Origin of the sequence: Janibacter indicus (assembly GCF_900176385.1) — a bacterium.
Taxonomy (GTDB): Bacteria; Actinomycetota; Actinomycetes; order Actinomycetales; family Dermatophilaceae; genus Janibacter; species Janibacter indicus.
In genome coordinates this window covers 56,160-171,502 of sequence record NZ_FWXN01000009.1, presented here as the reverse complement: position 1 = coordinate 171,502, position 115,343 = coordinate 56,160, and the positions used below count along the sequence as shown (strand labels likewise).

At 71.9% G+C, this 115,343-nt stretch carries 99 protein-coding genes and 1 tRNA gene (2 of these 100 cut by a window edge); 75 read left to right on the top strand and 25 right to left on the bottom strand.

Features of this window, described 5'->3' with window-relative positions; genetic code table 11:
* The 9 genes from B9B60_RS12325 to aroB form a co-directional block, all read left to right on the top strand.
* A protein-coding gene (locus B9B60_RS12325) for an HNH endonuclease signature motif containing protein (protein WP_143445563.1) crosses the window boundary here: on the top strand, positions 1–1,022 show its 3' portion. The gene continues 469 nt to the left of window position 1, outside the view; only the last 1,022 of its 1,491 coding nucleotides appear in the window; the start codon falls outside the window, past its left edge; its stop codon occupies positions 1,020–1,022.
* A gap of 96 nt (positions 1,023–1,118) precedes the next feature.
* A complete protein-coding gene (locus tag B9B60_RS12320; RefSeq protein ID WP_084451793.1) occupies positions 1,119–2,018 on the top strand; it encodes a hypothetical protein in 900 nt (299 codons plus the stop codon).
* Positions 2,019–2,192: 174 nt separating this feature from the next.
* The gene (alaS, locus tag B9B60_RS12315) at positions 2,193–4,874 is read left to right on the top strand and encodes an alanine--tRNA ligase (RefSeq protein ID WP_084451792.1); all 2,682 of its coding nucleotides are present in this window, start codon (positions 2,193–2,195) and stop codon (positions 4,872–4,874) included.
* Positions 4,875–4,953: 79 nt separating this feature from the next.
* Complete coding sequence (ruvX, locus tag B9B60_RS12310; RefSeq protein WP_234993858.1) at positions 4,954–5,409, top strand: Holliday junction resolvase RuvX; 456 nt, start codon at positions 4,954–4,956, stop codon at positions 5,407–5,409.
* Complete coding sequence (gene mltG, locus B9B60_RS12305; protein ID WP_084451790.1) at positions 5,406–6,557, top strand: endolytic transglycosylase MltG; 1,152 nt, start codon at positions 5,406–5,408, stop codon at positions 6,555–6,557. Before ruvX ends, mltG begins: the two co-directional genes overlap by 4 nt.
* Positions 6,551–7,396, top strand: a complete 846-nt coding sequence (locus B9B60_RS12300; protein ID WP_234993857.1) for a shikimate dehydrogenase — start codon at positions 6,551–6,553, stop codon at positions 7,394–7,396. Before mltG ends, B9B60_RS12300 begins: the two co-directional genes overlap by 7 nt.
* Before the next feature lie 35 nt (positions 7,397–7,431).
* Positions 7,432–8,661: a chorismate synthase gene (aroC, locus tag B9B60_RS12295; protein WP_072626228.1), complete on the top strand. Its 1,230-nt coding sequence runs from the start codon at positions 7,432–7,434 to the stop codon at positions 8,659–8,661.
* Positions 8,658–9,173, top strand: coding sequence for a shikimate kinase (locus B9B60_RS12290; RefSeq protein ID WP_084451789.1), 516 nt, complete (start codon positions 8,658–8,660; stop codon positions 9,171–9,173). The genes aroC and B9B60_RS12290 overlap by 4 nt, the downstream gene beginning before the upstream one ends.
* Positions 9,170–10,240, top strand: coding sequence for a 3-dehydroquinate synthase (aroB, locus tag B9B60_RS12285; protein WP_084451788.1), 1,071 nt, complete (start codon positions 9,170–9,172; stop codon positions 10,238–10,240). The genes B9B60_RS12290 and aroB overlap by 4 nt, the downstream gene beginning before the upstream one ends.
* A 15-nt stretch (positions 10,241–10,255) precedes the next feature.
* Here aroB and B9B60_RS12280 read toward each other — a convergent pair whose 3' ends face one another.
* Positions 10,256–10,963 (bottom strand): response regulator, encoded by a 708-nt coding sequence (locus B9B60_RS12280; protein WP_084451787.1) that lies wholly within the window; start codon positions 10,961–10,963, stop codon positions 10,256–10,258.
* The gene (locus B9B60_RS12275) at positions 10,942–12,144 is read right to left on the bottom strand and encodes a sensor histidine kinase (RefSeq protein WP_143445562.1); all 1,203 of its coding nucleotides are present in this window, start codon (positions 12,142–12,144) and stop codon (positions 10,942–10,944) included. The genes B9B60_RS12280 and B9B60_RS12275 overlap by 22 nt, the downstream gene beginning before the upstream one ends.
* 144 nt (positions 12,145–12,288) lie before the next feature.
* On the opposite strand from B9B60_RS12275, the gene B9B60_RS12270 reads away from it, so the two are divergent.
* Positions 12,289–13,185, top strand: coding sequence for an ABC transporter ATP-binding protein (locus tag B9B60_RS12270; RefSeq protein WP_084451842.1), 897 nt, complete (start codon positions 12,289–12,291; stop codon positions 13,183–13,185).
* Positions 13,182–13,973, top strand: coding sequence for an ABC transporter permease (locus tag B9B60_RS12265; protein WP_084451785.1), 792 nt, complete (start codon positions 13,182–13,184; stop codon positions 13,971–13,973). Before B9B60_RS12270 ends, B9B60_RS12265 begins: the two co-directional genes overlap by 4 nt.
* Here the strand turns inward: B9B60_RS12265 and B9B60_RS12260 are convergent.
* A complete protein-coding gene (locus B9B60_RS12260) occupies positions 13,966–15,528 on the bottom strand; it encodes an FMN-binding glutamate synthase family protein (RefSeq protein ID WP_084451784.1) in 1,563 nt (520 codons plus the stop codon). The genes B9B60_RS12265 and B9B60_RS12260 overlap by 8 nt on opposite strands.
* Before the next feature lie 47 nt (positions 15,529–15,575).
* Between B9B60_RS12260 and B9B60_RS12255 the strand changes: the two genes are divergently transcribed.
* The 5 genes from B9B60_RS12255 (at position 15,576) to B9B60_RS12235 (ending at position 19,727) form a co-directional block, all read left to right on the top strand.
* On the top strand, positions 15,576–16,826 hold the full coding sequence (locus B9B60_RS12255; RefSeq protein ID WP_159451203.1) for a lipase family protein: 1,251 nt from the start codon (positions 15,576–15,578) through the stop codon (positions 16,824–16,826).
* Positions 16,827–16,902: 76 nt separating this feature from the next.
* A complete protein-coding gene (efp, locus tag B9B60_RS12250) occupies positions 16,903–17,463 on the top strand; it encodes an elongation factor P (RefSeq protein WP_072624767.1) in 561 nt (186 codons plus the stop codon).
* Positions 17,464–17,877 (top strand): transcription antitermination factor NusB, encoded by a 414-nt coding sequence (gene nusB / locus B9B60_RS12245; protein WP_072624766.1) that lies wholly within the window; start codon positions 17,464–17,466, stop codon positions 17,875–17,877.
* A 9-nt stretch (positions 17,878–17,886) separates the two neighbouring features.
* Complete coding sequence (locus tag B9B60_RS12240) at positions 17,887–19,074, top strand: AI-2E family transporter (protein WP_200811220.1); 1,188 nt, start codon at positions 17,887–17,889, stop codon at positions 19,072–19,074.
* Positions 19,071–19,727, top strand: a complete 657-nt coding sequence (locus B9B60_RS12235) for an NUDIX hydrolase (RefSeq protein WP_084451779.1) — start codon at positions 19,071–19,073, stop codon at positions 19,725–19,727. Before B9B60_RS12240 ends, B9B60_RS12235 begins: the two co-directional genes overlap by 4 nt.
* Before the next feature lie 6 nt (positions 19,728–19,733).
* On the opposite strand, the gene B9B60_RS12230 is transcribed toward B9B60_RS12235, so the two are convergent.
* Both B9B60_RS12230 and metI read right to left on the bottom strand, forming a co-directional pair.
* Entirely contained in the window at positions 19,734–20,582 is an 849-nt protein-coding gene (locus B9B60_RS12230; RefSeq protein WP_084451777.1) for a MetQ/NlpA family ABC transporter substrate-binding protein, read from the bottom strand.
* Between the two features lie 77 nt (positions 20,583–20,659).
* Positions 20,660–22,360 (bottom strand): methionine ABC transporter permease MetI, encoded by a 1,701-nt coding sequence (gene metI, locus B9B60_RS17795; protein WP_327078589.1) that lies wholly within the window; start codon positions 22,358–22,360, stop codon positions 20,660–20,662.
* A 225-nt stretch (positions 22,361–22,585) separates the two neighbouring features.
* Here metI and pyrR point away from each other — a divergent pair, with 225 nt between their 5' ends.
* From pyrR to B9B60_RS12110, 22 genes are all read left to right on the top strand, one after another.
* Positions 22,586–23,167, top strand: a complete 582-nt coding sequence (gene pyrR, locus B9B60_RS12215; protein WP_084451773.1) for a bifunctional pyr operon transcriptional regulator/uracil phosphoribosyltransferase PyrR — start codon at positions 22,586–22,588, stop codon at positions 23,165–23,167.
* Entirely contained in the window at positions 23,164–24,150 is a 987-nt protein-coding gene (locus B9B60_RS12210) for an aspartate carbamoyltransferase catalytic subunit (protein ID WP_084451771.1), read from the top strand. Before pyrR ends, B9B60_RS12210 begins: the two co-directional genes overlap by 4 nt.
* Entirely contained in the window at positions 24,147–25,469 is a 1,323-nt protein-coding gene (locus tag B9B60_RS12205) for a dihydroorotase (protein WP_084451768.1), read from the top strand. The genes B9B60_RS12210 and B9B60_RS12205 overlap by 4 nt, the downstream gene beginning before the upstream one ends.
* Positions 25,466–26,635: a glutamine-hydrolyzing carbamoyl-phosphate synthase small subunit gene (carA, locus tag B9B60_RS12200; RefSeq protein WP_084451766.1), complete on the top strand. Its 1,170-nt coding sequence runs from the start codon at positions 25,466–25,468 to the stop codon at positions 26,633–26,635. The genes B9B60_RS12205 and carA overlap by 4 nt, the downstream gene beginning before the upstream one ends.
* Complete coding sequence (gene carB, locus B9B60_RS12195) at positions 26,635–29,937, top strand: carbamoyl-phosphate synthase large subunit (protein ID WP_084451764.1); 3,303 nt, start codon at positions 26,635–26,637, stop codon at positions 29,935–29,937. Before carA ends, carB begins: the two co-directional genes overlap by 1 nt.
* The gene (locus B9B60_RS12190) at positions 29,934–30,833 is read left to right on the top strand and encodes a dihydroorotate dehydrogenase electron transfer subunit (RefSeq protein WP_200811219.1); all 900 of its coding nucleotides are present in this window, start codon (positions 29,934–29,936) and stop codon (positions 30,831–30,833) included. The genes carB and B9B60_RS12190 overlap by 4 nt, the downstream gene beginning before the upstream one ends.
* Positions 30,830–31,813: a dihydroorotate dehydrogenase gene (locus B9B60_RS12185; protein ID WP_084451762.1), complete on the top strand. Its 984-nt coding sequence runs from the start codon at positions 30,830–30,832 to the stop codon at positions 31,811–31,813. Before B9B60_RS12190 ends, B9B60_RS12185 begins: the two co-directional genes overlap by 4 nt.
* Positions 31,810–32,700 carry an orotidine-5'-phosphate decarboxylase gene (pyrF, locus tag B9B60_RS12180; protein ID WP_185220295.1) on the top strand — a complete coding sequence of 297 codons (891 nt, stop codon included), beginning with the start codon at positions 31,810–31,812 and terminating at the stop codon, positions 32,698–32,700. Before B9B60_RS12185 ends, pyrF begins: the two co-directional genes overlap by 4 nt.
* 40 nt (positions 32,701–32,740) lie before the next feature.
* Positions 32,741–33,052 (top strand): integration host factor, actinobacterial type, encoded by a 312-nt coding sequence (gene mihF / locus B9B60_RS12175; RefSeq protein ID WP_084451758.1) that lies wholly within the window; start codon positions 32,741–32,743, stop codon positions 33,050–33,052.
* Entirely contained in the window at positions 33,049–33,606 is a 558-nt protein-coding gene (gene gmk / locus B9B60_RS12170; protein ID WP_084451756.1) for a guanylate kinase, read from the top strand. Before mihF ends, gmk begins: the two co-directional genes overlap by 4 nt.
* A 25-nt stretch (positions 33,607–33,631) precedes the next feature.
* Positions 33,632–33,946 (top strand): DNA-directed RNA polymerase subunit omega, encoded by a 315-nt coding sequence (gene rpoZ / locus B9B60_RS12165; protein WP_084451754.1) that lies wholly within the window; start codon positions 33,632–33,634, stop codon positions 33,944–33,946.
* Between the two features lie 13 nt (positions 33,947–33,959).
* Positions 33,960–35,216 carry a bifunctional phosphopantothenoylcysteine decarboxylase/phosphopantothenate--cysteine ligase CoaBC gene (coaBC, locus tag B9B60_RS12160; RefSeq protein WP_084451752.1) on the top strand — a complete coding sequence of 419 codons (1,257 nt, stop codon included), beginning with the start codon at positions 33,960–33,962 and terminating at the stop codon, positions 35,214–35,216.
* Between the two features lie 76 nt (positions 35,217–35,292).
* Positions 35,293–36,513 carry a methionine adenosyltransferase gene (gene metK / locus B9B60_RS12155; protein ID WP_084451750.1) on the top strand — a complete coding sequence of 407 codons (1,221 nt, stop codon included), beginning with the start codon at positions 35,293–35,295 and terminating at the stop codon, positions 36,511–36,513.
* 59 nt (positions 36,514–36,572) lie between these two features.
* Positions 36,573–38,585, top strand: a complete 2,013-nt coding sequence (locus B9B60_RS12150) for a primosomal protein N' family DNA-binding protein (protein ID WP_084451748.1) — start codon at positions 36,573–36,575, stop codon at positions 38,583–38,585.
* A 45-nt stretch (positions 38,586–38,630) separates the two neighbouring features.
* Positions 38,631–39,563 carry a methionyl-tRNA formyltransferase gene (fmt, locus tag B9B60_RS12145; RefSeq protein WP_084451746.1) on the top strand — a complete coding sequence of 311 codons (933 nt, stop codon included), beginning with the start codon at positions 38,631–38,633 and terminating at the stop codon, positions 39,561–39,563.
* Entirely contained in the window at positions 39,560–41,080 is a 1,521-nt protein-coding gene (locus tag B9B60_RS12140; protein ID WP_084451744.1) for an RsmB/NOP family class I SAM-dependent RNA methyltransferase, read from the top strand. Before fmt ends, B9B60_RS12140 begins: the two co-directional genes overlap by 4 nt.
* Before the next feature lie 4 nt (positions 41,081–41,084).
* Positions 41,085–41,468, top strand: a complete 384-nt coding sequence (locus tag B9B60_RS12135; protein ID WP_072624746.1) for a VOC family protein — start codon at positions 41,085–41,087, stop codon at positions 41,466–41,468.
* Positions 41,469–41,509: 41 nt separating this feature from the next.
* Complete coding sequence (gene rpe, locus B9B60_RS12130; protein ID WP_084451743.1) at positions 41,510–42,166, top strand: ribulose-phosphate 3-epimerase; 657 nt, start codon at positions 41,510–41,512, stop codon at positions 42,164–42,166.
* A 217-nt stretch (positions 42,167–42,383) separates the two neighbouring features.
* Positions 42,384–43,097 (top strand): nicotinamide mononucleotide transporter family protein, encoded by a 714-nt coding sequence (locus B9B60_RS12125; RefSeq protein ID WP_084451741.1) that lies wholly within the window; start codon positions 42,384–42,386, stop codon positions 43,095–43,097.
* Between the two features lie 11 nt (positions 43,098–43,108).
* Positions 43,109–43,372 carry a phosphoribosyl-ATP diphosphatase gene (locus B9B60_RS12120; RefSeq protein ID WP_072624743.1) on the top strand — a complete coding sequence of 88 codons (264 nt, stop codon included), beginning with the start codon at positions 43,109–43,111 and terminating at the stop codon, positions 43,370–43,372.
* Positions 43,373–43,382: 10 nt separating this feature from the next.
* Positions 43,383–44,222 (top strand): ATP phosphoribosyltransferase, encoded by an 840-nt coding sequence (gene hisG, locus B9B60_RS12115; RefSeq protein WP_072624742.1) that lies wholly within the window; start codon positions 43,383–43,385, stop codon positions 44,220–44,222.
* A complete protein-coding gene (locus tag B9B60_RS12110; RefSeq protein ID WP_143445561.1) occupies positions 44,210–44,644 on the top strand; it encodes a PH domain-containing protein in 435 nt (144 codons plus the stop codon). Before hisG ends, B9B60_RS12110 begins: the two co-directional genes overlap by 13 nt.
* Positions 44,645–44,667: 23 nt before the next feature.
* Here B9B60_RS12110 and B9B60_RS12105 read toward each other — a convergent pair whose 3' ends face one another.
* A complete protein-coding gene (locus B9B60_RS12105) occupies positions 44,668–45,216 on the bottom strand; it encodes a nucleoside/nucleotide kinase family protein (protein ID WP_084451737.1) in 549 nt (182 codons plus the stop codon).
* A gap of 81 nt (positions 45,217–45,297) precedes the next feature.
* Between B9B60_RS12105 and hisF the strand changes: the two genes are divergently transcribed.
* Positions 45,298–46,086: an imidazole glycerol phosphate synthase subunit HisF gene (hisF, locus tag B9B60_RS12100; RefSeq protein ID WP_084451736.1), complete on the top strand. Its 789-nt coding sequence runs from the start codon at positions 45,298–45,300 to the stop codon at positions 46,084–46,086.
* A gap of 19 nt (positions 46,087–46,105) precedes the next feature.
* On the opposite strand, the gene B9B60_RS12095 is transcribed toward hisF, so the two are convergent.
* Positions 46,106–46,744: a TIGR03085 family metal-binding protein gene (locus tag B9B60_RS12095; RefSeq protein ID WP_072624738.1), complete on the bottom strand. Its 639-nt coding sequence runs from the start codon at positions 46,742–46,744 to the stop codon at positions 46,106–46,108.
* 96 nt (positions 46,745–46,840) lie between these two features.
* On the opposite strand from B9B60_RS12095, the gene hisI reads away from it, so the two are divergent.
* From hisI to B9B60_RS12025, 14 genes are all read left to right on the top strand, one after another.
* Complete coding sequence (gene hisI / locus B9B60_RS12090; protein WP_072624737.1) at positions 46,841–47,215, top strand: phosphoribosyl-AMP cyclohydrolase; 375 nt, start codon at positions 46,841–46,843, stop codon at positions 47,213–47,215.
* A complete protein-coding gene (locus B9B60_RS12085; RefSeq protein ID WP_084451735.1) occupies positions 47,212–48,783 on the top strand; it encodes an anthranilate synthase component I in 1,572 nt (523 codons plus the stop codon). Before hisI ends, B9B60_RS12085 begins: the two co-directional genes overlap by 4 nt.
* Entirely contained in the window at positions 48,780–49,370 is a 591-nt protein-coding gene (locus B9B60_RS12080; protein ID WP_084451734.1) for a Trp biosynthesis-associated membrane protein, read from the top strand. Before B9B60_RS12085 ends, B9B60_RS12080 begins: the two co-directional genes overlap by 4 nt.
* Before the next feature lie 9 nt (positions 49,371–49,379).
* Positions 49,380–50,168, top strand: coding sequence for an indole-3-glycerol phosphate synthase TrpC (trpC, locus tag B9B60_RS12075; protein WP_084451733.1), 789 nt, complete (start codon positions 49,380–49,382; stop codon positions 50,166–50,168).
* A 14-nt stretch (positions 50,169–50,182) separates the two neighbouring features.
* Positions 50,183–51,403: a tryptophan synthase subunit beta gene (trpB, locus tag B9B60_RS12070; RefSeq protein ID WP_084451732.1), complete on the top strand. Its 1,221-nt coding sequence runs from the start codon at positions 50,183–50,185 to the stop codon at positions 51,401–51,403.
* Positions 51,400–52,197, top strand: coding sequence for a tryptophan synthase subunit alpha (gene trpA, locus B9B60_RS12065; protein ID WP_084451731.1), 798 nt, complete (start codon positions 51,400–51,402; stop codon positions 52,195–52,197). The genes trpB and trpA overlap by 4 nt, the downstream gene beginning before the upstream one ends.
* Positions 52,194–52,673, top strand: coding sequence for a MauE/DoxX family redox-associated membrane protein (locus tag B9B60_RS12060; protein WP_084451730.1), 480 nt, complete (start codon positions 52,194–52,196; stop codon positions 52,671–52,673). Before trpA ends, B9B60_RS12060 begins: the two co-directional genes overlap by 4 nt.
* Positions 52,670–53,464, top strand: a complete 795-nt coding sequence (locus B9B60_RS12055) for a DsbA family protein (RefSeq protein WP_084451728.1) — start codon at positions 52,670–52,672, stop codon at positions 53,462–53,464. The genes B9B60_RS12060 and B9B60_RS12055 overlap by 4 nt, the downstream gene beginning before the upstream one ends.
* Positions 53,461–54,336: a prolipoprotein diacylglyceryl transferase gene (lgt, locus tag B9B60_RS12050; protein ID WP_084451726.1), complete on the top strand. Its 876-nt coding sequence runs from the start codon at positions 53,461–53,463 to the stop codon at positions 54,334–54,336. Before B9B60_RS12055 ends, lgt begins: the two co-directional genes overlap by 4 nt.
* A 128-nt stretch (positions 54,337–54,464) precedes the next feature.
* Complete coding sequence (gltB, locus tag B9B60_RS12045) at positions 54,465–59,030, top strand: glutamate synthase large subunit (RefSeq protein ID WP_143445560.1); 4,566 nt, start codon at positions 54,465–54,467, stop codon at positions 59,028–59,030.
* Positions 59,023–60,480: a glutamate synthase subunit beta gene (locus B9B60_RS12040; protein WP_084451725.1), complete on the top strand. Its 1,458-nt coding sequence runs from the start codon at positions 59,023–59,025 to the stop codon at positions 60,478–60,480. Before gltB ends, B9B60_RS12040 begins: the two co-directional genes overlap by 8 nt.
* Positions 60,481–60,566: 86 nt before the next feature.
* Positions 60,567–62,051 (top strand): pyruvate kinase, encoded by a 1,485-nt coding sequence (pyk, locus tag B9B60_RS12035; RefSeq protein ID WP_084451724.1) that lies wholly within the window; start codon positions 60,567–60,569, stop codon positions 62,049–62,051.
* A 43-nt stretch (positions 62,052–62,094) separates the two neighbouring features.
* A tRNA-Leu gene (locus B9B60_RS12030) sits at positions 62,095–62,180 on the top strand.
* 28 nt (positions 62,181–62,208) lie between these two features.
* The gene (locus tag B9B60_RS12025) at positions 62,209–62,808 is read left to right on the top strand and encodes an ANTAR domain-containing response regulator (protein ID WP_072624725.1); all 600 of its coding nucleotides are present in this window, start codon (positions 62,209–62,211) and stop codon (positions 62,806–62,808) included.
* Between the two features lie 15 nt (positions 62,809–62,823).
* Here B9B60_RS12025 and B9B60_RS12020 read toward each other — a convergent pair whose 3' ends face one another.
* The 3 genes from B9B60_RS12020 to B9B60_RS12010 form a co-directional block, all read right to left on the bottom strand.
* Entirely contained in the window at positions 62,824–63,576 is a 753-nt protein-coding gene (locus B9B60_RS12020) for a DUF554 domain-containing protein (RefSeq protein WP_084451723.1), read from the bottom strand.
* Positions 63,577–63,591: 15 nt separating this feature from the next.
* Positions 63,592–65,178: a hypothetical protein gene (locus B9B60_RS12015; protein WP_084451722.1), complete on the bottom strand. Its 1,587-nt coding sequence runs from the start codon at positions 65,176–65,178 to the stop codon at positions 63,592–63,594.
* A gap of 114 nt (positions 65,179–65,292) precedes the next feature.
* Positions 65,293–65,736, bottom strand: coding sequence for a PaaI family thioesterase (locus tag B9B60_RS12010; protein ID WP_084451721.1), 444 nt, complete (start codon positions 65,734–65,736; stop codon positions 65,293–65,295).
* A gap of 85 nt (positions 65,737–65,821) precedes the next feature.
* Between B9B60_RS12010 and polA the strand changes: the two genes are divergently transcribed.
* Entirely contained in the window at positions 65,822–68,488 is a 2,667-nt protein-coding gene (gene polA, locus B9B60_RS12005; protein WP_084451720.1) for a DNA polymerase I, read from the top strand.
* Positions 68,489–68,494: 6 nt separating this feature from the next.
* Here polA and B9B60_RS12000 read toward each other — a convergent pair whose 3' ends face one another.
* Both B9B60_RS12000 and B9B60_RS11995 read right to left on the bottom strand, forming a co-directional pair.
* Positions 68,495–69,487 carry a nucleotidyltransferase family protein gene (locus tag B9B60_RS12000; protein ID WP_268766759.1) on the bottom strand — a complete coding sequence of 331 codons (993 nt, stop codon included), beginning with the start codon at positions 69,485–69,487 and terminating at the stop codon, positions 68,495–68,497.
* The gene (locus tag B9B60_RS11995) at positions 69,484–71,427 is read right to left on the bottom strand and encodes an acyltransferase family protein (RefSeq protein ID WP_159451202.1); all 1,944 of its coding nucleotides are present in this window, start codon (positions 71,425–71,427) and stop codon (positions 69,484–69,486) included. The genes B9B60_RS12000 and B9B60_RS11995 overlap by 4 nt, the downstream gene beginning before the upstream one ends.
* 58 nt (positions 71,428–71,485) lie before the next feature.
* Here B9B60_RS11995 and B9B60_RS11990 point away from each other — a divergent pair, with 58 nt between their 5' ends.
* Both B9B60_RS11990 and B9B60_RS11985 read left to right on the top strand, forming a co-directional pair.
* The gene (locus tag B9B60_RS11990) at positions 71,486–72,076 is read left to right on the top strand and encodes a hypothetical protein (protein WP_084451715.1); all 591 of its coding nucleotides are present in this window, start codon (positions 71,486–71,488) and stop codon (positions 72,074–72,076) included.
* Complete coding sequence (locus tag B9B60_RS11985; protein ID WP_084451713.1) at positions 72,076–72,912, top strand: class I SAM-dependent methyltransferase; 837 nt, start codon at positions 72,076–72,078, stop codon at positions 72,910–72,912. The genes B9B60_RS11990 and B9B60_RS11985 overlap by 1 nt, the downstream gene beginning before the upstream one ends.
* 28 nt (positions 72,913–72,940) lie before the next feature.
* Here B9B60_RS11985 and B9B60_RS11980 read toward each other — a convergent pair whose 3' ends face one another.
* A complete protein-coding gene (locus B9B60_RS11980) occupies positions 72,941–74,209 on the bottom strand; it encodes a lipopolysaccharide biosynthesis protein (protein WP_084451711.1) in 1,269 nt (422 codons plus the stop codon).
* Positions 74,210–74,462: 253 nt separating this feature from the next.
* On the opposite strand from B9B60_RS11980, the gene B9B60_RS11975 reads away from it, so the two are divergent.
* From B9B60_RS11975 to B9B60_RS16945, 5 genes are read left to right on the top strand one after another with little or no spacing between them, the layout of a single operon-like run.
* Positions 74,463–78,776 carry an alpha-(1->3)-arabinofuranosyltransferase domain-containing protein gene (locus B9B60_RS11975; protein WP_159451201.1) on the top strand — a complete coding sequence of 1,438 codons (4,314 nt, stop codon included), beginning with the start codon at positions 74,463–74,465 and terminating at the stop codon, positions 78,774–78,776.
* Positions 78,773–79,615 (top strand): glycosyltransferase family 2 protein, encoded by an 843-nt coding sequence (locus tag B9B60_RS11970; protein ID WP_084451707.1) that lies wholly within the window; start codon positions 78,773–78,775, stop codon positions 79,613–79,615. The genes B9B60_RS11975 and B9B60_RS11970 overlap by 4 nt, the downstream gene beginning before the upstream one ends.
* Positions 79,612–80,721, top strand: coding sequence for a glycosyltransferase (locus B9B60_RS11965; protein ID WP_084451705.1), 1,110 nt, complete (start codon positions 79,612–79,614; stop codon positions 80,719–80,721). The genes B9B60_RS11970 and B9B60_RS11965 overlap by 4 nt, the downstream gene beginning before the upstream one ends.
* On the top strand, positions 80,718–82,436 hold the full coding sequence (locus tag B9B60_RS11960; RefSeq protein ID WP_084451703.1) for an MmpA family trehalose lipid delivery protein: 1,719 nt from the start codon (positions 80,718–80,720) through the stop codon (positions 82,434–82,436). Before B9B60_RS11965 ends, B9B60_RS11960 begins: the two co-directional genes overlap by 4 nt.
* A gap of 52 nt (positions 82,437–82,488) precedes the next feature.
* Entirely contained in the window at positions 82,489–82,638 is a 150-nt protein-coding gene (locus B9B60_RS16945) for a DUF2613 family protein (RefSeq protein ID WP_125932816.1), read from the top strand.
* A gap of 77 nt (positions 82,639–82,715) precedes the next feature.
* On the opposite strand, the gene B9B60_RS11955 is transcribed toward B9B60_RS16945, so the two are convergent.
* Complete coding sequence (locus tag B9B60_RS11955; RefSeq protein ID WP_084451836.1) at positions 82,716–83,951, bottom strand: glycosyltransferase family 4 protein; 1,236 nt, start codon at positions 83,949–83,951, stop codon at positions 82,716–82,718.
* 100 nt (positions 83,952–84,051) lie between these two features.
* Here B9B60_RS11955 and B9B60_RS11950 point away from each other — a divergent pair, with 100 nt between their 5' ends.
* The 3 genes from B9B60_RS11950 to B9B60_RS11940 are packed head-to-tail and all read left to right on the top strand — an operon-like array spanning position 84,052 to position 89,634.
* The gene (locus tag B9B60_RS11950; protein WP_084451701.1) at positions 84,052–84,879 is read left to right on the top strand and encodes a class I SAM-dependent methyltransferase; all 828 of its coding nucleotides are present in this window, start codon (positions 84,052–84,054) and stop codon (positions 84,877–84,879) included.
* A gap of 13 nt (positions 84,880–84,892) precedes the next feature.
* A complete protein-coding gene (locus B9B60_RS11945; protein WP_072626221.1) occupies positions 84,893–85,615 on the top strand; it encodes a class I SAM-dependent methyltransferase in 723 nt (240 codons plus the stop codon).
* Positions 85,582–89,634: an alpha-(1->3)-arabinofuranosyltransferase domain-containing protein gene (locus B9B60_RS11940; RefSeq protein ID WP_143445559.1), complete on the top strand. Its 4,053-nt coding sequence runs from the start codon at positions 85,582–85,584 to the stop codon at positions 89,632–89,634. Before B9B60_RS11945 ends, B9B60_RS11940 begins: the two co-directional genes overlap by 34 nt.
* On the opposite strand, the gene B9B60_RS11935 is transcribed toward B9B60_RS11940, so the two are convergent.
* Positions 89,525–90,712 (bottom strand): acyltransferase family protein, encoded by a 1,188-nt coding sequence (locus B9B60_RS11935; RefSeq protein ID WP_159451200.1) that lies wholly within the window; start codon positions 90,710–90,712, stop codon positions 89,525–89,527. The two genes, B9B60_RS11940 and B9B60_RS11935, sit on opposite strands and share 110 nt — an antisense overlap.
* Before the next feature lie 80 nt (positions 90,713–90,792).
* Between B9B60_RS11935 and B9B60_RS11930 the strand changes: the two genes are divergently transcribed.
* The 4 genes from B9B60_RS11930 to B9B60_RS11915 all read left to right on the top strand — a co-directional run bounded on the left by B9B60_RS11930 (position 90,793) and on the right by B9B60_RS11915 (position 94,148).
* Positions 90,793–91,836: a GHMP family kinase ATP-binding protein gene (locus tag B9B60_RS11930; protein ID WP_072624710.1), complete on the top strand. Its 1,044-nt coding sequence runs from the start codon at positions 90,793–90,795 to the stop codon at positions 91,834–91,836.
* Positions 91,833–92,441 (top strand): D-sedoheptulose-7-phosphate isomerase, encoded by a 609-nt coding sequence (locus B9B60_RS11925; protein WP_084451695.1) that lies wholly within the window; start codon positions 91,833–91,835, stop codon positions 92,439–92,441. Before B9B60_RS11930 ends, B9B60_RS11925 begins: the two co-directional genes overlap by 4 nt.
* Positions 92,402–93,028, top strand: coding sequence for a D-glycero-alpha-D-manno-heptose-1,7-bisphosphate 7-phosphatase (locus tag B9B60_RS11920; protein WP_159451199.1), 627 nt, complete (start codon positions 92,402–92,404; stop codon positions 93,026–93,028). The genes B9B60_RS11925 and B9B60_RS11920 overlap by 40 nt, the downstream gene beginning before the upstream one ends.
* Before the next feature lie 76 nt (positions 93,029–93,104).
* Positions 93,105–94,148, top strand: coding sequence for a cell envelope lipid trafficking protein PgfA (locus B9B60_RS11915; protein ID WP_072624707.1), 1,044 nt, complete (start codon positions 93,105–93,107; stop codon positions 94,146–94,148).
* 70 nt (positions 94,149–94,218) lie between these two features.
* On the opposite strand, the gene B9B60_RS11910 is transcribed toward B9B60_RS11915, so the two are convergent.
* Positions 94,219–95,058: a class I SAM-dependent methyltransferase gene (locus B9B60_RS11910; RefSeq protein ID WP_084451691.1), complete on the bottom strand. Its 840-nt coding sequence runs from the start codon at positions 95,056–95,058 to the stop codon at positions 94,219–94,221.
* A 147-nt stretch (positions 95,059–95,205) separates the two neighbouring features.
* On the opposite strand from B9B60_RS11910, the gene rpsA reads away from it, so the two are divergent.
* Positions 95,206–96,699, top strand: coding sequence for a 30S ribosomal protein S1 (gene rpsA, locus B9B60_RS11905; protein WP_072624705.1), 1,494 nt, complete (start codon positions 95,206–95,208; stop codon positions 96,697–96,699).
* Positions 96,700–96,768: 69 nt separating this feature from the next.
* Here rpsA and B9B60_RS11900 read toward each other — a convergent pair whose 3' ends face one another.
* Complete coding sequence (locus tag B9B60_RS11900) at positions 96,769–98,061, bottom strand: hemolysin family protein (protein ID WP_084451689.1); 1,293 nt, start codon at positions 98,059–98,061, stop codon at positions 96,769–96,771.
* Between the two features lie 61 nt (positions 98,062–98,122).
* Between B9B60_RS11900 and coaE the strand changes: the two genes are divergently transcribed.
* The 4 genes from coaE (at position 98,123) to B9B60_RS11880 (ending at position 103,046) form a co-directional block, all read left to right on the top strand.
* Positions 98,123–99,331 carry a dephospho-CoA kinase gene (gene coaE / locus B9B60_RS11895; RefSeq protein ID WP_084451687.1) on the top strand — a complete coding sequence of 403 codons (1,209 nt, stop codon included), beginning with the start codon at positions 98,123–98,125 and terminating at the stop codon, positions 99,329–99,331.
* Complete coding sequence (locus B9B60_RS11890) at positions 99,331–99,684, top strand: hypothetical protein (RefSeq protein ID WP_143445558.1); 354 nt, start codon at positions 99,331–99,333, stop codon at positions 99,682–99,684. The genes coaE and B9B60_RS11890 overlap by 1 nt, the downstream gene beginning before the upstream one ends.
* A gap of 33 nt (positions 99,685–99,717) precedes the next feature.
* On the top strand, positions 99,718–101,808 hold the full coding sequence (gene uvrB, locus B9B60_RS11885; protein ID WP_084451834.1) for an excinuclease ABC subunit UvrB: 2,091 nt from the start codon (positions 99,718–99,720) through the stop codon (positions 101,806–101,808).
* 248 nt (positions 101,809–102,056) lie between these two features.
* Positions 102,057–103,046: a TerC family protein gene (locus B9B60_RS11880; protein WP_084451832.1), complete on the top strand. Its 990-nt coding sequence runs from the start codon at positions 102,057–102,059 to the stop codon at positions 103,044–103,046.
* An 82-nt stretch (positions 103,047–103,128) separates the two neighbouring features.
* On the opposite strand, the gene B9B60_RS11875 is transcribed toward B9B60_RS11880, so the two are convergent.
* Positions 103,129–104,016, bottom strand: a complete 888-nt coding sequence (locus tag B9B60_RS11875; RefSeq protein ID WP_223277583.1) for an EamA family transporter — start codon at positions 104,014–104,016, stop codon at positions 103,129–103,131.
* Positions 104,017–104,039: 23 nt separating this feature from the next.
* Between B9B60_RS11875 and B9B60_RS11870 the strand changes: the two genes are divergently transcribed.
* Positions 104,040–104,666 carry a LysE family translocator gene (locus B9B60_RS11870; RefSeq protein ID WP_084451682.1) on the top strand — a complete coding sequence of 209 codons (627 nt, stop codon included), beginning with the start codon at positions 104,040–104,042 and terminating at the stop codon, positions 104,664–104,666.
* A gap of 3 nt (positions 104,667–104,669) precedes the next feature.
* On the opposite strand, the gene B9B60_RS11865 is transcribed toward B9B60_RS11870, so the two are convergent.
* On the bottom strand, positions 104,670–105,347 hold the full coding sequence (locus tag B9B60_RS11865; RefSeq protein WP_084451680.1) for an MBL fold metallo-hydrolase: 678 nt from the start codon (positions 105,345–105,347) through the stop codon (positions 104,670–104,672).
* On the bottom strand, positions 105,344–107,152 hold the full coding sequence (locus tag B9B60_RS11860) for a glycoside hydrolase family 15 protein (protein ID WP_084451678.1): 1,809 nt from the start codon (positions 107,150–107,152) through the stop codon (positions 105,344–105,346). The genes B9B60_RS11865 and B9B60_RS11860 overlap by 4 nt, the downstream gene beginning before the upstream one ends.
* Before the next feature lie 71 nt (positions 107,153–107,223).
* On the opposite strand from B9B60_RS11860, the gene uvrA reads away from it, so the two are divergent.
* Positions 107,224–110,319, top strand: a complete 3,096-nt coding sequence (uvrA, locus tag B9B60_RS11855; RefSeq protein WP_407656480.1) for an excinuclease ABC subunit UvrA — start codon at positions 107,224–107,226, stop codon at positions 110,317–110,319.
* A 114-nt stretch (positions 110,320–110,433) separates the two neighbouring features.
* On the opposite strand, the gene B9B60_RS11850 is transcribed toward uvrA, so the two are convergent.
* The 5 genes from B9B60_RS11850 to B9B60_RS11830 all read right to left on the bottom strand — a co-directional run.
* Positions 110,434–111,138 (bottom strand): ABC transporter ATP-binding protein, encoded by a 705-nt coding sequence (locus B9B60_RS11850; protein WP_255494300.1) that lies wholly within the window; start codon positions 111,136–111,138, stop codon positions 110,434–110,436.
* A 5-nt stretch (positions 111,139–111,143) separates the two neighbouring features.
* On the bottom strand, positions 111,144–112,028 hold the full coding sequence (locus B9B60_RS11845) for an ABC transporter ATP-binding protein (RefSeq protein WP_084451674.1): 885 nt from the start codon (positions 112,026–112,028) through the stop codon (positions 111,144–111,146).
* Positions 112,025–113,692 carry a branched-chain amino acid ABC transporter permease gene (locus B9B60_RS11840; protein ID WP_084451672.1) on the bottom strand — a complete coding sequence of 556 codons (1,668 nt, stop codon included), beginning with the start codon at positions 113,690–113,692 and terminating at the stop codon, positions 112,025–112,027. Before B9B60_RS11840 ends, B9B60_RS11845 begins: the two co-directional genes overlap by 4 nt.
* Positions 113,689–114,648: a branched-chain amino acid ABC transporter permease gene (locus tag B9B60_RS11835; RefSeq protein ID WP_084451670.1), complete on the bottom strand. Its 960-nt coding sequence runs from the start codon at positions 114,646–114,648 to the stop codon at positions 113,689–113,691. The genes B9B60_RS11840 and B9B60_RS11835 overlap by 4 nt, the downstream gene beginning before the upstream one ends.
* A gap of 153 nt (positions 114,649–114,801) precedes the next feature.
* Positions 114,802–115,343 carry the 3' end of a branched-chain amino acid ABC transporter substrate-binding protein gene (locus B9B60_RS11830; RefSeq protein ID WP_072624693.1) on the bottom strand. It continues 691 nt past the right edge of the window, so 542 of the gene's 1,233 nt are visible here — the last part of the coding sequence; its start codon lies beyond the right edge, outside the window; it ends in the stop codon at positions 114,802–114,804.

Sequence of the window (115,343 nt, the reverse complement as noted above, 5' to 3'; positions counted from 1 at the left end):
CACCACGGCAGATCGAGCGGGCAGCCCGGGCGATGGCCCTGGCGCTCGACTCCCGAGCCATGGCCCGTCGTCGCGCGCGGGCCACGGCGGACCGGCGTGTGTCGATCCGTCCGCAGCCCGACACGATGGCCACGGTCACCGGGCTGCTCCCTGTCGAGCAGGGAGTGGCCGCGTGGGCCGCACTACGCCGCGATGCCGAGGCCGCCAAGGCTGCCGGCGACGAGCGCGGCATCGGGCAGCTCATGGCCGACCTCTTCGTCGAGCGCCTCACCGGGCAGGGGAGGGCCGAGGCGGTCCCGGTGGAGGTGCAGCTCGTCATGTCGCCGGGCGCCCTGCTGGGCCTCGACGACGTGCCGGCCTCGCTGCCCGGGCACTGTCCGCTCCCGGCCGGACTGGCCCGCGATCTCGTCCTCGGCGTCGACGGCGCGGGTGACGACACCGCGGGTGACGACGCCCCCCGTGATGGCGAGGCCTCGGGTCGCACCTGGTTGCGGCGCATCTTCACCGACGAGGTGGGTCGCGTCGTCGCCACGGATCCGAGCCGGCGTTCCTTCCCTTCATCGCTGCGGCGGCTGCTGCGTGTGCGCGACGGGGTGTGCCGGTTCCCCTTCTGCGACGCGCCGATCCGGCACGACGACCACGTGGTGTCCGTGACCCTCGGCGGCGCGACGACCGCGCACAACGGCCAGGGGCTGTGCGCGCGCCACAACCTCACCAAGGCGCGACCCGGGTGGCGTTCCGCAACCGTCGAAGCGCGCGCAGGCGGTGAGAGCTCGGCCGCAAGCAACGCGCCCGAGGTCGTGACGCTGACCCCGACGGGGCACCGCTACGGCAGTCCCGTGCCGCCGGTCCTCGAGCGCCTGCCGGAGCCTTCCCTCCCGGACCCTTCCACCGCGGAAGCCCAGTTGCTGTCGATGCTCCCGTGCCGCGACAGGACGGCCCGGCGACGACGCCGAGTCGATGTGCTCAGACCCGACGTGCTCAGACCCGCCGCAACCATCGAGCTGCTCGACACCGGGTGAGCGTCAGACGGGGCGGGCGCCCTCTGGTGGGGTAGGGCCCACGTCGCCCGAGGAACTCCGTGGCACGGGGCGACCTCGGGCCGCCAGACTGCTGACATGTCCGAGCACCCGATCGCCGAGCACGCGAAGGCGCTGTATCACCACCTGACGTTGCACCCGCCGACGGAGGGCTTCCACCTCGTCGACGTGCGCGCCGAGATGGGCACCGAGTACACGGCGGAGGACGAGGTCGCCGTCGTCTTCAGGTGGCGGCGCAACCCGCACACCTTCGTCGTGCGGTTCGGCCGGGACCTCCAGGGGCCGTACAGCGACCACGAGGCCTGGCCCGAGGGGCAGAACCCTCTGGAGGCGTGGTGCGAAGACGTGCAGTTCTGGCTCATGGAGGAGCTCGACACCGGCCTGCTCGCCCGGGCCACCCGGCGTCGGGAGGGGGAGGAGATCGTGCTGTCCTCTCCGTCGACGACGATCGAGGACGAGGACGGGCTGTGGGTCAGTGATGTCCCGCAGTACGCGCCCGAGGTCAGCTGGTGCCCGGGGCTCACGGTCCGGTTGCCATGGCGCACGCGCCTCAGAGTGGCCCTTGGCATGCTGCTGGCGCTCCTGCGTGGACGGTCCTTCTCCTTCGGGTGGCTGGCCGACGTCGACACCGAGGCCGAGGCAGGTGACGGAGCGAGTGACGGGAGCTGGTTGGCAGATGCCGGCCTCGACCCCGGCCGGGTGCGCGCCATCCGCGCCGAGGGACGCCTCCTCGTCTGGCTGCAGCTGCTGAGCGAAGACCTCGCTGAGGGGCCCGCTGGGCACTGCGCCGTCGTGACCTGCCCGGAACAGGACGTGGCGTGCACCGAGGTGCTCGAGCTCTCCGAGGACGCACCGCACGATGCTCGTCAACGCATGGTCGACGCCGCCGTGCACGCTGCGGCCGACCTCGGCGTCCGAACGCTGCTCGTCCCCGATGGCCAGGACGGGGAGGACGCCGTCGACACCGCGCTGTGCTGAGGCCGGTCGCGGACCGGTGGGTAAGGTAGGAGGCATGACCGTGCCTCTCGGACGGCCGCGCTGGATCACCGCGCGGCGAGCTACCTCGGGGGCGACCCGCGCCTGACGCGCCGGTCGCCCCCTTCGCTCCTGCCCCGAGATCCCCACTGCACCACTGATTGGACGCGAACACCCATGGAAACTGCCGAGATCCGGCGCCGTTGGCTCAGCTTCTTCGAGGGCAAGGGACACGCGGTCGTCCCCTCCGCCCCGCTGATCCACGAGGACCCCAACCTGCTCTTCGTCAACGCCGGCATGGTCCCCTTCAAGCCCTACTTCCTCGGGCAGGAGACGCCGGCCTGGACCCGCGCCACGAGCGTGCAGAAGTGCGTGCGCACCGGTGACATCGACGAGGTCGGCAAGACCTCGCGCCACGGCACCTTCTTCCAGATGAACGGCAACTTCTCCTTCGGCGACTACTTCAAGCGCGACGCCATCGCCTTCGCCTGGGAGCTGCTCACCACCCCCCAGCCCGAAGGGGGCTACGGCCTCGACCCCGAGCGTCTGTGGGCGACGGTCTACACCGACGACGACGAGGCCGAGCGCCTGTGGCTCGAGCTGACCTCGATCCCCAAGGAGCGGATCGTCCGTCGCGCCGAGGCCGACAACTACTGGTCGATGGGCGTGCCCGGCCCCGGCGGCCCGTGCAGCGAGATCTTCTACGACCGCGGCGAGGAGTACGGCCGCGAGGGCGGGCCGGAGGTCGACGAGGACCGCTACATGGAGATCTGGAACCTCGTCTTCATGCAGTACGAGCTCTCGGCCGTCCGCTCCAAGGCGGACTTCGACGTCGCCGGCCCGCTGCCCGCGCAGAACGTCGACACCGGCATGGGCCTGGAGCGGATCGCGAGCATCCTCCAGGGCGTCGACAACATGTACGAGATCGACGAGGTCTACCCGGTGCTCGAGAAGGCCGCCGAGATGACCGGCCGCTCCTACGGCACCCAGTCGGGCCAGACCGCGGGCGACTCGCACCCCGACGACGTCCACCTGCGGGTCGTCGCCGACCATGTGCGCTCCTCGCTCATGCTCATCGGTGACGGCGTCACCCCGGGCAACGAGGGCCGCGGCTACGTGCTGCGCCGCATGCTGCGCCGCGCGGTGCGCGCGATGCGACTTCTCGGCTACGAGGACCCGGCCCTGCCGCACCTGCTGCCCGTCTCGATGGAGCGGATGAGCGCGTCCTACCCCGAGCTGCGCACCGGCTTCGACCGGATCGCGCAGATCGCCTACGCCGAGGAGCAGGCCTTCCGTCGCACCCTCGCGCAGGGCACGACGATCCTCGACACCGCAGTGAGCCGGACCAAGGAGAGCGGCGGCGACACCCTCGCCGGCGAGCAGGCCTTCGCCCTGCACGACACGTACGGCTTCCCCATCGACCTCACCCTCGAGATGGCGGCCGAGCAGGGGCTCAAGGTCGACCGTGACGGATTCGTCCGCCTCATGGACGAGCAGCGCCAGCGCGCCAAGGCCGACGCCAAGGCGAAGAAGGGCGGCCACGCCAACACCGAGGTCTGGAAGGACCTGCGGGCGCTCGGCGCGACCGACTGGCGCGCCTACGAGGAGCTGACGACCCAGGGGTCCGTGGTGGGTCTGGTCCGCGACGGTGCTCGCGTCGACGAGCTCGAGCCGGGCCAGACCGGTCAGGTGGTCCTCGACCGGACGAGCTTCTACGCCGAGTCCGGTGGCCAGATCGCCGACTCCGGCACCATCGTCGTCGACGGCGCGCGCCTGCTCGTGCGCGACGTGCAGCGCCCGGTCAAGGGCCTGGTCGTCCACACCGTCGAGGTCGCCGACGGCCCGGTGCGGGTTGGGCAGGAGTCCTCCGCCGAGGTCGACCCGCAGTGGCGCATCGACGCCTGCCAGGCGCACTCGGGCACCCACGTCGTGCACGCGGCCCTGCGCCAGGTGCTCGGCCCCTCGGCCCTGCAGTCCGGCTCCTACAACAAGCCCGGCTACCTGCGTCTGGACTTCGCGTGGAACCAGTCCCTGTCCGCCGACGCCCGCGCCGAGATCGAGCACGTCGCCAACCTCGCGGTCCGCGACGACCTGCCGGTCTCCGCCGACTGGATGACGCTGCCCGAGGCGCGCGAGCGGGGCGCGTTGGCCCTCTTCGGCGAGACCTACGACGAGCAGGTGCGCGTCATCGAGATCGGTGGTGAGTGGTCGCGCGAGCTCTGCGGTGGCACCCACGTGCGCCACTCCAGCCAGATCGGCGCGCTCACCCTCACCGGCGAGTCCTCCGTCGGCTCCGGCGTGCGCCGCCTCGAGGCCTTCGTCGGCATGAACGCCCTGCAGCACCTGGCGACCGAGCGCGCGCTCGTCGCCGAGCTGTCGAGCATCGTCAAGGCCCCCGCCGGTGACCTGCCGGAGCGCGTCTCCGAGCTCGTCACCCGGCTGCGTGAGGTCGAGAAGGAGCTGGAGAAGGTGCGCCGCGAGCAGGTGGCGGCCTCGGCCGGCTCGCTCACCGACGCGGCCAGCGACGTCGGAGGTGTCACCTACATCGGCCAGCACATCTCCGGCGGTGCACCCGACGACCTGCGGCAGATGGTGACCGACACCCGGGCCCAGCTCGGCGAGGAGCGGCCGACGGTCGTCGCCCTCACGGGTGACGGCCCCGGGAAGCCCGTCGTCGTCGTGGCCACCAACGAGGCAGCCCGGGCGAAGGGGGTCAAGGCGGGGGCCCTCGTGCGGGTCGCCGCCCAGGTCCTCGGCGGCGGGGGCGGCGGCAAGGACGACCTCGCCCAGGGCGGCGGTCAGGACGCCACCAAGGTCGAGGACGCCCTGGCCGCGATCGAGCGGGAGCTCGGTGCCTGAGAAGGGCACGGCCGAGCGGACCCCGCGGCGCGGGGTCCGCATCGGCGTCGACGTGGGCGAGGCCCGCGTGGGGGTCGCGATGAGCGACCCCCACGGGCTCCTCGCCACGCCGGTCGAGACGGTGGCGCGTGATCTCGAGCACGCCACCGACATCGACCGGGTGGTCCAGATCGTCTCGGAGGCGCAGGCCCTCGAGGTCGTCGTCGGCCTGCCGCGCTCCCTCGACGGGAGTGAGGGGCCGGCGGCCGACAAGGCCCGTTCCTGGGCCAGATCGCTGGGTCAGGCGCTGTCCGAGGCACCGATCGGGAACACGCCGATCCGCCTCGTGGACGAACGCCTCACGACAGTGGATGCTCATCGGGGCCTGCGGGAGAGCGGTGTTGCCGGTCGTCGCCATCGGGACGTGGTGGACCAAGCGGCAGCGGTGCTCATCCTGCAGACTGCGCTGGACACGGAGCGCGCAACCGGTAGACCCCCTGGGGAACGGGTAGGTCGGCCGCGCCGACGCACACCGCGGAAGGGCAAGAAGGCATGAACCAGCTCGACGACGACATCTTTGACGACGGGCCGCGCGAGCACGGCCGCACCCGCCGTCAGCGCCGGTCCAAGGAGGCGCGCTCCAGCCGCAGTGGCGGCGCCGGATGCCTGGCGATGGTCATCGCGGCCGCCGTGGTCGTCGGTGCCGTCTTCTTCGCCTTCGGGTCGCTGCGTTCGATGATCCCCGGCGGCTCCGAGGACAAGGACTTCGAGGGCCCGGGCCACGGCAAGGTCGAGGTCGAGGTCGCCTCCGGCCAGGCCGGCTCCGAGATCGGTGAGACGCTCGTCGAGGCGGGAGTCATCAAGTCGACGAGCAGCTTCACCGAGGTCGCCGCGACGCAGCCCGACAAGGCGGCGTCGATCCAGCCGGGCACCTACGCGATGCTCAAGGAGATGAAGGCCGCCGATGCCTTCGACCGACTGCTCGACCCCAAGAACCGCGTGGCCAAGGGCATCACGATCCCCGAGGGGCTGTGGCGCTCGGAGATCTACACAAAGCTCTCCGAGGGAACCGACGTGCCCGTCGCCGACTACGAGAAGGCCGAGAAGTCGGCGCAGCTGAAGCTGCCCGACGAGGCCGAGGGTGACCTCGAGGGGTGGCTCTTCCCGTCGACCTACGAGTTCGACAAGGACGCCACCGCCGTCGAGCAGCTCAACGAGATGATCTCGATGACGACCAAGGAGCTGGAGAAGGCCGGCGTCGAGCGGGCCGACTGGGAGCGCACCCTCACCATCGCCTCCATCGTCGAGGGCGAGGCAGGGGCCGCCGACCGCGGCAAGGTCGCGCGGGTCATCGAGAACCGGCTCGAGGACGTGGGCGGACCGACGGTCGGCATGCTCAACATGGACAGCACGGTCCACTACGTCTTCCAGGAGCGCGGCAAGGCCGGCACGACCGACGAGATGCGCAACTCGGACAGCCCGTACAACACCTACAAGCACACCGGTCTGCCTCCGGGGCCGATCAACAACCCCGGGGCCGAGGCGATCAAGGCTGCCGGCAACCCCGACGAGGGGGACTGGCTCTTCTTCGTCACCGTCGACCCCGACACCGGCGAGACGAAGTTCGCCGAGACGCAGCGCGAGCACGACAACAACGTCAAGGAGTTCGAGCAGTGGTGCGCGGAGAACCAGGACCGGTGCTGACGAGCGAGACGACCCGGCACGCGGGCGTCCTCGGCAGCCCGATCCGGCACTCCCTCTCGCCGACCCTCCACGTGGCCGGCTACGAGGCGGCCGGCCTCGCCGACTGGGACTACACGCCCCACGAGGTCGACGAAGGGGGACTGGCCCCCTTCGTCGCCGGCCTCGACGTCATGTGGCGCGGCCTGAGCCTGACGATGCCGCTCAAGGTCGCGGCCTTCGACGTGGCCGACGCGGTGAGTGAGCTGGCCCGCCGGGCCGGGGCGATCAACACCCTCGTGCGCACCGACGCCGGCTGGATCGCGGACAACACCGACGTCTACGGGCTCCGGGCCGCGCTGCGCGAGGCGGGGGTGACCGCGCCCGCGAGGACCCTCGTGCTCGGCTCCGGCGCGACGGCTCGCTCGGCGGCGCTCGCGCTGCACGAGCTCGACGCCGAGCAGGTCGGCATCGCCGCCCGCGACGAGGCCAAGGCCGCCGCCCTCGCTGACGCCGTGCCGGGCGTGATCACCGGTGGGACCGGCCCGCTTCGCTCGTGGACCTCGACCGGTCCGCAGGTCGTCGTGAGCACCGTGCCGGGCGGCGCGGCCAACGAGGCCGTGGCGGCCACGATCGACGGGGCCGACCTCGAAGGGGTCGTCCTGCTCGACGTCGTCTACGCCGACTGGCCGACACCCCTGGCTCGCGCCGCGAGGGAGCGTGGCGCCACCGTGGTCTCCGGGCTCGAGATGCTCGTCCACCAGGCAGCACGGCAGTTCCAGCTCTTCACCGGAGAGCCGGCGCCGGTGGCCGCGATGCAGGCTGCGGGCCGGGCCGCCCTCGGCCACACCCCGGACGCCTGACGGGGCTGCTCCCGCGGGATGGGAAGATGCCGGACATGTTGCGTTGGTTGACTGCTGGTGAGTCGCACGGCCAGGCCCTCGTGGCGACCCTCGAGGGGCTGCCGGCCGGGGTCGAGGTCACGACCTCGGACGTCGCGGGTGCCCTCGCCCGTCGCCGCCTCGGCTACGGCCGCGGTGCCCGGATGAAGTTCGAGCAGGACCAGGTGACCTTCCTCGGCGGCGTGCGCCACGGCAGCACCCTCGGCTCCCCGCTCGCCGTGATGATCGGCAACACCGAGTGGCCCAAGTGGGAGACGGTCATGAGCGCCGACCCCGTCGACGCCGCCGCCTTTGCCGCCTCCGACGACGTCAACGCCGACAAGGAGATCGCCCGCAACCGCCCGCTGACCCGCCCGCGGCCCGGGCACGCCGATCTCGTCGGCATGCAGAAGTACGGCTTCGACGAGGCCCGGCCCGTCCTCGAGCGCGCCTCGGCTCGCGAGACCGCCGCCCGCGTGGCCCTCGGCGAGATCGCCGAGCGCTTCCTCGAGCAGGCCTATGGCATCCGGCTCGTCGCGCACACCGTCGCGATCGGCGAAGGGGAGGCCCCCGCCGACGGTCCGCTGCCGACTCCCGACGACACCCCCACCCTCGACGCCAATCCTGTGCGGGCGATGACCCGCGAGGGCACCGACGCGATGGTCGCCGAGATCGAGGCGGCCAAGAAGGACGGCGACACCCTCGGCGGCGTCGTCGAGGTCCTCGCCTACGGGCTGCCGCCGGGCCTGGGCAGCCACGTCCACTGGGACCGTCGCCTCGACGCCCGGCTCGCCGGCGCGCTCATGGGCATCCAGGCGATCAAGGGGGTCGAGGTCGGCGATGGCTTCACCACCGCCCGCCGCCGCGGCTCGGCCGCCCACGACGAGATGGAGCGTGACGGCGACGGCACCATCCAGCGCCGCACCGGCCGCGCCGGGGGCACCGAAGGGGGCATGAGCACCGGTGACGTGCTGCGCGTGCGCGCCGCGATGAAGCCGATCAGCACCGTCCCGCGGGCGCTCGAGACGATCGACGTCGCCGGCACCGACCCGGCGACCGCGATCCACCAGCGCTCCGACGTGTGTGCCGTCCCCGCCGCGGGCGTCGTCGCCCAGGCGATGGTCGCGCTCGTGCTCGCCGAGGCCTGCGTCGAGAAGTTCGGCGGCGACTCGGTCGCCGAGACCGCCCGCAACCACCGGGCCTACCTCGACGCGATCCCTGAGCTCATGCGGACGTGGGAGGCGTGAGCGGGGCTCCCTTCGTCGTCGTCATCGGTCCGCCCGGGGTCGGCAAGTCGACCGTCGCCGCCGCCCTGGCGCAGCGATTGGGTCGTCGCCTCGTCGACACCGATGCCCTCGTCGAGGAGCGCGAAGGGCGCACGATCTCCGACCTCTTCGTCGACGAGGGCGAGGACTACTTCCGGGCCGCCGAGGAGCGCGCCGTGCTCGACTCCCTGACCGACGACGGCACGGTGCTCGCCCTCGGTGGGGGAGCGCCGATGATCCCCGCGGTCACCGAGGCCCTGGCCGCGCACCGCGTGCTCTTCCTCGACGTCGGTATCGCCGATGCCGCCAAGCGGATCGGCTTCGACAAGAGCCGGCCGCTGCTGTCGGTCAACCCGCGGCAGAGCTGGATCAAGACGATGGAGGCGCGCCGCCCGACCTACGAGTCGCTGGCCGACCACCGCGTCGACACCGCCGGACGCGACGTCGAGGCCGTCGTCGCCGAGGCCCTGGCCCTGCTCGAGGTGAGCGCATGAGCGACGTGACGACCATCCCCGTCGGTGACGACTACGAGGTCCTCGTCGGCCACGGGGTCTCGGCGCGGGTCGCCGAGGTGCTGCCCGAGGGCGTGGCCCGGGCCCTCGTCGTCCACGGTGCTCCGCTGACCCGACTCGCCGAGCCGGTGACCACCGCCCTGCGCGACGCCGGGCTCGAGGTCCACGTCGCCCCGGTGCCCGATGCCGAGGCGGCCAAGACCGTCGAGGTGGCCGCCGGGCTGTGGGGTGTCATGGGACAGGCCGGCTTCACCCGCACCGACGCGGTCGTCGCGGTCGGTGGCGGCAGCGTCACCGACCTGGCCGGCTGGGCGGCAGCCGCCTGGCTGCGGGGCGTGGCCGTCGTGCACGTCCCGACGACGGTGCTCGGCATGGTCGACGCGGCCGTCGGTGGCAAGACGGGGATCAACACCGCCGAGGGCAAGAACCTCGTCGGCGCCTTCCACACCCCGGCCGCCGTGCTGTGCGACCTCGACCTCCTCGCGACCCTGCCCCCGGCCGACCTGTCCGCGGGCCTGGCCGAGGTCGTCAAGGGCGGCTTCATCGCCGACCCGCGCATCCTCGAGGTCGTCGAGGCCGACGAGTCGAGCGTGCAGGACCCCGGCTCGACGGCACTGCGCGAGGTCATCGAGCGCAAGATCGCCATCAAGGCCCGGGTCGTCGCCGCCGACCTGCGCGAGTCGAACCTGCGCGAGATCCTCAACTACGGCCACACCCTCGGGCACGCCATCGAGCACCACGAGGGCTACCGGATGCGGCACGGCGAGGCCGTCGCGATCGGCATGGTCTACGCCGCGGAGCTGGCCCACCGCACCGGCCACATCGACGCCGCCCTCCTCGAGCGGCACCGCTACGTCCTGGGGTTGCTCGGGCTGCCGACGAGCTACTCCGGCGCGAGCTTCGACGAGCTGCTCACGGCCCTGCGGCGCGACAAGAAGACCCGAGGGGCCACGCTGCGCTTCGTCGTCCTCGACGCCCTGGCCGAGCCCACCCGCCTCGTGGGCCCCGACGAGAGCCTGCTGCGCGAGGCCTACGCCGCCCTCGCCTGATCCGGGCCAGCAGGGTCAGACGCGGTCGTCGAGCTCGGCCTCGTGGACCGTGATGGCGACCTGCACGCGGTTGTCGGCGTCGAGCTTGTCGAGGATCCGGCCCACGTGCGCCTTGACCGTCGCGACGCTCAGGTAGAGACGGGCCGAGATCTCGGCATTGGACAGGCCGGCACCGACCGCCTTGGCCACGTCGAGCTCACGCTCGGTGAGCGCGGTCAGGCGGGCGCGGGCGTCGTCGCGGGCGACGTGGGCGCGGCCGCCGGAAGCGGTGCGCACCGACTCGAGCACCTGGGCGGTGACGCTGGGGGAGAGGATCGACTGGCCCGCCGCGACGAGACGGACGGCCTCGACGATCCGGTCCGGCGGGGTGTCCTTGAGCAGGAAGCCGTCGGCGCCGTGCCGCAGCGCGCGCATGACGTCGTCGTCGGCGTCGAAGGTCGTGAGGACGATGACCTTGCTCGGGGAACCGCTGCGCACGAGCTCGTCGGTCGCCGCCAGCCCGTCGAGGCGCGGCATGCGGATGTCCATGAGCACCACGTCGGGGGAGTGCTCGGCCACGACCGACACCCCCTGGCGCCCGTCCTCCGCCTGCGCGACGACGGTGATCTCCGGGGCGCCACCGAGGATCATCGCCAGTGCCGTGCGGACCATGGGGTCGTCGTCGACGAGGACGACGGAGATCGGTGCCCTGCTCGAGTCGCTCACGTCGGCCACGGTAGCCATACCGCAAGGCGGTGCCGTCCCTCGGGGGTCCAGCCGTGCTCGATGCGGCCACCGGCGAGGTCGACGCGTTCGGAGAGCCCCAGCAGCCCGGTGCCCGTCCCGGGCACCTCGGCGTGGGCCGTCTGGACGGAGCGGGGGTTGGTCACGCTGATGTCGAGACCGGCCCCCGGCGCGCCGGTGAGGCGCACCTCGACCCCGGCTCCTGGCGCGTGCTTGCGGGCATTGGTCAGGCCCTCCTGGACGACCCGGTAGGCGGTGCGGCTCGTCGACTCGGGCAGGTCCGCGACGTCGAGGTCGGCGTCGACGATCACCCGCGTGCCGCCGGCTCGTGCCTCGTCGAGGAGCTCGGGCAGGTGGACGAGCGTGCTCTGCGGACGAAGGGAGGTCCCCTCCTCGTCGGCGCGCAGCACCCCGAGCACCTCGCGCAGGTCGGTGAGGGCAGCGCGCGCGTTGCCGTCGATCGCCGCGATCGCCGCCCGCCGCTCCTCCTCGGGCAGGTCGTGGCGATAGCTGAGGACACCCGAGTGCATGGTCACCAGCGAGATGCGGTGCGCGAGCACGTCGTGCATCTCCCGGGCGATGCGGGCGCGCTCGGCCGTCTGGGCCCGGGCGACCCGGGCCCGCTGCTCCGCCTCGGCCGTCTGCGCCCGTTCGACCCAGGAGCGCACGAGGGCCCGCCGCGAGCCGATCGAGTAGCCGATGGCGACGATGACGGCGATGACGAGCAGGTTGACCAGCAGCTCACCCCACAGGGGGAGGGCCTCGGGGTCGGGGTAGACCACGCGGGTGCTGAAGACCCCCGCGAGGGTCGTGAGCAGGACCATCGGCGCGATCTCGGGCCAGCGCTGGCGGGTCGCGAGCGAGACGAAGGCGACGGTCTGGGCACCGGCCGCCACCGTGGACACCGCGCTGAGGACGGTGGTGACGAGCGTGATCGGCACCGGCCAGCGCCGGCGCCACGGCACCAACGCCGCGGCCACCAGGCCGATGACCGGGTCGACGAGGACGAGCCACGCGGCACGCCAGGAGTCGGGGATGTCGGCGTCGCCCGGGTAGAGCAGGGCGATGGTGAAGAACCAGAAGGTCAGCCCGAGCAGCAGGGCGGCGCCGACCCGCCAGGTCGTGTCCCACCAGGTCAGGCGGTCGGGATGGCGCTCGTCGGGTGCCGCAGTGCTCGTCACGGGCCCACCGTAGGTGGTGACGACCCGGCCGGACATCCGCCGTCGGTCCATGACGAAGGGGGGACACCCCCTTCGGAAGTCGTAGTCGCGGTCGCGACCTGCGGGCGATGTGCCGACCCCCTGTCGGGGCGGATCGTGGTCGTCATGATCACCGCCACCCACCTGACCAAGCGTTACGGCGACTTCACCGCCGTCGACGACATCACCTTCACCGCGAGGCCGGGCAGCGTCACCGGCTTCCTCGGGCCCAACGGCGCGGGCAAGTCGACCGCCATGCGGATGATGACCGGCCTGACCCCGCCGACCTCCGGGGAGACGACCGTCCTCGGCCACCGCTACGCGGACCTGCGCAACCCCGGGCGTCACGTCGGCGTCATGCTCGATGCCTCGGCGCAGCACCCGGGGCGGACCGGGCGCGAGGTCCTCACGCTTGCTGCCCGGACCATGGGCGTCGGCTCCGACGCCGTGACCCGTGGGCTCGCCCGCGTCGGGCTCACCGACAAGGAGGCCGGGCGCCGGGTGCGCAACTACTCGCTCGGCATGCGCCAGCGACTCGGTCTGGCGACCGCCCTGCTCGGCGACCCGCAGGTGCTCGTCCTCGACGAGCCGGCCAACGGTCTCGACCCGCAGGGCATCCACTGGATGCGCGGCCTGCTGCGTGACTTCGCCGATGCCGGGGGCACCGTGCTTCTGTCCTCACACCTGCTGAGCGAGGTGCAGATCATCGCCGACGAGCTCGTCATCATCGGCAACGGGCGGATCGTCGCCGAGGGCACGACCACGCAGCTGCTCGAGCAGCAGGGCACGCGGGTGCGCTCGCTCGACGACAACGCCCTCGAGGTCGCCCTGCGCGCGGCCAACATCGACGTCGCCCTGACGCCCGCGGGTCTGGTCGCCCAGGCCCCGGCGGCAGCCGTCGGCCGCGTCGCCCTGGACGCCCGCATCGTCCTCACCGACCTCGCTGCCGGCTCCGCCGGTGGACTCGAGGAGCTCTTCCTCACCCTGACCGCCGCTGACTCCCGAGGAGCTGATGCAGCATGAGCACCACGACCGCACCGTCCACGACCACCGACCCGACCCCCGCCCCGGCACCGATCGACCTCGACGGCGACCTCATCCCCTTCGCCCGGCTCGTGGGGGTCGAGGTGCGCAAGATGGTCGACACCCGCGCCGGGATGTGGATGCTCATCACCATGGCGGCGATCAGCTTCGTCGTGTGCGGGGTGCTCATCGCCGTCGGGGAGGGCGATGACATCTCGATGGCGACCTTCCTCGGCTTCATCACCATGCCGATGCTCGTCCTGCTGCCGATCATGGGGATCATGTCGGCGACCCAGGAGTGGAGCCAGCGCACCGGTCTGGCGACCTTCACCCTCGTGCCCCGGCGCGGTCGGGTGCTCTCCGCCAAGGTCGTCGCCTCGCTCGTGCTCGCCCTCGGGCTGCTCGTCGTCGCGGCCCTGGCGGCGGCGCTGTCCACGCTCGTCTCCGGAGGGGACTTCGCGCTGGAGGGGCTCTCCGTGCCCGGGCTGGTCCTCACCGCGCTGATCTTCACCCTGCAGGGCGTGGCCTTCGGGGCGGCCCTGCTCAACACCCCGCTCGCGATCGTCACCAGCCTGGCGCTGCCGACCGTGTGGACGATGCTCACGTCGATGAGCGAGCGGATGAGCGACATCGCACAGTGGCTCGACCTCAACATCGTCACCGGGCCGCTCGTCGAGGGGACGATGACCGGCTCGGACTGGGGTCACCTGGCGACCGGTGGCCTGGTCTGGGTGGGAGTGCCCCTGGCGATCGGGACCTACCGGGTGCTCACCCGGGAGATCAAGTAGCCGGGACCTCCTCGTCCTCGCTGGAGGGCGCGGCCTGCGACATGATCTCGATGATCGCGGCCGCGTCCTCCTCGCCGAGGTGGCCCCAGCCGGGCTCGTAGTCGTAGACCTCGCCGAGCGGGGTCGCCTTGCGGTTGCCGAGGAGCAGCTCGACGTCGTCGACGGTGAGCAGGCCCGGGTGCCAGACCCCGCAGGCCTCCGAGACCTTGAGCAGGTCGCGGCGCAGGGTGCGCAGGTAGTTGTCGACCCGGTGCGCCTTGAGGGTCGGGTCGAGGCCCCGGGAGAGCCAGGGATTTTGCGTGGCGACACCGGTCGGGCAGTGGTCGGTGTGGCACTTCTGGGCCTGGATGCACCCGAGGGCGAGCATCGGCTCGCGGGCCACGTGGACCATGTCGACGCCCAGGGCGAAGGCGACGAGCGCATTTTCGGGGAGGCCGAGCTTGCCCGAACCGACCCAGACGACCCGGTCGGTCAGGCCGGCCCGGGCGAAGATGCCGTAGACACGGGTGAAGGCCAGACGGAAGGGCAGGGCGACGGCATCGCTGAAGACGAGCGGCGCCGCGCCGGTCCCGCCCTCGCCGCCGTCGATGGTGATGAAGTCGACGCCGCGGGTGCCGTCGGCCATCGCGGCGGCGAGCTCCTCCCAGAAGGTCGAGTCGCCGACCGCCGACTTGATGCCGACCGGCAGGCCGGTGACCTCCGCGACCCGCTCGACGAAGTCGAGCATCGAGTCCACGTCGTCGAACTCCGTGTGCCGCGACGGGCTGGCGCAGTCCTCGCCCTGCGGGATGCCTCGGGTCTCGGCGATCTCGGCCGAGATCTTGGCGGCGGGCAGCATGCCGCCCAAACCCGGCTTGGCGCCCTGGCTGAGCTTGATCTCGATCGCCCGCACCGGCGCCGACGCGACGACCGAGGCGAGCTTGTCGAGGTCGAAGCGGCCCTGCTCGTCGCGGCAGCCGAAGTAGGCGGTGCCGATCTGGAAGATCAGGTCGCCGCCCTGGCGGTGGTAGGGGGAGAGCGAGCCCTCGCCAGTGCAGTGCATGGCGCCGGCCAGACGGGCTCCCTCGTTGAGCGCGTGGACGGCATTGCCCGACAGCGAGCCGAAGCTCATCGAGGAGATGTTGACGACCGACTGGGGGCGGAAGGCGTGCCGCCGCACGCGCGCGGCGCCGAGGACCTTGGCGCAGGGCAGGGGGGTGTCCTCGCCGGCGTGCGCGCTCGTCGCGGGGGCCACGGACGAGAAGGTGCGGTGCTTGAGGACCGGGTAGCCCTCGACGCGCTCGACGTCGTTGTCGGTGCCGAAGCCGACGTAGTTGTTCTCCTTCTTCGACGAGGCGTAGACCCACGCCCGCTGGTCGCGGCTGAAGGGGCGCTCCTCGTCGTTGCTCGTCACGATGTACTGGCGCAGCTCCGGCCCGATCCGCTCGAGCAGGTAGCGCGCGTTGGCGACGATCGGGAAGTTGCGCTTGAGGGAGTGCTGGCGCTGGAGGAGGTCGCGGGCGGCGAGCCCGGCGGTTCCGGCTGCGACGGCGGCGAGCAGGGCGGTGGACTTCATGCGTGCCATCCTGCCTCGTCGGGCACCGGTCTGCGATGATGCGCGACATGGCGATCGGGGGACGGCGACGACGCGGGATCGTAGGACTTGCCGCGCTCCTCGTCGTGGCGGTCGTCGTCGCGGCGCTCCTGTGGCGGACGCGGGGCGACGGCGACGAGCTGGTGACCGGGCCGTCGGGAGAGGCCTTCTACGAGACCACCGCCGAGCAGCTGGCCGCCGGCCGGCACGGCACGATCATCTGGTCACGCCGCGTGGTCGACGGGCCGACGATCGGCGGGACGACCCACCTCGTCATGTACCGCTCCACCAGTGCGAAGGGAGAGCCCGTTGCCGTGTCCGGCGTGGTCTCCGTCCCCGAGGGCGAACCGCCGGCGGGCGGGTGGCCAGTCATCAGCTGGGGCCACGGGACGACCGGTACCGCAGACCGGTGCGCGCCGTCCCGGTCCCTCGTGGACGAGCAGACCGGCGTCTACGCGGCCTCGATGGACCGGGCGACGGCCGATCTGGTTGCCGACGGCTTCGCCGTCGTGCGCACCGACTACGAGGGGCTGGGCACGCCCGGGCCGCACCCCTACCTCATGGGCCAGTCCGCCGGGGCGGCGATGAGCGACATCGTGCTCGCCGCGCACGAGCTCACCCCCGACCTGTCCTCCCGATGGGTCGCGATGGGGCACTCGCAGGGGGCGCAGGCGGCGATCTTCACCGCGCGCTTCACCGATGCCTACACGCCCGGTCTCGACCTCGTCGGCATCGTCGCCATCGCCCCGCCGAGCCAGCTCGGCGTCGTCGTCGAGATGGCCGAAGGTGGGGCACCGGCAGGGACCTCGGCCGACGAGGCGGCGGCGGCCGAAGGGCAGGACGCGGGCTTCCTCGGCCCGCTCGTCGTCGCGGCGGCGCGCACCGCGGACGTCCCGGTCGAGCAGGTCGTGAGCCCCCAGGGGCGGCGGTTGCTGCCTCAGCTGGAGCAGCGGTGCATCGCCGAGCTCTTCCGTGACGACTCCTTCGGCGGGATGCAGCTCACCGACTTCGTCCGCGGGGACGCCGACCTCTCCCGGATCCGAAGGACGGTCGGGACCAACGACGCGGCCGAGGTGCTACCGCAGGTGCCGGTCCTGCTCGTCCACGGCGACCGGGACACGACCGTCCCGGTGCTCCTGAGCGACCGGCTTGCCGAGCAGTACGAGGAGCAGGGCGCGGACCTGGAGTACGAACGGGTCACCGGGGCCGACCACATCTCGGTCCTCACCGAGGGGGAGCCGCGGGTGCGCGCGTGGGTGGATCGGGTCTTCGCCGGTTAGGATGCTGGGCGGCCCGCGCGCCCTCGGCGCTGCAGTGGCAGGCACATCTGACGACGACGCGAAGGCGAGCACACCCGTGGCAACGACGAATGACCTCAAGAACGGCATGGTCCTCAACCTCGAGGGGCAGCTCTGGAGTGTCGTGGAGTTCCAGCACGTCAAGCCCGGCAAGGGCCCGGCCTTCGTGCGGACCAAGCTCAAGAACGTCACGAGCGGCAAGACCGTCGACAAGACCTTCAACGCCGGCACCAAGGTCGAGACGTCCAACGTCGACAAGCGCACGATGCAGTACCTCTACAACGACGGCACCGACTTCGTCTTCATGGACCCCGACACCTACGACCAGATCCCGGTCGCGCCGGAGGTCGTCGGTGACGCGGCGAAATACATGCTCGAGAACCAGGAAGCGGTCGTCGCCCGCCACGACGGCAACGTCCTCTTCGTCGAGCTGCCGGCGTCGGTCGTCCTCGAGATCACCTACACCGAGCCGGGCCTGCAGGGCGACCGCTCCACCGGTGGCACCAAGCCCGCGACCCTCGAGACGGGTGCCGAGATCTCCGTGCCGCTCTTCCTCGAGCAGGGCACCAAGGTCAAGGTCGACACCCGCGACGGGTCCTACCTCGGTCGCGTGAACTGAGTGGGAGCCCGGACCAAGGCGCGTCGCCGCGCGATCGACCTGCTCTTCGAGGCGGAGTCCCGAGGGCTCAACGCCGGTGAGCTCGCCCGCGAGCGTGCCGAGTCGCCCGTGACCCCCGCGCCGCTCAACGACTACACGATCAGCGCGGTCCAGGGAGTCGTCGCCCACTGGGGCGACATCGACGACGCACTGACGACGTACAGCCAAGGGTGGAGCCTGGACCGCATGCCCGACGTCGACCGCGCGATCCTACGTCTGGGCGCGTGGGAGATCCTCTTCAACGACGAGGTCCCCGACGGCGTCGCCGTGAGCGAGGCGGTCGCCCTGGCCACCGAGCTGAGCACGGACGAGTCGCCGAAGTTCGTCAACGGCCTCCTGGCGCGCATCGTCGAGGTCAAGCCCACCCTCGTCTGAGGAGAGACATTGAGCACAGCGCACGACCCGGCGCAGGTGCCGGCGACCACCGTCGATCGAGGCACCGTCATCGGTGAGGGCTTCACGTGGCTGGCGCGCTGGTCGTGGCGCCTGCTGCTCGTGTCCGCCGGCGCCGCCATCCTGTGGTGGATCCTCGGCAAGCTGTGGGTCGGGGTCTTCCCCGTCCTGCTCGCCCTGATCGTCGCGACCGTCCTGTGGCCGCCGACGCGGTGGCTGCGGTCCAAGGGGCTGCCCGACGCGCTCGCCGCGGTGCTCGTGATCCTCGGTGCCCTCGTCGTCTTCTTCGGCGTGCTGGGGGCGATCACCCCGTCGCTCATCAGCCAGTCGGGCGACCTGGCCGACTCCGCCGCCAAGGGTCTGTCGGAGCTGCAGCAGCGGGCGGCCAAGCCGCCCTTCAACCTCGACAACCAGACGATCAACGACGCCGTCAGCACCGCCCGCACCTGGCTGCAGGACCGGGGCGGTCAGATCGCCACCGGCGCTCTCGCGGGAGCCTCGGCGGTGGGTTCGGGTGTCGTCACGCTCGTGCTCGTGCTGGTGCTCGTCTTCTTCTTCCTCAAGGACGGGCCGGCGTTCCTCCCCTTCGTCCGTCGCGTCAGCGGACCGCGGGCCGCCGCCCACCTCACCGAGGTCGCCACCCGCTCGTGGGCCACCCTCGGTGGCTTCATCCGCACCCAGGCGGTCGTCTCGGCCGTCGACGCCGTGCTCATCGGCATCGGTCTCGTCGTGCTCGGGGTGCCGCTCGCCTTCGCCCTGGCCGTGCTGACCTTCTTCGGTGGCTTCATCCCGATCGTCGGTGCCTTCGCGGTCGGCTTCCTGTCGGTCCTCGTGGCCCTCGTCGCCGAGGGGCCGTTGACGGCCCTGCTGGTGCTGGCGCTGATCATCGCGGTGCAGCAGATCGAGGGCAATGTCCTCCAGCCCTTCCTCCAGGGCCGCTCGATGCAGCTGCACGCCGGGATCATCCTGCTCGCCGTCACCATCGGGGGCACCGTCTTCGGCATCGTCGGGGCCTTCCTCGCGGTCCCCGTGGCCGCCGTGGGCGCCGTCGTCCTGCGCTACCTCAGCGAGCAGGTGGCCCTGCGGGCCGGTGAGATCACCGCCGACGAGGCCGAGTCCGCGACCGAGGAGGGCTCCGACGTCGCCGAGGTCGAGCAGGACACCGCGGTCACCGAGTGAGCGTCCTCCCGCGTCCGGCCGTCAGCGTCATCCCGCTGCGGGACGGGGCGCGGGGCCCGGAGGTCTTCGTCCAGCACCGTCAGCAGACGATGGACTTCGCCGCCGGTGCCGTGGTCTTCCCCGGCGGACGGTGCGACCCCGACGACGAGGCGAAGGGGGCCGACCTCGCCCTGTCGTCCGCGACCGTGGCCGACCACGTCCACAGGTGGAGACTCGTGCCCGTCGACGGGGACCGCGCCGTCGACGCCCGCACCCTCGTCGCCACCGGGCTGCGCGAGCTGGTCGAGGAGACCGGCCTCGTCGCCGAGCCCGAGGCGCTGCTGCCGTGGGACCGCTGGGTGACGCCGGAGGGCCCGCCGAAGCGCTTCGACGTCTCCTTCTACGTCCTGCCGGTCCCGCACGCGTCCGCGCGCCAGCCGGCGCACCTCACGAGCGAGGCGGTCGACTCGCGCTGGGAGGCCGTCGCCGACCTGCTCGCCGCCGGCCGCGACGGGAGCGTGCGCCTGATGACCCCGACCCGCGTCATCCTCCAGGAGCTGCTCGACCTGGGCACCGTCGCGGCCGTGACACGACTGCGGCCGGTCATCACGTGTGTCCGTGACGACCGGCCGGGGTCGCGCCCGCGGGCCACCGACGTGGCGCCGCAGGGCTGAGCGGGCTCAGAAGGCGGGCAGGACCTCGCCGTCGGGCCAGGTCTGCTCGATGTACTTCTTCACCTCCGGGGAGTGGAGCAGCTCGTCGAGCTTCTGCAGGCCCTCGTTGTCCTCGTTGGCGGACTGGACGGCGAGGAAGTTGGCGTAGGGGTTGTCCTTGCCCTCCTCGACGACCAGGGCGTCGTCGACCGACAGGTCGGCCTCGATGGCGTAGTTGCCGTTGATGACGGCCGCGTCCAGGTCCTGCAGGGAGCGGGCCAGCTGCGCCGCGTCGGTCTCCTTGAACTCCAGGTCCTTGGGGTTGTCCTCGACATCGAGGATCGTCGCGTTGGTCGCGTCGACGCCGTCCTTGAGGGTGATGACGTCGTGGTCGGCGAGCAGCTGCAGCGCCCGGCCCTGGTTGGACGGGTCGTTGTTGATCCCGATCGTCCCGCCCTTGGGCAGGTCCTTGATGTCGTCGATCGAGTCGGCGTAGAGCGCGAAGGGCTCGATGTGGATGCCGTCGTAGTGGGCGAAGTCGTAGCCGCGGTCCTCGACCTGCTCCTCGTAGTAGGGCAGGTGCTGGAAGTAGTTGGCGTCGAGCGTGCCCTCGGAGAGCTGGACGTTGGGCTGCACGTAGTCGTCGAAGGTCTTGATCTCGAGGTCGAGGCCGGCGTCGGCGGCGAGCTCCTTGTCGACGTACTCGAGGATCTTGGCGTGCGGCGTGGGGGAGGCGCCGACGGTGATCTTCGTGACGCCGTCACCGTCGGCAGCGGGACCCTCGGCGTCGTCCTGCATCAGACCGCACCCCGTGAGGGCCAGGGCGGAGACGGACAGGACCGCGGCGGCGCGGGTGGCGGTGCGGGCGGGGGACATGGGGGTTCCTCTCTGTGGTGGCCGGTCGGCCGGGGTGGGACGAAGGGAGTGGGACGCGGGCGTGGTGCCGGGCTCGGTCAGCGGCGGTCGAGTCGACGGGCGACGAGGTCACCGATGACCTGCACGGCGGTGACGATGAGGACGAGCAGCGCGACGCACACGACCATGACGTCGGTCTCGAAGCGGTTGTAGCCGTAGCTCATGGCCACGGCCCCGAGGCCGCCTCCACCGACCGCGTCGGCCATCGCCGTGTAGCCGATGAGGGCGATGAGGGTCGTCGTCAGGCCGGCGACGAGGCCCGACCTGGCCTCGGGCAGCAGCACCTTGCGGGTGATTTCGCGCCGCGTGGCGCCCATCATCGTCACGGCCTCGACCTTGCCGCTCGGCACCTCGCGCAGGGAGGTCTCGACGAGTCGGGCGTAGAAGGGGATGGCGCCGACGGTGAGGGGCACGACCGCGGCCTGCCAACCGATCGAGGTGCCGACGATCAGCCGGGTGACCGGGATGATCACGATCATCAGGATGAGGAAGGGCAGGGAGCGGCCGAGGTTGACCAGCGCGCCGACGAGACGGTGGGTCACCGGGCTGGGGGAGGTGCCGTCGGGCGAGGTGGTGAAGAGCAGCACCCCGAGGGGGATGCCGAGCAGGGCCGTGATGAGCCCGGCGACGGCGGTCATGCCCAGGGTCTCGAGCACCGCGGTCGGGACGATCTCCCGGATGACCGGGTTGTCGAACCACTGGTCAGCGGGAATCGCGATCAGGGCGCTCATGCGGCCACCTCCGGCGACAGGTGGGCGGCCTCGAGGAGCCGGACGGCCTCGGCAGCGTGCCCCGGGTCGACCTCGAGCTGGATCCGACCGACGCGTCGGCCGGCGATCGTCTCGAGGGTGGCGGCGGCGACCTCGGCCGGCACCCCGCCCTCGCGCAGGAGGCTGAGCACGGCGTCGACGCTCGTCGTGCCGGAGCGGGGGTCGCCGAGCGAGACCTCGACGTAGCCGCCGGCGTGCTCGAGGGGGAGCGGGGCAGCGGGGCAGGGGGATGAGGTCGCGGTGCAGCTGGGTGGCGGCGGCGGTGACGACCTCGCCGATCGGGCCGGTCTCGACGACGCGCCCGTCGGCCAGGAGGGTCACGGTGTCGCAGACCTCGCGGACGACCGAGGGCTCGTGGGTGATGATGACGACGGTGATCCCGAGGCGCTCGCGCAGGTCGCGCAGCAGGCCGAGGATCTGGCGCGTGGTGCCGGCGTCGAGCGCCGAGGTCGGCTCGTCGCACAGCAGGATGTCGGGGCGCGTGGCCAGGGCACGGGCAATTCCGACGCGCTGCTGCTGACCGCCGGAGAGCTGCCCGGGGTGGTTGTCGGCGCGGTCGGTGAGGCCGACGACGTCGAGCAGCTCGGCGACCCGGGCACGGCGGTCCTGCGCCGACCACCCGGCGATCTCCAGGGGGAGGGCGATGTTGTCGGCGGCCGAGCGGGAGTCGAGCAGGTTGGCGTGCTGGAAGACCATGCCGAAGCGGCGCCGGACGGCCCGCAGGTCGGCGCCGCGGAGGGCAGGGATGTCGGTGCCGTCGAGGTCGACGGTGCCGGCCGTCGGCTCCTCGAGCCCGGTGAGGCAGCGGATGAAGGTCGACTTGCCGGCGCCGGAGCGGCCGACGATGCCGTGGATGGAGCCGCGGGGGATCGACAGGGTGATGTCGTCCAGGGCGACGACCGGGCCGCGGGCGGAGGCGTACTCCTTGCGCAGGCCGCGCACGTCGAGCAGAGCAGGGGTGTCGGTCACCGGAAGGTAATAGAAAGTTATGGAACGCATAAGCAAAACGCCTGCGTCACCCTGCAGTGCCCTCCGGCAATGCAGGTTGGGGTCACTCGACTCTGCATTGCCGTAGGGCACTGCAGAGTTGGTGAGACGGGTTCGGTCGCGGGGGCGGACGCGGGTAGAGTCGACGCCGATCGACATCCTTTAACCACTGTCCCGTGAGGCAGAGAAGGAGGTCTTGAGACACCCATGTGTCCGGAGACGCCCCCCGAGGTCACCCCTCAGCCACCCGCCCGTGAGGTCATGAGCACCTCCGACGTCGCGCGCGGCCTGCGCCGCATCGCGCACGAGATCGTCGAGCGCAACAAGGGGGCCCAGGACGTCGTCCTGCTCGGCATCCCCAGTCGCGGCGTCGAGCTCGCCCAGCGCCTCGGCGCGCTGATCACCGAGATCGAGGGCGCCACCGTGCCCGTCGGCTCCCTCGACGTGACGATGTACCGCGACGACCTGCGCGGTCGACCGACGCGCTCGCCGCAGCAGACCCAGTTCCCCGCGTCAGGGGTCGACGACCGCGTCGTCGTCCTCGTCGACGACGTGCTCTACTCCGGCCGGACCGTGCGCGCCGCCCTCGACGCCCTGGCCGACTACGGCCGGCCCCGCGCGGTGCGTCTGGCGGTGCTCGTCGACCGGGGTCACCGCGAGCTGCCGATCCGCGCCGACCACGTCGGCAAGAACCTCCCGACCTCGCAGGCCGAGCGGGTCACCGTGCGCCTCACCGGCCACGACGGCGTCGACGACGCCGTGTCGATCTCCGGGGGCGAGGCCCGATGACGCGCCACCTCCTCTCCGTCGCCGACCTCGACGACGCGGCCCTGCGGGCGGTCCTGGACACCGCGGCCGAGATGCACGAGGTCCAGCACCGCCAGGTCAAGAAGCTGCCCACCCTGCGTGGCCGCACCGTCATCAACCTCTTCTTCGAGGACTCCACCCGCACCCGCTCCTCCTTCGAGATCGCGGGCAAGTGGATGAGCGCCGACACGATCAACATCACCGGCAAGGGGTCGAGCACGTCGAAGGGGGAGTCCCTGCGCGACACGGTGCGCACCATCGCGGCCATGGGGGTCGACGCCATCGTCATGCGCCACCAGGCCTCCGGGGCAGCGCACCAGGTCGCCCGCTGGTTCGACGAGACGGGCACGCCGACGAGCGTGGTCAACGCCGGTGACGGCACCCACGAGCACCCGACGCAGGCGCTGCTCGACGCCTACACCATCGAGCGCCGGCTCGGCTCCCTCGAGAGCAAGCGGGTCGCGATCGTCGGAGACGTCACCCACAGCCGGGTCTTCCGCTCCAACGTCCTGGCGCTGCCGCGCCTGGGCGCCGAGGTGACCGTCGTGGCCCCGCCGACCCTCATGCCGAGCGGGGCCGCCGCGTGGGCACGGGCCGAGGGCTTCGCCCTGGCCGACGACCTCGACGAGGTCATCGCGTCCGGCGTCGACGCCCTGATGATGCTGCGGGTCCAGCGCGAGCGGATGTCGGGTGGGTTCTTCCCCACGGCCCGCGAGTACACGGTCGGCTACGGCCTGACCCGCGACCGGCTCGCCGCACTGACCGCAGCCCATCCCGAGGCGGTCATCTGCCACCCCGGCCCGATGAACCGCGGCCTCGAGATCGCTGCCGACGCGGCCGACGCCGCGAGCAGCCTGGTCCTCGACCAGGTGAGCGCCGGTGTCGCCGTGCGGATGAGCGTCCTCTACCACCTGCTGGCGTCGGGGCCCACCGACGCCCCGACCACGACGGGAGACGCGGCATGAGTCGCCCCGCCACCGAGCCGAGCGATCTGCTGATCACCGGCGCCTCGCTGCTCGGCCGCACGAGCGCCGACGTCCTCGTCCGCGAGGGCGTCATCGCGGCCGTCGGCCCGGACGCCGCCACCGATGCGGCCGCCGGGACCCCGCGCGTCGACGGCGACGGCCTCGTGCTGCTGCCCGGGTTCGTCGACCTGCACACCCACCTGCGCGAGCCGGGGCGCGAGGACGCCGAGACCGTGCGCACCGGGTCCGCGGCCGCCGCCGCGGGCGGCTTCACCGCCGTGCTCGCCATGGCCAACACCAGCCCCGTGACCGACACCGCGGAGGCCGCCGAGCGGGTGCTCGACCTCGGCGTCGCGGCCGGCCACTGCGACGTGCAGCCGATCGGCGCGGTGACCAAGGGGCTCGAGGGTGCCGAGCTCGCCGAGCTCGGGCTGATGCACCGCTCGCGCGCCCGGGTGCGTGTCTTCTCCGACGACGGTCGGTGCGTGCACGACGCACGCGTCATGCGTCGGGCGCTGGAGTACGTGCGCGCCTTCGACGGGGTGATCTCGCAGCACAGCCAGGACCCCACCCTCGCCGGGCCCTCGGCCTGCTGCCACGAGGGCGAGCTGAGCGGCCGACTGGGCCTCACCGGCTGGCCCGCGGTCGCCGAGTCGAGCATCATCGCCCGCGACGCCGAGCTCGCGCTGCACACCGGGTCGCGCGTGCACGTCGCGCACGTCTCGACCGCCGAGGGCGTCGAGGCGGTGCGCTGGGCCAAGCGCCGGGGGGCCCGGATCACCGCCGAGGTCACGCCCCACCACCTCGTCCTGACGACCGACCTGCTCACCGGTTACGACCCGGTCTACAAGGTCAACCCGCCGCTGCGCCCGGCCGAGGACGTCGAGGCCCTGCGCGAGGCGCTGGCCGACGGCACCATCGACGCCGTCGCGACCGACCACGCCCCGCACGCCCGCCACGACAAGGAGCACGCCTTCCCCGACGCGGCCTTCGGCATGCTCGGGCTGGAGACCGCCTTCGCCGTCGTCCACGACGTCATGGTGGACTCGGGGCGGATCGACCTGGCGACGCTCGCCGAGCGCATGTCGCACGCCCCGGCACGCATCGCCGGCCTCACCGACCACGGCCGCGCGATCGAGGCGGGCGCCCCCGCCCACCTCGTCCTCGTCGACCCGACCGACCGGATCACCGTCGACCCGGCCACGTCGCACTCCCTGTCCCGCAACACCCCCTTCGCCGGGCACACCCTCACCGGGCGTGTCCGCACGACGATCCTGCGCGGCCGCGTCACGGCCGCCGACGGAGAGGTCCGCAATTGAGCACGCACAGCAGCACCGGCGCCCCCGCACCGGCCGTCCTCGTCCTCGAGGACGGACGCACCTTCGCCGGCACCGCCTACGGTGCCGTCGGTGAGACGGTCGGCGAGGCCGTCTTCAACACCGGCATGACCGGCTACCAGGAGACCCTCACCGACCCGAGCTACCGCGGTCAGGTCGTCGTCATGACCGCGCCGCACGTCGGCAACACCGGCTGGAACGACGAGGACGACGAGTCCTCGCGGATCCACGTCGCCGGCTACGTCGTGCGCGACCCCGCGCTGCGGCCGAGCAACTGGCGCTCGCAGCGCACCCTCGAGGACGAGCTGCGCGCCCAGGGCGTCGTCGGCATCGCCGGTGTCGACACCCGGGCCCTCACCCGGCACCTGCGTGAGCGGGGCGCCATGCGCGTGGGCATCTTCTCCGGCGACGCCGTCACCGACGAGACCGCGATGCTCCAGCGGGTGCAGGCCGCCCCCGAGATGGCCGGCTCCGCGCTGGCCGCCCAGGTGAGCACGAGCGAGCCCTACGTCGTCGCGGCGAAGGGGGACAAGCGCTTCACCGTCGCGGCCCTCGACCTGGGCATCAAGACGATGACCCCGACCCGCCTCGCCGAGCGCGGGATCGAGGTTCACGTCCTGCCGGCGACCGCGACGATCGACGACGTGCGCGCCGTCTCGCCCGATGGTCTCTTCTTCAGCAACGGCCCGGGCGACCCGGCCACAGCGGGCGACCAGGTCGCGCTGCTCCAGGAGGCGCTGCGCGACGGGCTGCCCTACTTCGGCATCTGCTTCGGCAACCAGCTCTTCGGCCGGGCGCTGGGCTTCGGCACCTACAAGCTCAAGTACGGCCACCGCGGCATCAACCAGCCGGTCTTCGACCACACGACCGACAAGGTCGAGGTGACCGCGCACAACCACGGCTTCGCCGTCGACGCGCCGCTCGACAGGGCGACGCAGACCCCCTTCGGCACGGCCACCGTGAGCCACGTGTGCCTCAACGACGACGTCGTCGAGGGCCTGGAGCTGCACGCCGACGACGGCCGGCTGCTCGGCTTCTCCGTCCAGTACCACCCCGAGGCCGCGGCCGGCCCGCACGACGCCGCCTACCTCTTCGACCGATTCACCGACCTGCTGGCGAGCGCCGGCACCAAGGAGGCGCAGGCCTGATGCCCAAGCGCGACGACATCTCCAGCGTCCTCGTCATCGGCTCCGGGCCGATCGTCATCGGGCAGGCCTGCGAGTTCGACTACTCCGGCACCCAGGCGTGCCGCGTCCTGCGCGAGGAGGGCATCCGGGTCATCCTCGTCAACTCCAACCCGGCGACGATCATGACCGACCCGGAGTTCGCCGACGCGACCTACATCGAGCCGATCACCCCCGAGGTCGTCGAGAAGATCATCGAGCGCGAGCGCCCCGACGCCGTGCTCGCGACCCTGGGTGGTCAGACCGCCCTCAACACCGCGATCTCGCTCCACGAGGCCGGGGTGCTCGAGCGCTACGGCTGCCCGCTCATCGGTGCGAGCGTCGAGGCGATCGAGCTCGGCGAGGACCGCGAGCGCTTCAAGGGCGTCGTCGAGCGCTGCGGCGCCGAGTCGGCCCGGTCGGTCATCTGCCACACGATGGACGAGTGCCTCGCGGCCGCCGACGAGCTGAGCTACCCGGTCGTCGTGCGGCCCTCCTTCACCATGGGCGGCCTGGGCTCCGGCTTCGCCTACGACGAGGCCGACCTGCGCCGCATCGCCGGCGCCGGCCTGCAGTACAGCCCGACGACCGAGGTGCTCCTCGAGGAGTCGATCCTCGGTTGGAAGGAGTACGAGCTCGAGGTCATGCGCGACACGGCGGACAACGTCGTGGTCGTCTGCTCGATCGAGAACTTCGACCCGGTCGGCGTGCACACCGGTGACTCGATCACCGTCGCGCCCGCGCTGACGCTCACCGACCGCGAGTACCAGCGCATGCGCGACGTCGGCATCGCGGTCATCCGCGAGGTCGGGGTCGAGACCGGTGGCTGCAACATCCAGTTCGCGATCAACCCCGACGACGGCCGGATGATCGTCATCGAGATGAACCCCCGCGTCTCGCGCTCGTCCGCGCTGGCGTCCAAGGCCACCGGCTTCCCGATCGCCAAGATCGCCGCCAAGATGGCCATCGGCTACACCCTCGACGAGGTCCCCAACGACATCACCGAGGAGACCCCGGCGGCCTTCGAGCCGACCCTCGACTACGTCGTCGTCAAGGTGCCGCGCTTCGCCTTCGAGAAGTTCCCCGCCGCCGACCCGACCCTCACGACGACGATGAAGTCCGTCGGCGAGGCGATGGCCATCGGCCGCAACTTCACCGAGGCGCTGCAGAAGGCCCTGCGCTCTGCCGAGCGCAGTGGCGCGGCCTTCCACTGGGACGGCGACCAGCCGACCCTGGAGCAGGGACGCGAGCTCCTCGAGGCGGCGAAGACCCCGACCGACGGGCGGATCGTCCAGGTCCAGCAGGCGATGCGCGCCGGGCTGTCGGTCGAGGAGGTCTTCGAGGCCACGAAGATCGACCCCTGGTACCTCGACCAGATGGAGCTGATCAACGACGTGGCCCAGCAGGTCCACGACGCCGACGAGCTCAACCCGCAGGTGCTGCGCCTGGCCAAGCGGCACGGCTTCTCCGACGCACAGATCGCCCGGCTGCGCCGGATGGACGAGGCCGTCGTGCGCGGCGTGCGGCACGCCCTCGGGGTGCGCCCGGTCTTCAAGACCGTCGACACCTGCGCCGCGGAGTTCGCTGCCCGCACGCCCTACCACTACAGCTCCTACGACGAGGAGACCGAGGTCGAGCCGCGCGAGCGCCCGGCCGTCATCATCCTCGGCTCCGGTCCCAACCGGATCGGTCAGGGCGTCGAGTTCGACTACTCCTGCGTCCACGCGAGCTTCGCCCTGCGCGACGCCGGCTACGACACGGTCATGGTCAACTGCAACCCCGAGACGGTCTCGACCGACTATGACACGAGCAGCCGCCTGTACTTCGAGCCGCTGACCCTCGAGGACGCGCTCGAGGTCATCCACGCCGAGACCCAGGCCGGTCCGGTCGCGGGTGTCATCGTCCAGCTCGGTGGTCAGACGCCGCTCGGTCTGGCCGACCGGCTCAAGGCCGAGGGTGTGCCGATCGTCGGCACCTCGCCCGAGGCGATCGACCTTGCCGAGGACCGCGGCCACTTCGGGCGGGTGCTCCACGAGGCCGGTCTCAACGCGCCCAAGCACGGCACCGCCTTCAGCGCCGAGGAGGCCGTCGAGATCGCCCGCGAGATCGGCTACCCGGTCCTCGTGCGTCCCTCCTACGTCCTCGGTGGGCGCGGCATGGAGATCGTCTACGACGACCAGACCCTCTCCGAGTACGTCACCCGGGCGGCCATCGCCAGCCCCGAGCACCCGATCCTCGTCGACCGCTTCCTCGACGACGCGATCGAGATCGACGTCGACGCGCTCTACGACGGCACCGAGATGTACCTCGGCGGGATCATGGAGCACATCGAGGAGGCCGGCATCCACTCCGGTGACTCCAGCTGCACCCTCCCGCCGGCGACGCTCGGCACCTCCGAGCTGCAGCGGGTGCGCGAGGCCACGCTCGCCCTCGCCGAGGGCATCGGGGTGCGCGGCCTGATGAACGTCCAGTTCGCCCTGGCGCAGGACGTGCTCTACGTCCTCGAGGCCAACCCGCGGGCCTCGCGGACCGTCCCCTTCGTCGCCAAGGCCACCGGTGTCCCGCTGGCCAAGGCCGCGGCCCGCGTCATGCTCGGCGCCACCATCGCCGAGCTCAAGGACGAGGGCATGCTGCCGCGCGACGCGGACGGCGGCTCGATGCCGGCGCACGCGCCGATGTCGGTCAAGGAGGCCGTCCTGCCCTTCAAGCGCTTCCGCACCAAGGAGGGCGACGTCGTCGACTCCCTCCTCGGTCCCGAGATGCGCTCCACCGGTGAGGTCATGGGCATCGACGCCGACTTCGGCGCCGCCTTCGCCAAGAGCCAGCTCGGGTCGCTCGCCTCGGGTCTGCCGACGAGCGGCAATGTCTTCGTGTCCGTCGCCAACCGGGACAAGCGCGCGATGATCTTCCCGATCAAGCGCCTGGCCGACCTCGGCTTCACGATCCTCGCGACCGAGGGCACCGCCGACGTGCTGCGTCGCAATGCGGTCGAGTGCGAGGTCGTCGTCAAGCACTCCGAGCGCGGCGAAGGGGAGGCCAGCGTCGTCGACCGGATCCTCGCCGGCGAGGTCGACATCGTCTTCAACACCCCGTCGGGGCAGCACGCCCGGGCCGACGGCTATGCGATCCGCGCGGCGACGACGGCGATGGACAAGCCGATCGTCACGACGGTCCAGCAGCTCAATGCCGCGGTCCAGGCCATCGAGGCCCGCATGCACGGCGAGCTGCGGGTCAAGCCGCTGCAGGAGCACGCCCGCGACCTCGACCTCTACGGGGTCGGGCGGTGACCGCCCGCACCGTCGCGGCCCGCGAGGGTGCGGGCGTCGTCCAGGTCGACGCCGAGGTCCTGGGCAATGTCGCCGTCGGGGCCTACCGGCACCTGACGCTCGTCACGCCCGGCCTCGCCGAGTTGGCGCGACCGGGTCAGTTCGTCGCCCTGGCCGTCGGTGACGGCACGAGCTCGATGCTGCTGCGGCGCTCCTTCTCGATCCACCGGGTGAGCCCGGCCGGCACCTACGGGGGCACCACCGAGATCGTCGTCGCCGCCCACGGGCCGGGCACGCAGGTGCTCACCGCCCTCGAGCCGGGGGAGAGCGTGAGCGTCGTCGGCCCGCTGGGCCGGGGCTTCCCGCTGCCCTCCCAGCCGGTGCCGTGCATCCTCGTCGGCGGTGGCTACGGGTCGGCGCCGCTCTTCTGGCTCGCCGAGCAGCTGCGCGAGCGTGGCTGCCCGGTCGAGATCGTCCTCGGCGCCGCGTCCGCCGACCGGCTCTTCGGGGTCGTGGAGGCCCGGCGGGTCGCCGACGGCGTCACCGTGACGACCGACGACGGGTCGGCCGGCACCCAGGGCTGGGTCTCCGACGTGCTGCCCGACCTCATCGCGCGCACCGGCGCCGGGGTGCTCTACGGCTGCGGCCCCATGGGCATGCTCCGCTCGATGAGCGGGATCGCCGCCGAGCACGGCATCGTCGCCCAGGTGGCGGTCGAGGAGGCCATGGCCTGCGGTGTCGGCATCTGCATGACCTGCGTCATGCCGGTGAGCGATGCCCAGGGCACGACCAAGATGGTCCGCAGCTGCCTCGAGGGCCCGGTCTTCCGCGGTGACCGCGTGCGCTGGGATGCCTTCGAGGACGGCCTGTGCCGTGTCCCCGCCGACGCCGTCGGCGCCCCCAAGGAGGTCCGATGACCACCGGAGCGACACCCCCTTCGACCGTGGACATGTCCGTCGACCTCGCCGGGGTCCGCCTGCCCAACCCGATGATGACGGCCAGCGGGTGCGCGGCCAACGGCCGGGAGATGCACCGCTTCATCGACGTCGCCCAGCTGGGTGCCTTCGTCACCAAGTCGGTCAAGGCCCAGCCGGTCTCCGGGCGCGGCACGCCCCGCATGGCCGAGACGCCCTCCGGGATGCTCAACTCGATCGGTCTGCAGGGTCCGGGGGTGCAGGCCTTCGTCGACGAGGACCTCGCCTGGCTGCACTCGATCGGTGCCCGCGTCGTCGTCTCGATCGCCGGCAACACCGCCTCGGAGTTCGCGGGCCTCGCCCGCGCCGTCGTGCGCAGCCGCTACGCGAGCGCGGTGGCCGCCATCGAGGTCAACATCTCGTGCCCCAACGTCGCCAACCGCGGCCTCGTCTTCGCCTGCGACCCGGCGAGCTCCCACAAGGTCATGACCCTCGTGCGCGAGGAGGTCCCGCGTGGCCTGCCGATGCTCGCGAAGCTCAGCCCCGACGTCACCGACATCGTCGAGATCGCCGACACGGTCCTCAAGGCCGGCGCCCACGGCCTGACGATGATCAACACCACCCTCGGGGTGGCCATCGACGTCGACCGGTTGCGGCCGCACCTCATCGCCGCGACCGGAGGGCTCTCCGGCCCGGCGATCCGCCCGATGGCCGTGCGCGCGGTGTGGCAGGTCGCCGGTGCGATGCGCGCCGGGCGGATCAAGACCGCGCCCATCGTCGGCGTCGGGGGAGTGCGCAGCGGGCGCGACGCCCTCGAGCTCGTCGCCGCCGGCGCGAGCGCGATCCAGGTGGGCACCGCCGCCTTCAACGACCCCACGGCACCCGAGCGGGTCGGCCGTGAGCTCGAGCAGCTCGTCGCCGAGCGGGGATTCGACCGACTGGCCGATGTCGTCGGCATCGCCCACGAGAGGTTCATGCCGTGAGCAGCACCCGTCGAGGCTCCTCCGTCGCACCCCAGGGAACATTTGGGGAGCGCCTGCAGGCCGCGATGACCGAGCACGGGCCGCTCTGCGCCGGGATCGACCCGCACCGCGGGCTCGTCGAGTCGTGGGGCCTGACCTACGACCTCGCCGGGGTGGAGCGCTTCACGATGACCTGCGTCGAGGCCTTCGGCGGGTCGGTGGCCGCGGTCAAGCCGCAGTCGGCCTTCTTCGAGGTCTTCGGGGCGAAGGGGGTGGCGCTCCTCGAGCGGGCCCTGACCGAGCTGCGTGCCGCCGGCACCCTCACCGTCCTCGACGTCAAGCGCGGCGACATCGGCACGACCGTCGACGCCTACGGCGAGGCCTTCCTCGGCAAGGACGCGCCGGCGGCCGCCGACGCGATCACCCTGAGCCCCTATCTCGGCTACGGGTCGCTGCGCCCGGCCATCGACCTGGCACACGCGACCGGCCGCGGCGTCTTCGTCCTCGCGCTGACCTCCAACCCCGAGGGCGCGAGCGTCCAGCACGCCCGACTCGCCGACGGGCGCTCCGTCGCCGGTGCGGTCGCCGACGACGCAGCCGCGGACAACGCCGAGGCCCGCCGGCGCGGAGAGCTCGGCAGCGTCGGACTCGTGGTCGGCGCGACCGTCGGCTCGGCGGTGCGCGACCTCGGTGTCGACCTGCCGGGCATGGCCGGACCGATCCTCGCCCCGGGACTGGGCGCCCAGGGCGCGACCGCCGCCGACGTGCGCTCGGTCTTCTCCGGGGCACTGCCGCAGGTGCTCGCCAGCAGCAGCCGCGACGTGCTCCGTGCCGGGCCGGACGTGACCTCCCTTCGTGCTCGTGCCCGGGAGGTCGCGACCGAGGTGGCCGCCATCACCGCCTCGTGAGAAGGTGACCGGACCCGTCCCCGGTCGACCTGGAGGAGCCGTGCCCGTCCCGACCCTCAGCGCGCAGCAGCGCGCCCGGGCGCTGGAGCAGGCCGCGCAGGCCCGCCGGGAGCGTTCGCTCCTGCGGGACCGGCTCAAGCACGGCCGCACGACTCTTGCCGAGACGCTCCGCACCGCCGACACCGACCAGGTGATCGCCCGGATGCGGGTGGTCACCGTGCTCGAGTCCCTGCCCGGCATCGGGCCCGCCCGGGCCCGCCGGGTCATGGCCGAGCTCGACATCGCCGACTCCCGACGGCTGCGCGGGCTGGGCCCGCACCAGCGTGCCGCACTCATCGAGAGGTTCACATGAGCAGCCCCCGCCTGACCGTCCTCGCCGGACCGACAGCCGTCGGCAAGGGGACGGTGGCCGCCTGGGTCCGCGAGCACCACCCCGAGGTGTGGCTCTCGGTGTCGGCGACGACCCGTCCGCCGCGACCGGGGGAGGTCGACGGCGTCCACTACTGCTTCATGTCCGGCGACGAGTTCGCCGAGATGGTCACCCGCGGCGAGATGCTCGAGTGGGCCGTCGTGCACGGGCGCGCCTCCTACGGCACCCCGCGCGGGCCCGTCGACGACGCGCTCGCGGCCGGGAGGCTGCCGCTGCTCGAGATCGACCTGCAGGGCGCTCGCCAGGTCCGGGCCTCCATGCCGGACGCCCGCTTCGTCTTCCTCGCGCCCCCGTCGTGGGAGGAGCTCGTCGGCCGGCTCGAGGGCCGCGGCACCGAGACGGCGGACGAGCGTGCCGTCCGACTGGAGACCGCCAAGGTCGAGCTGGCCGCCCAGGGCGAGTTCGATCACGTGATCGTCAACGACGACATTCGTCGTGCGGCCGAGGAACTCGTATCATTGATGGGATCCCACTGACCCCGACGACAAGGACCACCTCGACGTGTCCGGCACCCAGGCCAACCCCATCGGCATCACCAACCCGCCGATCGACGACCTCCTGACCAAGGCTGACTCCAAGTACGCCCTCGTCATCTACGGCGCCAAGCGCGCCCGTCAGATCAACGCCTACTACTCCCAGCTCCAGGAGGGGCTGCTCGAGTACATCGGCCCCCTCGTCGACGCACAGGTCCACGACAAGCCCCTGTCGATCGCCCTGCGCGAGATCAACGAGGGCCTGCTCACCAAGGAGGCCACCCCCGAGGAGGGCACCGCGCCCGCCGCACCGGTCGCCGAGGCGCCGGTCGACGAGGCCTGAGCGGACCCCCTTCGTGCGTATCGTCCTCGGTGTCGGTGGCGGCATCGCCGCCTACAAGGCAGCCCTGCTGCTGCGCCTGTTCACCGAGGGCGGTCACGAGGTGACGGTCGTGCCGACCGACGCGGCGCTGCGCTTCGTCGGGGCACCGACCTGGGAGGCCCTGTCGGGTCGACCCGTCCAGACCGACGTCTGGAGCAACATCACCGACGTCCCGCACGTGCGCATCGGCCAGGAGGCCGACCTCGTCGTCGTCGCCCCGACGACGGCCGACCTCCTCGCCAAGGCGGCGCACGGGCTCGCCGGTGACCTGCTGACCAATGTGCTGCTCACCGCCCGCTGCCCCGTGGTGCTCGCCCCGGCCATGCACACCGAGATGTGGGAGCACGCCGCGACCCGCGCCAACGTCGCGACCCTGCGCGAGCGCGGGGTCACCGTCGTCGAGCCAGACTCCGGCCGGCTGACCGGAGCCGACACCGGCCCGGGCCGCCTGCCCGAGCCCGAGGCGATCCACGCGGCCGCGATGGCCGCGGTCGCCGGCGACGCCGAGGGAGCAGCCGGCACGCAGTCCGGCCACGTGCGTGACCTCGAGAGGCGTCGGGTGCTCATCAGCACCGGTGGCACCCGAGAGCCGCTCGACCCGGTGCGCTACCTGGGCAACCGGTCCTCCGGCAAGCAGGGTCTGGCCCTGGCCGAGGCCGCGGCCGCCCGAGGGGCGCAGGTGACGCTCGTCGCGGCCAACCTCGCCCTGCCGGTGCCCGAGGGCATCACCGTCGTGCCGGTCCAGACGGCCCTGGAGCTGCAGGCCGAGATCTCCGGCCGGGCGGGCGAGCACGACGTCGTCGTCATGGTGGCGGCGGTGGCCGACTTCCGGCCGGCGGAGTACACCGAGAGCAAGATCAAGAAGACGCACGACCCGGCCGACCCCGACGCGGCCCCGACGATCCGGCTCGTGCGCAACCCCGACATCCTCGCCGGGCTCGTCGCCGACCGCGGTGCGGCGAGCGCCCCGGTCATCGTCGGCTTCGCCGCCGAGACCGGCGACGCGACCGGCTCCGTGCTCGACCTCGGGCGGGCCAAGCTCGCGCGCAAGGGCTGCGACCTGCTCGTCGTCAACGAGGTCGGCACCGACAAGACCTTCGGCGCCGACGAGACGAGCGTGCACGTGCTGACCCGGGGCAGCGACGACGTCGTCGACATCGGACCGGCGAGCAAGTCGGTCGTCTCGCACGGCATCTGGGACGTCGTCGTGGGATCGGCGCTCGTCCGCTGACCCCGGGTGCTTAGACTGGCCCGGCCCGTACCGGGCGGTCACGACGACCGTCCACCCACGACCTTGGGAGTCTTGCGTGTCCGGACGTCTCTTCACCTCGGAGTCGGTGACCGAGGGTCACCCCGACAAGATCTGCGACCAGATCTCCGACTCGATCCTCGACGCGATGCTCGAGCAGGACCCCCGCAGTCGGGTGGCCGTCGAGACGATGGTCACGACCGGGCTGGTGCACATCGCCGGTGAGGTCTCGACCGAGTCCTACGTCGAGATCCCGCAGCTGGTGCGCAGGGTCATCGCCGAGGGCGTCGGCTACGACTCGTCGGACAAGGGCTTCGACGGCCGCTCGTGCGGCGTCTCGGTGTCGATCGGCGCGCAGAGCCCCGACATCGCGCAGGGGGTCGACACCGCCTACGAAAACCGGACCGGGGGCATCGACCCCAAGGACAAGCAGGGTGCCGGCGACCAGGGTCTGATGTTCGGCTACGCCTGCGAGGACACGCCCGAGCTCATGCCGCTGCCGATCTTCCTGGCGCACCGGCTCTCCCAGCGCCTCACCGAGGTGCGCAAGTCGGGCGAGCTGGAGTACCTGCGCCCGGACGGCAAGACCCAGGTGACCATCGACTACGACGGTGACCGGGCCGTGCGCCTCGACACCGTCGTGCTGTCGACGCAGCACTCCGCCGAGATCGACCACGAGCGCCAGCTCCCGGCCGACATCAGGGCGCACGTCTTCGAGCCGGTCATGGCGGCACTCAAGGACTCCGGTGTCGAGCTCGACACCTCCGACTACCGCACGCTGATCAACCCCACCGGCAAGTTCGTCATCGGCGGGCCCATGGGCGACGCCGGCCTGACCGGCCGCAAGATCATCGTCGACACCTACGGCGGCATGGCCCGTCACGGTGGCGGTGCCTTCTCCGGCAAGGACCCGTCGAAGGTCGACCGCTCGGCCGCCTACGCCATGCGCTGGGTCGCCAAGAACGTCGTCGCGGCCGGGCTCGCCGGTCGCTGCGAGGTCCAGGTCGCGTACGCGATCGGCGCGGCGCAGCCGGTCGGCCTCTACATCGAGACCTTCGGGACCGAGCAGGTCCCGGTCGACAAGATCCAGGCCGCGGTCAGCTCCGTCTTCGACCTGCGCCCGCTGGCGATCGTCGAGGAGCTCGACCTGCTCCGCCCGATCTACGCCCCGACGGCGGCCTACGGCCACTTCGGCCGCACCGAGGCCGCCGGCTACGACAACCCCTTCCCGTGGGAGCAGACGACCAAGGTCGAGGCCCTGCAGGCCGCGGTCCGCTGACCCACGCTCGCTGACCGGGTGGGGCGTCGCTGACACCCCACCCGGTTACGTTTGTCCCCGTGCGCGTCGCCCAGGTCCTCGTCGACTCGGGGCTGGTCCATCTCGACCGGCCCTTCGAGTACCTCGTGCCCGAGGAGCTCGACGAGGCCGCCCAGCCGGGCGTGCGGGTCAAGGCCCGCTTCGCGGGGCGTGACCTCGCCGGATACGTCGTCGAGCGCAGCGACGTCGCCGAGCACACCGGGCGACTGGCGCCGATCCGCACCGTCGTCTCGTCGGAGCAGGTGCTCACGCCGCAGGTCCTCGAGCTGGCGCGCCGGGTCTCCCGGCACCAGGCCGGCACCGTGATGGACGTGCTGCGGCTGGCGATCCCGCCGCGGCACGCCCGGGCGGAGAAGGCACTGCCCGTCGAGCCGCCGGCGCTGGCCGACGACGAGTCCGCGACCGACGGGCCGGCCGCGGACCAGCAGGTCGAAGGGGAGGACCCCCCTTCGCCTGTACCAGCGCCCGAGGTGTGGGCCGGCTACCGAGCCGGTGCCGCGTGGTGGTCCCGGGTCGCGGCAGGGGAGTCGCCCCGCGCAGCCTGGCTGGCCGGGCCCTCGCGCCCGGCCGCGAGCGACTGGCCGCGCGCCCTCGCCGAGGCGGCGCGGGCCGCGTTGCTCTCGGGCCGGGGCAGCGTCGTCGTCGTGCCCGACCAGCGCGACGTGGCGCGTGTCGACGCCGCCCTGACCGAGGTGCTCGGTCGGGACCAGCACGTGCGGCTGACGGCCGACCAGGGGCCGCAGGCCCGCTACACCGCGTGGCTCAAGGTGCTGCGCGGCCACGTCCGGGTCGTCGTCGGCACGCGCGCCGCGGCCTACGCGCCCGTGCGCGATCTCGGGCTCGTCGCCTGGTGGGACGACGGCGACGACCTCCACGAGGAGCCCCGCGCGCCCTACGCCCACGTGCGGGAGGTCCTGACGACGCGGGCCGACGTCGAGGACTGCGCCCTGCTCGTCGGCGGCCTGGCCATGTCGACAGACGTGGCCGCGCTCGTCGACGCCGGTCGGGTCCATCTCGTCGGCGGCTCGACCTCCCGACGCGAGGCGCCACGCGTCCTCGTGGCGGGTGAGGGGGTCGACGAGGAGCGCGACGGTCCCGGCGCCCGTGCCCACATCCCCTCCTCTGCCCACCGGGCCGCGTCGGCGGCGCTGCAGCAGGGGCCGGTCCTGCTGCAGGTGCCGCGGCGGGGCTACCTGCCCGCGATGTCCTGCGCCACCTGTCGGGCGCCGGCCCGGTGCCCCGAGTGCCGGGGGCCGCTCGCCCTGCCGGCGCCCGACCAGGCGCCCCGCTGCGGCTGGTGCGGCACGAGCCCGCGCGGCTTCGAGTGCCCGCACTGCGACGGCACCCGGCTGCGCGCCGGGATCATCGGTGCGCGGCGCACGGCCGAGGAGATCGGGCGCTCCTTCCCGGGCACGCGCGTCATCACCTCCGGGGCAGGCGAGGTCCACGAGGAGGTCGGGAGCGAGCCGGCCATCGTCGTCTCGACCCCGGGGGCCGAGCCGGTCGCCGCGGGAGGCTACGCCGCCGTGCTGCTGCTCGACGCGTGGGCGAGCCTGGACCGGCCGGACCTGCGGGCGGCCGAGGAGGCCGTGCGGCGCTGGGTCCTGGCGGCGGGACTGGCCAGGCCGTGGAGCAACGGGGGAGTGGTCGTCCTCTGCGGAGCGCCCTCGCACGTGACGATCCCCGCGGTCGAGGCGCTCGTGCGCTGGGACCCCCAGTGGTTTGCGGCGCGCGAGCTCGCCGAGCGGGCCGAGCTGTCGCTGCCGCCCACGACGTGGACCGCCGAGGTCGTCGCCGACCGCAGGCGCGTCGAGCCGATCGAGCACGCGGTGCGGGCAGCCGCGCCCGACGCCCAGCTGCTCGGACCGCTGCCCGTCACGGGCTCGCAGGACAAGCGCCGACTCGTCGTCACCGCCCCCTTCGCCGACGGGCCGCTCGTGGCCGCCGCGCTCAAGGACGTGCGGGCAGGGGAGAGCGCCCGCAAGGCCGCGGACCTCACCTCGGTCAAGGTCGGGCACCTCACCGTCGGGTGACCTGGGGGCACCGGCGGTGCCCGCGAGGCATCTAGACTGCGCCGGGTGCGACTGATCTTTGCCGGGACCCCCGAGGTCGCCGTCCCCTCCCTTCGTGCCCTGCTCGACTCCGACCACGAGGTCGTCGCCGTGGTCACCCGACCCGATGCCCGCGTCGGGCGCGGCCGTCGGCTCGAGCCCTCACCGGTCAAGGTCGCCGCGTTGGAAGCCGGCCTCGAGGTGCTCACGCCGACCCGGCCGACGGACGAGGACTTCGTCGCCCGGCTCACCGAGCTCGCGCCCGACTGCTGTCCGGTCGTCGCCTACGGCGCCCTGCTGCCCGCCGGGGTCCTCGACATCCCGACGCACGGCTGGGTCAACCTGCACTTCTCGCTGCTGCCCGCCTGGCGTGGCGCCGCTCCCGCCCAGCGGGCGCTCATCGCCGGCGACGAGATCACGGGCGCGAGCACCTTCCTCATCGAGACCGGGCTCGACACCGGGCCCGTCTTCGGGACGATGACCGAGCGGATTCGACCCGACGACACCTCCGGGACGCTGCTCGACCGGCTCGCCGAGGCCGGCGCACCGCTGCTCGTCGCGACGATGGACGGCATCGCCTCCGGCGACCTCGAGCCGCAGGCGCAGCCGGGCGAGGGCGTCAGCCACGCCGCGAAGCTCACGGTCGACGACGCCCGGATCGACTTCACCCACCCGGCCCTGGCCGTCGACCGGCTCGTGCGCGGGTGCACCCCGGCACCGGGTGCCTGGACGACCTTCCGCGGCGAGCGGCTCAAGATCGGGCCCGTGGCGATCACCGACGAGCAGCTGCCCGCCGGCGTCGTCGACGCCCGCAAGCGGGAGGTGCTCGTCGGCACGGCGGACCACGCCGTGCGCCTGGGCGAGGTCACCCCCCTCGGCAAGAAGCCCATGCCGGCCGCCGACTGGGCCCGGGGCGTGCGCATCGACGCCGACGAGCGGCTCGGGGAGGAGACGGCATGAGCGACCAGCGACGTCAGGGCGGCGGCGGTGCGGGCGGGTCCCGGGGCGGTCACCGTGGTCCACGCCAGAAGTCACGCACGGCACCCTCGGCCCGCTCCCGTCAGGGCGACCTGCCGCGCAGCACCGCGCTGCGGGTGCTGCGGGCGGTCTCGCACGAGGGCGCCTACGCCAACCTCGAGCTGCCCAAGGCGCTGCGCCGGGCGCGGCTCAGCGGCCGGGACGCCGGCTTCGCCACCGAGCTGACCTACGGGACCCTGCGGATGCAGGGCCTCTACGACGCGATCATCGCCGAGGCCGCCCAGCGCCCGGTCTCGAAGCTCGACGGGGGAGTCCTCGACGTGCTGCGCATGGGCGCCCACCAGGTGCTCGGCATGAGAGTGCCCGAGCACGCCGCCGCCGACCAGTCCGTCGCGCTCGCCCGCTCCGTCGCGGGTCAGGGCGCTGCCGGTCTCGTCAACGCCGTGATGCGCCGCATCGGAGAGCGCTCGCGCGAGGAGTGGGTCGAGGCCGTCGTGCCCACCGAGCCCGTCGTCGAGCGCCTCTCCGTCGCGCAGTCCCACCCCGTGTGGGTCGTCAAGGCGCTGCGGCAGGCCCTCATCGGTCACGGGGTGGCGACCCCGGAGACCGCGGACACCGTGCTCGAGGACCTGCTGGCCGCCCACAACGTGCCCGCCGACGTCACCCTCGTCGCCCGCCCCGGTCTGGCCACGGTCGACGAGCTGTTCGCCGCTGGTGCGCAGCCGGGGCGGTGGTCCCCCTTCGCCGCGGAGCTCGAGTCCGGTGCCCCTGGAGACCTCGAGGCCGTCCGCGACAGCCGCGCCGCCGTCCAGGACGAAGGGAGCCAGCTGCTTGCCCTCGCACTCGCCGCCGCGCCGGTCACCCCGCGCAGCGACGGTGCGCCCGAGCGGTGGCTCGACCTGTGCGCCGGCCCCGGGGGCAAGGCGGGCCTCCTCGCCGCCCTCGCGCTGCAGCAGGACGCCGACCTCGTGGCCAACGAGGTGAGCGAGCACCGCACCGATCTCGTCCGGCAGAGCCTGCGCCCCGCACTCACCGCGGCCGGTGAGGCCGGCCGCGAGATCGTCGTGCGCACCGGCGACGGTCGCGAGACGGGGCAGGAGGAGCCCGAGGCCTACGACCGGGTCCTCGTCGACGCACCGTGCACCGGGCTGGGGGCGCTGCGGCGCCGGCCCGAGGCCCGCTGGCGCCGTCAGCCGGGCGACCTCGTCGGCCTCGGTCCGCTGCAGCGCGAGCTGCTCGCCTCGGCCATCGACGCGACCCGCCCCGGTGGGGTCATCGCCTACGCCACGTGCAGCCCGCACCTGTCGGAGACGACCTTCGTCGTGCGCGACGTGCTCAAGAAGCGCGACGACGTCGAGGCGATCGACGCCCGGGAGCTGCTCGCGGGCGCTGCCGTCGCCGAGCTCACCGGGCTCGGTGAGGGGCCGCACGCCCAGCTGTGGCCGCACCTGCACGGCACCGACGGCATGTTCCTCGCACTCCTGCGCAAGAAGGGATGACCAGATGCGCGTCATCGTCACCGGGCTGCACGTCACGGACACCCACCGCGCCTACGACTTCTACACCGAGGTGCTCGGCTTCCGCGACGTGCTCGTCGTGCCGGACAAGGAGCTCTACATCCTCGGGCCGAGCACCGGCTGGGAGCAGGGCTGCCAGATCAACCTCGAGCCGATCCCCGACGAGCTCACCCGGCGCTACTGCGAGCACCAGCTGCGCGAGGGGCTGACCGCGCTCATGCTCGGGGTGCCCGATGCCGAGACGGAGTACCGCCGGCTCAAGGAGCTCGGCGGCCTCGTCTTCCGCGAGGAGCTGACCAAGGACGCCATCGGTCTGCACTTCCAGATCGAGGACACCGTCGGCAACATCCTGTCGATCCACACCGCCTGATCTCCCGTCGACCCGAACCCGCCTCTCCCGCAAGGACTCCCGTGCAGATCTCCCCGAGCATCCTCTCCGCCGACTTCGCCAACCTCGAGTCCGAGCTCGGCGCGATCGCCAACGCCGACTGGGCGCACGTCGACGTCATGGACGCGCACTTCGTGCCCAACCTCACGCTCGGCCTCCCGATCGTCGAGTCCCTGCTCAAGGTCAGCCCGATCCCGATCGACTGCCACCTGATGATCGAGGACCCCGACCGCTGGGCACCGCCTTACGCCGAGGCGGGCGCCCAGAGCGTCACCTTCCACATCGAGGCCGCCTCCGACCCGGTGACCCTCGCGCGCGACATCCGGGCCCAGGGAGCCCGGGCGTCGATGGGGATCAAGCCGGGGACCCCCTTCGGGCCCTACGAGGACCTGCTGCCCGAGCTCGACATGGTGCTCGTCATGACGGTCGAGCCCGGCTTCGGCGGACAGTCCTTCATGGCCGACCAGATGCCCAAGGTCCAGCAGGTGCGCGAGGCCGTGAAGAGGCACGGCGGCGACATCTGGGTCCAGGTCGACGGCGGCGTCTCGGCCAGGACCATCGAGCAGTGCGCCGAGGCGGGCGCCGACGTCTTCGTCGCCGGGTCGGCCGTATACGGGGCCGAGTCGGCCGCGGCGGCCGTGGACGAGCTGCGCGAGCTGGCCCGGGGTCACCGGCACTGAGTCGGGCTCGTGGCCCGGATCACGGGGCCACCGAATTGCCGAGCAGGACCTCCCTTCGGACAATGGGTGGGCACGTGCCACGTGACGCGGTGAAACTCCGCACCGGCGGTGAGAGCCCGCGACCCGACTGCGGCGGCAGGCGGTGAACTCCGGTCAAGAACCCCGGGGCCGACGGTGACAGTCCGGACGAGAGCGGCGCGCGCGGATCGGATCACGCATGTCCATCATCGAATGGATCTACTCGGCCGGGGTCGACATCGCCGACTACCGGCTCTCCCTGATGGAGGTCATCGGGATCGGCTTCGGGCTGGCCTCGGCGGTCGGTGGGATGCTCCGCAAGGTCTGGGCCTGGCCGATCGGCATCGTCGGCAACGTCATCCTCTTCTTCGTCTACATCGGCATCACGCTGGGCGTCGACGACAAGGCGCCGCTCTTCGGCCAGTCGGCCCGTCAGATCTTCTTCATCATCACCTCGCTCTACGGCTGGTGGCGCTGGCGCCAGGTCAAGCTCGCCGACCACAGCGGGGACGCCCACGCGATCACCCCGCGGTGGGCCACGTGGGGGGAGCGGGCCGGGCTGGCCCTCACCATGGTGCTCGGCATCGCCGTCGCCCAGCAGGTCTTCACGATGCTCGGCGCCGGCTGGCCCGCCCCGCGCTGGTACCACGTCGCGGACGCCTGGATCTTCATGGGCTCGCTCCTCGCGACCTATGCGATGGCGCGCGGGTGGAACGAGTTCTGGCTCATCTGGATCGGGGTCGACCTCGTCGGCGTGCCGCTGCTGTGGACGAGCGGTTACATCCCCACGGCCGTCCTCTACGCCTTCTACGCCGCGTTCGTCCTCTACGGCTTCGTCGTGTGGCTGCGCGCCTCGCGCGCCGAGCGCCCGGACGGTGAGCCCGTGGACGGGCGCGCACCGGTCGCCAACTAGTCTGGGGCCCCGTGAAGACCTTCGAGACCCTCTTCGACGAACTCTCCCGCAAGGCCGCCGAGCGGCCCGAGGGCTCGGGCACCGTGGCCCAGCTCGACGCGGGGACCCATGCCATCGGCAAGAAGGTCGTCGAGGAGGCCGCCGAGGTGTGGATGGCCGCCGAGTACCAGAGCAAGGAGGAGCTGGCCGAGGAGATCAGCCAGCTGCTCTACCACCTGCAGGTCCTCATGATCGACGGTGGGCTCACCGTCGAGGACGTCTACACCCACCTCTGAGAGGACTCCTGTGCGCATCGCCGTACCCAACAAGGGCTCGCTGTCCGAGCCGACCGTCGAGATGCTCCGCGAGGCGGGCTACCGGGTCCGCCGCGACAGCAAGGAGCTGATCGTCGCGGACCAGGACAACGACGTCGAGTTCTTCTACCTGCGTCCCCGTGACGTCGCCCTCTACGTCGGCAAGGGTCAGGTCGACGCCGGCATCACCGGCCGTGACCTGCTCCTGGACTCCGGCTCCACCGCGACCGAGGTCATGGGCCTGGGCTTCGGCGGCTCGACCTTCCGCTTCGCCGGCCGGCCCGGCGAGGCGAGCAGCGCGGCCGACCTCGACGGTCGTCGCGTGGCCACCTCCTACGCCGGCCTCGTGCGCTCCCACCTCGAGGCGAAGGGGGTGACCGCCGACGTCGTGCGTCTCGACGGCGCCGTCGAGACGGCCATCACCCTCGGCGTCGCCGACGCGATCGCCGACGTCGTCGAGACCGGCACGACCCTGCGCCAGCAGGGACTGGAGGTCTTCGGCGAGCCGATCCTGCGCAGCGAGGCCGTGCTCATCCGCCGGGCCGACGCGAGCGAAGGGGGCATCGACGTCCTCCACCGTCGTCTCACCGGCGTCGTCACCGCCCGCGAGTACGTCCTGCTCGACTACGACTGCCCGGCGGCCATCGTCGAGCAGGCGGTGCAGCTGACGCCGGGCCTGGAGTCGCCCACGGTGAGCACGCTGCACGACGAGACCTGGTGCGCGGTGCGCTCGATGGTGCCGCGCGGTCGGACCAACCGGATCATGGACGAGCTCTACGACCTCGGCGCCCGGGCCATCCTCGTCACCGAGATCACGGCGTGCCGACTGTGACCGCCCCGGACCGTGCCACCGCAGCCGTCTTCCGCCCGACGCGGGGACGCTGGGTCTCCACGGTCCTCGGCGTGGCGACGCTTGTCGGCTCGGTGCTGCTCGCCCTGGGCCTGCCCGAGCGCTTCGGGGTCATGGACCAGCTGACCTGCATCGGCATCGGGGCCGGCGTCGCCGTCCTCATGTCGCGCTACGCGACGATCCACGCCCGGCCCACGTCCGAGGGGCTCTACGTCCGCAACCTCGGGCCGGGGGAGCTCGTGCCGTGGGAGCAGATCACCGCGGTGCGCTTCTCCCAGGGGATGCCCTGGCCGCGGATCGACCTCGCCGACGGGCTCGACATGGCCGTCATGGCGATCCAGCGCTCCGACGGCCCGGTCTCGGTCGACGAGGCCCAGCGCCTGGCGGACCTCGTCGGTCGCTGACCCGCGGTCACCTCGGCCGGCGGTCAGGTCGGCCCGACCGACTCCAGGACCACGTGGGCCCGCGAACGGGTGCCGTCGGCCCCGAAGACCCTCTCCTCCTGCGCGGCCCACATCTCCCAGTGGGCCTCGAAGATCGCGCCGTCCCGGGCGATGGCGCGGGCCCGACGCAGGTCGGCCGGGCCGTCGAGCCACACGCGCGTGCCGGCGAAGTCCGCCGCCTCGCCGACCGTGCTGCCGCAGCCCTCGACGACGAGACGGTCGGTCACGGCGAGCGGGATGCGAGGACCGGGGCGGTCGGCGAGCCAGTCCCAGGTGGGCACGATCGGCTGCTCGCCCCGGGAGAGGGGCCGCAGGACGTGCTCGACGAGCAGGTCGGTGGCGGCGGCCAGGCCGGACCACCCGGGGTAGATCGAGTCCATCGACACGAGCGGCGCGCCCCAGGCGCTCGTCACCTCACGGGCGAGCGAGGTCTTGCCCGAGCCGCTGCGCCCGTCGATCGCGACGACGTGGACCCGGCCGCACGAGGGCGGTGCCGTGGCGGCGTGGTCGAGGACCTGGCGAAGGGCGGACACCGCACGGAGCGTAGCCGCCCACCGGGCCCACCACGTGACCGGCGGCGGTGCCCCCTTCGCGCTGCTGGGTAGGCTGCCCGCGTGTCCCTCGCCGTACGTGTCATCCCCTGTCTCGACGTCGACGCCGGCCGCGTCGTCAAGGGCGTCAACTTCGAGAACCTGCGCGATGCGGGTGACCCCGTCGAGCTGGCTCGGCGCTACGGCCGGGAGGGTGCCGACGAGCTGACCTTCCTCGACGTCACCGCGAGCAGCTCCGACCGGGCGACGACCTACGACGTCGTCACCCGCACGGCCGAGGAGGTCTTCATCCCGCTGACCGTCGGTGGTGGCGTCCGCACGGTCGACGACGTCGACCGGCTGCTGCGGTGCGGGGCCGACAAGGTGGGCGTCAACACCGCCGCGATCAACCGACCCGAGCTGATCAGCGAGGTCGCCGAGCGCTTCGGAGCCCAGGTGCTCGTGCTGTCGGCCGACGTACGCCGCCGCACGCGTGAGGACGGCTGCGCCGCAGGCGGGTTCGAGGTGACGACCCACGGTGGTCGCACCCGTACGGGTATCGACGCGATCGAGTGGTGCGCCCGGGCCGCGGAGCTCGGGGCGGGGGAGATCCTGCTCAACTCGATGGACGCCGACGGGACCAAGGTGGGCTTCGACCTCGAGCTGATCCGGGCCGTGCGTGCGGAGGTGGGCATCCCCGTCATCGCCAGTGGGGGAGCGGGGGCCGCCGAGCACATGCCGCCGGCCGTCGACGCCGGTGCCGACGCGGTGCTGGCGGCGAGCATCTTCCACTTCGGCGAGGTGAGCATCGGGCAGGCCAAGGACGCGCTGGCGGCAGCCGGTCACCCGGTGCGGCGCGGTCGCGCCGACTGAGCTGCGCCGACCGACCTGCTCAGACCTCGTAGCTCCCGGTGCGGACCGTCTCGACCGCGTCGGGCGGGCCGATGAGCTCGACCTCGGCGACCGCCTGCCGCCCGAAGCCGAAGAGCAGGATCTCGCCGGGTCGGCCGTGGATCTCGACGACCGGGCCGTTGCCCGAGCCGACCTTGGTACGCCGCTTGGCGGTGACCAGGGCGAGGTCGACCCCCTTCGCGCTGCGGAAGAGCATCCGGGCCATGATGTTGAGGCGGTCACCGAGGGCCGAGGTCATCTCGCTGCTGATCGTGCGTCGCGGCGCACCCAGCTGGGCCCGCAGGACGTCCTCGTGGTGGATGAACATCTCGACGAGGTTCATCTGCTCGTCGACGAGGGGCACGCGAGCCGGGTGCAGCTTCGGTGGCCCCTGCCGCAGCCGCTCCACCAGGTCGACGAAGTCGTGCTCCGCGAGGAGGCGCGTCATGGCGCTCTCGGTCCGGCCGGCCAAGGGCGCGGCGAAGATGCCCGCCGCCAGGTCGGGCCGGCCCTCACGGACGATGAGGTGGGCGAGCAGCTCGGCGCTGGTCCAGCTGCCGCACAGCGTGGGCACGTCGGGGCCGACCTCGAGGAGGGTGTCGCACAGGGCGCCGCGCTCGGCGTGGGCGTAGCGGGTCATGTGGGCCTCCTCGGCGGGCGGGTTCGTGCTGCTGACGTGGCAGGGTAACCCCGGGCAGACGCACGGCGCGATGCGAGCGGGTGCCAGAATACGGGGGTGCCCACCCCGACGACCTCACCCCTGCCCGCCGACCTCGCCGCACGCCTTCGCCGGGACCCGGCCGGTCTCGTCGCGGCCATCGTCCAGCAGCACGACACCCGCGAGGTGCTCATGCTCGGCTGGATGGACGACGAGGCGCTTCACCGCACCCTGACGAGCGGGCGGGTGACCTTCTGGTCGCGCAGCCGTGAGGAGTACTGGCGCAAGGGCGACACCTCGGGCCACGTCCAGCACGTGCGCTCGGTGGCCCTCGACTGCGACGGTGACGCCCTGCTCGTGCAGGTCGACCAGGTGGGTGCGGCGTGCCACACGGGCGAGCGCACCTGCTTCGACGCCGGTGACCTCGGCGCGACGGTGGGGGAGGTCGCGTGAGCGCACCCCGCACCCACGTGCCCGACCTCACGCCGGGCCGCACCTGGCCCGAGCTCGACACCTTCACCGTCCTGGCCCGTGACCGGCGGATCGTGCCGGTCGTGCGTCGGCTTGTCGCCGACGGCGAGACCCCGGTCGGCGTCTACCGCAAGCTGGCGGGGGACGCGCCCGGCACCTTCCTGCTCGAGTCGGCGGAGCACGGCGGGGTGTGGTCGCGCTGGTCGATCATCGGCGCCCAGAGCCGCGCGACCCTCACCGAGCGTGACGGGCAGGCCCACTGGATCGGCGAGCCGCCGGTCGGCGTCCCGACCGACGGGGACCCGACCGCCGCCCTGCGGGCGACCCTCGAGGCGCTGGCGACCGACCCGGTCGAGGGCCTGCCGCCCCTCACCGGCGGCATGGTCGGGGCGATCACCTACGACGCGGTGCGGCGGTGGGAGCGGGTGCCGAGCGAGCTGCCCGACGTCCTCGGCGTCCCCGAGCTCGGCATGGTCCTGGCCACCGACGTGGCGGTGCTCGACCACAGCGACGGATCGCTCCTCCTGGTGGCCAATGCCATCAACTACGACGACACCGACGAGCGGGTCGAGGAGGCGTGGCAGGACGCCGTCGACCGTCTCGACGCGATGACCGAGCGTCTCGCGGCCCCGGCACCCAGCACGGTCGCCACCGTCGACCCCGACGTGGCGGCGCAGGCGCGCACCGAGGTCGAGAGCGACGTCACCGTCGAGCGCTTCGAGGAGATCGTCGAGGAGGCCAAGGAGGACATCCGCGCCGGCGAGGTCTTCCAGGTCGTGCTCTCGCAGCGCTTCTCCACGCCCTGCCCGGTCGACGCGCTCGAGGTCTACCGCGCCCTGCGCCGGTCCAACCCCAGCCCCTACATGTACTTCGTGCGGCTGCCGCACCCCGACGGATCCGTCTACGAGGTCGTCGGCTCCTCGCCCGAGGCCCTCGTCAAGGTCTCGGGTCGGCGGGCCATCACCCACCCGATCGCCGGCACCCGCCCCCGTGGCAAGAACCCCGAGCACGACCTGCAGCTCGAGGAGGACCTCGTCGGCGACCCCAAGGAGCGGGCCGAGCACCTCATGCTCGTCGACCTCGGCCGCAACGACCTGCAGCGGGTGTGCGATGCGGGCACCGTCGACTGCGTCGAGTTCATGACGCTGCGGCGCTACAGCCACGTCATCCACCTCGAGTCGACCGTCGTCGGCGACATGGCGAAGGGGGTCAACGCCTTCGACGTGCTCGTCGCCACCTTCCCCGCCGGCACCCTCTCGGGCGCCCCCAAGCCGCGTGCCCTCCAGCTCATCGAGCACTACGAGCGCAGCCGTCGCGGGGTCTACGGCGGGGTGGTCGGCTACCTCGACTTCCACGGCGACATGGACATGGCGATCGCGATCCGCACGGCCCTGGTCAAGGACGGCACGGCGCACGTGCAGGCTGGTGCCGGCATCGTGGCCGACTCGGTGGCGCGCCTCGAGCAGGAGGAGACGGTCCACAAGGCGGGCGCCGCGCTCGCGGCGGTGGCCGCCGCCCGGGCCGGGCGACCCGTGGGAGGCGCCTCGTGAGCCTCCTCACGCGCAAGCCGGTCGTCGTCCTGCTGGCGGTCGCCGCGGGCATCGTCCTGCTCGCCGCCGGCCGGGCCGACTGGATCACCGGCACGGTCGACGGCGTCGCCGGTCCGGTCCGCAGCAGCGCGGTGGGCACCGAGGCCGCCCCCGGGCTCGCGGGGCTGGCCCTCGTCGCGATGGCAGCGTCGATCGCTGCGACGACCTCGGGACGCATCGCCCGCTGGATCTGCCTCGCCGTGCTGGGCCTGGTCTCCGCCGGCGTCATCGCCCTGTCGCTGCGGGCGGTGCTCGACGCACCCGCCGTGCTCGGCTCGGTGGCCGCCACGCACTCGGGCGGGACCGGGGCGCTCGAGGCCGAGGGGTCGGCCACGGCCTGGCCGTGGGTCGCGGTCGTGGCCGCGGTGCTCCTCGCCGTCTCGTGCGTCGGGGGCATCGTCGGCGGGCGGCGGTGGGGCGGTCTCGGGCGCAAGTACGAGCGGCCCGGCACCGATCCCGACAGCGGTCAGGTGAGCGGCGCCCGTGGTGAGCGGGTCGGGTCCGACTGGGACCGGGTCACCCTCGGGGACGACCCGAGCGTCGACTAGCCTGTCGGCATGCCCAGCGTCCTCGACCAGATCATCGACGGCGTCCGTGAGGACCTGGCGGGGCGAGAGGCCCAGACGCCTCTCGAGCGTCTCCAGCGCCAGTGCGACGGACTGCCCGCACCCCGCGACGCCGAGGCGATCCTGCGTCGGCCCGGGCTCGGCGTCATCGCCGAGGTCAAGCGGTCCAGCCCGAGCAAGGGTGCCCTGTCCGACATCCCCGACCCCTCGGCGCTCGCCAGCGCCTACGCCGAGGGCGGCGCGTCGGCGATCTCGGTCCTCACCGAGGAGCGCCGCTTCGACGGCAGCCTCGCCGACCTCGACGCCGTGCGCGCGGCGGTCGATCTGCCGGTGCTGCGCAAGGACTTCATGGTCAGCGAGTACCAGATCTGGGAGGCGCGGGCCCACGGGGCCGACATCATCCTGCTCATCGCCGCCGCCCTCGACGACCGTCGGCTCGCCGACCTGCTCGCCCTGACCGGGTCGCTCGGCATGACGGCGCTCGTCGAGGTCCACGACGAGGCCGAGGCCACCCGCGCGGTCGACCTCGGCGCCACGGTCATCGGCGTCAACAACCGCAACCTCAAGACACTCGACGTCGACACCGACACCTTTGCCCGACTCGCCCCGCTCATCCCCCCTTCGTGCGTCCGGATTGCCGAGTCCGGCGTCCGCGGGCCCGACGAGGCCGCCCTCTTCGCCCGGGCCGGAGCCGACGCGATCCTCGTCGGCGAGGCGCTCGTCGTCGGCGGAGACCCCGCGGGTGGGGTGCGTTCGATGATCGCGGCGGGCCTGCAGTGACGACCGGAGGACCAGTGACCGACCAGACCACCCCCGAGCCCGTGCCCGGCCGCTTCGGCCGCTTCGGCGGGCGCTACGTGCCCGAGGCGCTCGTCCCGGCGCTCGAGGAGCTCGACGAGGCCCGGCAGAAGGCACTCGTCGACCCCGACTTCGTTGACGAGCTGGCCCGGCTGCACCGCACCTACACGGGCCGGCCGAGCATCATCACCGAGGTGCCCCGCTTCGCCGAGCACGCCGGTGGCGCCCGCATCGTCCTCAAGCGCGAGGACCTCAACCACACGGGCAGCCACAAGATCAACAACGTCCTGGCCCAGGCGCTGCTCACCAAGCGCATGGGCAAGCGGCGGGTCATCGCCGAGACCGGCGCCGGCCAGCACGGCGTCGCCACCGCGACGGCAGCGGCCCTCATGGGCCTGGAGTGCACCGTCTACATGGGCAAGGTCGACACCGAGCGCCAGGCCCTCAACGTCGCGCGCATGCGCATCCTCGGTGCCGAGGTCGTCGCCGTCGAGCACGGCAGCGCCACGCTCAAGGACGCGATCAACGAGGCCATGCGCGACTGGGTGACCCATGTCGAGCACACGCACTACGTCCTCGGCACGGTCACCGGCCCGCACCCCTTCCCCGAGATGGTCCGCGACTTCCACAAGATCATCGGTGAGGAGGCCCGCGAGCAGGTCCTCGAGCTCACCGGCCGCCTGCCCGACGCGGTCATCGCCTGCGTCGGCGGCGGGTCCAATGCCATGGGCATCTTCCACCGCTTCGTCGGTGACGAGGGGGTCCGCCTCATCGGCGTCGAGGCCGGGGGAGAGGGCATCGAGTCCGGCCGCCACGCGGCGCGCTTCGCCACGGCCGAGCCCGGCGTCCTCCACGGGGCGATGAGCTACCTCATGCAGGACGACGAGGGGCAGACGCTCGAGACGCACTCGATCTCCGCCGGCCTCGACTACCCGAGCGTGGGGCCCGAGCACTCGCACCTGCGCGACTCCGGGCGGGCCGAGTACCGCTACGCGACCGACGAGCAGGTGATGCACGCCTTCCGGCTGCTCTGCCGCACCGAGGGCATCATCCCGGCCCTGGAGTCCTCGCACGCCCTGGCGACGGCACTCGAGGTCGGACAGGAGCTCGGCCCCGACGGCCTGCTCCTCGTCAACCTCTCCGGTCGCGGGGACAAGGACATGCACACCGCCGCCGAGTACTTCGGCTACGTCGACGGGTCGGAGGAGCAGGCGTGAGCGCCCTGGACGAGGTCTTCGCCCGCTGCCGGGCCGAGGGGCGCGCGGCGCTCATCGGCTACCTGCCCGTCGGCTTCCCCGACGTCGAGGGGTCGATCGCCGCGGTGCGGGCCCTCGCCGAGGCCGGTGCCGACATCGTCGAGGTCGGGATGCCCTACAGCGACCCGGTCATGGACGGTCCCGTCATCCAGCGAGCCGCGACCGAGGCGCTGGCCCAGGGGGTGCACGTCGACGACGTCTTCCGGGCCACCGCCGCGGTGCGTGACGCGGGCGCGGTGCCCGTCGTCATGTCCTACTGGAACCTCGTCCTGCGCCGCGGGGTCGACCGCTACGCGGCCGACCTCGCCGCCGCCGGTGGAGCCGGCATCATCACGCCCGACCTGATCCCCGAGGAGGCCGGGGAGTGGACCGAGGCGAGTGAGCGCCACGGCCTCGACCGGATCTTCCTCGTCGCCCCCAGCTCGACCCCCGAGCGCATCGCGACCGTCACAGCGGCCTGCAGCGGCTTCGTCTACACCGCGTCGACGATGGGTGTGACCGGCACCCGCGGCAGCGTGGGCAGCAGCGCCCCGCAGCTCGTCGCCCGGGTCCGTGAGGCGACCGACCTCCCGCTGTGCGTCGGGCTCGGCGTGAGCAACGGTGCCCAGGCGGCCGAGGTCGCCACCTTCGCCGACGGCGTCATCGTCGGCAGCGCGCTCGTGGCGACGCTGCTCGACCGGGGCCGCGAGGAGGGGCTGGCGGCCCTGCGCGACCTGACGGCCGAGCTCGCCGAGGGCGTGCGGGGCCGGGCGTGAGCGCTGCCGCGCTCCGAGACCACACCGGGCTCCTCGCCCGCCTCGTCCTCGGGGTCGTGCTCGTCGTCGCCGGTGCGCTCAAGATCGGCAACCCGCTCGGCGCGGCCCGGGCCGTGCAGGCCTACGACGTCCTCCCCTTCGAGGTGGCGCGCTGGGTCGGCTACGCCCTGCCGTGGCTCGAGATCGTCGTCGGGGTGCTGCTCGTCCTCGGGCTCTTCACCAGGGTGTCCGCAGCCATCGGGACCCTGCTCATGCTCGCCTTCGTCGTGGGCATCGCCCAGGCGTGGGCCCGCGGGCTGACCATCGACTGCGGCTGCTTCGGAGGCGGCGGTCAGGTGTCTCCCGAGGAGACGAAGTACGGTCGCGAGATCGTCCGCGACCTGGCGCTCGCCATGTGCGGCGCCTGGCTGGTCGCCCGGCCCGGTTCGACCTGGAGCCTCGATCGGCTCCTCTTCGGTGACAAGGAGAGCGTGTGAGCGCCAACGATCGCAAGACCAAGGCCCATGCGGCCGTCCGCCGGAGCGGGGGTGGTGCCAACGTCATCCTCGTGGCCGGCATCGTCATCGTCCTCGCGATGGCCCTGATCATCGGCGGCGTCATCTGGGCCAGCCGCGACGACGGGGGGAGCGCGGGTGGCTCCACCCAGCTCCCCGACGGAGTGACCAAGGGCGAGCCCATCGAGCCCTTCGCCGCGGCGAAGCCGGCCAAGGACGCCCCGGTCGTCGACGGCTACGAGGACTTCCGGTGCCCGATCTGCCAGGTCTTCGAGCAGAAGATGGGTGGGTCGATCAACGAGTTCGCCCAGGACGGCAGGATCAGGCTGCGCGACCTCAAGACGGTCATCGACACCAACACCGGTGGCAACTCGTCCGCCGTCGCCGGGTCGACCGCGGTGTGCGCCGCCGACCAGGGCCGGTGGGATGAGTACCACTCCGCGCTCTTCGCGCTGCAGCCGGCGCAGGAGACCCGAGACGGCTTCCCCTACGGGTCCTACACCGAGGCCGCGGAGGAGGCCGGGCTCTCCGGTGAATCCCTCGCCTCGTGGGAGGACTGCGTCAACAAGGACACCTACGTCGACTACGTCAAGAGCGTCGACGACCAGACGGTCAAGGACGGCATCACCGGCACGCCGGCGATCTCCGTCGGCGGGACCAAGCTCAACTGGGGAGCGCTCATCGACGAGAAGACCGGCCGGGCCGACACCGAGCGCCTCGAGCAGGTGCTCACCAGCGGCACGGTGCCCCGGGACCTGAGGGTCACCCGATGAGTCCGGCGGCCCTCCCTTCGCCCACCGTCGGGGTCCTCGAGCTCGGACCGCTGACGATCCACGCCTACGCCCTGTGCATCCTCGCCGGCATCGCTGCGGCCATCTGGATCGGCGACCGCCGCCTGCGTGACCGCGGTGGCGAGGCGGGCATCGTGCTCGACGTGGCCATGTGGGCGGTGCCCTTCGGCATCGTCGGCGGCCGGATCTACCACGTCATCACCACCCCCCAGCCCTACTTCGGCGAGGGCGGCCACCCGATCGACGCCCTGAAGATCTGGGAGGGCGGGCTCGGCATCTGGGGTGCCGTCGCGCTCGGCGCCGTCGGCGCCTGGATCGGCTGTCGCCAGCTCCGGGTGTCATTTCTCACCTTCGCCGACGCCGTCGTGCCCGGGATCCTCGTGGCGCAGGCCATCGGGCGGTGGGGCAACTGGTTCAACAACGAGATCTACGGTCCGGCCACGGACCTGCCCTGGGGGCTCGAGATCCACCGTTGGGACGGCGCCACGGGGCGGGCCGCGGTCGACGCGGCTGGTGACCCCGTCGTCCTCGGGACCTTCCACCCGACCTTCCTCTACGAGTCGCTCTTCCTGCTCGTCCTCGCGGTCGCGCTCCTCGTGCTCGACCGGCGGCTGCGGCTGGCGCCGGGGCAGGTCATGGCCCTCTACATCGCGGGCTACCCCGTGGGGCGCTTCTTCATCGAGCTGCTGCGCACCGACGCCGCGAACACGATCCTGGGACTGCGCGTCAACATCTGGACGAGCCTCGCCGTCTTTGTCCTCGGTGTGGTTCTGTACATCGTCCTCGGCCGACGCGCACGCTCGGGCGAGGAGATCAACATCTCAGACAGTGAGACAGTGCCTCTCAGTAGGTAAGACAGGCGCTGTTACACTTCCACTCGCCGTGGCCGTCGACGTCCGCGGATGCCCCCCCTGAAACAGGTACCCCGTCGACCCGGCTCCGGTGTCACGGGTACCTGTCCGAACCTTTGCACCCGAGGACGGTGACCGACGTGACCGATGTGTCCTTCTCCCCTTATGACCGCTGGTCCGCCCTGCCGCCCGACACCGGTCTCTACCGTCGTGACACCGAGAAGGACGCGTGCGGCGTCGCCATGGTCGCCACGATGCGTGGCCACGCCGGTCACGACATCATCGACCACGCCCTGCTCGCCCTGGCCAACCTCGACCACCGCGGCGCCACCGGTGCCGACCCGCTCGTCGGGGACGGCGCCGGCATCCTCAGCCAGGTCCCCGACCGGTTCCTCCGTGAGGTCGTCGACTTCGAGCTGCCCGAGGCCGGCCACTACGCCGTCGGCATCGCCTACGTCCCGACGGACGCGGGCGAGCGCGAGACGATGACCCAGCGCATCGACGAGATCGTCCACGAGGAAGGCCTGACGGTCCTCGGCTGGCGCCATGTGCCCGTCCAGCGCGACATCGTCGGCCAGATGGCCCGCGACTGCATGCCCGACTTCTGGCAGCTCTTCGTCGCCGCACCCGGCGGGGAGGTCTCCGGCTTGACCCTCGAGCGGCTGGCCTTCGTCGCCCGCAAGCGCGCCGAGCGCGAGACCGGCGTCTACTTCTCCTCGCTGTCGGCCCGCACCATCACCTACAAGGGGATGCTGACCACCGCGCAGCTCGAGCCCTTCTACCCCGACCTGTCCGACGAGCGCTTCGAGAGCGAGCTCGCACTCGTCCACCAGCGCTTCTCGACCAACACCTTCCCGAGCTGGCCGCTCAGCCACCCCTTCCGGTTCATCGCGCACAACGGCGAGATCAACACGGTCAAGGGCAACCGCAACTGGATGCGGGCGCGCGAGTCCCTGCTGAGCAGCGACATCATCCCCGGTGACCTGCAGCGGATCATGCCGATCTGCGCCCCGGAGGCGTCGGACTCGGCGTCCTTCGACGAGGTGCTCGAGCTGCTCCACCTCGGTGGCCGCTCGCTGCCGCACGCCGTGCTGATGATGATCCCCGAGGCGTGGGAGAACCACGCGACCATGCCGCAGGAGCTCAAGGACTTCTACGAGTTCCACTCCATGTTCATGGAGCCCTGGGACGGCCCGGCCTGCGTGACCTTCACCGACGGCAGCCTCGTCGGCGCGGTCCTCGACCGCAACGGCCTGCGTCCCGGTCGTTACTGGGTCACCGACGACGGCCTGGTCGTCCTCGCCTCCGAGTCGGGGGTGCTCGACCTCGAGCCCGAGCACGTCGTGCAGAAGGGGCGCCTGACGCCGGGCCGCATGTTCCTCGTCGACACCGCCGCCGGCCGGATCATCGAGGACGAGGAGATCAAGGGCCAGCTTGCCGCCGAGCGCCCCTACGGGCAGTGGCTGGACGAGGGCCGGATCATGCTCGGCGACCTGCCCCCGCGCGAGCACATCATGCACACGCCGGCGTCCGTCGCCCGCCGCCAGCAGACCTTCGGCTACACGCAGGAGGAGCTGAAGATCCTGCTCATGCCCATGGCGGAGAAGTCCATGGAGGCGCTCGGCTCGATGGGCACCGACACCCCGGTGGCGGTCCTGTCGGAGAGGCCACGGCTGATCTTCGACTACTTCACCCAGATGTTCGCCCAGGTGACCAACCCGCCGCTCGACGCGATCCGCGAGGAGCTCGTCACGGCGCTCGGCACGGCGATCGGCCCGGAGGGCAATGTCCTCGACGCCGACCCCGACCACGCCCGCCAGCTCGTCCTGCCCTTCCCCGTCATCGACAACGACGAGCTGGCCAAGATCGTCCACATCGACGCCGACGGCGAGCTGCCCGGCAAGGTGACGCACGTCGTGCGCGGTCTCTACGACGTGACCGGGGGAGAGGAGGCGCTGCGCGCCACCCTGACCCGCATCTGCGCCGAGGTCTCCGACGCGATCGCCGAGGGCGCCCGGTTCATCGTGCTGTCCGACCGCGACTCCGGTCGTGACCTCGCGCCGATCCCGTCGCTGCTGCTCACGTCGGCCGTGCACCACCACCTCATCCGGGAGCGCACGCGCACCCAGGTCGGCCTGATCGTCGAGACCGGTGACGTCCGCGAGGTGCACCACGTCGCGCTGCTCATCGGCTATGGCGCCGCCGCGGTCAACCCCTACCTGGCCATGGAGTCCGTCGAGGACATGGTCCGTCGCGGGGTCATCACCGCTGTCGACGAGGAGACGGCGGTCCGCAACCTCATCAAGGCGCTCGGCAAGGGCGTGCTCAAGGTGATGTCGAAGATGGGCATCTCCACCGTGGCCTCCTATCGCGGCGCCCAGGTCTTCGAGGCGCTCGGCCTGAGCCAGGAGCTCGTCGACGAGTACTTCACCGGCACGGTCAGCCAGCTCGGCGGCATCGGTCTCGACGTCATCGCGGCCGAGACCGCGGCCCGGCACGCGCGGGCCTACCCGCCGGAGGGCATGCGCCCGCCGCACCGGGTCCTCGAGGTCGGTGGCGAGTACAAGTGGCGTCGCGAGGGCGAGCCGCACCTCTTCGACCCGGAGACGGTCTTCCGCCTCCAGCACTCCACCAGGGCGCGGCGCTACGACATCTTCAAGCAGTACACCGACCGGGTCAACGAGCAGTCCGAGCGGCTGATGACCCTGCGTGGGCTCTTCGCCCTCGCCGACGACCGCCCGTCGATCCCCATCGACGAGGTCGAGCCGGTCAGCGAGATCGTCAAGCGCTTCTCCACCGGTGCGATGAGCTACGGCTCGATCAGCCGCGAGGCCCACGAGACCCTCGCGGTCGCGATGAACCGCCTCGGTGCCCGCTCCAACACGGGTGAGGGGGGCGAGGACCTCGAGCGCCTCATGGACCCCGAGCGTCGCAGCTCGATCAAGCAGGTCGCTTCGGGTCGCTTCGGCGTCACGTCGGCCTACCTGACCAACAGCGACGACATCCAGATCAAGATGGCGCAGGGCGCCAAGCCGGGCGAAGGGGGGCAGCTCCCGGGCCACAAGGTCTACCCGTGGGTCGCGAGCACCCGTCACTCGACCCCGGGTGTCGGCCTGATCAGCCCGCCGCCGCACCACGACATCTACTCGATCGAGGACCTGGCGCAGCTGATCCACGATCTGAAGAACGCCAACCCGCAGGCGCGCGTGCACGTCAAGCTCGTCAGCGAGATCGGTGTCGGGACGGTCGCGGCGGGCGTGAGCAAGGCGCACGCCGACGTCGTGCTCATCTCGGGTCACGACGGCGGCACCGGTGCCTCGCCGCTCACCTCCCTCAAGCACGCCGGTGGTCCGTGGGAGCTCGGCCTCGCGTCGACCCAGCAGACCCTCGTGCTCAACGGCCTGCGCGACCGCATCGCGGTGCAGGTCGACGGGCAGATCAAGACCGGCCGTGACGTGATCATCGGTGCCCTGCTCGGCGCGGAGGAGTTCGGCTTCGCCACCGCCCCGCTCGTCGTCAGTGGCTGCATCCTCATGCGGGTGTGCCACCTCGACACCTGCCCGGTGGGCATCGCGACGCAGAACCCCGAGCTGCGCGAGCGCTACTCGGGCAAGCCGGAGTTCGTCGAGACCTTCTTCGAGTACATCGCCGAGGAGGTGCGTGAGCTGCTCGCCGAGCTCGGCTTCCGCACCCTCGACGAGGCCATCGGCCGGGTCGACCTGCTCGACACCCGCAAGGCGGTCGAGCACTGGAAGGCCTCGGGTCTCGACCTGGGCCCGATCTTCGCCAAGGTCAGCTCCTTCGACGGCTCGGGCGTGCGCCACGCGCGGGCCCAGGACCACGGCCTCGACAAGGCGCTGGACCACGAGCTCATCGCGGCGGCGCAGCCGGCCCTCGAGGGTGGCGAGCACGTCGCGGCGGAGTTCGCGGTGCGCAACGTCAACCGCACGCTCGGGACGATGCTCGGCCACGAGGTGACCAAGCGGCACCCGGAGGGCCTGCCCGACGGCACGATCGAGCTGACCCTCACCGGCTCGGCCGGTCAGAGCCTCGGCGCCTTCCTGCCCGCAGGCATCACCGTGACGATGGTCGGCGATGCCAACGACTACGTCGGCAAGGGCCTGTCCGGTGGTCGCATCATCGTGCGGCCCCCGGAGGACGCGAAGTACGTCGCCGAGGACAACGTCATCGCCGGCAACGTCATCGGTTACGGCGCCACCTCGGGCGAGATCTTCCTCCGTGGTGTCGTCGGCGAGCGCTTCTGCGTCCGCAACTCCGGCGCCACCGCCGTCGTCGAGGGCGTCGGCGACCACGGCTGCGAGTACATGACCGGTGGCACGGTCCTCGTCCTCGGGCCGACCGGCCGCAACTTCGCGGCCGGCATGTCCGGGGGCAATGCCTTCGTGCTCGATCTCGACGAGTCCCTCGTCAACCCCGAGCTCGTCGATGTCACCCCCCTTCGCGAGGGCGACCGGGAGGTCGTGAGTGGTCTGCTCCAGCAGCACCTCGAGCGCACCGGCTCCGCCGTCGCCCAGCGTCTGCTCGACGAGGGTGGTGCGGGCCTGGACCGCATCAAGCTCGTCCTGCCCCGCGACTACCAGCGCGTCCTCGACGTGCGGGCGGACGCCGAGGCCGAGGGCCTCGACGTCGACGGCTCCGTCGTCTGGGACCGGATCATGGAGGCTTCCCGTGGCTGACCCGCATGGATTCCTGAACACCCGCGAGCGCGAGCTCCCGCAGCGTCGTCCCGTCGACGTGCGCATCAAGGACTGGAAGGAGGTCTATGAGGAGCAGGAACGTGGCCAGCTGCAGCGCCAGGCCGGCCGCTGCATGGACTGCGGCATCCCCTTCTGCCACTCGGGCTGCCCGCTGGGCAACCTCATTCCGGAGTGGAACGACCTCGCGTGGCGCGGCGACTGGCACGACGCCATCGAGCGGCTGCACGCGACCAACAACTTCCCGGAGTTCACCGGTCGCCTGTGCCCGGCGCCCTGCGAGACCGCCTGCGTGCTCGGCATCAACCAGCCGGCCGTGACGATCAAGCAGATCGAGGTGCGCACGATCGAGGAGGCCTTCGGCCGCGGCGACGTGCCCCCGCATATCCCCGACCGGCTCACCGGCAAGACCGTTGCGGTCGTCGGCTCGGGCCCGGCCGGCCTGGCCGCGGCCCAGCAGCTGACCCGCGCCGGTCACACGGTGGCCGTCTACGAGCGCGCGGACGCCCCGGGCGGCCTGCTGCGCTACGGCATCCCGGAGTTCAAGATGGAGAAGCGGGTCCTCGACCGGCGCATCCAGCAGATGACCTCCGAGGGCACTCGATTCCGCTCCGGTGTCGACATCGGCAACGAGATCACCGGCCAGCAGCTGCGGGACCGCTACGACGCCGTCGTCCTCGCGATCGGTGCGACCGTGCCCCGCGACCTGCCGGTCCCGGGCCGGGAACTCGACGGTGTCGTCCAGGCGATGGACTTCCTCCCGCCGGCCAACCGGGTCGCGCTCGGCGAGGAGGTCGAGGGCCAGGTCACCGCCGAGGGCAAGGACGTCATCATCATCGGTGGCGGCGACACCGGCGCCGACTGCATCGGCACCTCCATCCGTCAGGGCGCGAAGTCCGTGACGAGCCTGGAGATCATGCCGCAGCCGGGCACGGAGCGTCCGGGCAGCCAGCCGTGGCCGACCTACCCGATGCTCTTCCGCGTCGCCTCGGCGCACGAGGAGGGCGGCGACCGGGTCTACGCCGTGTCGACGACCGAGATCGTCGGCGACGACGAGGGCAAGGTCTCCGGCCTGCGCCTGACCGAGGTCGAGCGCACGGACCAGGGCTTCGAGCCGGTCGAGGGCACCGAGCGGGTCCTGCCGGCCCAGCTCGTCCTGCTCGCCATGGGCTTCCTCGGCCCGGACCCCGAGGGTGTCGTGGCGCAGCTCGGGCTCGAGACCGACGAGCGCTCCAACATCGTGCGCGGCAAGGACTACCAGACCGGTGTCCCGGGCGTCTTCGTCGCCGGTGACGCCGGCCGCGGGCAGTCGCTCATCGTGTGGGCGATCGCCGAGGGCCGCGCCGCGGCCAACGGTGTGGACACCTATCTCATGGGCCGCTCGCAGCTGCTGCGCCCGATCAACCCCACGGACCGTCCGCTCGTCGTCTGAGCCGGCACGGCCCGACGAAGGGGGATGACCGTCTCGGCGGTCATCCCCCTTCGTCCGTGGTGGCGTCACGGTCATAGGGTGGTGACATGCGTCGCGCCAAAATCGTGTCCACCCTCGGTCCCTCGACATCCACCCCCGAGCGCATCCGTGAGCTGGTCTCGGCCGGCATGGACGTCGCCCGGCTCAACCTCTCGCACGGCGAGTACGCCGTCCACGAGGCCAACTACCGCAGCGTGCGCGAGGCGAGCGACGCGACCGGCCACGCCGTGGGTGTGCTCGTCGACCTGCAGGGGCCCAAGATCCGCACCGGGCGATTCGCCGACGGTCCGATCACCCTCGCCGCCGGCGACCACTTCACCATCACCACCCGCGACGTGCCCGGCGACCGGGAGATCGTCGGCACGACCTATGCAGGCCTCGCCGGTGACGTGAGCGCGGGCGACACGATCCTCGTCGACGACGGCAAGATCACCCTCGCGGTCCACGACGTCGACGAGACCGACGTGCGTTGTGTCGTCGTCTACGGCGGCCCGCTGTCGGACAACAAGGGGATCAACCTGCCGGGTGCCGCGGTGAGCGCGCCGGCGTTGTCCGACAAGGACGAGCAGGACCTGCGCTGGGCGCTCGGTCTGCGGGCCGACTACATCGCCCTGAGCTTCGTGCGCTCTGCCGACGACATCACGAGGGTCCACGAGATCATGGACGAGGTCGGCGTGCGCCTGCCCGTCATCGCCAAGATCGAGAAGCCGCAGGCCGTCGACGCCCTCGAGGAGATCATCGACGCCTTCGACGGCATCATGGTTGCCCGCGGAGACCTCGGGGTGGAGCTGCCCCTCGAGCAGGTGCCGCTCGTGCAGAAGCGCGCCGTCGAGCTGTGCCGGCAGAAGGCCAAGCCGGTCATCGTGGCCACCCAGGTCCTGGAGTCGATGATCGACAACAGCCGCCCCACCCGCGCCGAGGCCTCGGACGCGGCCAATGCGGTCCTCGACGGCGCGGACGCGCTGATGCTGTCGGGGGAGACCGCGGTCGGCAAGTTCCCCATCGAGGTCGTCAAGACGATGTCGAAGATCATCGAGACGACCGAGGAGCAGGGTCTGAGCCGCATGCGCGACCTCATGGCCCCGCCGACGACCCAGGGTGGCGTCATCGCTGCGGCGGCCGCCGAGACCGGAGAAGCGCTCGGGGTGAAGTACCTCATCGCCTTCACCCAGCTCGGTGGCTCCGCACGCCGGCTGGCGCAGGTCCGCAGCGGCCTGCCGATGCTCGCCTTCTCCCCGGTGCAGGACACCCGCTCCCAGCTGTCGCTCGTGTGGGGCATGCAGACCTTCCTCACCCCGCCGGTGACCCACACCGACCAGTACGCACTCATGGTCGACGAGCAGCTGCTCGACCTCGGGTGGGTGACGGAGGGCGACCGGGTGGTCATCGTCGCCGGCTCGCCGCCCGGTGTCCCCGGCTCGACCAATGCCCTGCGGGTGCACCGCATCGGCGATGCTCGCAACAAGACGACCATCGCCTACCGTGACGACTCCGAGCCGCCCGCTGGGGCGCTGCCCGGCGGCATGGGCTGAGTCGGGCACCACCTGATCCGGTCGGTATGCTGACCACGCCCCGGCCGGGGTGGTGGAATGGCAGACACGGAGCACTCAAAATGCTTTGCCCGCAAGGGCGTGCGGGTTCAAGTCCCGCCCTCGGCACCAGAGCACAACCTACGACGAAGGGTCCAGCATGACCGCGCAGACGGAGTCCTCCCAGGGGCAGCGAGTGCTGCTCGCCGAGGACGAGGCACTGATCCGCCTCGACCTCGCCGAGATGCTCACCGACGCCGGCTACGACGTCGTCGGCCAGGCGAGCAACGGCGAGGAGGCCGTCTCGCTGGCGGAGTCGCTCCAGCCGGACCTGATCATCATGGACGTCAAGATGCCGGTGATGGACGGGCTCCAGGCTGCCGAGACCATCGGTGAGAAGCGCATCTGCCCGGTCATCATGCTCACCGCCTTCTCCCAGAAGGAGCTCGTCGAGCGTGCCCGCGACGCCGGCGTCATGGCCTACATCGTCAAGCCCTTCACGGTCTCCGACGTCACGCCGGCCATCGAGGTGGCCACCTCGCGCTGGGCGGAGCTGAAGGCGCTGGAGTCCGAGGTCGCCGACCTCGGCGAGCGGCTCGAGACGCGCAAGGCCGTCGAGAAGGCCAAGGGCGTGCTGATGAAGAAGCTCAAGATCAGCGAGGCCGAGGCCTTCCGGTGGATCCAGAAGACGGCCATGGACCGCCGTCTGGGGATGCGTGAGGTCGCCGACGCCGTCGTCGCCGGGATGGACAAGGCCTGAGCCGGGCCTCCGGGCTCAGGCCAGCGCGACGACGAGCTGGGTGAGCAGGGGAGCGACGACCAGCGCCGGCAGCATGTCCCCGACGGGGATCTGCCGGATCTGCAGCAGTCGCAACGAGATCCCGACGAGCACCAGGCCGCCGGTGGCGGTGAGGGCGGCGATGTGTGCCTCCGGCAGGACCGCGCCCAGGGCGACTCCCACGAGCGTCAGCGAGCCCTGGACGACCCCGACGCTCACGGCCGACATCAGCACACCCACACCGAAGGTCGAGGCGAAGGCCAGGGCGGCGAAGGCGTCGAGCACGGACTTCAGCGCCAGCTTGTCGATGCCGCGACCGAGCCCGTCGTCGAGGGTGCCGAGGATCGTCAGCGGGCCGACGCAGAAGAGCAGGCTCGCGGTGAGCCACCCCTCGACGAAGCGCTCACGGCCCTCGCTGTCGTCGCGCCGCGCCCCGACGACGGCCTGAACCCGCCCGGCGAGGCGACCGAGCCGCTCCTCGATGCGCAGGAGCGAGCCGACGATGCTGCCGATGAGCAACGAGCCCAGCACGATGAGTACCGGCGCCCCGGTGCCGACGGCGTCGGCCAGCGCCGGCGAGGTGACGTCCACGGCCGACAGGCCCGCCATGAGCAGGGTGACCAGACCGAGGCAGTCGGTGACGACCTCGCGGGTGCGGGCGGGCAGGCGTCCGCCCACGGCCATCCCGGCGAGTGCGCCGGCGACGACCGCGAGCACGTTGATGACGGTGCCCGCACCGATGAAGTCCACGTCGGCCCCCTTCGCTCAGCTGCCGGGGTCACGATAGACGCCGATGTCTCCCTCACGGTGCGTCATCCGCAGGACGGCGACCTCCCGGGCGGTCGCCGGGACGTTCTTGGCCAGCTCGGCCTCGGCGCTGTCGGTGAGGTAGATCGTGTCGGCGTCCTCGGGGCCGGTCCCGGCCCACAGGTGGTCGGCGTCCTCGGGGAAGGGCCAGGGCGTGAGGTAGTGCGGCTGCCAGCCCTGCCGGTGGGCCTGCCAGGCGACGGCCGGTGAGGCGCCGAGCGTGGGGACGAAGCCCAGTCCGCTGATGCGCAGGTGACGGCCTTCGCCGGCACCCAGGTCGTCACCGGCCGCTCGCGCCACGCGGGTCATCGAGTCGTACTCGGCCCATGCCGGCGGCAGGGCGAGGACCGTGGCCGCCACGCCGCCGGCCACCAGCGCCGCCCCGAGCGGGCGAGCAATCCGCACCGGGAGGTGCGGTGTCGCGGAGTCGAGGTAGGCCAGCCCGCGCCAGACGAGGGCACACCACGTGAAGGCGGCCACCGGCAGCCACGTGATGACCCAGTAGGGGGCCAGCGGCCACTCCGGCAGGCGAGATGCCGTCGCGAGCATCCCGAGGTTGGCCACGAGCGCCACCCGCGCCGGCCAGGCGCTGCTCGCGCGCCCCTGCGGCACGCGGTAGCCGGTGGCGATCGCCGCGAGCAGCACGATGATCCCGATGCCGACGACCGTGGCGAGCTCGCCCCCCTGGGTGAGCAGGTCGGGGGAGTTGCGGCGGAAGCCTCCGGGGCCGGGGGCGATGAGGTCGAGGTGCCCGATGCCGGCCGTGAGGCCGATCGGGTCTCCGGTGCCGGAGGTGGCCCAGCGGACGATCTGGGTGAGGTTGTTGGGCTGGTGGACGACCAGCTCGACGATGCTCGGGAGCCACACGAGGACGCCGAGCCCGAGCGCCCACCGGTGCGCCGGACGGTCGTCCGGGTGCCGTCGTCGACGGGTGCGGGTGAGCCGTGGCCGCAGCACGAGGCCGGTGGCCAGCGCGGCGAGGGCCACTGCGAGCGGCAGGAAGGCCAGGTTGGACTGGGCGATGAGCGAGACCGCGACGACGAAGGGGGGCAACGCCCGGCGGTCGCCACGTGCCAGCCCCCAGAGCAGCAGCAGCGCGAGGAAGGTCGGCAGGAGCGGGGCGTAGGGGTTGAAGGGGCGGAACATCGCCTCGCCACCGATGGCCCACTGGGTGAGCAGGACCCCGGCCGTGAAGACCACGACCCCGAGGGTGCCGCCGAGGCGACGGGCCCACACGACGCTCAGCACCGATGCGGCGGCGGCGACGAGGGCGCCGCCGACCGCCAGTCCGGCGGCGGACCCGCCGGTCAGGGCGAGGGGGAGGGCCAGCAGGTAGAACTGCAGCGGACCCAGGTGGTGTGTCGCCAGGTCCTGGTGGCCGCCGTCGCCGGAGGTGCTGCGCATGCCCGTCACCGGAAGGTGGCCGTCGAGGATCCCGGCGGTGCGCAGGGCGACGGTGGCGTCGTCTCCACTGGGCTGCCAGCCGTGGGCCATGGCCTGGACGGCGGCGGCGATCGGGCCGATGACGACGGCCAGGAGCGCCACGGCGAGCAGGGCCTCGCTCGTCGTCCAGCCGCGAGGGTCGAGCCGGTACCGGAGGTCGGTCAGACGCCGAAGGAGGAAGGGCCGCGGCCTGGTGCGTCGAGGGCGTCCCAAGCGTCAGGCGCCCGGCGCCGCGGGGCGCAGGATGCACGTGATGCGCGAGGTGCAGGTGCGCCGGCCGGAGTCGTCGACGATCGTCACCTCGTAGCAGGCCACACTGCCGCCGAGCGTCACCGGGACCGCGGTGCCGGTGACCCATCCCTCGCGCGCCGCGCGGTGGTGCGTGGCGTTGATGTCGAGCCCCACGGCGATCTTGCCGAGCGTGTGGGCGTGGAGCGCCGAGCCGATGGACCCCAAGGTCTCGGCCAGGACGACGCTGGCGCCGCCGTGGAGGATCCCGTAGGGCTGGGTGTTGCCCTCGACAGGCATCCGGGCGACGATCTTGTCGGCCGCCGCCTCGAGGATCTCGATCCCCATCCGCTCGGCCAGCGCCCCTCGGTGGGCCTGCAGCTGGTCACCCTCGAGCGTCGGCGCGACGGTGGGGGCGGGGGTCTCGGTCATCGGGGGTCTCCTGGGTCGGTCCTCGGGGCTGCGCCCAGCCTGCCACGGGCCGGGGCCGTCGGTGCAAGCGCCTAGGGTGTGACGTGTGAGTCGACTACTGCTGCTGGACGGACACTCCTTGGCCTACCGGGCCTTCTTCGCCCTCCCCGCCGAAAACTTCTCGACGAGCACGGGTCAGCACACCAACGGCGTCTACGGCTTCGTCGCCATGCTCATCAACGTCCTGCGTGACGAGGAGCCCACCCACGTCGCCGTCGCCTTCGACGTCTCCCGGGCGACCTTCCGCAGCGACGAGTACGCGGAGTACAAGGCCGGCCGCAGTGCGACCCCCGACGCCTTCTCCGGGCAGATCCCGCTGCTCAAGGAGGTGCTCGACGCGCTCAACATCACCCACGTCGAGCTCGAGGGCTTCGAGGCGGACGACATCATCGCGACGCTGGCCACCCAGGGGCGCGAGGCCGGCATGGACGTGCTCATCTGCTCCGGTGACCGCGACACGCTCCAGCTCGTCGACGAGCACACGACGGTCCTCTACCCGCGCAAGGGTGTCTCCGACCTCGTGCGGATGACGCCCGAGGCGGTCGCGGACAAGTACGGCGTGGGTCCGGAGCGCTACAGCGATCTCGCCGCGCTCGTCGGCGAGGCGAGCGACAACCTGCCCGGGGTCCCCGGCGTCGGCCCCAAGACGGCGGCGAAGTGGATCAACGCCCACGGCGACCTGCAGGGCATCGTCGCCTCGGTCGACCAGATCGGCGGCAAGGCTGGCCAGTCGCTGCGCGACCACCTCGACCAGGTCCTGCGCAACCGTCGGCTCAACGCCCTGCTGCGCGACGTCGACCTGCCGGTCGGCGTCGACGACGTCGCCCGGCGCGAGTGGGACCGCGAGCAGGTCCACACCCTCTTCGACAGCCTCGAGTTCCGGGTCCTGCGCGACCGGCTCTTCGCCACCTTCGACACCGCCGAGTCCGAGGTGACCGGCGGCGTCGAGGTCGACGGCAGCGTTCTGGGCGCCGGCGAGGTTCGTCCGTGGCTCGAGGAGCACCGCACCGACCGGCTCGGCGTCGACGTCGTCGGTGAGTGGGGCAGGGGCGGCGGCGAGGTGCTCGGGCTGGGGCTGGCCACGGCCGAGGGCGAGGCCGCCCACGTGCCGGTCACCGACCTCGCCCCCGACGACGAGGCCGCCCTGCGCACCTGGCTCGCCGACGCCGAGCGACCCAAGGTCATGCACGACGCCAAGGGCCCGATGCTCGCCCTCGCCGCCTCCGGCCTGCCGCTCGACGGACTCAGCGTCGACACGGCCATCGCCGCCTACCTCGTGCGCCCCGACCAGCGCTCCTACGACCTCGCCGATCTCGCCGTGCGCCACCTCGGCCGCGACCTCACCGCAGGTGAGGAGGAGTCCGACCAGGGCATGCTCGACTTCTCCGCCGACGACTCCGAGGCCGGTCGCTCGTCCATGGTCCGCGCCGCGGCGGCGGTGGAGCTGGCGCCCGTCCTCGAGGAGCTCGTCGAGGAGACCGGCGGCACCCACCTCATGCGTGAGGTCGAGCTGCCCGTCGTCGGGGTCCTCGCCGCCATGGAGGCAGCGGGCATCGCCGTCGACGGCGACGCGCTCACCGGCCTCGAGGCCGACTTCGCCGACAAGGTCGCGACCGCCCAGGCCGACGCGTGGGCCGCCATCGGGGACGAGCAGATCAACCTCGGCTCGCCCAAGCAGCTGCAGACGGTGCTCTTCGAGACCCTCGGGTTGCCCAAGACCCGGCGGACCAAGACCGGCTACACGACCGACGCCGATGCGCTCGCCGACCTCTACGCCAAGACCGAGCACCCCTTCCTCGAGGCGCTGCTGCGGCACCGCGACGCGACCCGGCTGCGGGTGACCGTCGAGGGCCTGATCAAGTCGGTGGCCGACGACGGTCGCATCCACACGACCTACCAGCAGACGATCGCTGCGACCGGTCGGCTCTCCTCGACCGACCCCAACCTGCAGAACATCCCGATCCGCACCGAGGAGGGCCGGCGCATCCGCGAGGTCTTCGTCGTCGGGCCGCAGCACGAGTCGCTCATGTCCGCCGACTACAGCCAGATCGAGATGCGCGTCATGGCGCACCTGTCCGGCGACGAGGGACTCATCGAGGCCTTTCGGACCGGTGAGGACCTGCACCGCTTCGTCGGCGCGCGGGTCTTCGGCGTCGAGCCCGAGGGTGTCACCGCCGAGATGCGGAGCAAGGTCAAGGCGATGTCCTACGGCCTGGCCTACGGGTTGAGTGCCTTCGGGCTGAGCAAGCAGCTGGGCATCTCCACCGGCGAGGCCACCGACCTCATGGACGAGTACTTCGTGCGTTTTGGAGGCGTGCGCGACTACCTCGAGGAGGTCGTCGACCGCGCGCGAGCGACCGGCTACACCGAGACGATGCTCGGTCGTCGGCGCTACCTGCCCGACCTCACGAGCGACAACCGCCAGCGCCGTCAGATGGCCGAGCGGATGGCTCTCAACGCGCCGATCCAGGGCTCGGCCGCCGACATCATGAAGGTCGCGATGCTGCGCGTCGACCGGGCGCTGGCCGAGAGCGACCTGCGCTCCCGGGTCCTGCTCCAGGTCCACGACGAGCTCGTCCTCGAGATCGCGGCAGGTGAGGCCGAGCCCGTCGAGCAGCTCGTGCGCGAGCAGATGGGCGGCGCCGTCGACATGGACGTGCCCCTCGACGTCTCCGTGGGGCTGGGTCGCAGCTGGCACGACGCCGCCCACTGACCCGGGTCAGTGGGCGGCGACCTCGCCGGTGCCCAGCACGCCGTCGGTCAGGTGCCGCCCCTCCGGGACGACGGCGTCGCGCCCGACGACGCTGCGGGTGACCCGGGCGCCGGACCCGACCCTTCCGCCGGGCAGGACCAGCGCCCCGTCGAGGAGGGCACCGTCGGCGACGGCGGCCCCGGGGTGGACGACGCTGCCGCCACCGAGCCGGGCCGACGGCGAGACCCGGGCACCGTCGATGACCAGTGACTCGCCGCGTGGGGTCGGCGCCGCCCCGGGCCACGGTGCGCGCAGCAGGTCGCGGTTCGCGGCGACGAGCGCCGCCGGGGTGCCGACGTCGAGGAAGTAGGCGTCCTCCCGGTGGGCGACGAGGCGTGTATCGGCCACGAGTGCGGGGAAGACCTCGCGCTCGAGGGACACCGAGCCGACCGGGGGGATCTCGTCGAGGAGGTGCGGGCGCACGACATAGGTGCCGGCATTGACCGTCGTCGACGGGGGAGTCGGCGACTTCTCGACGAAGGCCATGACCCGCCCCCGGCCGCCGACGACGACGCTGCCGTAGGCGCGGGCGTCGTCGACCTCGCGCACGTGCACGCAGGCGAGGACCCCGGCATCGGCGGCGGTCAGGGCCGACACCTGGGCCCCGAGGTCGTGCCCGGTGAGCAGGTCGCCGTTGACGACGACCACGACGTCGGCGTCACGAAGGGGGCGCAGCGCCTCCCGCAGGCCACCGCCGGTCCCGAGCGGGGTGGCCTCGACGACACACGTGAGGTCCATCCCCTTCGTCCGGCAGCGCTCGACGAGCGGGAGGAAGTCCTCGTGGCGGTAGCCGGTGGACAGCACGACCCGGCGCACGCCGGCGCGCTCGAGTGCGCTCAGCTGGTGCTCGACCAGGCTCCAGGGACCGACCGGCAGGAGAGGCTTGGGGCAGTCGTCGGTGAGCGGTCGCATCCGGCTGCCGACCCCGCCGGCGAGGACGACCGCGGCGACGCCGGTCAGGACGGGTCCTCGCCGCGCGCGATCGCCTGCACCTGCGGGGCGAGCCAGCGCCAGAAGATCGGACCGGACTCGCTCGTGAAGTGGATCGAGTCCTCGTAGAGCGGGACGCCGTTGACCGTGTCGTGCATCTTGTCGCCGGCGCAGAGCAGCGAGTACTGGTCGATGACCGGGACGTCGTGCTTGTCTGCCCAGGCGGTCACGGTGCGGTTCACGATCTTGACGTAGCGGATGTCGTTGACCCGCTCCAGCTCTTCGTTGTTGAAGGTGGGCATCGAGTGGCAGGCGAGGTTGACGATAGCGAACTTCCCCTTGCCGGACGCAGACAGGGCCGCGTCCAGGTTGTCCTCGATGAGCGCGTCCCACGTCGGGGTGCCGACGACGACCCTCTTGTTGTCGACCATTCGATCAGTGACCAGGGTGTGTGCGGTGAAGTAGAGGACGACGTCCGCCTCCTGCTCGGACCCGGGCTCCTGCCACCCGGATCGCCATTCCGCACAGCCCGCCTGGTCGGGTTGCCGCTCCCCGTCGATGACCTTCGGTGCCGGCAGCGGGTCGCACCCGATGTGCGTCCTGTCGAGGAGCTGCAGGTCCGGATGGTTCGACGTGTGCGCGGTCGTGATGAGACTCTCTGGTACCGAGTTTCCGATCATCGCGACCTTGGTCATTCGCGGGCCGGGCCGGTAGGTGTCATGGTCGACGGCGACCTCTCCCGACGCGATGAGGGGGGTGGGCGCGACCCGGTCCCCGGCCGCAGGCAGGGCGAGCGCCCCGACGACGAGCAGCGGCGCGCTGGCCCAGCACACGATCGCGCTGGCCCGGGGGAGTCGCGGCACCAGGGCCCGGACACCCTCCTGCCGGACGGGGCGCTCGACGAAGCGGTAGGACAGGGCGGCGAGCACGACTGTCAGGGCCACCTGGAGGGCCGCCCGGGCCGCGGTCGGCCACGGCACGATCTGGTCGTTGAGGAAGACGACGATCGGCCAGTGCCAGAGGTAGAGGCCGTAGGAGATCATGCCGATGCGACGCAGCGGCTCGAGCGCGAGTGTCCGCTGGACGAGGGACTCCGCGGGGCTGGTGGCCGCGACGAGGACGACGCAGACGAGCACGGAGAGCGGCACGGCCACACCCTCGAGGATCAGGCTCTGTCCGCGGTCGGCCCACCAGAAGGTCGAGACGACGACGAGCAGCGCGGGCAGCGCCAGCCGTCGGCACCACAGGTCGAGCGTGCGCACGACGTCGCGGGGGACGGAGCCGGGGCCCCCACTGATGAAGGCGGCGACCGCCGCCCCCACGAGGAGCTGGTGGGCGCGGGTGTCGGTGCCGTAGTAGACGCGGCTGGGATCCAGCCCGGGCTCGTGGAGCGCGGCCATGAGCAGGGCCGAGGCGGCCGCGAGGCCGGCGAGCACCCAGGTGAGCGTCGCGCGGCGCCGGAGCAGGGCCAGCAGGGCGACGAGCAGCAGCGGGTAGACGATGTAGAACTGCTCCTCGACCGCCAGTGACCAGGCGTGCCGCAGCGGCGAAGGGGACGCCACCTGCCCGAAGTAGGCCTCATCGCCGAGGACGAAGCGCCAGTTGGCGACGTAGAAGATCGTCGCGAGCACGTCGCCGGCCACGCTGCCCCGACGCCCCGGCAGGGTGAGGAAGACCGCCGCGACGATGACCGCCGCCAGGACGACGAAGAGCGCGGGCAGCAGGCGTCGTGCGCGGGCCAGCCAGAAGTCGACGAGGTCGATGCGACCGCGGTTGCCGCGGTACTGCGCGAGGAGCAGCGAGGTGATGAGGAAGCCGGAGATGACGAAGAAGATGTCGACGCCGAACCAGCCGCCCGGCGCCGACCGCGGGTAGACGTGGTAGGCGATGACGGACACCACCGCGAGCGCCCGCAGACCGTCGATCGCCGGTCGGTAGGGCAGGGAGGTGTGCTGGGTTGCTCTGGACATGTCCTGCTTCCGAAGGGGGCGGCTCATTATGACCCAACTCGTGGGTAATATGACGGCCATGACCGAGAACACCGAGGCGAGCTCTCCCACACGGCAGTTCGCGCCACTGGCCATCATCCTGGGCATCCCGCTGATCTTTGCGGCGATCTTCTTCTACACCAGCCCGGTCATCCTGGTGACCGGTGGGGAACAGGGCATCTTCAAGTGCGGTGCGCCCAGCTCGCCCAACACCGACGCCGACAACGTCTGCGCCCAGCCGGAGAAGGCTGCCCGCAACAAGGCCATCTACTCGGGCCTGTCCGGTGCAGGGCTCGTCGGCCTCGGGGCCGTGTGGCTCCTGCGCGGTCAGCGTCGCGATGACGACGACGAGTGGGACGACGAGCGGCCCCGTCGGCGCTCCGACGACATCGACCTGCGCGCCGACGCCGACGAGCGTCGCGGCGCTGACGAGCCCCTGCGCGGGGCCCGCCGTGACCGCCGCGACGACGCCGACACGCGCTCGCGCCGGCGCGACGACAAGGAAGACCTCGACGCCGACGAGCCGCGTGCCTCCCGGCGCGACGAGGCCCGACGCAGCCGCCGTGACGACGACCTCGACTCGCGCTCGCGCCGGCGTGACGACGACTGGTCCTCGGACGGCTGGCGCTGATGCGGGTCGAGGACTTCCTCGCCGAGGTCGAGCGCTCCTTCGCCGGTGACCCGCAGACGAGCGACCCGATCGACCCCGTCTTCGCGCACATCGCCGAGACGGTCAACGGCTACACCGCGGTCAACGAGCTCGCGGTGCTCAACGCCGCAGCCCGTGTGCTGCCCGATGACGAGTGCTACCTCGAGGTCGGCAGCTACAAGGGTCGGTCGATGTCGGCCGCTGTGCAGGGCATCACCGACAAGACCTTCTACATCGTGGAGAACTACCTCGAGTTCGGCATGCAGGGGCAGCAGGCCCGCGAGGAGCTCGACCGCAACCTCGCGACCCACGCCCAGGACGTCGACGTGCGCCTGCTCGAGGGCAACTGCTTCTCGCTGCTGCACCGGCCGGGGGTCGTCGACCGTCCGATCGGCGTCTACTTCTACGACGGCGAGCACACCGGCCTGTCGCACTACCTCGCCCTGGGCATCATCGAGCCGTGGCTGGCCGACGAGGCGGTCATCCTCGTCGACGACGCCACCTACCCGATGGTCAGCGACGCGCACGACGCCTTCCTCGCCAAGCACCCCCAGTGGCGCCTCGAGCGGCGCTGGGACGCGTCGAGCAACAACGACCCCCGCTGGGCCAACGGCCTGCACGCCCTGAGCTTCCGCCGTGACGAGGCGACCGCACGCGGCGCGGACGAGCCGTGGGACGTGCGCTGGCGCCGTCTGGCCTATCTCTCCTCGCTCGGCCCCGGTCAGAAGGCGGCGTGGAAGGCCATCCACCGCTTCCCGGAGCTCATCCCGCTGGCGAAGAAGCTCTACCCGTCGAAGAAGGCCAGCTCGATCGACTGACGCGCGGGTGACCCCGGCCGGCCCGTCATCACTCGCGGGTCAGGCCGAGCGCCTCCGTCGTCTCGGCCGAGTCCGGCCCGGGGGTCATCTCGCTGCGCGGCACGCGCAGCAGCCCGATGAGCGCGACCACCGCGGCCGTCGCGCCCACCGCGGTCAGCACCTCGGTGGGCGAGTGGTCGAACCACAGCAGCACCAAGGCGCTCTGCACCCCCGCAGCCGCCCACACGACGGCGGTCATGACGTGGTCGCCGCGGCTCATCCCGGCGAAGAGCCACACCTGGATCACCGCCCAGAGGGTGCCGATCAGGGCGAACCACACGAGGAGCGGCTCGGCGTCGACGAAAGCGCTGCCGCCGGAGATCGCGACGAGCGGGCCGGGGACGAGCGCGCACCCCAGGGCCACGACCAGCCCGATGGCCAGCACGCCGAGGGCCGAGCGGTGCAGCGTGGCCCGTACCCGCCCCCCTTCGGCCGAGTCGGCCACCGACGGCACGACGGCGAGGGCGACGAACTGGGTGCCCCAGAAGACGACCTTGCCGAAGAGTGCCGCGAGTGCGTAGGCGCCGCTGTCGTGGTCGGTGAGCACGGACCGGGCGAGCACGACGTCGAGGCTGGAGAGCGCCATGAGCCCGGCCAGGGCGATGTTGCTGCGCACGAGGTCGCCGAGCAGCGCGAGGGCTCGGGGCGGCCGGCCCCCTGTGTCGAGAGCCGGCGCTGCGAGGAGCAGCGCCACGAGCAGCGTGACGAGCGACGCGGCGAAGGTCGCGGCGAAGACCTGCGCCACCGAGAAGTCGAGTCCGGTGGCGGCGAGCGCCGCGAGCACCCGTGTGCCTGCGGTCACGAGGTAGACGACGGACAGGCGGCCGTAAGACTCACGCCCGAGCAGGACCCCCTGGAGCGCACCGGTGACGGTCATCGGCGGCAGCATCAGCGCCATCCACACGATCGACCACGACGTGTCCAGCCGCAGCCCGTCGCGGATCAGGGGGGCGCACGCGATCGTGCCGGCCGCGAGGGCGGACCCCACGGCCAGGGCCGGCCAGACCCCGGTGACCTGGGTGCCCCGCTCGCGGTCGGTGGTCGTCTGCCGCCGGGCCACGACGACCTGGAACGCGCCTGCGGGCATGGCGAGCAGCACGCCATAGGTGTTGAGCGCGGAGAAGCCCCCGAAGTCGGCCGGGCCGAGGGTCGCCGAGACCAGCGCCACGAAGACATAGCTCATGACATTGGCGAGCCCCATCGCCATGCCGAGGGAGAGTCCGGCGACCGGCAGAGCGCGTCGTGCACGCGGCGACATGGCGCTCCTGACGAGGGGGTGGACGAAGGGGGTGGATGTGACCGCCACGATGTTACGCCCCGGTAGCGCAAGGGTGTCCGTCGGTTAGGATCGGTTGGTCCGGCGTGCTGCAGGTGCGTCATTCCTGATCACGACGAGAGGAGTCGCCCCGGTGCGCAGCCGGTTCCGGTTCCCTCGTGCCCGCCTCCCTCGGGTCGGCCCCCGGGCGCGGCACCCACGACCCGGGCGGCCTCGGTCGATCTCGGTGCGCGCGGTGTCGCTGCTCCTGCTCGCGCTGCTCGCGGTCGTCGTCTTCGCCAACAGCTGGGGTGTCTTCCAGACCGACATCAAGCCCGAGGTCTATCTCGCGCCGGGGGAGATGCTGCCGCGCTACCTGTCGGCGTGGACCTCCTCGCCCTACCTGGGCTCGCCCAACTTCAACGTCGGCCTCGTCCCGGTGCTCGTCGTGACCGCCCTGCTGCGCGCGGTCGGCCTCGACCCGGAGATGGCCTTCAAGGTCTACCACCTCCTCCTCTGGGGCCTGGCGGCCTGGGGAGCCAACCGGTTGCTGCGCACCCTCGTGCCCACCGCGGGGGCCTGGGCCGGTCTCGTGGCCGGTGTCGCCTACATCGCCAACCCCTACGCGGTCGCCGGGGGCGGCACGCTGGCCATCGCGCTGCCGATGGCCCTGCTGCCCTGGCTGCTCGTGGCGATGACCCGGGCCCTGCGCGACCCGTCGGGCTGGAGCTGGCCGGCGGCCGTCGGTCTGGTCTTCTTCGGGATGAGCGGCATGAATGTCGGCGTCGTGCCGGTCTACCAGCTGCTGCTCGTCATCCCCCTGGCCCTCTTCGTGCGGGCCGAGCGCGGTCTGCCCTGGCGTGACGTCGCGATCGCCGTCGGCAAGTGCGCGCTCTTCGTCGTCGTCGTCTCGCTCTACTGGCTCATCCCGGGTGCCGCCGCGAGCGAGACCGGCGGCCAGATCGCCGAGAGCTCCGAGTCGCTCGACGGGATCGCCCGCACGAGCTCCTTCGTCGAGGTCCTGCGCGGGCTCGGCCTGTGGTCCTACTACGGCGCCTCCGACGCCGGCCCCTGGCTGCCGCAGTACGCCGTGTACTTCACCAGCGGCGTCATCATCCTGCTGACGATGCTCTGGCCCGCTGCCGCGCTCATGTCGCTCAAGGTCGTGCCCGCCCGGTTGGCCCGACTCGCCGCCGCCGCGGCGGGCATCGCCGCGGTGATCATGGTCGGCCTCTACCCGGGGGGCTACGGGGGCTCTCCCTTCGCTGCTCTCCTGCGACTCCTGCTCGAGCACATCGGCCCGCTCGTCGCCTTCCGCACGACCAACAAGATCGGTGCCGGGCTGGCGCTCGCCTTCGCCCTGGTCATCGGCTGGGCGGTCATCCACGCTGCTCCACGCCTGCTGCGCCGACGAGCAGTCGCACCCGCGGTGGGTGCCGCCGGCGCGGCCGCCGTCGTCGCCCTCGTGGCTCCCGCCGTCACCGGCAACCTCTACGTCTCGCCCGTCGACGTGCCCGACTACTGGGAGGAGGCCGCCGCCGCAGTCGACAAGGGTGACCCCGACAAGCGGGTGCTGCTCCTGCCGGGGCAGACCCGCTCGAGCTACCGCTGGAGCCTGGAGCGGCCCGACGACCTGCCCAACTCGCTCTTCCACCGCGACGCCGTCATCCCCGAGACCCTGCCCAACACGTCTGCCGACGGCGGCAACTTCCTCGCGGCCCTCGACGACACGCTCCAGTCGGGCACCTCCGGCAGCAACGACATCTCTCCCTTCGCCCGCTACCTCGGCGTCGACAACGTCCTGCTCCGGCACGACGTCGAGTGGGAGGGCGACGGCGGTGCCCGGCCGGGGGACACGGCGCGGGCTCTCGCGGACGATCCCGGGCTGCGCGGTCTGGACAACTTCGGCGATCCCGGGACCAACATGTTCACCCGAGCGACGCCACCGCAGTCGCAGGAGGAGGCGGTGCTGTCGCCGCTGCAGCTCTACGCGGTCGACGACGCCCCGGCTGCGGTGCGGGCGACCCCGGCCGACGGGACCCTCGTCGTCGCGGGCGATGCCTGGGCCGTGCCGGCCATGGACCGGGCCGGGCTGCTCGACGACACCCCCGCGATCCGCTACGCGCAGGACCTGTCGGGCGAGGAGCTGCAGGAGCTGCTGCGCCGAGACGGCCGACTGGTCCTCACCGACACCAACCAGCGTCGCTCGGCGATCACCAACCGGTTGCGCTCCAACCAGGGAGCGGTGCTTGCGGCCGACGAGGACCCCGGCGTCAGCCGCACGCTCGGCGACGACCCGAGGGACCAGAGCACGCTGGTGCGCGACGGGGTCCGGGTCACGGCGTCCGACAGCGGCGGCGCCTTCTTCGACCTGCCCCACGGCGTCGCCGAAAATGCCATCGACGGCGACCGCTCGACCTCGTGGCTCTTCGGTGACTTCCGCCGTGCCCCGGGCACGACCCTGACTCTCGACCTGCCCGAGCCCCGCACCCTCGACGAGCTGTCCATCGACACGACTGCGCTCGGCGACGTGACGATCTCCGGCTTCGACGTCGAGGTCGACGGGGAGCACACGAGCGCCGAGGTCGACGAGGACGGCACGGCGACGGCCGACCTGGGCGGGGTCCGCGCCGACGAGATCACCCTGACGGTCGAGGGCATCCGGGGCGAGGGGTTCTCCCTCGTGGGGATCTCCGAGATCGACCTCGGCGATGACGACCTCACCGCCACGCGCACGACCCGGCTCCCCTCCACGCTCAGCGACCTCTACGGCGAGCTGCCCACGCTGGAGCGGTCGGCCTTCGCCGACACCCCGCTGGACGTCTTCCTCACCCGGGTGACCAACACCGGCGACACGGCTGACGACACCGAGCAGGGCCTGCGGCGCAACTTCACCCTTCCCGACGACCGCACCTTCGACACGAGCGCGCGGGTGCGCGTCAAGGGCCAGCGTGAGGAGCTCGCCGACGAGCTCTCGGGGCTCGACACGACCTACCGCGCCAGGTCGAGCTACACCTACTTCGACTCGATGGCCCACCGTGCGTCCGGCGCCGCCGACGGTGACGACGAGAGCGCGTGGGTGCCCGGTGGCCGACTGACGCAGTCGTGGTGGCAGCTGACGGGCCCCGAGCGTGACCTGTCCGAGGTGACGGTCACGCAGGCTGCCGGTCCCGGTGACGAGGACGACACCGCCTGGGCGACCCGGGCCACGGTCCTCGTCGACGGCGAGGAGGTTGCCGAAGGCGAGCTGCGCCGCGGCACCGCCACGATTGCGCTGCCCGAGGGCACGAGCGGCCGCACGGTCCGCCTGCAGATCGACGAGGCCGACGACTCCGACGGCGAGCGGCCGCCGCGCTTCACCCAGATCGACACCGGGGTTCGCATGGAGGCCGGTGACGAGGAGCGCCCGTGCATCACCGTGGCGACCCTCGACGGTTCGCCGGTGCAGATGCGTCCCGAGGACCCCGAGGTCATCAACGGCCGATCCGGGCCGGCGACCGCCTGGGAGGGGTGCGGTCCGCTCGACGTGTCCTGGGGCGAGCACCGCCTGCGGCCCGTCGACGACGTGCAGCTCGACGGGATGTCCTTCGAGGACACCCAGCGCTCGCGTCACGAGCCGGTGCCGGCCCCGGTCGTCGAGGTCGACCGGAGTGCGATCTCCTCCTCGATGACCATCGACGTCGGGGAGTCGAGCAGCCCCTACTTCCTGAGCATCGGTCAGGGCCACGACCCACGATGGCGGGCCACCCTCGAGGACGGCACCGACCTCGGTGACCCCGTCGTCGTCGACGGCTACGCCGCCGGGTGGTACATCGACGACCTCGACGCCCAGCAGATCACCGTGCGCTACGGGCCGCAGACCCGCGCCGACATCGGTCTGGTCCTCTCCGGCCTGGGCCTGCTCGTCGCCCTGGTCGTCTTCTTCCTCCCGCTGGCCCGACGTCGCGCCGCGCAGGTCCGGGCCTCGCGTGAGTCCGAGTGGGAGACCCCCGCCGATCCGGCCCCCGCCGATCCGGCTCCCGCCTCCGAGTGGGACGACGAGCTCGCGCTCGTCGAGGCTCCTCGCCGTGGCACGGCGACCGCGACCGCAGCGAGCCCCGTGGCCGACGTCGCCCCGCGCACCGAGACGAGTCCCGTGACCGACGACGTGACCGGCGGCGACGAGGACGAGCACGCGCCGCCACGCGGCTCGCTGCGCTTCCGCGGGCTGGGCGAGGTCCTCGCCGGGCGCTCCGGGGCACGCCGACTCGCCATCGAGGCCGCCGTCGTCGTGGGCGCCGGCGCGCTGACCGGCGTCGGTGGCGCGCTCGCCGCCCTGGCCGCGATGCTCGTCGTCCGGCTGCGTGGCCCTCGCGCCGGCCTGCTCATCGGGGTCGGCGCCGGCCTCCTCGTCGTCGCCGCCCTCGCCTTCGTGGCCCAGCTCGCCTGGGTCGACGGCACCCTCGGCTCGGTGAGCGCCGACTCGGTCAAGTCCGCCCTCGTGCCGCACCACATCGCCGGTGCCGGCCTCGTCCTCGCCATCATCGGCACCTACCTGCGACCCGACCCACCGGAGGAGCTCGACCCGTGAGCGATCGCCCCCAGCAGGACACGACGGCATCCGTCACCGTCGTCGTCCCGACGCGCAACAACATCCGCACCATCGAGGCCTGCCTGCGCTCGGTCGTCGAGCAGACGCACCCCGACGTGGAGCTCGTCGTGGTCGACAACCACAGCACCGACGGCACCCCCGAGGTGGCCCGTCGACTCGCCGACCGCGTCATCACCGCCGGGCCCGAGCGATCCGCCCAGCGCAACACCGGCATCGAGGCGGCACGCGGGGAGTGGGTCCTGTGGCTCGACAGCGACATGATCCTGCCCCCGCGCACCATCGCCCTCGCCCTCGAGACCGCCGAGGCCACCGGGGCCACCGGCATCGCCCTGCCCGAGCGGACGATCGGCGAGGGGTTCTGGACCGCCTGCCGGGCGCTCGAGCGCGAGTGCTACCTCGACGACCCGTGGCTGCACAACCCCCGGCTGGTGCGGCGTGACTACCTCCTCGGCGAGGGGGCCTTCCACACCGACATGTCCGGGCCCGAGGACGCCGACCTGCGGATGAAGATGCGCGCCTCCGGCGCCGGCATCGAGCTGGCCCCGATCATCATCGACCACGACGAGGGCCGCCTCACCGTCTCCGACGTCATGAGCAAGCGCTACTACTACGGCCGCAGCATCCCGGCCTTCGCCCGCGAGCACGAGGGTGCCGTGGGCCAGCAGGGTCGGGCCGTGCTGCGGGCCTACGTGCGCAACCACCGCCGGCTCCTCCAGGACCCGGCCCACGCTGCCGGCATGGTCGCGCTGCGGGCCATGGAGGCGGGCGGCTACGCGCTCGGGGCCCGTCGCGGACGCAAGGACCGGGCCGCGTCGTGAGCACGGCCGAGCGCCGCATGCTCTGGGTCTCGCTGCCCGACCAGCGGGCCCGCCGTGAGCTCTACTGGATGTCCCGGATGCCCGGCACCCGCGTGCGGGCGATGGCCCGGCAGGAGCCGGTGGGTGACATCGAGTGGGTCCCGAGTACCTACCGCCGGCCCATCACCCGCTTCGTCGAGGCGGGCGCCCTGGCCTGGGTGCGGGGTCTCGACGAGCAGCCACCGCAGGAGTTCGACTGGGTGACCTCGCTCGAGCTGTGCTCGCTCGTCACCGGTCAGGCGTCGCGGTGGCGTCGAGCGGCCCGTGCCTCGGGGGCGCGACGGCCGCTCCAGGCCGTGATCACCTGGGAAAATCTGCCCGATCAGCCGCTGTACAAGGTCCCGCCCTATCGCCAGGCGCTCAACTCCTGCCGCGACGCCGACCTCCTCCTGTGCATGGTCGATGCCGCTCGCGACCACCTCCTGGCCAACGACTTCGACGACGAGCTCATCCGCGTGGTCAAGCCCGGCGTCGACACCGAGGTCTTCCACCCGGCCGAGCGATCCGTCGAGGAGCCGGTCGTCGTCTTCGCCTCACCCCTCGCCGACAACAAGGGCATCGACCGGGTCCTCGACGCCATGACGATCGTGCGCCGGGAGATCCCCGAGGCCCGTTTGCGCGTCGCCGGTCGCGGCCCGCTCGAGCACCTCGTGCGCGCCGCCGCTGACGACCCGTCCTCGGGCGTCGAGCTCGTCGGCTCGCTCGACACGGCCGGCGTCGCGGACCTCATGCGTTCGGCGGCGGTCTTCACGACCGCCCCGCGCCCCACCTGGAAGTGGACCGAGCAGCTCGGTCTGGCCTACCTCGAGGCACAGGCGTGCGGCCTGCCGGTCGTCACCACGAGGTGCGGCACCAACGACGAGGCGGTGCAGCCGCCCAACTCCCTCGTCGACGACGACGTCGAGGCACTCGCCGAGGCCCTTCTGGCCTTCTTGCGCGACCCCGCGCACCGGGCCGCGGTGGGTGCGGCCAACCGAGACCACGTCGTCGCCCACCACGACCTCGCCACCCAGTGCGTCGCCATGGGCGCGGCCTTCGCCGAGATCGAGGCGCTGCACGCGAGATGAGTGCTCAGCGAGGGCCCGTCCGCCCCGGCGTCGCCGGGGCCCTGACGGGTGCCCTCGCCGGGATCGCCGTGCTCGGGCCGGCCCTCGCCCCGGGCTACACGCTGCACTACGACCTCGTCTTCGTCCCGGACCTGCCCCTGTCGGCGCGCACCCTGGGCACCGACGGCAGCGTGCCCCGGGCCGTGCCCAATGACCTCGTCGTCGCGCTGCTCGGCACCGTCCTGCCCGGCTGGGTCGTGCAGAAGCTGCTCCTGCTCGGCGCCTTCGTCGTCGGGGGAGCGGGTGCCGGGCGCCTCGCCCGGACGGTCCCCGGTGCCGTCGCGGCGGCCGTGCTGTGGTCGTGGAACCCTTGGCTCGGCGAGCGTCTGGGCATCGGCCACTGGGGCTACGTCGTCGGCGCCGCGCTCCTGCCGTGGGTCTTCGTCGCCGCCACCCGCGTGCGGAGCGGCCCACGTGGTGTCGCCGCGCTCGTGGCCACCCTGACCGCCGCCTCCCTCTGGGGCTCCACGCCGGGGGTGCTGGCCACGCTGCTGGCCCTCGTCACCGTCCTCTGCCTCGGCGGCCCACTGCGTCTCCTCGCGCGTGATCTCGCCCTGGTCGCCGGCGTCGCGCTCCTCGCCAACGCCGCGTGGTGGTGGCCCTTCCTGCGGGCCGCCTCCCGGGCCGCCGACCCCGCCGGCACGAGCGCCTTCGCGGCCGGGGCGGACACTCCCTTCGGCATCGTCGGCTCACTCGTCCTCGGCGGTGGGCTGTGGCACGACCGCACGTGGTTCGTCGAGCGGACCGGCTGGCCCGTCGCGGCCCTGGCCATGACCGCGGTGCTCGCGCTGCTCGTCGGGGCGGTGCGCACCCGGCGGTGGTGGCGCGACCCGGTGACGCGGGCCGCGAGTGCTGCCGGGGTGGCCGGTCTCGGGCTGGGGGCGATCGCCGCGCTCCCGGGTGGTCACGGCCTGCTCACTTGGGTCGTGACGAGCGTGCCGGGGGCCGGACTGCTGCGCGACGGCCAGAAGTTCGCCGTGCTGTGGGTCCTGCTGCTCACCGTCGCCACGGCCGTCGTCGTCGACCGCCTGCACGAGCGTCGGCTGCCCGTGGTGGCGCTCGTCGTCGCCGTCGTGTGGCCGGTGGCCACCCTGCCCACACTCGCCTGGGGTCACTCCGGGACGTGGGCGAGCGTCGACTACCCCGCCGACGTCCGCGCGGTGGCGGCCGACCTGCGAGCCGAGGGCGAGCCGGTGGCGGTCTTCCCGTGGTCGACCTACCGGCGCTACGCCTGGGCCGACGACCGGGTCGTCCTCGACCCGTGGAACCGGCTGCTGCCCCAGACCGTTGTCGGCGACGACCGCCTGTCCCTGCGGCAGGGGGAGTCGGTGGCGGGTGAGGACCCGGCCGCGGCGGCCGTCACCACCGCCCTGGCCGAAGGGGGCGACGTCACCGACCTCCTGCGCCGGCACGGCGTGCGGTGGGTCGTCGTGGCCACCGACCAGCCGGCGCCGGCCGGCAGCGTGCCCGAGCTGTCCGGCACGTCGTCACGGCGGGTCGGTGACCTGGTCGTCCACGACCTCGGTCCGGTGACGACGAGCCAGGCGCCGCCCGGCTCGGCTCGGTGGCTGGGGCTCGCCGGCACAGGGGCCGCGGTGGTCGGTGCGCTCCTGCTCCTGCTCGGGACCCGACGGGGTGAGACGTGGCCGACACGGCGACGGGCTCGCCTGAAGTGACCGCCCGGTATAGAGTGGCGAGCGAATCGACACCCGCTCACGAAGGATGCTCATGAACGACGGCTCCAAGAAGGTCGCCTACAACGTCGGCGGCACCGTGCTCGGCGCACTGCTCGCGGCCGCTGCCATCTTCGGGATCGTGCAGTCGCAGAACCAGTCGATGCCGCAGGAAAACCAGCAGGTCATCAACTACAACAGCTGAGCGGCCCACCAGACCCACTGACGAAGGGGGCCGTCCGCTCGAGTCGAGCGGACGGCCCCCTTCGTCGTGCCCGCAGGTCAGGAGGCGACGACCTCCAGCTCGGTGCGGCGCGGCTCGGGCCGGGTGGCGATGAGCGCGTCGAGGTCGATGACGTCGTCGCGGTAGCGGTCGGTGAGACCCAGGACCGAGCCGATGACCGACTCGAGGCGCCGGCCGGCGCGCACCCAGTCGAAGGAGCTCGCGTAGAGCCGGGCGGTGCGCCCGAGGTCGCGGCGCATGGCGTGGTCGTCGACGAGCCGGATCACGTGGTCCTCGAACTCGCTCACGGAGTCAGCGAGCAGCCCGGTACGGCCGTGGACGATCGACTCGCTCGGGCCGCCGGCGAACTCGTAGGCGACGGCCGGGGTGCCGTGCAGGCCGGCCTCGACGATCGTCAGCCCCCAGCCCTCCTTGTGGGAGGGCATGACGACGACCCAGGCGCGGGCGAGGAGCTCGTGCTTGCGGCTCTCCTCGACGAAGCCGTGGAGGTGGACGCGGTCGGCGACGCCGCGGGCCCGGGCGTGCTCGGCGATCGCGTCCTCCCAGTAGCCGCCGCCGACGACGTGCAGCTCGAGGTCGGGGTGCGACATGGCCCGCGAGGCGAGGATGTCGACGGCCTGCTCGACGTGCTTGTGCGGGACGAGCCGGCCGAGGAAGAGCATCGTGGGCGCCTCGGTGCGCTCCAGCCGGGCGTAGGCGTCGAGGTCCTCCGGGCGGTCGTTGCCCGAGTAGACGAGATCGACGCGACCGGGGTCGACGCCGAGCTCCTCGAGCTCGCTGCGGGTCGACTTCGAGACCGTGACGTAGCGACTGCGCCGGTAGACGAAGGGAGCCAGCCGCGACTCGAGCAGCCAGCCGAGGCGGGCCACCTTGGGCCCGAAGACCGCGGACCACTGGTCGCGGTGGACGTGGTGGACGATGTTGATGACCGGCAGGTCCCCGGCGACGAGCGGGGCCCAGAAGGGGACGCCGTTCTGCACGTCGAGGACGACGTCGTAGTCGTCGCGGTGCCGCAGCACGTGCAGCATCCCGTGGAGGTAGACGCTGAACTTCGACCCGCGCCGCAGCACCCGGACGTCGCCGTGCCGGGTGCGCGGGCTGGCGCCGGGGAAGGAGGCGGTGAAGATGGTGACGTCGTGACCCTGCTGGGTGAGCACCTCCGAGGTGCGCTCGGTGAAGGTCTCCGCACCGCCCGCCTCGGGGTTCTCACGGTCACGCCACGACAGGTAGAGCACCCGCAGCCGCTGCTTCGGGGAGGTCGTGCTCTGGGTCATCATCACTCCTTGTCGGCGTCGCGGAGCTCGCAGCGCCGACGGATAGGCTAACGCCGTGAGTTACCCAACGGTAGGCGAACGGCGCGTCCGGGAGTGTGAGATGTGCGGCTCAGCGGTGCGTGGCCTGGCGCTGCGCGGCGGCTGCGTGGTCGACGCGTGCGAGCGCTGCGGTCATCTCGAGCGCGATCTTCAGCGATGCCCCGCCGACCACCGCGACCTCGCCTACGGCGGCGAGCCGACGCTGGACCGCATCCGTCTCGACCTCACCTACCGGGAGCTCGTGCGCGATGGTGTGCCCGGGCGGGTCTTCGAGGTCGGCTTCGGCGCCGGCTCGATGCTGCGGCGCTTCCTCGACGACGGTGCCGAGGTCGCGGGCGTCGACCCCGATCAGCTCGGCGTCGACGTCGACGAGGTCGTGCGGGCCCGGGGTGATCTGCGCACCGGCGGCATCGAGGACGTTCGTGATCTGCCGGGGGAGCAGGACCTCGTCTACGGCATCCACGTGCTCGAGCACGTGGCCGACCCGCACGCGGCGCTGCGCTCGTCCCTCGAGCTGCTGCGCCCCGGCGGCCGGGCGAGCTTCCTCACCCCCGCCGGTGACAGCTCCGGGGTCGAGCGCTACGGCGCTGCCTGGTGGATGCTCGAGGACCCGACGCACATCCGCTTCTTCACGGCGGACTCGCTCGCCCGGGCGGCCGCGGCCGCCGGCTTCGTCGACATCAAGGTCCGTCGTCTGCTGCTCGACAGCCTGAGCGTCGACGCCGCGAGCCTGGCCCGCGCGGTGCGTCCGGGGGACCGGCCCCGGGGTGTCCTCGGGTCCCGCCCCGTCCTCGCGGCCGCCCTCGCCAGCGTCCCCCTCGTCCTCGGGCAGCGGCTGCTCTCGCCGCGCAGCCGGCCCACGCTGCAGCTGCTGGCGCGTCGTCCATGATGGTGGGGTGCCGATGACCCCCGCCCACCCGCAGCGCCGTGGGCTGCGCCGCTCGGTGCGCCTCTTCCGTTCCTTCCTCGTCGAGCAGACCGAGCCGGAGCGCTTCTACTCGACGCTCGCCGACGACTCGATCGAGCTGCTGCGTGAGCACACCGAGCTCGCCGGGCGCACCGTCCTCGACGTCGGTGCCGGTCCGAGCGAGTTCGCGCGCGCCTTCCGCGCCGCGGGGGCCCACTACGTGCCCGTCGACCACGACCCCACGGTCGCGTCGGTGCGCGACGGGGGTGTCGTCGGAGACGCCCTGCGCCTGCCGCTGGCCGACGGCAGCGTCGACATCGTCTTCTCGAGCAACATGTGGGAGCACGTGCCCGACCCGGAGGCCGTGGCCGACGAGCTGCTGCGGGTCACCCGCCCGGGCGGTCTGGTCTTCCTCTCCTACACCAACTGGCTCTCGCCCTGGGGCGGTCACGAGACCTCACCGTGGCACTGGCTGGGGGGAGAGCGGGCCATCGCGCGCTACGAGCGCAGGCACGGTCACCCGCCCAAGAACCGCGTGGGCGAGACGCTGCACCGCGTCAGCGTGCGCCAGGGCCTGGAGTGGGCGGCCGGTGCCGACGCCGACGTCCTCGCCGCCCGACCGCGCTACCTGCCCGACGCGGCCCGAGTGGTCCTGCGGGTCCCCGGTCTGCGCGAGGTCGTCACGTGGAACCTCCTGCTGCTGCTGCGTCGCCGATGACGGCCCACCCGGAGCGGGACGCCCCGGGCCGCGGCGTCGAGGAGGCTCGGCAGCGGCTGCAGCGCGTCGTCGCGACCCTGCTCGTCGCCGTGCTCCCATGGCTCGTCGCCCCGGGCCTGGTCCAGCCGGACACCAAGACCGACCTGGTGCTGTCGCCGGGGCGCTACCTCGGGCGGGCCCTGTGGGCGTGGAACGACCACACCGGCATCGGCGAGCTGCAGAACCAGGCCTACGGATACCTCTTCCCGATGGGGCCGTTCTTCCTCGCCGGGGAGGCCGCCGGCCTGCCCGACTGGGCCGTGCAGCGCCTGTGGTGGACGCTCCTGCTCGTCGTCGCCTTCGTCGGTGCCGAGCGCGTGGCCGCACGTCTCGCCGGGCTGCCAACGGTCCCCGCCATGGTCGTCGGCGCGGCCTTCGCCCTCTCGCCCCGCGTGCTCACCGTGCTGTCGGAGATCTCCGTCGAGGTCTGGCCGCAGGCGGTGGCCCCGTGGTTGCTCCTGGCCGCGGCGAAGGGGGTGGCCCCGGGTGCCGTCGCCGCCACCCGTCGGCGGATGGCCGTCACCACGGGGGTGCTCGCGGCCTGCCTCGGTGGGGTCAACGCGACGGTCTCGCTCGTCGCGCTCGTCCCCGCGGCCGCATGGGTCGTCCTCGCCCCGGCCGGTCGCGGCCGGTGGCGGGCCCTCGGGTGGTGGCTGCTCGGCGCAGTCGCCGGTGCCGCGTGGTGGCTGGGACCGCTCCTCGTGCTCGGCCGGTACTCCTACCCCTTCCTCGACCACATCGAGCTCGCCTCGACGACCACGGCCGTGGCCTCGGTGACCAATGTCCTGCGTGGGGCCAACCACTGGATCGCCTACATCCTCACCTCGGGCGACCACCCGACGTGGCAGAGCGGGTGGTTGCTGGCCCAGTCGGTCGGGGCGATCATCGCGACGACGGCGCTCGCCGGGCTCGGGCTCGCAGGTCTGGTCCGGCGGCGACACGAGGCCGCCGCAGGCCGGCCCGCGCCCGACCCTGGAGCTCACCTGACGCGCTGGGCCCTGCTCCTCGTGCTCCTCGGTGTCGTGGCGATGGCGGTCGGCCGCACCGGGTCCGCCTCCGGGCCGCTCGCCACCACCGTCCAGCAGTGGCTCGACGGGCCGCTCGCTCCCCTCCGCAACGTCCACAAGGCCGATCTGCTCGTGCGGCTGCCCGTCGCACTGGGCGTCGGCCTGCTCGCCCACTGGGCCACCCGCGTCGAGCGCGGAGCCGGTCCGATCGTCCGCCAGGTCGTCGTGGTGATGACCGTGCTGGCGCTCCTCGGGTCCGTGGCGCCGCTCTGGGTGGGCCGGGCCGGCGATGCCTGGGCGACGACCGGCGTGCCGCAGACCTGGCACCGGGCGGCGGCCGAGGTCGACGATCTCGCGGCACGCGACGGGGGCACGACCCTCGTGCTGCCGGGGGCCCGCAGCGCTGACTTCACCTGGGGCCGCACGACCGACGAGCCGCTCACCGCCCTCGCCGAGTCGCCGGTGCTGGCGCGGGCCGCGGCCCCGCTGGGCCACCCGGGCGCCACGCGGGTCCTCGACCACCTCGACGAGATGACCGCCGGCGGACACCGCCAGCCGCAGCTCGCCGCCGGGTTGCAGCGGTTGGGCGTCTCGCGGGTCGTCGTCCGCGGGGGCCTGTCCGCCGACGTCGGGGCCGTCGACCCGCAGCGGGTGGCAGCCACCCTCGCGGCCTCGCCGGGACTCACCCGGGTCTGGACCGAGGGTGACGGCTCGGAGCAGGTGAGCATCTGGCGCCTCGACTCTCCTGCCCGACCCGCGACCCTCGTGCCCACCTCCGGCCTCGTGGAGGTCGCGGGCGCACCCGAGGCGTGGTTCTCGCTGGTCGCGACCGGGCTGCTCGACCCCGACGCGGTGACCACCACCGCGGGTGATGGGGCCGAGGTGCGCACCGACTCCCTTCGCTGGCAGGCGCTCAACTCCGGTCGCCCGTCGAGCCGCGGTCACGGGCCGACCCTGCCGGCGGAGGACCCACGACCACAGGTCGTCGGGACCCGAGACCTCGCGCCGGGCGGGCAGACCATGGGGCGGACGACGCGGTTCCACGACGGGATCACCGGCGTGACGACCTCGTCGAGTGCTGCTGCTCCCTTCGCGCGCTACTGGCGCAGCGCCGGGTCGGGGCCGGCGGCAATGCTCGACGGCGACGCCCGCACGGCATGGCTCAGCGGGGACGGCGAGCCGGTCCAGCGGGTGACGCTGCGGCTGCCGGAGGGTTCGCGCCCGACGGGTGTGCTCGTCCACGAGGCGTGGGGCGGCGACATCGCCGACCTCGAGGCGGTCGAGGTCGGCGGCAGCGACGGCGTCAAGCGTGAGGGCACGGAGACCTGGCGCGTCCCGCTCGACGGCCGCGCGCGTGACCGCGTGACCCTCGAGCTGCGGCGCTCCGGGGACGACCCGACCGCCGCGCAGGCCCCCGTCGGCATCCGCGAGGTCGAGCTCGAGGGTGGTCCGCGGGCCACCACGGGTCTGACCCTGCCCGAGGGCGACGGCGCGGTGCTCGTCACCCGCGATCCCAGGGGCGCGGCCGACCCGATGGCCGGCGAGGACCCGCAGGACCTCGTGCGGGACGTCGGCCGGCTGCCGGAGACCCGGGTGTCGGCGACCGTGCGACTGCGGCCCGGCGAGGAGGCCCAGGACGTCGTGACCGCGCCGTGGAGTCTTACCGGGAGCACCCAGCCGACGAGCAGCGAGGGTGCCTCGGACCTGTCGCGATGGCCGGTGGCCGCGATCGACGCCGACCCCACGACCCGGTGGCGCCCGGCCCCGGGACCGGACCCGGTGCTGACCTTCGACCTCGGCGAGCGCCGCAGCGTCGAGACGATCACGCTCGATCGTGCAGCCGGCCCGGTGACGGTCGCCACCGAGTCGGCCCGCTACGTCCTGCCGAGCGGTACGAGCCTGCGCATCCCGCCCCAGCAGACCCGACACCTCACGCTGACCTTCAGCCGGCCGCAGACCCGAGCGTCCTGGTCGGCGCCCGAGGTGACCCTGGACGGGGTCGACGGACCGAGCAGCGAGGTGAGCCTCGAGTGCAGCGAGGCGGGGGCCGTGGGGCGCGAGAGCGGGCGGATCGGGCTGGCGCTCACCGCGCCCCGGCCCGCTCTCGTCGCCGGCGATGCCGTCCCCGCCACGTCCTGCGGCAGCCTGCCCGCGGGGACCGGTGTCGTGTCGGCCAGCGCGACCGCGGCCCTGCTCCCCGAGACGCTCACCCTGGTGCCGACGGACTGGACGGCCACCGAGGTCACCCCGCGGCGCAATGTCACGAGCACGCGCGAGCACACCGGCCGCTGGACCTTCGAGGTCGGGGCCGGCGAGGAGTCCTTGCTCGTGCTCTCGCAGGGGGCCAACGACGGGTGGCGCGCAACCGATGGTCAGGGGAGGGCCCTCGAGACGACGACCGTCGACGGCTGGCGGCAGGCCGTCGTCGTCCCGGCCGGCGGTGCGCAGACCGTGACCGTCGACTTCGCGCCCAACGCGCAGCACCACCTGACGCTGCTCCTCGGTGCGCTGGCCGTCGTGCTGCTGGCCCTGTGGGGCGCCGTCGAGCTGTGGGTGCTCCGTCGTGCGCGGTGGGCCTCCGGCGCCGCGCAGGAGGAGGAGCTGCCGGAGGGGCCGGCGGAAGGTGCTGCTCGGGCGCACCAGGCACCCCTCCTGGTGGCCGTGCTGCTCGGTGGGCTCGTCGGCCTGCTCGTCGCCGGCTGGTGGGGTCTGCTCGCCGGAGCGCTCGCGGCGCTCGTCCCGATCCGCTCACGCGCCCTCGCGGTCGCGGTCGTGCTCACCGCGGCCGGCCTCGCGCTCGCCGTGCTCGGGGTGGCCGAGCGTCAGTCCGCCGGGGCGCTCGTCTCGCAGGTGCTGGGGACGATCACGCTCGGGGTGCTGGCTGCCGCTCTGGTGCGGCCGTCGAGCGGTGGGCCCGACGCAGGACCGGGCGCTCCAGGACCAGCCACGACAGATGCGCCAGACCCACGCTGACGATCGTCACGAGGAGCAGGGTCGCGGCGAAGGGGGCCGCGAAGAGCCGTAGGTCGAGCACGGCGAAGACCACCTGCAGCACGAGCACGTGCCAGAGGAAGACGCCGTAGGAGATGTCGCCGAGCCACCGCGCCGTGCTGGCGAGGGGCGAGGTGCTGATCGTCTCCGACAGGCCCCGGGTGGTGCCCGCGAGCAGGAGGCAGGCCGCGACGAGGCCGTAGAGCACCTCGGCGGCCAGCGCCTCGGTCGCCGACGACGCGTCGATGCCACGGGGCCCGGCGATCGGTGTGGAGGCGACGAGCCAGAGCACCGCAGCGAGGGCCACGAGGGTGCCGGGGCTGGTCCGCAGCACCGTGAGGCCAGGGCGCTCGGTGAGGACCACCCCCGCCCGGTCGGCGCAGACGAGCACGGCCACGGCCACCCCGACGGCGAACCACGCCGCGTGCCCGAAGGCACTGGTCGCGAGCACGGCTCCCCACTGACCGTCGGGGAGTGCGGCGAGCGTCTGCAGGGCCAGGCCGCCGATCGCGATGGCGGCGCAGAGCAAGAGCACCCGGCGTGCCGCGATCGCGGGGACCTCGTGCCGGACGACCGGGGCGCACGCCGCCGCGACCACGGGCAGCAGGAGGTAGAAGGTCACCTCGCTCGTCAGGCTCCAGGTCTGCGTGAAGGCCTGGAAGGTCCGGCCGGTCCAGCCCTGCCCGATGACCAGGTGGACGAGCACGGTGGGCAGGTCGAGGACGGCAGCGGCAGCCCCCCCGAGCCAGGCGGCCACGGCGACGACGGCGACCAGTGCCAGGAGGTAACCGGGCAGGATCCGTGCCGCACGACGTAGGAGGTAGCGACCGGCGGCCCACGGGACGTCCTCGCCGAGCGCCCGCCGGACGAAGGGGGCCGACAGCAGAAAGGCGGAGAGGGCGAAGAAGACCGCCACGCCGAGCTCGCCCCGGACCGCGAGCCCGCCGACGACGCCCTCGGCGCCGGCACCGGTCCAGAAGGCCACGTGCGACAGCAGCACCAGCCAGGCCGCGACGGCCCGGAGGGCGTCCAGGCCGAGCAGGCGTGACGTGGCGCTCATCGGGGGAGCCTGTCGTGTGTCGATGCCTTCACCTACCATTCGGTAACGCTTGCCCATTCTGCCTGCTCGAGAGGACCGCGATGACCCTGCGCCCTGTCCTGCGGGCCCGTGCACCCTTGCGGGTGAGCTTCGCCGGGGGGGGCACGGACGTCGCACCCTTCACCGAGCGCGAGGGCGGCGCCGTCCTGAGCGCCACGATCGGCAGCTACGCCTATGCGACCCTGCGTCCGCGCACCGACGGGCACATCACGGTCGAGTCCCACGACTACGGGACGAGCATCGGCTACGACGTCGGTACCCCCTTCGAGCTCGGCGGGGAGCTGGACCTGCCGAAGGCGGCGATCGCCCGCATCATGGCGCTCGTAGGAGCGATGCCCTCCGAGGGGTTCGACCTCTTCCTGCACACCAACGCCCCACCCGGCTCCGGCCTGGGCAGCTCGAGTGCCGTGATGGTCGCCGTCATCCAGCTCGTCGCCCGCCACTGCGGTCTCGACCTCGGCCCGCACGAGACAGCCGAGCTGGCCTATCGGCTCGAGCGCGAGGACCTGGCGATCCCCGGTGGCTACCAGGACCAGTACGCCGCAGCCTTCGGCGGCTTCAACTACATGGAGTTCCGGACCGACGGCCAGGTCGTCGTCAACCCTCTGCGGGTGCGCCCCGACACGGTGCACGAGCTCGAGCACAACATGCTGCTCGCCTACACCGGCCGCACGCGGGTGAGCGACCACATCATCGCCGACCAGGTCTCCCGCTACGAGACGGGCAACGAGGACGCCATCGCCGGTCTGCGGGCGCAGCGCGACCTCGCCGACGCGATGCGCGTGGCCCTGCTGCGGGGTCGCGTCGACGAGATCGGTCACCTCCTCGGCCAGGCCTGGCAGCAGAAGCAGCGGATGTCCTCGCGGATCACCACCCCGCTGATCTCCGAGGCCGTCGAGCACGCGCTCGCGCACGGCGCGCTCGGCGGCAAGGTGACCGGCGCCGGCGGTGGCGGCCACATGATCTTCATCTGCGAGTTCGAGAAGCGGCACGTCGTCGCCGACGAGCTCATCCGGCTCGGTCTGACCGTCTCGGAGTTCACCTTCACCAAGCACGGCGTGACCACGTGGAAGGGACAGCAATGACGGCCACCGAGGCCCACCACTCGTTGGTGACCCGACAGCTCGGCGCGGGCATCGCCGCGTGGGCGCAGCTCGCCCGCGAGATCGGCGAGCCCGGGCTGGTCGCCGCGGTCGAGGCGGCCGGGCGCGACGTCGTCGACGCCCTGCACACCGGCGGCACCCTCCTCGTCGCCGGCAACGGCGGGTCGGCGGCGATCGCGAGCCACGTCGCCGCGGAGTTCCTCGGCAAGTGCGTGCACGACCGGCACCCGCTGCCGGCGATCAGCCTCGCCGAGTCGCACTCCTCGCTCACGGCGATCGGCAACGACTACGGCTTCGACCAGGTCTTCCTCCGTGGCGTGCAGGCCTTCGGTCGTCCCGGGGACGTGCTGCTCGCGATGTCCACGTCAGGGACCAGCCCCAATGTCGTCGCGGCCCTCGCCGAGGCCCGGCGCCGCGGGGTCACGACGATCTTCATGGTGGGGGCCAAGGGGGCCGGCCAGGCCGACCTGGCCGACCACCTGCTCGTCGTCCCCTCGCAGGAGACGCCGCGGATCCAGGAGGTCCACATGCTGTGGGCGCACGCCTGGTGCGAGGCCGTCGACCTGTCGATGCAGGAGTCGGGCTGACCCCGCAGCCGTGGTGGTTCGGCCCGCAGGAGCTCGCTCCTCCCGGCGACGGAGCCCCCTTCGACCTCGTGCTGCTCGACCGTGACGGCACGATCAACGTGCGCATCCCTGACGGCTACGTCACCGCGCCGGAGGAGGTCCTCCTGCTGCCCGGGGCGGCCGACGGAGTGGCCCGGCTGACGCGCGCCGGCTGCCGGACGGTCCTGGTGACCAACCAGCGAGGCGTGGCTCGAGGTCTGCTGTCGCGGGAGGGGCTCGTGGCGGTCCACCGGCACCTGGACGCGCTCTTGGCGCCGGCAGGAGGGCGGCTGGACGCGGTGGCCGTCTGTCCCCACGAGCAGGGGGCCTGCCGCTGTCGCAAGCCGCTCGACGGGCTCTTCCGGGAGGCTCTGTCGAGGGCGCCGTGGGCGCGCGCCGAGCGCTGCGTCATGGTGGGGGACATGCCGAGCGACCTGGAGCCGGCGGCGGGTCTCGGGATGCGGACCGAGCAGGTCTCGGCGGCACGCGATCTCGCCGAGGTCGCCCGCCTTCTCGCGCCGTCGGTCCGGGGGAGTGTCGTGCCACGTGGCGAAGGCCACGTCCCCTAGGCTGTCGCCCGGCTGCTCAGGCGCCAGCAAAGTGCTACTGTCCGGTAAGTTTCACAGGGCCAAGGAGGGTCAACTCGTGCGCAAGTACCTGTTGCCGGCGATCATCATGGGCGTCGGCGCATTCATTCTCACCATGGGGCTGCTCTTCAGGTTCTATGCCTACCCCAAGCTGGCGGTGGTCCCCAACGACCAGAACACCACGCAGATCGTCCAGGACCCCAACGCGAAGTTCTTCGACGCCGACAACGTGCGTCCCGCCGAGGGCGAGCTGACGACGACGGCGCGCATCATCGGGGACCCGCAGGCCGCCGAGGCCGCGTCCGAGGAGTCGGGCCGCGATCTGGCCGTGTGGAACAGCGGTCAGATCAGCGACAACAACGGCGACAACATCCCGATGGACGGCAGCACCGAGGTCTACGTCTTCGACCGGCACACCGGTGAGGCCGTCAACTGCTGCGGCGAGTCGAAGAACGGCGAGGAGGTCAAGCGCGACGGCCTGCTCGTGAAGTTCCCCTTCGACACCCAGAAGGACGGCTCCTACAGCTGGTGGGACAGCACGGTCGGCAAGTCCTTCCCCGTGCAGTTCGAGGGCGAGGAGGACCTGCAGGGGATGAACCTCTACAAGTTCACCCAGGAGGTCCCCGAGACCAAGTACGCCACGCGTGAGCTCCCCGGCAACCTCTTCGGCGGCTCGGACAGCTCCGGTGCCGTCAACGCCGACCGCTACTACTCCAACAAGCGCACCTTCTGGGTCGACCCGGTGACCGGCGTGGTCATCGACCGCGTCGAGGAGCAGAGCCAGGAGTTCCGCCACAACGGCAAGACCCTCACCGCGCTCGAGACGACCTCCAAGTTCACCAAGGAGACCGTCGACAAGAACGTCGAGGACTACAAGTCGAAGTCCTCGCTGCTCGCCATGGTCCACAGCACCTTCCCGATCGTCTTCGCGATCCTGGGTGTCCTGCTGCTGCTGACCGGTCTGCTGCTGTCGGTGCTCATCGGCCGCCGCAGCCGCCTCGACGAGCAGCCGGCCTACGTCGACCGCGGCCCCGACCCGGTCTTCGGCAACTCCGGCCCCGACGAGACGACGGTTCGCCGCAGCGACCTGCACGGCCACTGACGCTCGCGATCGCAGCGCCCCCGTCCCCGGCCCGGGGCGGGGGCGCTGCGGCGTGCCGGGCCCCGACCTCTCAGCCGGGGCGACGGGCGACGAAGATCGCCGTCCCGGGCAGGTGCGCACCGCGCAGTGGTGACCAGCCGCCCCAGGCCTCGGTGTTGTCCGGCGGCCACTCCGGCTCGAGCAGGGCCTCGAGGACGAGACCGGCGTCGACGATCTCGGCGATCCGGTGGCCCGTCGTGCGGTGGTGCTCCACGTAGGTGGCGCGGCCGTCGGTGGACTCGACGTAGGGCGTCTCGTCGAAGTACGAGCCGGATGCGGTGAGGCCCTCCGGCCCGGGGACGTCCGGGAAGGCCCACCGGATCGGGTGCGAGGTCGAGAAGGCCAGGCGCCCGCCCGGTCGCAGCACGCGGGCCAGCTCGGCCATGAGAGCGGCGGAGTCGGCGACGAAGGGGGTCGCGCCGTACGCCGAGAAGACGAGGTCGAAGCTGCCGTCGGCGAAGGGGAGTCGGGTCGCGTCGGCTTGGGCGAGCAGTGGCGCCGGGCCGGGGGAGCGGGCGCTGAGCGTCGCGGCGGTGGCGAGCATGCCGGCGGACAGGTCGGTCGAGACCACCCGGGCGCCGTGCGCGGCGCACCAGCGGGCGCCCTGCGCCCCGCCGCCGCCGAACTCCAGGATGGTCAGGTCGGCGAGGGACTCGACCGGGCCGAGGACGTGCAGGTCCTCCTCGGTCCAGCCCTCGGGGCCCCACACAAGGTCGGCGTCGCCGAGGAAGCGACCGTGCTCGGCGAGGTAGTCGTCCGCCTCACGGTCCCACCACCCGCGGTTGGCGGTGACCGTCTCCTCCTGTGTGCTCTCGCGCCGCAGGACGTCGTCCGGCGTGGCCGGACCGGTCGTCGTGAAGCCCTCATCCATGGGGTGGACGCTAGTCGACGGGCGGTTTTGCTCCCTTCGCCCCGGTAGCACTACGATGGACAAGCGCTTTGTGTGCCCACCCGGGCACCCGGGTGCTGCAGCACCCGTCCATCGAGATCAACTGTCCACAATCGGAGTTCCTACTACATGACTGCCAGCACGGTCGACACGACCGCCCCTCAGATCGCCGTCAACGACATCGGCACTGAGGAAGATCTTCTCGCCGCGATCGACGCCACGATCAAGGACTTCAACGACGGCGACATCGTCGAGGGCCACATCGTCAAGGTGGACCGCGACGAGGTGCTCCTCGACATCGGCTACAAGACCGAGGGTGTCATCCCCTCGCGCGAGCTGAGCATCAAGCACGACGTCGACCCCTCGGAGATCGTCACCGTCGGTGACAGCGTCGAGGCCCTCGTCCTCCAGAAGGAGGACAAGGAAGGCCGACTCATCCTGTCCAAGAAGCGTGCGCAGTACGAGCGCGCCTGGGGCACCATCGAGAAGATCAAGGAAGAGGACGGCGTCGTCACCGGCACCGTCATCGAGGTCGTCAAGGGTGGTCTCATCCTCGACATCGGCCTCCGTGGCTTCCTCCCCGCCTCCCTCGTCGAGATGCGTCGCGTCCGTGACCTCCAGCCCTACGTCGGCAAGGAGATCGAGGCCAAGATCATCGAGCTCGACAAGAACCGCAACAACGTGGTCCTGTCGCGCCGTGCCTGGCTCGAGCAGACGCAGTCCGAGGTCCGCACGACCTTCCTCAAGGAGCTCCAGAAGGGGCAGGTCCGCTCCGGCGTCGTTTCCTCGATCGTCAACTTCGGTGCCTTCGTGGACCTGGGTGGCGTCGACGGTCTCGTCCACGTCTCCGAGCTGTCCTGGAAGCACATCGACCACCCGTCCGAGGTCGTCGAGGTCGGCGACGAGGTCACCGTCGAGGTCCTGGACGTCGACATGGACCGCGAGCGTGTCTCCCTGTCGCTCAAGGCGACGCAGGAGGACCCGTGGCAGCACTTCGCCCGGACCCACGCGATCGGTCAGGTCGTCCCGGGCAAGGTCACCAAGCTCGTTCCCTTCGGTGCCTTCGTGCGCGTCGAGGACGGCATCGAGGGTCTGGTCCACATCTCCGAGCTGGCCGAGCGCCACGTGGAGCTGCCGGAGCAGGTCGTCAACGTCGGCCAGGAGATCTTCGTCAAGGTCATCGACATCGACCTCGAGCGTCGCCGCATCTCGCTGAGCCTCAAGCAGGCCAACGAGGACGGTGCCAACCTCACCGAGTTCGACCCGACGCTCTACGGCATGGCCGCCGAGTACGACGAGCAGGGCAACTACAAGTACCCCGAGGGCTTCGACCCGGAGACCAACGAGTGGCTCGAGGGCTACGACGCCCAGCGCGAGGCCTGGGAGAAGCAGTACGCCGACGCCCACGCCCGCTGGGAGGCCCACCGCGCCCAGATCGAGAAGGCCGCGGCCGACGACGCCGCTGCCGCCGAGGGCGGTGCCGACTCCGTCGCCGCCACCTCGTACAGCTCTGACAGCACCCCCGCCCCGAGCGCCGGCGCCCCGGCCGCCCCGGCGAGCGAGGGCACGCTGGCCTCCGACGAGGCCCTGGCCGCGCTCCGCGAGAAGCTCACGGGCAACTGACCCGAGGCTTCTCGAAGGGGGGCGTCGCACCATCCGGTGCGGCGCCCCCCTTCGTCATGCGCCGACGCCTCAGTCCTCGGCGGGTGTCATCCGTAGGCGCGCGACGCGACGACCGTCGACCCCGATGACCTCGAGGTGGTGGCCGGCGACCTCGACGACGTCACCGACCCTGGCCACGCGGCCCAGTCGAGCCATGACCAGGCCACCGGCGGTGTCGACGTCCTCGCCGGAGAGGTCAGTCCCGATGAGCTCGGACAGCTCCTCGACGTTGAGCGAACCGTCGACGACCACGGCCTCCCCGCGGTGGCGCGTGGCGTCCTCGGGGTCGGTGCCGGTGTCGTACTCGTCGTAGATCTCGCCGACCACCTCCTCGACGAGGTCCTCCATCGTCACCATGCCGGCGGTGCCGCCGTACTCGTCGACCACGAGGGCGAGGGACTGCTTGTCGCCGCGCAGCCTGGCCAGCGCAGGCAGGACGTCGAGGCTGTCGGGCAGCGCGAGGATGGGCCGGGCCAGATCGCTGACCTGCGTCGTCGCACGCGAGGCCGGGTCAGCGCGCATGAGGTCACGGATGTGGACGAAGCCCGTGACGTCGTCGACGTCGCGGCCCGTGACGGGGAAGCGGGAGTGGGAGGAGTGCACCACCTGTGCGATGGCCTCCTCGACGCTCAGGTCGCCGGCGAGGAACTCGATGTCGGTCCGGGGGCGCAGGACCCGTGCCAGGGCCCGGTCACCCGCGCGGAAGACGTCGGTGAGGATCCGCCGCGGGTAGGGGTGCAGACCCTGATGACCCTCGATGAGGTCACGGATCTCCTCGGGCGTCATCTCCTCCTCCTCGGCGGAGGTGGAACCGCCCACGAGGCGCATCACGGCGTTGGTCGAGACCGACAGCAGCCAGATCACCGGTCGCACGAGCATCGCGAAGACGCCGAGGGGAGGGCCGAGGACCCGGGTGAAGGCGAGGTTGCGCTGCATGGCCAGTCGTTTGGGGACCAGCTCACCCAGAACGAGTGAGAGATAGGCGATGAGCAGCGTCATGGCCACCAGCGCGACCGTCGCCGCGGCTCCCTCGGGAATGCCGATGGCGACCAGACCCGGGACGAGGTCGGGCGCGATGGTGGAGCCGCCGTAGGCCGAGGAGAAGAAGCCGGCGACCGTCACACCGATCTGCACGGCGGACAGGAACTGGTTGGGGTTGCGCACGAGATCGGCGAGACGGCGCCCGCGCTCACCGCCGGCCTCGAGGGCGCGCACCTGCCCTTCGCGCAGGGTGACGATGGCCATCTCGGTCGCGGCGAAGACACCCCCGACGAGGACGAAGAGCAGGACGAGCAGGAGGTTGACCAAGGTCTGTGTGTCCACGCACTGACGCTACCGATGGAGGACGACGTGCGGGCCGGCGGCCCGGCCTAGGATCGGGCGCATGCTGCGCATCGGACTGACAGGCGGGATCGGGTCGGGGAAGTCGACGGTGTCGGCCAGGCTCGCCGAGCTCGGGGCGGTCGTCGTCGACGCCGACAAGATCGCCCGTGAGGTCGTCGAGCCGGGGGAGCCGGCACTCGAGCAGATCCGGGAGCGCTTCGGGGAGCGGGTCTTCGGGCCCGACGGGGCCCTGGACCGCCCCGCCCTGGGCCGGGTCGTCTTCGGCGACCCGGCGTCGCTCGCCGCGCTCGAGGGCATCACCCATCCGGCGATCTGGCGCCGGACGGCGGAGTACTTCGCGCAGGCCGAGGAGGCCGGCACGCCGATCGGTGTCCATGACATGCCCTTGCTCGTCGAGAAGGCGATGGCGGGGGAGTACCACCTCGTCCTCGTCGTCGACACCGACGAGGAGGTCCGGCTGCAGCGCCTCGTCGAGCTGCGGGGGATGCCGCCAGAGGAGGCCCGTTCGCGGATCGCCGCCCAGGCCACCGACGAGCAACGTCGCGCCGCCGCAGACGTGCTGCTGGACAACAACGGCACGCCCGAGGAGCTCGTGGCGCAGGTCGACCGGCTCTGGCAGGAGCGGCTGACCCCCTTCGCCGACAACCTCGCCGCCGGGCGTCGACGCGAGCGCGAGCCGGTCATCACCCTCTCCGATCCGGACCCGACGTGGCCGGAGCAGGCCGGGCGCCACCTGGCGAGGATCCGGCACGCGCTCGGGGAGCGGGCCGTGACGCTCGACCACATCGGCTCCACCGCGGTGCCCGGCTTCGTGGCCAAGGACGTCCTCGACCTGCAGGTAGGGGTCTCCTCGCTGGCCGATGCCGACGAGCCGGACTTCGTCGCGGCCCTCACGGCGGCGGGGTACCCGCGGGTCGCGGGCTACGTGGCGGACACGCCGCGCGTCGACGGACGGGAGCCGCAGGAGTGGCCCAAGCGGTTCCACGGCAACTGCGACCCGGGCGTCGCGGTGCACCTGCATGTGCGTGAGGTGGGCTCTCCGGGCTGGCGGTGGGCCCTGCTCTTCCGCGACTGGCTGCGCACCGAGCCGGCTGCGCGCGAGGAGTACGCCGCGGTCAAGCGGGGGGTCGAGGCGCGGCGGCTGTCGATGGAGGACTACGCCGAGGCCAAGGAGCCGTGGTTCGACGGGATCCACGAGCGGCTCGAGGTCTGGGCGCGCGAGACCGGGTGGACCCCGGAGGGGCGCTGATGCCCTCGTACCGGGTGGCGATCGACGTGCACGGCGTGGTGCCGGGTTACGCGCCGGAGGACCTGCTGCCGCGGGCGGAGGAGCTGCTCGCCGTGGGGCACCGGGTCGAGGACCGCTCGGTCGAGCTCGTCCGGGGTCAGCCGCAGATCCACCTGAGGTTCCTCGTCACCGGCAGCCACGACGCCGCCGAGGACGACGAGGCCGAGGGCGCCGTGCGGGCGCTCGTCGTCTCGCTGGCGCCCGTCGCCTCCCTGGGGCGGTGGACGCTGCGGCGGGGACCCGGTGGGCACTGGCGCACGATCCGCAGCGGTGACTCGCGGGACGGGGTCGAGGAGCACGCGGTCGACTTCTGAGGGCTGTCGGGGGCGTGGCCTACGGTGGACACCATGCGCCCGGTGACCGATCTGCAACGCACGGTGGCTCCCTTCGAGGTCATCTCCGAGTACGAGCCGGCCGGCGACCAGCCGACCGCGATCGCCGAGCTGGCACGGCGGGTGCGCGCGGGCGAGGAGGACATCGTCCTGCTCGGTGCGACGGGCACGGGCAAGTCGGCGACGACGGCCTGGCTCATCGAGGAGGTCCAGCGGCCGACGCTCGTCATGGCGCCCAACAAGACGCTGGCTGCCCAGCTGGCCAACGAGTTCCGCGAGCTGCTCCCCAACAACGCCGTCGAGTACTTCGTCAGCTACTACGACTACTTCCAGCCCGAGGCCTACGTCCCGCAGACCGACACCTACATCGAGAAGGACAGCTCGATCAACGAGGAGGTCGAGCGGCTGCGGCACAGCGCCACCAACAGCCTGCTGACCCGTCGCGACGTCGTCGTCGTCGCCTCCGTGTCGTGCATCTACGGCCTCGGCACCCCGCAGGAGTACGTCGACCGCATGGTCAACCTGCGCGTCGGTGACGAGATCGACCGTGACGAGCTGCTGCGGCAGTTCGTCACGATGCAGTACACCCGCAACGACCTGGCCTTCACCCGCGGCACCTTCAGGGTGCGCGGCGACACGGTCGAGATCATCCCGGTCTACGAGGAGCTCGCCGTCCGGATCGAGTTCTTCGGCGACGAGATCGAGGCCATCCACACCCTCCACCCGCTGACGGGGGAAGTGGTCCGCGAGGAGGAGACTGTGCACGTCTTCCCGGCGACCCACTACGTCGCGGGCCCCGAGCGCATGGAGCGGGCCATCACCGGCATCGAGCGTGAGCTCGAGGAGCAGCTGGCCACGCTCGAGCGTCAGGGCAAGATGCTCGAGGCCCAGCGGCTGCGCATGCGCACGACCTACGACATCGAGATGATGCGCCAGGTCGGCAGCTGCGCGGGCATCGAAAACTACTCGATGCACATCGACGGGCGCTCTCCCGGCTCGGCCCCCAACTGCCTGCTCGACTACTTCCCCGAGGACTTCCTCCTCGTCATCGACGAGTCGCACCAGACCGTGCCGCAGATCGGCGCGATGTACGAGGGTGACGCCTCCCGCAAGCGCACCCTCGTCGACCACGGCTTCCGCCTGCCGAGCGCGATGGACAACCGCCCGCTCACTTGGGAGGAGTTCCTCGAGCGCATCGGCCAGACGGTCTACCTCTCGGCCACGCCGGGCGACTACGAGATGGCCAAGGCCGACGGACACGTCGAGCAGGTGATCCGCCCGACCGGCCTCATCGACCCGGAGGTGGTGCTCAAGCCGACCAAGGGTCAGATCGACGACCTGCTCCACGAGATCCGCGAGCGTGCCGAGCGTGACGAGCGGGTGCTCGTGACCACCCTGACCAAGAAGATGGCGGAGGACCTCACCGACTACCTCCTCGACAAGGGCGTGCGGGTGCGCTATCTGCACTCCGACATCGACACCCTGCGTCGGGTCGAGCTGCTGCGCGAGCTGCGGCTGGGCGAGTTCGACGTCCTCGTCGGCATCAACCTCCTGCGCGAGGGGCTCGACCTGCCCGAGGTCTCGCTCGTGAGCATCCTCGACGCCGACAAGGAGGGCTTCTTGCGCAGTGCCCGCTCGCTCATCCAGACGATCGGTCGTGCAGCGCGCAACGTGTCCGGCCAGGTCCACATGTACGCCGACAAGGTGACCCCCTCGATGCAGGAGGCGCTCGACGAGACCCAGCGCCGCCGCGACAAGCAGATCGCCTACAACCGCGAGCGGGGCATCGACCCGCAGCCCCTGCGCAAGAAGATCGCCGACATCACCGACATGCTGCAGCGCGAGGACGCCGACACCGATGCGCTGCTCGGCTCGGGGCGCAGCCAGAGCCGCGGCAAGGGCAAGAGTGCTGCGGCTGCGGACGAGAGCGCGGCGCGGCGCGAGCGCGACCTGCCGGCGAGCGAGCTGGCCAGACTCATCCAGGAGCTTACCGACCAGATGCACCAGGCGGCGACCGACCTGCACTTCGAGCTCGCAGCCCGGCTGCGCGACGAGATCGGCGACCTGAAGAAGGAGCTGCGGCAGATGACGGCCGCGACCCGCTAGGGTGTCACCACGGGTCCCGGTCCCAGATGGCTCGCGTTACCCGCATCGCGTGGTGTGACGTGAGAGACTTCGAGAAGCCAGCGGAGGGGAGTATCCCCCAGCGATGTCTCGTCAGCACGGTCGGTCCGCCGACCCGGGGCATCGGCCCACACGGGTGGGAGAGACCTCCGGACGCATGACCCCTGTCCGGAAGGTTCCCCTTGTCCACCATCTCCACTCTCCAACCCGCGATCATCAGCGGCGGCACCATGGACGTGCCGACCTGGGCGTGGCTGCTCACGCTCGCTGTCGCGGCGGCGGTGCTCACCTTCGACGTCATCCACGTCGCCCGCAACCCGCACGTGCCCTCCACGCGCGAGGTCGCGACCGTCCTCGGGATCTACGTCTCGGCGGCCGTCCTCTTCGGGATCGGCCTCTGGTACGCCGAGGGTGGTGAGCGCGGCACCGAGTTCTTCGCCGGCTGGTTGACCGAGTACTCGCTCTCGATCGACAACCTCTTCATCTTCATCATCATCATGGCGAAGTTCGGGGTCCCCGGACGCTTCCAGCAGACCGCGCTGCTCTGGGGCATCATCATCGCCATCGTCCTGCGGACGATCTTCATCTTCGTCGGCGCGGCCGCGATCAACCAGTTTGCCTGGGTGTTCTACATCTTCGGCGCTTTCCTCATCTACACCGCCGTCAAGCTCGCGACCGAGAGCCACGACGAGGAGGACGACTGGGAGCCCAACGGCATCATCAAGTGGTTCCAGCGCACCGTGCCGAGCACGACCGAGTGGTCCTCCAAGCTCTTCACGAAGGAGAACGGCAAGCGCGTCGCGACCCCGATCTTCATCGTCGTCATCGCCCTGGGCATGACCGACCTGCTGTTCGCGCTCGACTCCATCCCGGCGATCTACGGCCTCACCAAGGAGCCCTACATCGTGCTGACGGCCAACCTCTTCGCCCTCATGGGTCTGCGGCAGCTGTACTTCCTCATCGGTGGCCTGCTGAAGAAGCTCGTCTACATGAGCCTGGGTCTGTCGGTCCTGCTCGCCTTCATCGGCGTCAAGCTCATCCTGCACGCCCTCCACGAGAACACGCTGCCCTTCATCAACGGCGGCGAGCACGTGGGCGTCCCGGAGATCCCGATCACCGTCTCGCTCGGCGCGATCGTCCTCATCCTCGGCGTGACGACCGTGGCCAGCCTCTGGAAGTCCAACAGGGACGCCAAGCAGGGCATCGACTCCAGTCACTGACCGCACGCCCGACCGCACCTCGAAGGGGGTGGCTCACCGCGAGGTGGGCCACCCCCTTCGTGCTGCCGTCACGGAGGGCCGCTCAGGCGGGCAGGTCCGGCTGGCGCCTCCTGCCGGCGCCCAGACCGAGGACGAGGAAGCTGGCGAGCACGACGAGGGCCATCCCGGTGAGCTGGACGGGGTCGAGCCGCTGGCCGAGGACCAGCAGACCCGCGAGCGCGGCGACCGCGGGCTCCAGGCTGAGCAGGATCCCGAAGACGGCGGGGGCCAGCCGCCGCAGCGCGAGCAGCTCGAGGGAGTACGGCAGCACCGAGGAGAGCACGGCGATCCCCAGTCCCTTGAGCAGGACGGTGCCGTCCCAGGCCGAGGTGCCGTGGACGCTCACGTCCCAGATGCCGAAGGGCAGGACGACGGCGGTCGCCACGACCATGGCCAGCGCCAGCCCCTCCAGCTGGGGGAAGGCAGCGCCGGTGCGACCGGAGAAGACGATGTAGGCGGCCCAGCAGGCACCCGCGAGGAGCGCCAGCACGATGCCGGTGCGCTCGAGGTCGGCGAAGGGGAGGCTCAGGGCCTGCGAGATGAGCACGACCCCGACGCCGGCCGCGGCGACCGCGAGGAGGTCGCGGGGGCGGCGGGAGAGCACGGCCGCGAGCGTCAGCGGTCCGATGAACTCGATGGTCACCGCGACGCCGATCGGCAGGTGCCCGAGCGAGGCGTAGAAGGCGAAGTTCATCAGGCCGAGCGCGAGCCCGAAGCAGCCCACGGTGGCCCAGTCCCGGGGGCGGTGACCGCGCCATCTCGGTCGGGCGAAGAGCAGCAGCAGCGCGGTCGCGATGAGCAGCCGGAGGACGACGGATCCGGCGGCGCCGATCTGCGGGACGAGGGTCGCGGCGAGGGCACCGCCGAACTGGACAGACACCACTCCGGCGAGCACGAGGAGCGGGGCTGGAACGGCATCGACACGTCTCACGGCGTCACCCTAGTCTTCGCCCCATGGCGACCTATCTGTCCTTCCTCGCCCTGGTCCTCGTCATCACGATCGCCCCGGGTCCGGACACCGCACTCACCCTGCGTGCCGCGCTCGTCCGCGGGCGTGGTGCCGGGCTGCTGACCATGGTCGGAGTGAGCTGTGCGGGCGCCGTGCAGGGCCTGCTCGCAGCCGGTGGGCTGGGCGCGATCATCGTCGCCAGTGAGCCGCTCTTCCTCACGGTCAAGTGGGTGGGTGCGGCCTATCTCCTGTGGCTGGGTGGCCACGCGCTGTGGACGGCCTGGCGCGGGGACGTCTCGGCGGAGGCCGCCCGGGAGCCGGAGTCGCGCGGGCGTGGCGGTCGGGGTCGGCTCTTCGCCCAGGGCTTCCTGTGCAACATCACCAACCCCAAGGTGCTGGCCTTCAACCTCGCCGTGCTGCCGCAGTTCGTCGGTGACCGCGCCGGTCTGCCCGTCCTCGCGCTCTACGCCCTGAGCCTCGTGGCCCTCGGGTCGCTCTACCTGTCGACGGTCGTGCTGCTCGCCGACCGGGCCCGGTCCTTCCTGTCCGCCCCGCGGGTGCGTCGACGGATCGAAGGGGGCATGGGCGCGGCGATGATCGGCTTCAGCGCCAAGGTCGCCACGACCCACTGACCCTCACCAGCCGCGCTCGCGCCACTCGTCGAGGTGCGGGCGCTCGACGCCGAGGGTGGTGTCGGAGCCGTGGCCGGGGTAGACCCAGGTGTCGTCGTCGTAGACGTCGAAGACCCGCTGGGTGACGTCGGCGAAGAGCGCGTCGAAGCTCTGCCCCTCCATCTTGGTGTTGCCCACACCGCCGGGGAAGAGGCTGTCCCCGGTGAAGAGGTGCGTGTGCCCCTGCGGGTCGACGTAGGCCAGCGCCACCGAGCCCGGGGTGTGCCCGCGCAGGTGGACGACGTCGAGGGTGATCTCGCCGAAGCGCACGGTGTCGCCGTGCTGCAGTCGCACGTCGGGCGCGAGCGGCAGGGCGTCGGCGTCGTCCTCGCCCGCCTGGGTCGTGGGGGAGAAGGTCTGAGCGGTCTCCTCGAGGGCACGCACGTGGTCCCAGTGCTGGTGCGTCGTCACCAGCTGGGCGAGGCCCGACCCACCGGCGGCGACGAGCTCACGGATGCGCTCCCCTTCGTCCGCGGCGTCGACGAGCAGCTGCTCGCCGGTGGCGCGGCAGGTGAGGAGGTAGACGTTGTTGTGCATCTGCGAGACGGCCATCTTGCGGATCGTCAGGTGGGCCAGCTCGCGGGTCGACCACGGGCCGCCCGGCTGGACGTCCGAGTCGTAGGCGTCGGTGGGGGTGCTCATGCGGGGTCTCCTTCGTCGGGGGTGGCGGCCTCGGCGTCGCGCAGGGCATAGGCAGCGCCGATGAGGGTCAGGTGGCTGAAGGCCTGCGGGAAGTTGCCGGCCTGGCGGTCGCCCTCGACGTCGTACTCCTCGGCGACGAGGCCCACGTCGTTGAGCAGGCCGCACAGGCGCTGCATCAGCGCGTGGCCCTTGTCGAGCTGTCCGGTGAGGGCATAGGCGCTGACGAGCCACCACGAGCAGGCGAGGAAGGGGTGCTCGTCGCCGGCGAGCCCGTCGACACCGCTCTCCGTGCGGTAGCGCAGGAGGAACCCGTCGCGCATGAGGTCGCGCTCGACCGCGGCGACGGTGCCGAGGACCCGAGGGTCGTCGGGCGGGAGGAATCCCACCATCGGGATGAGCAGGAGGGAGGCGTCGACCTCGTCGGTGTCGTAGTGCTGGGTGAAGGTCTGCTTGGCGTCGTTCCAGCCACGCTCGAGGACGTCGGCGCGAACCCGCTCACGCAGGTCGCGCCAGAGCTCGACCTCGCCCTCGTAGCCGTGGACCTCCACCGCCCGGATGGCCCGGTCGAAGGCGGCCCAGACCATGACCCGGGAGTGGGTGAAGTGGCGCAGCGGACCACGGATCTCCCACAGGCCATTGTCGGCCTGGTCCCAGTGCTCGGCGAGGTTGTTGACGAGCGAGCGCTGCACGGCCCACGACTGGGGCGACTCCTGCAGACCCTGGGCCCGAGCGTCCTCGAGGGCGATCATCACCTCGCCGAGGACGTCGGTCTGCTTCTGGTCGACGGCGCCGTTGCCGATGCGGACGGGGCGGCTGTCGGCGTAGCCGGGCAGATGGTCGAGCTCGTGCTCGGGCAGCTCGCGTCCGCCGTCGACGGCGTACATGATCTGCATGTCCTCGGGGTCCCCGGCGATCGCCCGGACGAGCCAGTCACGCCAGAGCTTGGTCGTGCCGACGTAGCCGGACTTCAGCAGGGCCTCGAGCGTGAGCGATGCATCGCGCAGCCAGCAGTAGCGGTAGTCCCAGTTGCGCACGCCGCCGAAGTCCTCCGGAAGGCTGGTGGTCGCGGCCGCGACGATGCCGCCCCGGCGGGTGTCGGTGAGCAGGCGAAGGGTGAGCAGCGACCGGACCACCTCGGCCCGGTAGGGGCCCTCGTAGGTGCAGCGGGAGGCCCACTGCGACGAGCGCTCGTGGGTGGCCCCGATGCGGGAGCTGATGTCGAGCGGCGGCGGGATGGCCTTGTAGGAGGCGAACCACGTCGTGGAGAAGTTGTAGTGCTCGCCGGCGCGCACGGTCCAGCGGTCGCGGTGGTGGTGGCCGTCGGGGCGCGGCAGGCGGGAGCCACGCAGGACGAGCATGTCGTTGCCGGCGATGGCGGTGATGACCTCGTCGTCGAGCTCGTGGCCGGGGGAGTGCGCGACCCAGGGCCGGATGCGGCCGTAGCCGAAGCGCACGACCCACTCGTGCTCCATCTCCACCTCGCCCTCGAGTCCTTCGACGACGCGCACGAGGTCGGCCCGGCCGTCGCCCAGCGGCATGAGGTCGGTCACCCGCACGGTGCCGGTCGCCGTGCGGTGGACCGTCTCGAGGATGAAGGAGTCGCCGCGGTAGGAGCGGGTCGTCGTCGCCTTGCCGACCGGCCCGATGAGCCACCGACCGTGCTCGGGGGTGCCGAGGAGCGCGGTGAAGCAGGAGGAGGAGTCGAAACGGGGGAGGCAGAGCCAGTCGACGGATCCCCCCTTCGACACCAGGGCGGCGGTCTCGGTGTCACCGATGGCGGCGTAGTCCTCGATCGGGGTACTCATCCGGACAGGCTAGGCCCTGCAGCGGCCGCCTCGCCGGAGGCCTGGCGGCGTTGTCGGTGGCGCCACTTAAGGTGGAGGGCGTGACTGCTGCCAAGGCTTCTGGCTCCCGCCTGCACGACCGGATCGTCGTCCAGGGGGCCCGTGAGCACAACCTCAAAGACATCCACGTCGACATCCCGCGCGACTCGCTCGTCGTCTTCACCGGCCTGTCCGGCTCGGGCAAGTCGTCGCTGGCCTTCGACACGATCTTCGCCGAGGGTCAACGCCGCTATGTCGAGTCGCTGTCGGCCTATGCGCGGCAGTTCCTCGGCCAGATGGACAAGCCGGACGTCGACTTCATCGAGGGCCTGTCGCCGGCGGTCTCCATCGACCAGAAGTCGACCAACCGCAACCCGCGATCGACCGTCGGCACGATCACCGAGGTCCACGACTACCTGCGTCTGCTCTTCGCGCGCGTCGGGCGGCCGCACTGCCCGGTCTGCGGCGAGCCGATCACCCGGCAGAGCCCGCAGCAGATCGTCGACCGGCTGCTCGAGCTGCCGGAGCGCACCCGCTTCCAGGTCCTGGCGCCCGTCGTGCGCTCGCGCAAGGGCGAGTTCGTCGACCTCTTCGCCGAGCTGCGGACCAAGGGCTACAGCCGGGCCTTGGTCGACGGCGAGGTGGTCTCGCTCGCCGAGCCCCCCACCCTCGAAAAGCAGGTCAAGCACACGATCGACGTCGTCGTCGACCGCCTCGTGTCCAAGGGGCCGGACGACCGGGCCGCCAAGCAGCGGGTCACCGACTCGGTGGAGACCGCGCTGGGGCTCGCCGGGGGCGTGCTCGTCATCGACTTCGTCGACCTCGACGAGGACGACCCGCAGCGACAGCGCCGCTACTCCGAGACGATGGCCTGCCCCAACGACCATCCGCTGAACATCGACGAGATCGAGCCGCGCTCCTTCTCCTTCAACTCTCCCTTCGGCGCCTGCCCCAAGTGCACCGGTCTGGGCACCGAGCTCGAGGTCGATCCTGAGCTCGTCGTGCCCGACGACGACCTGACGCTGGCCGAGGGTGCCATTGCCCCGTGGGCCCAGGGCACGCAGTCCGCGCAGTACTTCCAGCGGACCATGGCAGCGCTGGGCGACGACCTCGGCTTCGACATGGACACCCCGTGGCGGGCGCTCCCGAGCCGGGCCCGCGCGGCGCTCCTCGAGGGGCGCAACCACAAGGTGCACGTCAAGTACCGCAACCGCTTCGGCCGGGAGCGCTCCTACAGCACGGGCTTCGAGGGGGTCATCCCCTTCATCAAGCGCCGCCACACCGAGACCGAGTCGGACTGGAGCCGGGAGAAGTACGAGGGCTACATGCGGGAGATCCCGTGCCCGACCTGCCGGGGCACCCGCCTCAAGCCCGAGTCGCTCGCCGTCCTCGTCGGTGGCCGCAGCATCGCCGATGTCTCGTCACTGTCGATCCGTGAGGCCGCAGGCTTCCTCGACACCGTCGACTTCTCCGACCGTGAGCGGCAGATCGCCGAGCAGGTGATCAAGGAGATCAACGCCCGACTCGGGTTCCTGCTCGACGTGGGTCTGGAGTACCTCTCCCTGTCGCGCGCGGCCGGCACGCTGTCGGGCGGCGAGGCCCAGCGCATCCGTCTGGCCACGCAGATCGGGTCGGGCCTCGTCGGCGTGCTCTACGTGCTCGACGAGCCGAGCATCGGTCTGCACCAGCGGGACAACCACCGACTCATCGAGACGCTGACCCGGTTGCGTGACCTCGGCAACACACTCATCGTCGTCGAGCACGACGAGGACACCATCGCGGCCTCCGACTGGGTCGTCGACATCGGTCCGGGCGCCGGTGAGCACGGGGGGCACGTCGTGCACTCGGGCCCACTCGCGGAGCTGTTGACGAGCGAGCGCTCGGTCACCGGCCGTTACCTCGCGGGCGAGCTGGAGATCCCGGTCCCCGAGGTACGCCGGCCCCAGGAACCCGGCCGTGAGCTGACGGTCAAGGGCGCCCGCGAGCACAACCTCGCCGGGGTCGAGGTCGACTTCCCGCTCGGCAACTTCATCGCCGTCACGGGCGTCTCGGGCTCCGGCAAGTCGACGCTCGTCAACGACATCCTCTACAACGTCCTGGCCAACAAGCTCAACGGCGCCCGGCGGGTCCCGGGCCGGCACAAGACGGTCACCGGGCTGGAGCACCTCGACAAGGTCGTGCACGTCGACCAGAGCCCCATCGGGCGCACCCCGCGGTCCAACCCGGCGACCTACACCGGCGTCTTCGACCACGTCCGCAAGCTCTTCGCCGCCACGAGCGAGGCCAAGGTCCGCGGCTACCAGCCGGGACGCTTCTCCTTCAACGTCAAGGGCGGTCGCTGCGACGCCTGCTCCGGTGACGGCACCCTGAAGATCGAGATGAACTTCCTGCCGGACGTCTACGTCCCGTGCGAGGTCTGCCACGGTGCGCGCTACAACCGCGAGACGCTCGAGGTGCACTTCAAGGGCAAGAACATCGCCGAGGTGCTCGACATGCCGATCGAGGAGGCCGAGGACTTCTTCGCCGCGGTCCCGGCCATCGCGCGGCACATGAAGACGCTCAACGCCGTGGGCCTCGGCTACGTCCGCCTCGGCCAGCCGGCGACCACGCTCTCCGGTGGTGAGGCACAGCGCGTCAAGCTGGCCGCCGAGCTGCAGAAGCGCTCCAACGGCCGAACGATCTACGTGCTCGACGAGCCGACGACCGGTCTGCACTTCGAGGACATCCGCAAGCTGCTGCTCGTCCTCCAGGGGCTCGTCGACAAGGGCAACACCGTCCTGGTCATCGAGCACAACCTCGACGTCATCAAGTGCGCCGACTGGATCGTCGACATGGGCCCCGAGGGAGGCTCCGGGGGAGGCACCGTCGTCGCCACCGGCACCCCCGAGCAGGTGGCCGCCGTCCCTGCGTCCTTCACGGGGCAGTTCCTCGCCCCGGTCCTCGCCAAGAGCGCCACGCAGCCGATCGTCGGCGAGCTCGTCGAGGGCACTCCGCCCCCCACCAAGAAGGCGACGGACAAGAAGAAGAGCGCTGCGAAGAAGACCGCAGCCACGAAGAAGACAGCTGCCGCGAGGACCCCGGCCAAGACGAAGGCGACGGTCTCCAGCAAGGCGACCGCAGCAGCCCGCCGCGCCAAGAAGGCCGGCTGACAGGCGGGAAGGTGAGTCCGGCTGCGGCTGAGCGCACCGCACGGTGCCCGCTCCGCACGGCGCGACCCTGCCCGTCCCGGCCGCGATCGACCGGGACGGGCAGGGTGGGACGAGCTAGTCCTCGCCGAGATACGCCTTGCGCACCTCGTCGGAGTGGAGCAGCTCGTGGCCGGTGCCCTGGGTGACGATCTTGCCCACCTCGAGCACATAGCCCTTGGTCGCGAGCTTGAGTGCCGCACGGGCATTTTGCTCGACGAGCAGGATCGTCGTGCCCTGGGACTGCAGGGTCTTCACCGTCGCCATGATCCGCTTCATCATGATCGGCGAGAGACCCATGGAGGGCTCGTCGAGCATGAGGAGCTTGGGACGCGAGAGCATCGCGCGGCCCATGGCGAGCATCTGCTGCTCGCCACCGGAGAACGTGCCGGCCGGCTGGTCCCGACGTTCTCCGAGGATCGGGAAGAGCTCGTAGGCGGCCTGGATGTCCTTGCCCACCTCCTTGTCCCGGCGACCGAAGGCACCCAGACGCAAATTCTCCTCAACGGTCATCCGAGGGAAGATCCGTCGACCCTCGGGGGAGTGGGCCAGGCCCATGCCCACGATCTGGTGCGCGGCGGTGTTGTCGATGCGCTCCCCGCGGAAGAGGATCTCGCCACCGCTCGGCCGGAGCAGCCCGGAGATCGTGCGCAGCGTCGTCGTCTTGCCGGCGCCGTTGGTGCCGATGAGGGTGACGACCTCGCCCTCGTCGACGCTGAATGAGATGCCCTTGACGGCGACGATCTTGCCGTAGGAGACCTCCAGGTCCTTGACCTCGAGCATTGCGCTCATCGGCCCTCCTCCTCGTCCGTGGCCGCGCTGAAGGTCGTCTCGACCTCGAGAGGGGCGACCTCTTCGTCCTCGTCCTCGGCCCCACCGATGTAGGCCTCGATGACCCGTGGGTCTGACTGGACCTCACCGGGGGTGCCCTGGACGAGGACCTCACCCCGCACCAGGCAGAGCACGCGGTCGCAGAGGTTGAAGATGAAGCGCATGTCGTGCTCGATGACGACGACCGCCAGGCCGGAGTCGCGGATCTTGAAGATCAGCTCCATGGCCTGCTCGGTCTCGCGCGGGTTCATGCCGGCGGTCGGCTCGTCGAGCAGCAGCACCTTGGGATCGGTCGCGAGGGCGCGGGCGATCTCGAGGCGGCGCTGGTCGCCGTAGGGCATGTTGCGAGCGAGCAGGTGGGCGCTGCTGCCCAGGCCGACGTACTTGAGCAGCTCGTGCGCCTTCTCGGTCGTCTCCCGCTCCTCGCGACGGAACTTCGGACCCCGGATGATCGAGGTGAAGGCTCCGGACGAGGTGCGGCAGAAGCGCCCGACCATGACGTTCTCGAGGGCGGTCATGTTGCCGAAGAGACGGATGTTCTGGAAGGTACGCGCCATGCCGGCCCGGACCACGGCCCGAGGCTTCGGCGGGATCTGGGTGCCGAAGAGCGAGACCTGACCCTCGGTGGGCTTGTACATGCCCGTGAGGCAGTTGAAGAAGGTCGTCTTGCCGGCGCCGTTGGGGCCGATGAGGCCGACGATCTCGCCCTCGCGGACCTCCATCGACACGTCGCCCACGGCCACGAGACCACCGAAGCGCATGGTGACGTTGCGGGCATCGAGGATGACCCCGGCGTCCCCCTTCGCCGGCGGAGCGGTCGGGGTGTCGGTTGCGGTGCTCACTTGGCTGCCTCCAGCTCGTCGATGACCAGTGTCCCGGCCAGCTCCTCGTCGTCGTCGTGGAACTCCAGCTGTCGACGCTTGTTCGCGATGAGCCCCTCCGGGCGGAACCGCATCATGATGACGAGCACGAGCCCGAACATCAGCAGCCGGTACTCGTCGAGGTCACGCATCTTCTCGGGCAGGAACTTCAGGATCGCCGCGCCGATGAGGACGCCACCGACCGTGCCCATGCCGCCGAGGACGACGGCGGCGAGCAGGAAGGCGGACTCGAGGAAGATGTAGCTGTCCGGTGAGACCGCCTGGTCCATGTGGGCCTTGACCGTGCCGGCCATGCCCGCGAGCGAGGCACCACCGGCGAAGGCGAGCAGCTTGAGCCCGAAGACGTTGACGCCCATGGCCTCGGCGGCCCGCTCGTCCTCACGGATGGCCACCCACCCACGACCGATGCGCGAGTTGTTGAGGTGGGAGAAGACGACGATGACGAAGACGATGAGCGCGATGAGCACGAAGTAGTAGTTGCCCGCCCGCGGGATGTCGATGCCGAAGAACGTGTGCGTGTCGCCGAAGTTGAACCCGAAGAAGTTCAGGTCGGGGATGGCGTTGATGCCGTTGGACCCACGGGTGATCATCGGGCCCGACGTGCCGTCGAGGTTGAACATCGCCAACCGGAAAATCTCACCGAAGGCGAGGGTGACGATGGCGAGGTAGTCGCCCGAGACCCGCAGCGTCGGGGAGCCGATGATCAGGCCGAGGATGCTCGAGACGAGCCCACCGATGATCATGACGACGAGGAAGGGTGGCTTCCAGCCGATCGTCGCGAAGGCCGACATCGACATCGAGGCCCCGACGTAGGCACCGGCACCGAGGAAGGCGATGTAGCCCAGGTCGAGCAGGCCGGCCAGGCCGACGACGATGTTCAGACCCAACGCGGTGGCCGCGAAGATCAGGACATTGCCGGCGATCGTCAGGTTGGCCTCGGAGCCGCCTTGGGTGAAGGGGAAGGCGAGCGCCACGACGAAGGTTGCCAAGGTGAAGACCCGGCGGTGCCGCCCGGTGACCCCGCCGAGCCATGCCCCGAGGTTGGAGCGGGTGATCGTCAGGGTGGCGCCGATGAGGGCCAGGACGAGCAGCAGCAGGACCCACGGCTCAGGACGCTTGAGGGCGTACTGGGCGACGTAGAGGGCGGCACCGAGGAGCAGCGCGATGATGATGATCTCGAGCCAAGCCGGCAGCTCGACGACGGCCGGGTCGAGGACCTTGGTCTCCGCGCGCAGGTAGCCGCCCGCGGTGATGAGGAGCGAGGCGACCAGTGCGACCCAGACCCCTTCGTTGGCATTGATCAGGCCGGAGGTCTCGATGGTGATGGCCAGCAGGGACACGGCGGAGAAGGCGACGCCGGTGATGCCGAGCGTGCGCAGGCCGCGCGCGGGGTCGATGTACTCCGACCAGCTGCTGAGCGGCCCGGCGGCCACGAGCGCGAGCAGGAGCGCCAGGGCGCCCAGGAGCATCGCGTAGACCTGCAGCGTGACCGGCCAGAAGCGGATGGAGATGTCGCCGAAGATGGGCTCGTAGCTCCACGAGAGCAGCCCGGAGACGATGAGCAGGACTGAACCGACGACGGCGAGGATGCCGCCGAGCCGGGGATTGCGAGACAGCGTCGTCATGCGCGGTCCACCACCTTTGCGCCCATGATGCCCTGCGGTCGGAAGACGAGGACGAGGATGAGGATGGAGAAGGCCCAGATGTCCTTCCACGGCGAGCCGCCGGGCAGGTACTGGATGGCCATGGCCTCGAGGACACCGAGGACGAGGCCGCCGACGACGGCGCCCTGGATGTTGCCGATGCCGCCGAGGACGGCGGCGGTGAAGGCCTTGAGGCCGTAGATGAAGCCCATCTTGAAGTTGATGTTGGTCGTCTGCAGGCCGTAGGCGACGCCGGCGATCGCGGCCAGCGCGGCGCCCACGGCGAAGGCCGTGACGATCATCCGGTCGACGTTGATGCCCATGAGGCGAGCGGTGTCGGGATCCTGGGAGACGGCCTGCATCGCGCGGCCCGTGCGGGTGCGGTTGATGTAGTACCAGAGGCCGACGGCGCAGATCGCCAGGCAGGCGATGGTGAAGAGCGCCGGCCGCTGGAGCGTGACCCCGCCGAGGTTGAAGGCCTCACCGGAGATCCCGTCGACCCGGGGGAAGACGACCTTCTGCTTCGCCGACGGGAAGTCGAAGGGGTTGACGTCGGAGACGAAGAGGGTCGGGTCGTTGTAGCCGACCCGGACCAGCTCCTGCAGGAAGACGGAGATGCCGATGGCCGTGATGAGCGGGGCCAGTCGTGGCGCGCTGCGCAGCGGCCGGTAGGCGACGCGTTCCATGACGACGGCCACGGTGACCGAGGCGGCGATGGCCCCGATGAGGATGAGCGGCAGCGTCCACAGGGCGGTGGTGCCCGGGAAGAGGATCAGCGAGGTCGACAGGGCGCCGAAGGCGCCGATCATGAAGATCTCGCCGTGCGCAAAGTTGATGAGCTGGATGATGCCGTAGACGACGGTGTAGCCGACGGCGATGAGTGCGTACAAAGACCCGATGGTCAGACCGTTGACGATCTGCTGGGCGACTTGTTCCACGTGTCCTCCTGGGCGTGGCCGCAGGTCGTGCGGCCACCACGGGGCGTCGAGGGGTGGGCGACGGATGGCGAAGGGGGCTGGCAGGGGTGGGGCGGGGTGCGTCAACACCCCGCCCCACCTGCGGTCAGACCGTGCAGGTCATGACCGCATCGATCACTTGAACTCCTCCGTGAGGACGTCCGTCCACTCGCCGTCCTTGACCTCGTAGGCGGTGAGGACTCGCGTGGTGTTGTCGCCGTACTCGTCGAAGGAGACCTTGCCGGTGACTCCGTCGAACTCGACGTCGGCCATCGCGTCGATCGTCGCCTGACGAGCGTCCTCGACGGTGTCGGCGTCCTTGAGCGAGACCTTCATCGCCTCGATGATGGACTGGCCGGCGTCGTAGGCGTAGGCACCGTAGGCCTCGGCCGGGTCGCTGTAGCCGGCAGCCTCGTAGTCCTCGAGGAACTTCTTGCCGGCGTCCAGGCTCTCCGTGGGAGCGCCGACCGAGGTGGCCAGGTCGCCGTCGGAGCCGTCGCCCGCGAGCTTGATGAACTCGGGCGAGAAGATGCCGTCGCCACCCATGAGCGGCACCTTGAGGCCACCGGCCTTGAGCTGCTGGCTCAGCGGGGCGGCCTGCGGGTACTCACCGCCGTAGTAGACGGCCTTGGGGTCCTTGGCCTTGAGCGAGGAGACGACGGCGTCGTACTTGTCCT

Bases quoted from the DNA above. Each gene is read 5' to 3' on its own strand.
- B9B60_RS12320 (WP_084451793.1), top strand. From the start codon at position 1,119: ATGTCCGAGCACCCGATCGCCGAGCACGCGAAGGCGCTGTATCACCAC.
- alaS (WP_084451792.1), top strand. From the start codon at position 2,193: ATGGAAACTGCCGAGATCCGGCGCCGTTGGCTCAGCTTCTTCGAGGGC.
- ruvX (WP_234993858.1), top strand. From the start codon at position 4,954: ATGAGCGACCCCCACGGGCTCCTCGCCACGCCGGTCGAGACGGTGGCG.
- mltG (WP_084451790.1), top strand. From the start codon at position 5,406: ATGAACCAGCTCGACGACGACATCTTTGACGACGGGCCGCGCGAGCAC.
- aroC (WP_072626228.1), top strand. From the start codon at position 7,432: ATGTTGCGTTGGTTGACTGCTGGTGAGTCGCACGGCCAGGCCCTCGTG.
- aroB (WP_084451788.1), top strand. From the start codon at position 9,170: ATGAGCGACGTGACGACCATCCCCGTCGGTGACGACTACGAGGTCCTC.
- B9B60_RS12280 (WP_084451787.1), bottom strand. From the start codon at position 10,963: ATGGCTACCGTGGCCGACGTGAGCGACTCGAGCAGGGCACCGATCTCC.
- B9B60_RS12270 (WP_084451842.1), top strand. From the start codon at position 12,289: ATGATCACCGCCACCCACCTGACCAAGCGTTACGGCGACTTCACCGCC.
- B9B60_RS12265 (WP_084451785.1), top strand. From the start codon at position 13,182: ATGAGCACCACGACCGCACCGTCCACGACCACCGACCCGACCCCCGCC.
- B9B60_RS12260 (WP_084451784.1), bottom strand. From the start codon at position 15,528: ATGAAGTCCACCGCCCTGCTCGCCGCCGTCGCAGCCGGAACCGCCGGG.
- B9B60_RS12255 (WP_159451203.1), top strand. From the start codon at position 15,576: ATGGCGATCGGGGGACGGCGACGACGCGGGATCGTAGGACTTGCCGCG.
- B9B60_RS12230 (WP_084451777.1), bottom strand. From the start codon at position 20,582: ATGTCCCCCGCCCGCACCGCCACCCGCGCCGCCGCGGTCCTGTCCGTC.
- pyrR (WP_084451773.1), top strand. From the start codon at position 22,586: ATGTGTCCGGAGACGCCCCCCGAGGTCACCCCTCAGCCACCCGCCCGT.
- B9B60_RS12210 (WP_084451771.1), top strand. From the start codon at position 23,164: ATGACGCGCCACCTCCTCTCCGTCGCCGACCTCGACGACGCGGCCCTG.
- B9B60_RS12205 (WP_084451768.1), top strand. From the start codon at position 24,147: ATGAGTCGCCCCGCCACCGAGCCGAGCGATCTGCTGATCACCGGCGCC.
- carB (WP_084451764.1), top strand. From the start codon at position 26,635: ATGCCCAAGCGCGACGACATCTCCAGCGTCCTCGTCATCGGCTCCGGG.
- B9B60_RS12185 (WP_084451762.1), top strand. From the start codon at position 30,830: ATGACCACCGGAGCGACACCCCCTTCGACCGTGGACATGTCCGTCGAC.
- gmk (WP_084451756.1), top strand. From the start codon at position 33,049: ATGAGCAGCCCCCGCCTGACCGTCCTCGCCGGACCGACAGCCGTCGGC.
- B9B60_RS12140 (WP_084451744.1), top strand. From the start codon at position 39,560: ATGAGCGACCAGCGACGTCAGGGCGGCGGCGGTGCGGGCGGGTCCCGG.
- B9B60_RS12135 (WP_072624746.1), top strand. From the start codon at position 41,085: ATGCGCGTCATCGTCACCGGGCTGCACGTCACGGACACCCACCGCGCC.
- B9B60_RS12125 (WP_084451741.1), top strand. From the start codon at position 42,384: ATGTCCATCATCGAATGGATCTACTCGGCCGGGGTCGACATCGCCGAC.
- B9B60_RS12095 (WP_072624738.1), bottom strand. From the start codon at position 46,744: ATGACCCGCTACGCCCACGCCGAGCGCGGCGCCCTGTGCGACACCCTC.
- trpC (WP_084451733.1), top strand. From the start codon at position 49,380: ATGCCCAGCGTCCTCGACCAGATCATCGACGGCGTCCGTGAGGACCTG.
- lgt (WP_084451726.1), top strand. From the start codon at position 53,461: ATGAGTCCGGCGGCCCTCCCTTCGCCCACCGTCGGGGTCCTCGAGCTC.
- pyk (WP_084451724.1), top strand. From the start codon at position 60,567: ATGCGTCGCGCCAAAATCGTGTCCACCCTCGGTCCCTCGACATCCACC.
- B9B60_RS12025 (WP_072624725.1), top strand. From the start codon at position 62,209: ATGACCGCGCAGACGGAGTCCTCCCAGGGGCAGCGAGTGCTGCTCGCC.
- B9B60_RS12010 (WP_084451721.1), bottom strand. From the start codon at position 65,736: ATGACCGAGACCCCCGCCCCCACCGTCGCGCCGACGCTCGAGGGTGAC.
- B9B60_RS11995 (WP_159451202.1), bottom strand. From the start codon at position 71,427: ATGTCCAGAGCAACCCAGCACACCTCCCTGCCCTACCGACCGGCGATC.
- B9B60_RS11990 (WP_084451715.1), top strand. From the start codon at position 71,486: ATGACCGAGAACACCGAGGCGAGCTCTCCCACACGGCAGTTCGCGCCA.
- B9B60_RS11985 (WP_084451713.1), top strand. From the start codon at position 72,076: ATGCGGGTCGAGGACTTCCTCGCCGAGGTCGAGCGCTCCTTCGCCGGT.
- B9B60_RS11980 (WP_084451711.1), bottom strand. From the start codon at position 74,209: ATGTCGCCGCGTGCACGACGCGCTCTGCCGGTCGCCGGACTCTCCCTC.
- B9B60_RS11960 (WP_084451703.1), top strand. From the start codon at position 80,718: ATGAGTGCTCAGCGAGGGCCCGTCCGCCCCGGCGTCGCCGGGGCCCTG.
- B9B60_RS16945 (WP_125932816.1), top strand. From the start codon at position 82,489: ATGAACGACGGCTCCAAGAAGGTCGCCTACAACGTCGGCGGCACCGTG.
- B9B60_RS11955 (WP_084451836.1), bottom strand. From the start codon at position 83,951: ATGACCCAGAGCACGACCTCCCCGAAGCAGCGGCTGCGGGTGCTCTAC.
- B9B60_RS11950 (WP_084451701.1), top strand. From the start codon at position 84,052: ATGTGCGGCTCAGCGGTGCGTGGCCTGGCGCTGCGCGGCGGCTGCGTG.
- B9B60_RS11945 (WP_072626221.1), top strand. From the start codon at position 84,893: ATGACCCCCGCCCACCCGCAGCGCCGTGGGCTGCGCCGCTCGGTGCGC.
- B9B60_RS11935 (WP_159451200.1), bottom strand. From the start codon at position 90,712: ATGAGCGCCACGTCACGCCTGCTCGGCCTGGACGCCCTCCGGGCCGTC.
- B9B60_RS11930 (WP_072624710.1), top strand. From the start codon at position 90,793: ATGACCCTGCGCCCTGTCCTGCGGGCCCGTGCACCCTTGCGGGTGAGC.
- B9B60_RS11925 (WP_084451695.1), top strand. From the start codon at position 91,833: ATGACGGCCACCGAGGCCCACCACTCGTTGGTGACCCGACAGCTCGGC.
- B9B60_RS11910 (WP_084451691.1), bottom strand. From the start codon at position 95,058: ATGGATGAGGGCTTCACGACGACCGGTCCGGCCACGCCGGACGACGTC.
- rpsA (WP_072624705.1), top strand. From the start codon at position 95,206: ATGACTGCCAGCACGGTCGACACGACCGCCCCTCAGATCGCCGTCAAC.
- coaE (WP_084451687.1), top strand. From the start codon at position 98,123: ATGCTGCGCATCGGACTGACAGGCGGGATCGGGTCGGGGAAGTCGACG.
- B9B60_RS11890 (WP_143445558.1), top strand. From the start codon at position 99,331: ATGCCCTCGTACCGGGTGGCGATCGACGTGCACGGCGTGGTGCCGGGT.
- uvrB (WP_084451834.1), top strand. From the start codon at position 99,718: ATGCGCCCGGTGACCGATCTGCAACGCACGGTGGCTCCCTTCGAGGTC.
- B9B60_RS11880 (WP_084451832.1), top strand. From the start codon at position 102,057: ATGGACGTGCCGACCTGGGCGTGGCTGCTCACGCTCGCTGTCGCGGCG.
- B9B60_RS11870 (WP_084451682.1), top strand. From the start codon at position 104,040: ATGGCGACCTATCTGTCCTTCCTCGCCCTGGTCCTCGTCATCACGATC.
- B9B60_RS11865 (WP_084451680.1), bottom strand. From the start codon at position 105,347: ATGAGCACCCCCACCGACGCCTACGACTCGGACGTCCAGCCGGGCGGC.
- B9B60_RS11860 (WP_084451678.1), bottom strand. From the start codon at position 107,152: ATGAGTACCCCGATCGAGGACTACGCCGCCATCGGTGACACCGAGACC.
- B9B60_RS11850 (WP_255494300.1), bottom strand. From the start codon at position 111,138: ATGCTCGAGGTCAAGGACCTGGAGGTCTCCTACGGCAAGATCGTCGCC.
- B9B60_RS11840 (WP_084451672.1), bottom strand. From the start codon at position 113,692: ATGACGACGCTGTCTCGCAATCCCCGGCTCGGCGGCATCCTCGCCGTC.